This is a genomic window from Actinoplanes sp. NPDC049548, assembly GCF_040676695.1.
GTDB lineage: Bacteria > Actinomycetota > Actinomycetes > Mycobacteriales > Micromonosporaceae > Actinoplanes.
In genome coordinates, this window is record NZ_JBFAPM010000002.1 from 115344 (window position 1) to 228242 (window position 112899).

Genomic DNA, 112899 nt, shown 5'->3' on the forward strand with positions numbered 1-112899 from the left:
CCGCGCCAGTTCGAGGTGGTGAAGAGAAACCGCATCACATGCCCCGACTCACGACCGGCCGGCGACGAACTCGCGGATCGACTCGATCATGTAGTCGATCATCTCGGCCGTCAGCGCCGGATAGACGCCGATCCAGAACGTGCGCTCGGTGACGACGTCGCTGTTCGTCAGGTCGCCGACCACCCGGTACTGCTGGTCCAGGTACGCGGGGTGCCGTGTCAGGTTGCCCGCGAACAGCAGCCGGGTACCGATCTTCCGGGACTCCAAGAACAGCACCAGGTCCGAGCGCGTGAACGGCGCGTCGGGCAGCACCGTCAGCACGAAGCCGAACCAGCTCGGCTCGCTGCCGGGTGTCGGTTCCGGCAGCATCAGCCCGGGTACGCCCTCGAGCCCGTCCCGCAGCCGCTGCCAGTTGCGCTGCCGCGCCGCCCCGAACTCGTCGAGCTTGCGCAGCTGGGTGAGCCCGAGAGCGGCCTGCAGGTCGGTGGCCTTCAGGTTGTAGCCGACATGCGAGAACGTGTACTTGTGGTCGTAGCCGTGCGGCAGCGTGCCGAACTGGAAGTCGAAGCGCTTGAGGCACTTGTCGTTCTCCCCCGGCTCGCACCAGCAGTCGCGCCCCCAGTTGCGCAGGGACTCGACGATCCGCCCTAGGGTGAGGTTGTTCGTCAGCACGGATCCGCCCTCGCCCATGGTGATGTGGTGGGCCGGGTAGAAGCTGACCGTCGACAGGTCGCCGAACGTCCCGGTCAGCCGCCCGTTGTAGGTGGCGCCGACGGCGTCGCAGTTGTCCTCGATCAGGTAGAGGCCGTGCTCGCGGGCGAGATCGGCGATCTCCTGCACCGGGAACGGGTTGCCCAGCGCGTGGGCGATCATGATGGCCCGGGTACGCGGCCCGATCGCCGCCGCCACCCGCTCCGCGGTCGTGTTGTACGTCCCAAGCTCGATGTCGACGAAGACCGGCACCAGGCCGTTCTGCAGGATCGGGTTGACGGTCGTGGGAAAGCCGGCCGCGACCGTGATGACCTCGTCGCCCGCCCGCAGCCGCCGATCGCCGAGCCGGGGTGAGGTGAGCGCGGTCAGGGCCAGCAGGTTCGCCGACGAGCCGGAGTTCACCAGATAGCTCTTGCGCAGCCCGATCAGCTTGGCGAAGAGGCGTTCGAACCGGATGGAGCTGGCACCGGCCGCGATGTTCATGTCCAGCGCGGCTTCCACCAGCGCCACCCTGTCGTTCTCGTCGAGCACCGCGCCCGACGGCAGCACCGGCGTGACGCCGGGTACGAAGGGAACGGAGCGCGTCTGCTGGTGGTGGTACTTGCGGACCTGTTCCAGCAACAGCGCCTTGGCTTCACTCATCTCATCGCCTTTCAGCGGACGTCACCGCTCCCCCGTCACCCAGCGACGGACGAGGATCAAATGATCAGATTTCCGCCGGCCACCGGGAGGAACACACCCGTCAGGTACGACAGGTCGTCGCCGGCGAGCACGGCCACCGCGTTCGCGATCTCCTCCGGCTCCGCGACGCGGCCGAGCGGAATCTGCGCGATGTACTCCTTGACCTTCTGGGTGACGGCCGGATCGCTGGTCGCCCGCTCCAGGGCCGCACTGCGGATCGCGCCGCAGACCACCGTGTTGAAGCGGACGTTGTCCGGGCCGAGCTCCAGCGCGAGGTACTTCATGGCCGCCTCGACCGGAACCTTCGGCAGGGCGTGGCCCAGGCCGCTGTGCACCACCTTGCGGGGGAAGGTGTCCGAGATGTAGATGACGTGACCCGTACGGCGGGCGGTCATCGACGGCAGCGCCGCGTAGACGGGGACCATGGACGCCTTGAACTGGGCGACCATGCTGTCGGCGAGCTGCTCGACCGAGTGCTTCGTGGCGGGTCCGCGCAGCACGTCGGCGAAGCCGGTCGCGTTGAGGACCAGCAGGTCGATCGGGCCCAGGCGCTCGGTGACCTCGGCGATCATCGCCTCCACCGACGCCTGGTCGGTCGCGTCGGCCTGCACCGCGAACGCCCGGCCACCGGCCTGCTCGATGTCCTGCACCACCGCCGCGGCACCGGCCGCAGAGCCACGGTAGTTGACCGCCACCGCGGCGCCGCGCCGGGCGAGCTCGCGGGCGATGACCGCGCCGACGCCGCGGCCGGAGCCCGTCACGAGGGCGACCTTGCCGTCCAGAGAGGATTTCGTCATGTACGGAACCGTAGATTTGTCGCTTAGAGAAGCACTTGAGAGCGAATGTGCGGTCATGCGGGGGCACCGAGCTTCTCGTAGAGCGCCAGGCAGTCGTCCCACGTCGGCAGGATCCCCTTGTCGGCGGCCTCGGCGAGGGTCGGGGCGTTCGCGTTCTTGGCCGAGATGATCGGCGGCTCGGTGAGGCCCCACGGCAGCGCCAGCTCGGGATCGAGCGGGTTCACGTGCAGCTCGATGTCCGGCTGGTACGGCGTGGAGCACTGGTAGTTGACGCAGGTGTCGTCGGTCAGGGCGAGGAAGGCGTGCCCCAGGCCCTCGGCCATGTACACGGCGCTGCCCGAATGCCCGTCGAGCCAGTTCACCTCGTACTTGCCGAAGGTCGGTGAGCCGACCCGGATGTCGACGACGATGTCGATGATGGCGCCGCGCAGGCACGAGATCAGTTTGGCCTGGCCCGGCGGGACGCTGGCGCTGTGGATGCCGCGGATGGTCCCCCGGCGCGACACCGAGCAGTTCGTCTGCTCGATCGTCAAGGGCCGGCCGATCGTCTCGGCGAGCTTCTCGCGCTTGAACGCCTCGTAGAAGTGGCCCCGGTGGTCGGCATGTTTGGTCGGCGTCACCCGGAAGACCCCGGGCAGGCTGAGCTCACGGATGTCCATGGCCCAGGGACGCTAAGAGCCCCGGTTCGAGCCTCACTGGGGACCGGGCGGTCCGGCCCCGCTCTCACCCGCGCTTGAGCGGCCCTCGACTCACCCGTCCGAGGATGGCGCCGCAGTGGACCGGCACTGCTCGACCCCACTCGCGCCGCCGGGCATCCGGTGCGCCCTGAACACGGAGGAACGGCTCTGATGAAAATCCTTGTGACCGGTGCGGCCGGCTTCATCGGGTCGCACTACGTGCGGACGATGCTCGACGGCGGTTATCCCGGTTACGAAGACGCCGAGGTGACGGTCCTGGACAAGCTGACGTACGCGGGCAACCTGAACAACCTGCCGATCGGCCACCCCCGGCTCACCTTCGTCGAGGGGGACATCCTCGACGCGGCGCTGCTCGCCGACCACCTGCCGGGCCACGAGGCGATCGTGCACTTCGCGGCCGAGTCCCATGTGGACCGCTCGCTGCCCGGTGCGGCCGAGTTCGTCCGGACCAACGTACTGGGAACGCAGAGTCTGCTCGACGCGGCCCTGCGCAGCGACGTCCAGACGTTCGTGCACGTCTCCACCGACGAGGTCTACGGCTCGATCGAGGAGGGTGCGTGGACCGAGGACTGGCCGCTGCAGCCGAACTCGCCGTACGCCGCGGCCAAGGCGGGCAGCGACCTGATCGCCCGCGCCTACGCCCGCACCCACGGCCTGGACGTGCGGATCACCCGCTGCTCCAACAACTACGGCACCCACCAGCATCCCGAGAAGCTGATCCCGCTGTTCGTCACGAACCTGCTCAGCGGCAAGCCGGTGCCGCTCTACGGCGACGGCCGCAACGTCCGCGAGTGGCTGCACGTCGACGACCACTGCCGGGCGATCCAGCTGGTCCTCACCGGCGGCCGGCCCGGCGAGATCTACAACGTCGGCGGCGGTACGGAGCTCACGAACCGCGTCGTCACCGAGCGCCTGCTGGAGCTCTGCGACGCGGACTGGTCCATGGTCCGCCACGTCGAGGACCGCAAGGGGCACGACCTGCGGTACGCCCTCGACGACACGAAGATCCGTACGGAGCTGGGCTACGAGCCGCGCTGGACGTTCGAGACCGGCATCCGCGACGTCGTGGCGTGGTACCGGGACAACCCGGTGTGGTGGAAGCCGCTGGTGACGGCATGACGGGCCGGCGCGGGAGACGAGCGTGTCCGCGGTGAACGGGGCCCCGCACCGGAACACGGCGGTCGTCGTGCTGGGCGGCTCCGGCTTCATCGGCCGGCACATCTGTGCCGCGTTCGCCGCCCAGGGCCGCGACGTCCTGGTGGTGAGCCGGCGTGCGCCCGGCGGCGCGGGGAGCCCGTACCGGCATCGGAGCCTGGACATCGGCGCGGTGAGCGCCGGAGAGCTGGCCCGGATCCTCGACGGCGAGGCGGCGGACATCGTCGTGAACGCCACCGGCGGGGTCTGGGAGGTCTCCGAGACCGAGATGGCGCACTCCAACACGACCGCCACCGAACACCTCGTGGCGGCCCTGGCGGCGACGAGGACCCGGCCGCGGCTCGTGCAGCTCGGCTCGGTGCTGGAGTACGGGCCCGTCCCGCCGGGCCGGCTGGTCGGCGAGCACACACCAGCCCGGCCGGACAGCCCGTACGGGAGAACCAAGCTGGCGGCGACCACGACGGTGCTCGAGGCCGTCGCCGCCGGCCGCCTCGACGCGGTGGTGCTGCGCCTGGCGAACGCGGCGGGGGCCGGCTCACCCCGGGTGAGCCTGCTCGGCCGCGTCGCGGAGCAGCTCGCGGCGGCGCAGGGCACGGGCGAGGAGGCGGTCATCACGCTCGATCCGCTGCGGGCCCGGCGCGACTACGTCGACGCCCGGGACATCGCCGACGCGGTCGTGGCGGCGGCCGGTGCGGCGGTCAGCGGCCGGGCGCTGGCCATCGGGCGCGGCGAGGCGGTGCCCGTACGCACCCTGGTCGACCTGCTCATCTCGGTGAGCGGGATCCCGGCCCGGGTGGTCGAGTCCGGCCGGCGCGCACCGTCGCGGGCCGGCGTCGAATGGCTCGCCGTCGACCCGGACGGGGCGTACCGGGCGCTGGGCTGGCGGCCGCGGCGCTCCATGGAGGAGTCCGTGGCCGCGCTCTGGGCGGAGGTCGCGGGCCGGCCGACGGCCCGGATTCGTTGACGACACGAGAGGCGGAGGCGCGATGCGCGTACTTTTCACCACGTCCAACTGGGGCGGCCACTATTTCGCGATGGTGCCGCTCGGCTGGGCGCTGCAGGCCGCGGGCCACCAGGTCCGGGTGGCGTGCGTGCCGGCGCAGGCGGAGACGATCAGTACGGCCGGGCTGGTGCCCGTACCCGTGCTGGACAGCCCGGACATGACGCTCTGGGCCCGGCTCGCGGCGTACCAGGAGGCGGTCGACGGCAAGCGCACGCTGCCGGGGCTACCGCCGCATCCGGTGACCGGACGGACCGTGTCCGCACTGGACGAGTTCGACGTCGCCCCGGCCATGGAACGCTTCATGGCCGAGTGCGGCACCGCGCTGGAACGCAGCTACGACGGCGCGGTGGAGTTCGGCCGGCAGTGGGAGCCCGACCTGGTCTGCTACGACCTGATGAGCACCGAGGGTGCGCTGGTCGCCCGGCTGCAGGGTGTCCCGGGCATCTACTGCCCGCCGGGGCTCTTCGGGGTGATGGAGACCGAACCCGGCATCGACATGGGCCTGGAGGACCCGATGGGCGCGTTCGTCCGGCACGGCGCCAAGCCCTGGAACCGCGACCAGATCGAGTACGTGCTGGACCCGTCTCCCGCGTCGGCGCTGCCGCCGCACGGCGACGCCCAGCGGATCCCGGTGCGCTACATCCCGTACAACGGCCCGGGAGAGCTGCCGGAGTGGGCCGTGGAACGCCCGTCCGGCACCCGGATCGCCATCTGCTGGGGGTACTCCGCCACGGCCATGTACGGTCCGGACGTCCCGGCCCTGCGCTGGGCCGTCGAGGCGGCCGTGGAGACGGGCGCCGAGGTGGTGCTCACCGCCAGCGAGGAGCAGGTGGCCGCCCTCGGTGACCTGCCCCCGTCGGTACGCGTCCTGCGCAACTTCCCGCTGCACCTCCTGCTCGCCGTCAGCGACGCGGTCATCCATCACGGCGGCGCCAGCCACCTGATGACCGCCGCGGCGGCCGGTGTCCCCCAGCTCGCCCTCTCGATGAGCACGGAACAGCTCGTCTTCGGCGACCGGATCGCCGCGACCGGTGCCGTGGTATCCCTGCCGGGCCTGACCGCCACGGTGGAGCAGCTCCGGGCCGGCGTCCGCGACCTGGTCGGCGGGTCCGCCGTGGCCGCGGCCCGGGCGGTCCGCGACGAGCTGCGGTCGTACCCCACGCCGGCGCAGGTGGTGCCGCAGCTGGTGGAGCTGGCGGCCCGCCGGAGCAGCTGAGCGACACCGCAAACGGAGACCGGGTCACGCGCGACGCGCGTGACCCGGTTCTTCTGCGTCCAGGACCGCCTCAGGGGGCGAACGAGCCGCCCGCGGCCAGCTCCTCCAGCGGCTCGACCAGCCCGGCCGGCGACGGCCGGGCCATGAGCTCCTCCCGCAGGTTCCCGGCCGCGGCCCGGTACGCCGGATCCCCTGTCACGGCGAGCACCGCCGCACGCACCTCATCGGGGGTGGCGGCCAGCCCGGGCAGCGCGATGACCGCCCCGGTACCGGCCATCCGCCGGCTGACCGGGATCTGCTCGTCGTTCATGGCGAGCGCCACCTGCGGTACGCCCGCCACGGCCGCGGTCATCAACGGGTTGCCGCTGCCGTGGTGGATGACCGCGTCGCTGGTGGCGAGCAGCAGGTGCAGCGGGAAGTTGTGCAGGACGCGTACCGACGGGGGCAGCTCGCCCAGCGCGGCGACCTGCGCCGGGTTCGTCGTGAGCACGACCTCGGCGCCGGTGGAGACCGCGGTGTCGAGCGCCGCCCGCAGGCTCGGTACGTGCGCGGCGGTACCCACGGCGGAGCTGCCCCAGATGACGCAGATCCGGCCGGCGTCCGGCCGGTGCAGCGCCCATTGCGGGTACGCGCCGGGCCCGTTGTACGGCACGTACCGCACGGTGCGTCGGACGGCCGTACCGAACGGCGGGGAGGCGGCGTCCGGGGAGGGGTCGAGCACGTACCGGATCCGGCTGCGGTCCCAGGTGCCCAGGCCGTACCGGGGGAACGATCCGCTGGTGTCGAAGGGGCCCAGGTCCGGACCGGTGCTGTCCTCCATGCTCCCGTACAGCCCCGGGGTGACCCACACCCCGGGTACGCCGGTCACCTCGGCCACGAGCGCGCCCTCGTCGGCGGTGAGGTCGTAGCAGACCAGATCGGGGCGCCAGGCCCGGGCGAGCTCGACGGCGGCGTCGAAGCTGCGGCTGATCCCGGAGGCGATCTCCGCGCCGAGCCGCGGGCCCTCCACCGCGAGGTCGAAGTCGTCGAGGCTGTGGACCGGTTCCCCGGTGACCGGGTGCAGCGGAAGGCCCGGCAGCGTACGCCGCCCCTCGACGGCGTCCAGGTAGCAGCCGAGCCGGGCCATCATCATCATGTCGGGAGTGGTGAGGACGGGCACGGGGACGAGCCCGGCCGTGCTGATCGTCGTCGCCTGCTCCGGGGTGCAGGCCACCCGCACCTCGTGCCCGGCGGCCTGCAACGCCCAGCCGAGCGGGACCATGCAGAAGTAGTGCCCGGCCCAGTTCGACGTCGTGAACAGCACCCGCATCATTGACCTCCACACACACCTGAGCGCACCGCCGGGGATGGCGATGCGCTCAGGGTGCCCTTGCGGGCTCGACGGACGGTCGAGGCGGTGCGGAGTACGGGGGAACTACCGCACCGATCCGACCTCCGTCCGTCCCTCGGGCACGACCGCCTCGGCAGCGGCGGGCTTGGCGGGCTGTTCCTTGTAGAGGAACGCGATGGCGAAGGCGAGGACCAGTGCGGCGGCGCCGGCCACGAAGACGCCGTGCAGACCGCCGAGGAACGCGTCGTTGAGCGCGTGCTGGACGTCGGCCGGAAGCGCGGCGATCGCCGACGAGCTCGGCATCTGGCCGCGCTCGCCCTTGGGGACGTCCAGGCCGCTGGGCAGCCGGGTCGCGTAGACGATGGAGAGGACGGCACCGAAGATCGCCGGGCCGAGCGACTGCCCCAGCATCCGCACGAACACCACGGCCGTGGACGCGGTGCCCAGGTCCTTCTCGGGTACGGAGTTCTGCACCGTGGCGAGCGGGACCTGGGTCAGCTGGCCGATGCCGAACCCGAACACCAGCAGGAAGACGCTCAGCTCCCAGGTCGGGGTGTCGGAGTCCAGCAGCACGCACAGCCCGCAGCCGATGGCGGCGAGGGCGGCACCGATGATCGGGAACTTCTTGTAGCCGGCGCCGTCCGCGATGATGATGCCGGTGGCGAGCAGGCCGACGAGCATGCCCAGCAGCATCGGCAGCATGTGCAGGCAGGTGGCGAGCGAGCCGAGCTGCCGCACGAGCCGCAGGTACAGCGCGATGTAGTACGACATGCCCATCATCGCGAAGCCGGCGAGCACCGACAGCGGCACGGCGATCCGGAACGCCTGGTCGCGGTAGAGGCGCGGCGGGATGATCGGCTCGGAGGCGCGGCGTTCCTGCAGCACGAACCCGGTCAGGAGCAGGACGCCGGTGGCCGCCAGCGCGAGGATCGGGGTGGAGCCCCAGGCGTACCGGTCGCCGCCCCACTCGACCACCAGCAGCAGGGCGCTGATGCCGCCGACCATGAGGAGCGCGCCGAGGTAGTCCACCTTGAGGCCGGGCCGCGCGACGAAGTTCGGCAGGAGCAGGCCGAGGACGCCGATGACCAGCAGTCCGGTGGGCACGTTGAGGAAGAACGCCCAGCGCCAGTCGACGGTCAGGCCCCAGTAGTGGTGCGTGTCGGCGAAGAAGCCGCCGACGAGCGGGCCGGCCACGAAGCCGATGAGCGCGAGGCCGCCGGTGTATCCCGCGTACTTCGCGCGGTTGCGCGGCTCGGCGATCTGGGCGGCGACGACCACGGCGACGCTGAGCAGGCCACCGGCGCCGAGGCCCTGCAGCCCCCGGAAGACGATCAGCTGGGTCATGTTCGCCGACAGACCGCAGGCGACCGAGCCGCTCAGGAAGAGCAGCATCGAGAACAACATCACCCGCTTGCCGCCGAACAGGTCCGCGAGCTTGCCGTAGACGGGCTGACTGGCGCCCAGGGCGAGCGTGTAGACCGTGAGGATCCAGCGGCTGTCGTCGACGCCGTGGGTGGGGTCGAACTCTTTGATGATCGAGTACATCGCGACGTTGACGACCATCAGGTCCATCGACGCGAAGAGCACGGCCAGGCTCAGCACCAGCATGGTGAGACGGATGCGGCGACGCGGCAGCGCGACGGGCGCTTCCGCGGTGTCGACCGTGGCATGGCTCATGACGGGTCCTTCCTCAGGTCCGGCGGGACGCTCTCTAACACTGTAAGAGACGCCTCCATCAGGATGCTCGAACAGTGTTAGACTGTCAACTCGAAAAGCGTTGTCCCTGATGAAAGAGACGTATTGCTGTGGATCGCGACACGGTCGTCCGCGCTGCCCTGAAGCTTCTCGACGAGGTCGGGCTCGCCGGCCTGTCGCTGCGCCGGCTCGCCAAGGACCTCGGTGTCCAGGCGCCGACGCTGTACTGGTACTTCAAGGGCAAGCAGGAACTGCTCGACCAGATGGCCGCGGCCGCCATGAACAAGCCGTCCGCCGAGCCCATGCCGGAGCCCGGCGACTCCTGGGACGCATGGCTCGCCTGGATGGCTCGCGGGATGCGGCAGGCCATGCTGGCGCACCGCGATGGAGCCCTGCTCGTGACCCAGGCCAGTCCGCCCGACGACCAGTGGGACGCCCTGGAGATCATCGTGGCGGCGCTGGTGAAGAGCGGCTTCACACCCGTCGACGCGATCCGCGGCATCGGCACGCTGACCAACTTCGTGACCGGCACCGTCCTCGAGGAGCAACAGCGCACCGATCAGAACGGACTGGCCGGCCGGGTCGACCCGGCCACCCACCCCACCCTCGCGGCCGCCGTGGTCACCGACATCCACCCCGACCAGCGGTTCGAGCACGGGCTCACGCTCATCCTCGCGGGGATGGCCGGCCAGCTGCGCGCCGGCGGCGGCGACCTGCAGCCGGCCCACTCGAGCGTCGCTTGACCGCGGTACGACCCGGACTCGCCAGCATCCCGGAAGACCCTGCCAACAGAAAGGCATTCCGGATGCGCCTTCTCTTCACCACCTATGCCGAGCGTGCGCACCTGCTCCCGATGGTGCCGCTCGCCTGGTCCGCCCTGGCGGCCGGGCACGACGTCCGCATGGCCACCACGCCGTCGCTGATCGACGCGGTCGAACGCACCGGGCTGCCCGCCGTCTCCGTCGGCCACGACATCGACGTCGAGACCCGGCTGGCCCGCGGCGACCTCGCCCCCCGCGACGCCAAGTCCGACGACCCCGCCGACTCCGTCCAGGCCCGCGTCCTGGAGAACATGGCGAACCTGATGTTCGACCACTGCGACGCCATGTCCGAGGACCTCGTGGCCTTCGGCCGCCGGTGGAAGCCCGACCTGGTGGTCTTCGACCCGGTCACCTACGCCGGCTCGGTGGCGGGCGAGGTGCTCGGCGTACCGACGGTCGGGCACTTGTACGGCATGGCCCGCCTGCTGCGTCTCGAGCTGCGCGGCCTGACCAGCGACGAGCCCCTGCCCGGCTACCTCGAGCTCTTCCGCCGGTTCGGAGCCGAGCCGCGCATCGACCCCACCGCCTGGGTGGACCCCCGCCCGGCGAGCCTGCGCTGGTCCGAGGAGGACGCGGTGCTGCCGGCCGCGTCCATCAAGCAGCGGATCCCGATGCGCTACATCCCCTACAACGGCCCCGGCACGGCACCGGACTGGCTGCAGAAGCCTGGCGACCGGCCCCGCGTGTGCATCACCTGGGGCACCACCCAGCAACGCAAGATGGGCGTCGGCGTCATCGACTTCTTCCGTGAGGTCGTGCACGAGGTCGCCAAGCTCGACGTCGAGGTGCTCGTCACCGTCGGCGCCGCCAAGCCCGAGTACGTCGCCCGCCTCGGTGAGCTGCCGGAGAACGTCCGGCCGGTCGGCTGGGTGCCGCTCAACATGCTGCTCACCACGTGCTCCGCGATCGTGCACACGGGCGGCACCGGCACGATGATGACGGCGGCCGCCTGCGGTGTCCCGCAGCTGGGCATCACCCGCATCCTCGAGGGTGTCTACAACACCGAGCAGCTGGTCAGCACGGGTGCCGCCCGCCAGATCACCGAGGAGGGGGCGGACCTCGCCGAGGTGCGCGAGGCGGTGGCCGCACTCATCGGGGACCCGGCGTACCGGACGGCCGCGGCGGCGCTCCAGGCGGAGATCAGCGAGCAGCCGGCGCCGGCGGACGTCGTACCGGCGCTGCTCGATCTGGCTCGCTGACGCCGGGCACGAGCAGAGGGGCCAGTTCATCGAACTGGCCCCTCTTCGTGCGGGAACTCTCAGCCGACCCAGGACGGGTCCTCGACCACCTGGATCACCGCGGCCGCGATCGTCACACCGGGCCCGAGGCCCACCATCAGCAGGTGGTCGCCGGCGACCAGGTCGCCGCTGCTCAGCAGCCGGTCGAAGGCGACGACCTGGTCGCTCGGGCCGACGTGGCCCAGCGAGCGACCGAGCTCCCACGTGGTCTGCTCCGGCGTCACGCCCAGCGGCTTGAGCCGGTCCTCCACCATCGCCCGCCCGCCGTTGTTGAACGCCACGCGCTTGACGCCGTCGAGCCCGATCCCGGCCTCCTCGAGGGCCCGTCCCACCACCTCGTCCATGGTGGCGACGAAGAGCAGCGCGCCGTCCTCGCCGAAGCCGCCGGCCTGGGTGAACTCGATGAACCGGGCGGTGAAGTCGAGGCGCGCGCCGGTGGTCACGCCCGGCGGGTACAGCGGCTCGTTCCCGCGGTGCAGGCCCTCCAGCCGGTCGATCGTCGTGGACGTGACCGACAGCAGCCGGGCGAAGCCGGGCCGGCGGCTGAGCACCAGCGCCGACGCGGCGTCACCCATGATCGCTCCCGGCAGGGCGTGCCAGCGGTCCAGCTGCGGTGAGGACAGGTTGTCGGCGGCGACCACCAGCGCGCTCTCCCGGCCGGTGTCCGCCAGCAGGTAACCGGCCGCGAGCTCCAGGGCGCCGAAGACGCCGTTGCAGCCCTGCCGGATGCCGGCCGCCAGGCACTGCCCACCGACCAGCTCCCGCTGCAGGTAGGCGTGCGGAACCCAGCCGTCGGGCCCGGAGTGGTAGGCGTCCGCCCAGAGCAGCAGGTCCACACCGGACGGGTCCTGCCCGGCCCGCTCCAGCGCCTGCCGGGTCGCCACCACGGCCATCTCCGGCGCGGAGACGTCGCCCGCCACGGCCGCGCCCGTCAGCCCGGTCTTCTCGGCCTCCGCGGCCTCGTACCAGCCGTTCTCGATCGCCGTCTCCACGGTGACGATGTCGGGCACGTACGTGCCCACGCCGCTGACGAAGATGTCTGCAATCCTCACGTTGTCTCCTTGTCGTGCCGACGGTCCGCCCCTCACGGGCGGCGTGCCTCCAGGACGTCCCAGCGCCGCGCGGCGCCCTCGGCGGTCGTCCTCCCGACGGCCTCCAGGCCGGCCGCCGTCACCAGGTCGCGGTACTCCGCCTCGCTGCGGACCTTGCCGCCCCGCTGCAGCAGGATCGAGAAGCTGACGCGGTGCAGTTCCCGCGTCCGGTGGTCATGGTCCGGGTCCTGCCCGTAGGTCAGCTCCGGCAGGAACTGGTCGACGATCAGCAGCGTCGCGCCGGACGGCATGGCGGCGGCGGTCGTCGCCAGGATCCGCGCCGCGGTGGCGTCGTCCCAGTCCCACAGGACGTTCTTCAACAGGTACAGGTCCCCGCCGCCCGGCACCCCGTCCCGGAAGTCGCCGCCGACCAGCTCCACCCGCTCGGTCAGGCCCGCCGCGGCCAGGTGCTCGCGCGCGGCCGGCAGGATCGCCGGGCGGTCGAACAGCACGCCCCGGATGCCCGGCGCCGCCGTGAGCAGCTGCGCCAGCAGCGCGCCGTAGTTCCCGCCCACGTCCACGACGGTCGGGAAGCGGGACAGGTCGTAGCGGGCCGCCAGGGCCGGGCCGCAGTCCCCCGACGTGATCGCGGTCAGCTCGCCGAAGTACTTCAGCTCGTCCGGGTGGGAGTCCAGGTATTCGTAGAAGGTCTCGCCGAGGGCGGCCTTGGTGGCCGGCTCGCCCGTCATCACGGTCTCGACGATGTGGCCGTACGGGACGTAGTGCTGCAGGCTCGCGGTCCCCCGGGCGATCGCGTGAAAAGGACTGCCGGTACACAGCAGCGCCCCCATCGCGCTCACGCCGAACACGTCAGGTGCCGTCTCCACGGTCAGGTCGAGCATCACACAGGCGCGCAGGAACCGGCCGAGCGCCTCGGCATGGGCCCCGGTGCTCGTGACGAGCTCGGCGAGCGGGAGCGGCCCGTCGGCCGTCAGGTCCGCGATGCGCAGCAGGGCGAGGGCGCGGGCGTACTGCGCCTTGGGGAAGTTCGCGATCATCTCGGCGAGGTTCTGGTAGACCGACGCATCCACCGGCGGCTGATTCGACATGCCGGGATGCTGTCCGAGACGCCTCGACGGCCGGTCGGAAGCCGGTCGAGCGCCCGCTTCGACTCAGCCTGTAGGTGTCCGGCCCACCATCGCGGGCATGCGTGTCCTCTTCACAGTGTCCAACTGGGCCGGCGACTACTTCTGCATGATCCCCCTCGGCTGGGCGTTGCAGGCCGCCGGTCACGACGTCCGGGTGGCGTGCACCCCCGGCCAGTCCGGCGTCGTCGCCCGGACCGGGCTGACGCCGGTGCCGGTGCTGGCCCATCCCGACATGATGAGCATGGCCCGCGTCGGGCATCTGCTGCTCAGCGCCACCGGCCGCCGGGTTCTGCCCGGCATGCCCCTGCCCCTGCATCCGTTCACCGGCGAGCCCATGGACTCGATCGACGAGGCCGGCGCCGCCCAGCTCGGGCTGCGCCTGTTCGCCGAGATGTGCCCGCCGCTGCGCCACAACTGCGACGCCGCCGTCGAGCTCGCCCGCGCCTGGCGGCCGGAGCTGGTCTGCTACAGCCTCATGTCGATGGAGGGTGCGCTCGCCGGCCGCATCGTCGACGCCCCCTCCGTGTACCACTCGCCCGGTCTCATCGGCAGCGCCGAGACCGAGCCGGCCCTCGACCTGGGCCAGGGGGACCCGACCTTCTCCTTCCCCCGGCACGGCGTCCCGGCGTGGGGCTGGGACCAGGTCGAGTACGTCGTCGACCCGTCCCCGCCGGTCACCCCAGCGCCGATCGGCACGGCGACCCGGCTGCCGGTGCGGTACGTGCCGTACAACGGCCCGGGTGGCGACCGGCCGGAGCGGCCCCGGGCCGGCAGCCGGCCGAGGGTGACGGTGATCTGGGGATCCTCCGGCATCGGCATCTTCGGCCCGGACGTGCCGGCGCTGCGGCTGGCGATCGACGCGGCCCTCGACGCGGGCGCAGAGGTGGTCCTGACCACGACACAGGAACAGGCCGACGCGCTCGGCGACCTGCCCGCGGGAGTCCGCGTACTGCGCAACCATCCGCTGCACCTGTTGCTGGCGACCAGCGATGCGATCGTGCATCACGGCAGCGCGAACACGCTGATGACGGGCGCGGCGGAGGGCGTACCGCAGCTCGCTCTGGGGCTCAGTGACGACTCGTACTCGATCAGCCGGCGGCTGACCGCGTCGGGTGCCGTACGCGCGCTGCCCGGCCTCGTGGCGACGGCCGGCGAGATCCGCGAGGCGATGGGCGAGGTGCTCGGCGACCCGGCGATCCGCAAGGCCGCCACCGAGCTGCGCGACGACATGGCGGCCATGCCGGCCCCGGCCGACCTCGTGCCGGCGCTCGAGGCGCTGGCCGGTCGCTGACCGGCACCACGAAACGGCGGCCGGGGCTCGCAGCCCCGGCCGCCGTCCGGTGTCGCGGTCGCTCAGCGCGCCGGGATCGTGCTCTCGATGAGGTGCAGGTACGGGCCCGCCGGCCGGACGTCCTGAACCTGCAGCCCGGCCTGCTTCACGAGGCCGACCAGACCGTCCTTGGTGTGCTTGCGGCCGTCCACGTTGAGCAGCAGGAGCAGGTCCATCGCCGTGGTGAACTTCATCTCCGGGCTGCCGTCGAGCAGGTTCTCGATGACGATGACGCGCGCGCCCGGACGGCCCTTGGCGGCGACGTTGCGCAGCGTCGTGACCGTGCTGTCGTCGTCCCACTCGAGGATGTTCTTCAGGATGTACACGTCCGCGTCCACGTCGACGCCGTTGCGGCAGTCGCCGGCGACCAGTGCGACGCGGCCCGCCAGCTCTCCGCCGGTGCGCAGCCGGCCGTCGGCGTTCGCCACCACGTCGGGCAGGTCGAAGAGCACGCCCTCCAGGTGCGGGTTCTGCTCGAGGACGGTGGCGAGGGTGTGCCCCTGACCACCGGCGATGTCGACCACCTTGCGCGCCGAGGACAGGTCGAGCGTGGCGGCGACCGCCTTGGCCGACAGCCGGCTCGACTGCGTCATCGCCTGGTCGAAGACCTCCGCCGACTCCGGCGCGTCCTCGTGCAGGTACGTGAAGAACTCCTTGCCGTACAGCTCCTGGGAGATGCCCTTGCCGGTGCGGACCGCCTTGTCGAGGTGGCCCCACATCTCCCACGTCCACGGCTCGGTCGCCCACAGCACCATGTGCCGCAGGCTGCGCGGCGCACCGTCGCGCAGCAGCAGCGACAGGTCGGTGTGGTGGAACCGGCCCTGCTCGTCCTCCGTGAGAACACCGTGGCACACCAGCGCCCGCAGCAGCCGGCCGAGCGCGTCGGGCTCGGCGTTGACGGCGGCGGCGAGCTCCGCGACGTCGGCGGACTCCTCGAACGCATCGGCGATCTTGAGCTGGGCCGCCGCCCGCAGGGCCGCCGCGTACCCCGCACTCATCGCGATCTCGCGGATCCGCATGACAGCGGCGAAGCCGGAGGAATCTGTGGTGGTCATCGAGACCGCCTTTCTGCTTGTCGTCAACAGCCGGACCGGCACGGCGGTGACCGTATGGGCCGCCGATCGATTCCGCGTCGAGCCCGGGCCGACGTTCGGCCGTGACCGTCGAGGACGACTCGAGTCCGCTGCTAGCCGCCCACCGCAGGCTGGGGGCGGCGGCCGGCGCGGGTCCGGCCGCGTCTACGTGCGAGGAGCTCGGCATGGATCTCGGCCTGGCAGGAAAGACGGTCCTGGTGACCGGCGCGACCGGCGGCATCGGCCAGTCGATCGCCCGCAGCTTCGCTGGGGAGGGCGCGCGCGTGATCGTCGCGTACCACTCGGCCGGCGACGCGGCGGAGAAGCTCGCCGACGAGCTGGGTGCCACCCAGGGGCGGGCGCTCGCCGTCCGGTACGACCTGGAGCGCCCGGAGGAGACGTTCACCGCCCTCGAGGCCGCGGGCGACGGCTGGGCCGATGTGGACGTCCTCGTGACCAGCGCCGTCCGGATGGGCGCCCGCCGCGCTCCCGGCCGGCACTTCGAGGACGTCACCGTCGAGGAGTGGGCGCCGGTCGTGCACTCGAATCTCGCGCCGACGATCCGGCTGACCCAGCTGGCGCTGCCCGGGATGCGCCGCCGGGGCTGGGGCCGGATCGCGCTGATCTCGTCGCACGTCGCCGTGGACGGTCACCGGGGCCAGGAGTTCTACGGAGCCGCCAAGGCCGGGCTGCACGGCTTCGCGCGCAGCCTGATGTGGGACGCGAGCCCCGACGGCGTCCTGGTCAATGTGGTCTGCCCCGGGCTGACGCGTACCGAGCGGGCGCTCACCAAGCTGCCCGCCGAGGTCCGTGAGCACGAGGCTCGGCGGACGGCGAGCGGGCGGCTGAGCGACCCGGACGAGGTCGCACGGGTGGTGACATTCGTCTGCTCCGATGCGAATGGCAACATGACCGGGGAAGTGCTGACCGTGGCGGGCGGCCGGTGAGGGCCGGTCCCGAACACTGTTAGAGTGTGCCTGTCACCATCGAGCGAGGACGTTGCCCCATGACCACCAGCACCCGGCTCCGACCACCACGCAACCTCGTCAGCCCCCGCGCGCGCTGGCACTGGACCGTGCGAGCGGTCCCCGGCTGGATCGCCGTCCTGGCGGCCGAGGTCATCTGGGCGACGGCGGCCGACCACCGCACCCCCGCCGTGATCGCCCTCGTCGTCACCGTGATCGTGGCCGCGGCACACCTCGTGGTCATGCCACTGTGGCGCTTCCGGGTGCACCGCTGGGAGGCGACGACCGAGGCCGTCTACACGCAGGCGGGCTGGCTGCACCAGGAGCGGCGGATCGCCCCCGTGTCCCGGATCCAGACCGTCGACACCGCACGCGGGGTGCTGCAGCAGCTCTTCGGGCTGGCCACCGTCACCGTCACCACGGCCTCGGCGGCGGGACCGCTGAAGATCAACGGCCTCGACCAGGACGTGGCCCGTGACCTCGTCGACGAGCTCACGGCCACCACGCAGGCGCACCAGGGCGACGCGACATGACCGCCACCCCCGAGACCGACCTCGGCACCGCACCGGAGGCGGCCGAGCACTGGCGCCGGCTCAGCCCCCGGATGCTCATCGTCCACCCGCTGCAGGAGGTCATGCGGCTGGCGCCCGTCCTCGTCGGCGTCATCATCGCCGGCAGCCGCAGCGGACGCTCGGAGCTGTGGGGCCTGATCGGCGTGGCGATCGCCGTGCTGCTCGGCGTCGGCCGCTGGGCCACCACGAGCTATCAGGTCACGCCGCACCAGGTGCAGGTGCGGCAGGGCCTGCTGCGCCGCCGGGTGCTCGTCGTCGCACTCGACCGCGTCCGTACGGTCGACCTGTCCGCGAACGTGTTCCAGCGCGTGCTGCGGCTGTCCCGGGTCACGGTCGGTACGGGGCACACCGACCGCAACAAGGACGGCGGGCTCCGCCTCGACGCCCTCGACGCCTCGGACGCGGCCCGGCTGCGCGACGAGCTGCTGCACCGCCGGCACGCCACCCCCACCGGCGACGAGCCCGCAGCCGCCCGCCCGGCCGGCGCCGCGGAGTCCGTGACCATCGCCGAGATCCGCCCCTCGTGGTTGCGGTTCGGGCCGTTCACCCTCAGCGGCCTGGTCGGCGTCGGCGCCGTCCTCGGCGTGATCTGGAACCAGCTGCGGCAGGCCGACGTGGACATCGCCTCGCTCGGCCTCCTCCGCACCGTGCGCGACGACCTCGAGAACGCACCCCTGTGGCTCGACGTCACCGTCGTGGCGGTGGGCATCGTGCTCGTCGTGGCCGTCCTGTCGACGATCATGTACGCGATCACGTACGGCAGGTACCGCCTGACCCGGGAACCGCACGGCACCCTGCACGTCGTCCGCGGGCTGCTCGCCATCCGGTCCACCACCATCGAGGAACGCCGCCTGCACGGCGTGGAACTGCGGGAGCCGCTGCTGCTGCGAGCGGTCGGCGGCGCCCGGTGCGACGCCGTCACGACCGGCATCCACGGTGGCCGCGGGTCCGACCGGGGCGGAGCGCTGCTGCTTCCGCCGGCGCCGCGCGCGGAGGCGTACAGGGTGGCGGCCGACGTCCTGCACGGCACGCCGGCCGCGACCGCCGACCTGGTCCCCCACGGCGCCCGGGCGCGCCAGCGCCGGTTCACCCGCGCGCTGATCCCCGCCCTGGTCCTGACCGGCGCGGTGGTCGTGCTCGCCCGGCTCTCCGTTCTGCCGGACTGGACATGGCACCCGGCACTGGCCTTGCTGCCGGTGGCGGCTCTGCTCGCCGTGGACCGGTATCGCAGCCTCGGTCACGCCGTCGTGGACGGACGCCTCGTCACCCGGCAGGGTTCCGTGGAACGGCGCCGGGCCACCGTGGCCGCCGACGGGATCATCGGCTGGAACATCAGCCAGTCGTTCTTCCAGCGCCGGGCCGGGCTCGCCACCCTCACCGCCACCACGGCGGGCGGGCGGCAGGCGTACGACGTGCTCGACGTGGACGAGGAGGAGGCGACCCGGCTCGCCGACGGGCTCACGCCGGGCCTGCTCACCCCGTTCCTCGAAGGACCCGCCTGACCGTCAGCGGGGCTCGATCGACACACCAGGGGACTGCCCGACAGTGACAGCATGCGGGTTCTGTTCACGGCATCCAACTGGCCCGGTCACTACTTCTGCATGACACCGCTCGGCTGGGCGCTCCAGGCGGCCGGCCACGACGTGCGGGTCGCCTGTCCGGCGCCTCAGGCGGCGGCGATCAGCCGAGCGGGTCTCACCCCGGTGCCGGTGCTGGACAGCCCCGACATGATGCGCATGTCGCTGATGATGCACTACGGCGAGGCGGTCTCCGGCGACCGTCAGGCGCCGGGACTGCCGCTGCACCCCTACACCGGGCAGCCGGTGAGCCGGCTGGACGAGTTCGACTTCGCGACCGAGGCGCCGCCGTTCTGGGCCGCCTGCGAAGACGTGGTCCGGCGCAGCTACGACGGCGCGGTGGCGTTCGCCCGGTCCTGGCGCCCGGACCTCGTCTGCCACGACCTGATGACGCCCGAGGGGGCGCTCGCGGCCGAGCTGACCGGCGTCCCGTCCGTCTACCATCCGCCGGGCCTGTTCGGCACCGTGGAGACCGAGCGCGGCGTCGACCTGGGCGACCCGGACCCGTCCGGCTCCTTCGCCCGGTACGGCCTCGAGCCGTGGTCCGGCACCCGGATCCGCTTCGCCGTCGACCCCTCCCCCGGATCGGTGGCCCTGCCGTTCGGCGACACGGTACGCCGGGGCATGCGCTACGTGCCCTACAACGGCCCGGGTGGGGTGCCGCAGTGGCTGCGCCGCACCCCCGGCACCCGCCGGGTGTGCGTGCTCTGGGGCAGCTCCGCGGTCGGCGCCGCGGTCCAGGTGCCGGCGTTGCGCGCGGCCGTCCAGGCGGCTGCCGAGCGAGGTGCCGAGGTCGTCCTCACCACGACGCCCGACCAGCTCGCCGCGCTCGGCGAGCTGCCACCGACCGTCCGGGCCCTGCGCAACTTCCCCCTGCACCTGCTGCTCGCGACCAGCGATGCCATCGTCCACCACGGCAGCGTCAACTGCCTGATGAGCGCCGCGGCGGCGGGCGTACCGCAGGTCGGGCTGCCGCTGACCGACGAGCAGATCGCGGTGACCCGTCGCATGGCCGGCACTGGCGCCGCCGTGTCGGTGCCCGCGCTGTCGGCCGGTGCCGAGCAGGCCCGCGAGGCCGTCCACCGGGTGCTCGACGATCCCGCGTACGCCGCCGCCGCGAGCCGGCTCAGCGCCGAGATGGCGCGGCAGCCCGCCCCGGCCGACCTGGTGAAGCCGCTCGAGGACCTCGCCGCGACCGGGCGCTTCTGACCTCAGGCGGACTCGAGGTCGTCTCGACCGGATCGCAGCACAGTGTGCGTGGCTGCATGACAACGTCCGAGATCGCCTTAGAGGAGGCCGGCGTGGAATTTGGATGGACCACCGACCAGGAGAGGCGGTACGCGGACACGCTCGCCGCCGCCCGGGCCGCATTCGACGGCGTACCGTCGGCGCCCGGCGGGCCGAAGCCGTGGCTGCGCCTGGCCGACCTGGGTCTGCTCGGCGCGAGCGTGCCCACCCGGTACGGCGGCGGCGGCCTCGGCGCGCTCGACACGGCCCGGCTGCTCGAGGCGGTCGGGCGCGGCTGCCCGGACACGGGTCTCGTGTTCGCCGCGTCGGCGCACCTGTTCGCCTGCGCCATGCCGATCGCGGAGTTCGGGTCCGAGGAGCTCCGGCAGCGCCTGCTGCCCCGGATGTGCGGCGGTGAGCTGGTCGCGGCCAACGCGATGACCGAGGCGGAAGCCGGTTCGGACGTGTCGCGGCTGGCCGTCACGGCGACCCCCGTGGACGGCGGGTACCTGCTCAACGGCACGAAGACGTTCGTCAGCAACGGTCCCGTCGCCGACGTGTACGTCACGTACGCCACCACCGACCCGCAGGCAGGGCATCTGGGCAGCACCGGCTTCGTGGTCGACCGGGACACCCCGGGCCTGACGCCGGGGGAACCCTTCGACAAGCTGGGCATGACGAGCTGCCAGGCGGGCACGGTCACGTTCGAGGACTGTTTCGTCCCGGCGGGCAACGTGCTGGGCGAGCCCGGGCAGGGCGCCGCGATCTTCCAGCACTCGATGGGCTGGGAGCGGACCTGCCTGTTCGCGCTGTTCCTGGGGCTGCAGGAGGCGCTGGTGGAGCGGGTCGTCGCGCACGTGCGGCAGCGCCGCCAGTTCGGCCGGCGGCTCGCCGACTTCCAGGCGGTCTCCCACCGCATCGTCGACATGAAGCTGCGGCTGGAGAGCGGGCGGTTGCTCCTTTACCGCGCCTGCTGGGCGATGGACACCGACGAGCATCCGGTGCTGTTCTCGGCGCTCTCCAAGCTCGCCGTCTCGGAGAGCGCGCTGGCCAGTGCCGTCGACGCGGTCAAGCTCCTCGGCGGGCAGGGCTACCTGCGCGAGGGCGGCGTCGAGGCGGCGTTGCGCGATGCGATGGGCGCCACGATCTTCTCGGGTACGTCCGACATCCAGCGGCAGCTGGTGGCCGTGGAGCTGGGGCTGTGACCGCCGGGGTGCTGCGGCCGCCGGTGGCCACCGAGCGGGTCGCGGGGCACGACGCCTGCGCACACGGTGCGCTGCAGGAGCTGGTCCGGGACGCCGCCGGCCGTACGCCGGACGCCCCGGCCGTGCACGACGGCCCGATCACCGTGACGTACCGCGACCTCGACCGCGAGGCGGACCGACTGGCCGCCGCCCTGTACGCCCGGGGCGTCCGCGCCGGCGACCGGGTGGTGATCTGGGCCGAGAAGAGCGTGGACGTCGTCGCCGCCATGCAGGCGGTCCTGCGCATCGGTGCGCTGTACGTGCCGGTGGCCCCCACCAACCCGACGGCCCGCGCGCAGCTCATCGCCGCCGGCTGCACCGCGACGATGGTGATCGTCGACGGCGTCGGGGACCGGTGCGGCACCGGCGACGGCTGGGCCTCGGCGATCGTCACGGAGCTGGACGCGTTGCGGGCGGGTGCGGCCGGCCTGCCGCCGGCGCCCGCGCACCGGCCGGCGCTCGACGACCCGGCGTACATCCTGTACACGTCGGGTTCGACGGGTGCGCCGAAGGGCGTGTGCCTGAGTCACCGCAACGCCCTGGCGTTCGTCTGCTGGGCCGCCGCGGAGACCGGTCTGCATGCCGGCGACCGCCTCGCCAACCATGCCCCCTTCAACTTCGACCTGTCGGTCTTCGATCTGTACGGCGCGTTCCACGCCGGGGCGGCCGTCGACCTGGTGCCCACCGCGCTGGCCTACTCGCCGGAACAGCTGGTGGAGCTCCTGGAACCGGCTCGCGGCGTCACGGTGTGGTACTCCGTACCGTCGGCGCTGGTGCTGATGATGCGCCAGGGCGGGCTGCTCGACCGCCCGCAGCCGCCCGGCCTGCGGGTCTGCGTGTTCGCCGGCGAACCGTTCCCGATCAACGACGTCCGGACGCTGCGCCGTGCGTGGCCCGGCGTCCGGATGTTCAACTGGTACGGCCCCACCGAGACCAACGTCTGCACGTCGTACGAGGTGACCGAGGACGATCTCGGCCGGGAGCGCCCGCTGCCGATCGGCCGCCCGGCGTCCGCGGCGACGATCACCCTCGACCCGGCGGACGCCGCGGAGGGCGAGATCGTGGTGACCGGGCCGACGGTCATGTGCGGCTACTGGGGTGCTCCCGCGCACCAGGGCCCGTACCGTACCGGGGATCTCGGCCGGTACGACGGGGACGGTGAGCTGCAGTACGTCGGCCGCCGTGACGCCATGGTGAAGGTCCGCGGGCACCGGATCGAGCTGGGCGAGGTCGAGACCGCGATCGCCTCGCATCCTCAGGTGGCCGCCGTCGCGGTGGTCGTCGTCGGCAGTGGCCTCGAGGCGCGGCTGCACGCGGCGGTTGTCGCGCGGCCGGGTCAGCGTCCCAGCCTGCTGGCGCTCAAGGGGCACTGCGCGGCACGCCTCCCCCGGTACATGATCGTCGACACGGTGTCGCATGTGGACGACCTGCCGCGTACGGCGAACGGCAAGACCGACCGGGCCGCCCTGATCGCTGCAGCCGGCTGAGCAGCGCAACACCGAAGCGGCGCGGGGAGCATGCTCCCCGCGCCGCTTTCGTTCGGCGAGTCAGGCGTTCTGCAGCTGCAGCGACTCCACCAGCGCGGCGATGCTGGCGAGGCTGCGGAAGTTGCCGCCGGTCATCTCCCGGGGCGGCACCCGGACGCCGAACTCCTGCCGGATGTACGTGACCAGGCGCGCGGTCTTCAGCGAGTCCAGGACGCCCCACTCCAGCAGCGGGGTGTCGACGGTGAGGTCGTCGCCGTCGGCGCCCTGCAGCAGCTCCGTACGCGTGTATTCGATCAGCTTCGTCACGAGGGTGTCGTGTGCGGTACCGGACATGGTGTCTCTCCTTGGCGGTGGCGGGCATCGGGGCCCGGATCGGGCTGCTGCAGGAACGGGTGTGGCGGCGCGGGCAGGGACAGGCCGACCATGCCGAGGAAGGCGGTCAGCATCCAGCCGGCGGAGGCGGCGCCGCTGAGGTCGCCGTCGTCGTCTCGTGCGGACATACGTGGCAGCGTCACAGCGGCCGCTCGGAGCCGGATCGACGGCGCTTGGAAGGCAGGAGGTGCGGTCAGGCGCCGTAGATCCGGTCGGCGACGGCACGTTTCGCGGCCCGTACGGCCTCGACCTGCTCCGGCGGGTAGCCGCCCGCGGTCGGCCGCGCGGGGATCTCGGCGGCGTTCGAGAGTGACCATCGGGAGCCGCACTCCAGCAGGGACCGGTGCTTCGTGTCGTAGTAGTCGCGGCGGATGTTCACCGCCACGCCGGAGGCACCACCGGCGGCGGCCACCAGGTGCGGATGGAAGCGCGTGGTGAGCCAGGCCTGCCCGGACGCGACCGGGAGTCCGTCGCGCAGCACCTCGTGCAGCCCGTAGCGGCGGGTCACCGGCAGCAGCGTCGCGGCCCGGTCGAGCACCTTCGCGTCCTGCTCGGGGAAGCACTCCAGCAATCCGACACTCTTGGCACCCCACGCGCGCACCGTGTCGCCGATGAAGATGAGCAGCTGGTCCGTGTCCAGGTCGGAGAGCTGCGACTGCACGGACACCATGACGTCCGGCGCGTCGGCGCTGCGGTCGTAGAGCTCCGGCGCGAGACCGAGGAAGGCGTCGTCGCCGGAGACCGTGACCCGGCCGGAGGCGAGCAGCCGGGCCGACGAGTCGTCCCGGACGTCGAGCACGTCCAGCTGCCGGGCCAGCTCGGGGATCAGATCGGCCGCGTCGGCCGGCGGCGGCCACATCCCCTGGCCGGTCATGACGGCGCGGACGCCGGGCCGGCGTCCGGCCGTCGAGACGCCGGCCAGCAGGCCGGTGAACGGGGGCCAGATGTCGTTGATGAACCCGCCGCCGACGAGGTGGACGATGTCGGCCGTGCCCAGCAGCTCGAAGCCGGCGGCGAGATGACCGGCGGATCCGGGATCGAGGACGGCACGCTCCACCGTCGTCGCCGCGTGCCGGGCGCCGTACGCCCAGTTGAGCCGGCACAGCTGCCACAGGGTGTCGGTGAACCGCAGTCGCGGGTGAATGCCGGTCAGGGTCCGGGCGGCGTTCTCGGGATCGATGCAGTCGACCACGACGTCGGCGCCGGGCGCCGCCGTGGCCAGGTACCGCAGCCAGGTGAGGGCGATGATCTCATCGCCGTAGTTGGGAACGCCCGCAGGCGAGACGAGGTAGTAGAGGGGCCGGTCAACCATACGGCCATGCTCGCGATCCGTTGCTGCGGCGGCAATCCCGTCCTGCTCACCCTCGATCCGGGCACCAGCCGCCCTCGATCCGGCGGCGGCGACCAATCGCCCTTGAGGGCTTCTCGACCGGCGGTCCCCACCATTTCGGTGGCGCACATGGCGTCGGGCCGAAGCGCCGGCACCGCGCTCTTCGATCGGCGATAGGGAGATCACGCTATGAAAGCACTGGTGTTGGCCGGTGGAAACGGCACGCGGCTCAGGCCGTTCACCTATTCCCTGCCCAAACAGCTCGTACCGGTGGCGAACAAGCCCATCCTGGTCCACTGCCTGGAGAACATCCGGGACATCGGCGTGTCCGAGGTCGGCATCATCGTCGGCGACCAGGCCGCGCAGATCCGCGCCGTGGTCGGCGACGGCTCTCGGTACGGCATCAAGGTCACGTACATTCCGCAGGCCGCGCCCCTGGGCCTGGCGCACTGCGTCGGCATCGCCCGGGACTTCCTGGGCGACGACGACTTCGTCATGTACCTGGGCGACAACATGCTGGTCGGCGGCATGGCGGAGGCGGCCGCGGACTTCGTGGCCCGGCGGCCGGCCGCCAAGATCCTGGTGACCCAGGTGACCGACCCGACCCAGTACGGTGTGGCCGAGGTCGACGCGGACGGTGTCGTCACCGCCCTCGTGGAGAAGCCGGCCCAGCCGCGCAGCAACCTCGCCGTCATCGGGGTGTACTTCTTCACGCCCGCGATCCACGCGGCGGTCGCCCGGATCAAGCCCAGCCGCCGCGGCGAGCTGGAGATCACCGACGCGATCAGCGACCTCGCGGCGCACGGCGGCACCGTCACTGCCGAGGAGTACCGGGGTTACTGGAAGGACACGGGGACCGTCGCGGATCTGCTCGACTGCAACCGTCTGCTGCTCGACGGCGTCCAGGGCCTGCACGCCGGGTACGTCGACACCGCCAGCACGGTGACGGGCGAGGTGATCATCGAGCCCGGCGCCCGGGTGGTCCGCTCCACGCTGACCGGGCCGATCGTCGTCGCCGCGGACAGCGTGATCGAGGACAGCTGCCTCGGCCCGCACACCGCGGTGGGCCGCAACTGCCGGGTCACGAACGCCGGAGTGCAGGACTCGATCCTGCTCGAGGGCGCGCACGTCTCCGGCGTCACCGGCATCAACGGCTCGCTGATCGGCCGGTGGGCGACCGTCGGCTCCGCCGGTCCCGCGCCGCTGCACCGGCTCCTGGTCGGCGACCACACCCAACTGGAGGTGGCGGTCGCATGAGTGCGGCGGCACCGGGCCTGATCCGGCCGGCCACCCGCGACCTGGCCACCCGGCTGACCGAGTCGGCGCTGGCCCACGACAGCACGGTGACGTCGAACGCGGCGGTGGACGCCTGGCTCACCGGCCGGCAGCGCGAGTCGGCGCACACGGTCAGCCGCATCCCGTTCGCGGACCTGACCGGCTGGCACTTCGATCCGGGCAGCGGCAACCTGGTCCACGACACCGGCAAGTTCTTCTCCGTCATCGGCCTGCGGGTCCGCACCGACCGGGAGTGGGACCGGGAGTGGTCGCAGCCGATCATCAGTCAGCCCGAGATCGGCCTGCTCGGCATCGTCGCCAAGGAGTTCGACGGTGTGCTGCACTTCCTGCTGCAGGCCAAGATGGAGCCCGGCAACGTCAACGCCGTGCAGCTGGCGCCGACCGTGCAGGCGACCCGCAGCAACTACACCGGCGTCCACCGGGGCCGGGGCATCACCCACCTCGAGTACTTCGCGGAGAATGCCGGCAGCCGGGTCCTGGTCGACGCCCTGCAGTCGGAGCAGGGCGCCTGGTTCCTCACCAAGCGGAACCGGAACGTCGTCGTCGAGGTGACCTCGGACGTGCCTGCGCACGACGACTTCTGCTGGCTGACCCTCGGGCAGATCCGCCGGCTGCTGCGCCGGGACAACGTCGTCAACATGAACATCCGCTCGATTCTGGCGAGCCTGCAGTTCGCGGTGCCCGCGTCCGGCGGGGCCACGGCGCCGGCCGGCCGGTACCGGGACGCGCTGCTGCGTTCGATCGACGGATCCGCCGGTTCCCTGCACTCGACCGGGACGGTGCTCAGCCACCTGACCACCGCCAAGGCGCGGCACGAGGTGACCCGGCAGGTGATCAACCTCGACGACGTCGAGGGCTGGCACCGGTCCGCCGACGAGATCGCGCACGACGACGGCCGGTACTTCCGGGTCGTGGCCGTGGACACCGCGGCCACCAGCCGGGAGGTCGGGCGCTGGACCCAGCCGCTGCTCGCCCCGCACTCCCGGGGCGTGTCGGCCTTCCTCGTCAAGGAGATCGGCGGGGTGCTGCACCTGCTCGTCCGGGCCCGGGTCGAGGCCGGGCTCATCGACGTCGCCGAGTTCGGCCCGACGGTGCAGTGCACCCCTGGCAACTACGTCGGCGCCCGGCAGCCCACCTACCTCGACGAGGTGCTCGCCACCCCTCCGGAGCGCATCCTGTACGACACTGTGCAGTCGGAGGAAGGCAGCCGCTTCTACCGGGCGGAGAGCCGGTACCTGGTGGTGGCCGCCCGCGACGACTTCCCGGTCGAGGTCCACCGCGACTTCCTCTGGATCACCCTGCACCAGGCGACCGAGCTGCTGAAGAACAGCTACTACTTCGCCATCCAGGCGCGGAGCCTCATCTCGGGGCTGCAGAGCACCTGGTGAACCACCCGGCCCGCTGCCTCGCCCGCTCACCGGGCGAGGCAGCGGGCTTTCAGGCTCCTGCGGACGCGGCGCGTACGGCGTCGACGAGGGCCGCCTGCCGGACCAGGTCCGCGCCGTGCGCCTGGGCGGCCGCACGGTCCTGGATCGCGGCGGTGAAGGCCCGGACCACGTTGGGGAACTGGCTGTCCGCCGGCAGGGTGCGCTCCTCGACGACACTCTGCCGTTCGATGCGCAGCACGGGCTGCCAGCTGTCCGGTGGGGTGAACGCCCGGTGCAGCTCCAGGCGGCCGGTGCCGCCCCAGAGGGCGTACATCGACCGGTACATGTGGGTGAAGCCGTACGAGAGCTGCGCGGTGACGCCGGCCGGGTTGCGCAGCAGCACCGCACCCGCGACGTCCACCCCCAGCGCCGGGTCTACCGTCGAGGTGGCGCCGACGACCTCGAGGTCCGGGCCGAGGAACAGCTGGGCGGCCCGCAGCGGGTACACCCCGACGTCGGCGAGCGCGCTGCCGCCGAGCGCCGCGTCGTTGCGGATGTCCCCGGCGGGCAGCGGCGGAATGCCGAAGTCGCTGGTGAACGCCCGCGTCTCGCCGATCGCGCCCGAGGCGACCAGGTCGGCGACCGCCGCGTGCTGTCCGTGGTACAGGAACATGAAGCTCTCCATGAGCAGCAGGTCCCGCTTCGCGGCGAGCTCCACCAGGGCGACCGCGTCGGCCGAGGACGTCACCGCCGGCTTCTCCACGAGGACGTGCTTGCCCGCCTCCAGAGCCGCCCGCACCCACTCGGCGTGCAGACCGGCGGGGAGGGGGATGTACACCGCGTCGATGTCGGAGCGGGCGAGCAGCTCGTCGTACCCGGTGACCCCGGCGCAGCCGAACAGTGCGGCGAACTCGGCCGCCCGGTCCGCCGTCCGGCTGGCCACGGCCACCAGGTCGACGGACGGGTCGGCGACGAGCGCCGGGAGCATCTTGCGCCGGGCGATGGAGGCGCAGCCCAGTACGCCTACCCGAAGCTTCGTCATGGTCCTCCCCTTCTCGATGGTCGTCACGCCCGGTCGACGAGCGCGAGCAGCGGGGCCGGGTAGCGGGCGCCGGCCGTCACACCGGCCGGGAAGAGCCGGGCGATGTCGTCCGCCTCCTCCGGTGTCAGGACCAGCTCGTCGCGCACCACCGCGGACGGTACGTGCTCCGGACGGCGGATACCCGGCAGGGCGACGATCCGCGGGCCCCGGGCCAGCAGCCAGGCCAGGGCCAGCTCGGCCGGGGAGACACCGCGCTCCCGGGCCGGTTCGGCCAGCGCGGCGGCGAGCTCCTCGTTGTGCCGCAGGTTCCCGTCGGCGAACCGGGGGTCGCGCCGCCGCCAGTCCCGAGCCGGCAGCCCGGCGGGATCGACCGTGCGGCCGGCCAGCAGACCCAGCGTCAGCGGCCGGTACGCGATGAACCCGATGCCCAGCTCCTCGCAGACCGCCAGCAGCGACTCCTCGGCCTGACGCTCCAGCAACGAGTATTCCGTCTGCAGCGATGCGAGCGGGTGCACCGCGTGGGCGCGGCGCAGCGTACCCGGTCCCACCTCGCAGAGACCGATGTGCCGCACCTTGCCGGCGGCGACGAGCTCGGCGAGGGCCCCGACGGACTCCTCCACCGGCACCGACGGGTCGATCCGGGCCAGCTGGTACAGGTCGATGTGGTCGGTGCCCAGCCGCTTCAGCGACCGGTCGCAGGCGTGCCGCAGATACTCCGGGCTTCCGTCGAGCCCCGGCGGGCCGGCATCGCGGTGCACGATGCCCGCCTTGCCGGCGATGACCGCCTCGTCGCGGCGGGACCCGAGCATGTCGCCGAGGGCCTCCTCGGCGGCGCCCTGCCCGTAGTAGTCGGCGGTGTCGAAGAGGGTCACCCCGGCGTCCAGGGCGGTGCCGACCGCCCGCCGCGCGGTGACCGGGTCCGTGTCCGGGCCGCCGAGACCCATCCCCCCGAACCCGACCGCGGAGACCGTCAGGCCGTCCCGCCATCGTCGGTACTGCATCACCATGCTCCTCACTGTCGTCCGGCGGCCAGCATGGCGACGGTGTCTCAAGCCGCGGTCGAGGCGGACGAGGCCCTCGACGCGGCTTCGAGCGGGCCGCGACGCGGGGGCCGCACGATCGGCGTACCGATCGACGAAACCGGAGGGACGATCCGTGTCGACGAGCACCCGGGAGACGACATCCGAGCCGGCCGGCCTCGACGAGGTGGCCGACATCCTCGGCGGCCCGCGCCTGGACGACCTGCTGCGCCGCGCCGCCGGGACCGCCCCCGCGCGGGTGGCCCTGACCGGCACCGGCGGCACCGTCACGTACGCCGACCTCGACGCGGCCGTGTCGCGCTGCGCCGGCGCCCTGCGGTCGTTGGTGGCGCCGGACGAGGACCGTACGCCGGTCGTCGCGATCGGCGCCGTCCTCGACCCGGTCTTCGCGGTGGCGTTCTACGGCGTCTCCCGGGCCGGCCTGACGAGCGCGATCGTCAACCCGTTGCTGCGCGAGGAGGGCCTGCGGCACGTGCTCCGGGCCGGACGCGCCCGGGTGGCGATCGTGCCGCCGGAGCTGTACCGGCGCATCGCCCGGATCCGCGACGACCTGCCGGACCTCGCCACCGTCGTGCTCACCGAGGGGGCGCCGGACCTGGACGGCGTACCGGTTCTCGGGGACCTGCTCGACGCGGCCGCCGTCACCGGCGAGCCTGCCGCGACGGACCCGGAGGCGCCGGCCGCCATCCTGTTCACCAGCGGTACGACGGGCGCCCCCAAGGCCGTCGGGCTGACCCACCGGAACCTCACCGTCAACGCGGCGCAGACCGCCCGCGCGCAGGGGCTCGACGCCACCTCGGTGATCTTCAACTACCTGCCGACGTTCCACCTGATGCACCTGAACATCGCGGTCACGGTGGCCGCGACCCAGGTCCTCGGCACCGACCAGGACGTCGTGGCATCGGTGCAGACGGCCGCGCGGCACGGGGCGACGCACTACTACAGCCTGCCCGTGCGCCTGGCCCGGCTGTCCACGGACCCCCGCCTGTCCACCACGCAGGCGCCCACGCTGCAGGGCATCCTGTCCGGTGGGTCGGCACTGCCGCCGACCGCCGCGGCCACGCTGTCGGCGCACTTCGGCGTGCCCGTCGCGCAGGGGTACGGCCTCGCGGAGGCGTCCCCGTCCACGCACTTCGACCGTTTCGGCGAGCACCGTCCGGGGTCCTGCGGCCGGCCGGTCGCCGGCACCGGGTGCCGCATCGTGCACGTCGACGACCGCACGGTGCTGCCCGCCGGCGAGAAGGGCGAGATCCAGGTACGCGGCCCGCAGATCATCCGGGCGTACCTGAACGAGCCGGAGACGCCGGTGGTCGACCCGGACGGCTGGTTCTCGACCGGCGACGTCGGCTACATCGACACCGACGGTTACCTGTTCCTGGTCGACCGGATCAAGGACGTCTTCAAGTGCGACAACTGGCTGGTCGCCCCCACGGAGGTGGAGCGGGTCCTCGCCCGCCACCCGGAGGTCGCCGAGTGTGTGGTCCTGGACTACCCCGACGAGGCCCGCGGTGCCGTGGCCGCGGCCCTGGTGGTGCCCAGGGTGGCCGGCGCGGACATCGCGGACGCGGTGACGGCGTTCGTCGCCGACCAGGTGCCCTACTACCAACGGCTCCACGTGGTGGAGCTGGTGGACCGCATCCCGCGGTCGCAGAACGGAAAAATCATGCGGCGCGAGCTCCGTGAGCTGCTGCTCGAGCTCCGACCGCTCCAGTCGTCCGCCGAGGGCGAGGAAACAGGAGGCACATCATGCTGACGATGGTCAACCAGATCAAGGTCACCGGCGACCCGGAGGCGTTCCGCAAGGCGCTCGCCGCGCTGAGCACCTACATGAAGGCACAGCCGGGCTTCCTGTCGCACCGGCTGTACCGGTCCACCCGCAACCCCAACTCCTACTTCGAGACCGCCGAGTGGACCGACGGCGTCACCCACCAGCAGGCGCTCACCACGGACACCTTCCGTGAGCTGGTCGGCGAGCTGCTCAAGCACGCCACCGCCGACCCCGACTTCGTCGACCTCGTGGAGTCCGACGAGGCCGTGGCGGCTGCCTGAGCACACCATCCGGCGAGGGGGCGGGCGATTCTCATCGCCCGCCCCCTCGCAGCGTACGGAGAGGGAAATGCCGATGAGCATGCGCCACCTACCGGCGATCGCGGCGCTGCTGAGCGCCGGACTGGTCCTGGCCGGCTGCGGATCGGACGCGAGCGGCACGGTGACCGAGAAGAAGCAGTTGCCGCCCCGGTGCAAGACGTACGACGCGAAGCACCGCTGCAAGACCTGGGAGAGCACGCTGCACTACCAGCTGTGCTTCCGGCCGGAGGGCGAGGACGGACAGACCTGCCGCAGTGTCCCGGAAAGCGTCTGGCGGCAGTACGCGGTCGGTGACCGGTATCCGCGGTCGTGAACGGACGAGGGCGCCGGCCCGACCGGACCGGCGCCCCCCATCCGTCACTCAGGGCAGAATCGCCACCGCGCGGGCCCAGCCGGCGCCGCTGCGGGCCAGCTTCACCGGGAAGCAGGACAGCGTGAAGCCGAACGGCGGCAGCGTGTCCAGCCGGGCCAGCCGCTCGATCTGGCAGTACTCCCGGTCCCGGCCGGCGAAGTGCGCCGGCCACAGGACTCCGCGGTCGCCGGTCGCCCGGAAACGGTCGATGATGTACGTGAACGGCGCGTCGAGGCTGAACGCGTCCGTGCCGATCACCCGTACGCCCAGATCCAGCAGGAAATGCACGCCGGACGCGTCGAGCCCGACGAAGTCGGTGAAGTACTGCGGGGTCCCCACCCGCTGCGCCGCGCCGGTGTGCAGCAGGGCGATGTCCTCCGGCTCGGGCTCGTAGCCGATCCGGGCCAGCTCCTTGGCGAGGTCCTCGGCACCGACGGTGCCGGTCGGCGCGGACGAGACGTCGAGGACGAAAGCGGGGCGGTGGAACCACTCCAGCGGCAGCTCATCCACCGTACGGGGTCCACCGTCGCGATAGGACGCCCGCGAGCCGTAGTGCGCCGGGGCGTCCACGTGGGTGCCCGTGTGCGCGGTCAAGGTGAACGTGTCGTTGTTCAGGAACTCGCCGTCGGGCAGCACGTCCACGTCGAAGTCCAGCCCGAAGTGCTCGCGCATCTCCGAGGCCATGTGCCGGGCGCCCTCGGCGGGTGACATCGCCCGGTGGACCACCGGGTCGGGCTCCCAGTACGACGCGTCCACCGGCGACGACAGATCAACGAGCGGCATTCTCAAACCTCCTGGTCGGCGTGAACGGGCGGGCGGAACAGCTCGTCGGCGACGCGTACGGTGCGGTCGCCGAAAGCGATCTGCCGCATGACGGGGCGGTACAGCGGCGTCCGGGACACCGCGGCCGCGAGCTGCGGGCGGATCTTCGAGACCACCCGGCCGGAAGAGAACATCGCCTTGCTCTGCAACGCCTGGATCTTCATCATCCGGCCGATGTGCGGTCGCCGGATCCGCTCGAACGGCCGCAGCGACGCCGCGCTCGGGCTCCCGGCGCGGAGCGCGGCGACCAGGATCGGGTGCAGGACGACGGCGTCCTGGACGGCGAGGTTGATGCCCTGCGCCCCGATCGGGCTGTGGGTGTGCGCGCTGTCGCCGATGAGCACCAGCCCGTCGCGGACCCACTCGGTGGCGCAGCCGGAGAAGACGTCCAGCAGGGTCAGGTCCCGGACGCCGGTCAGCTGCTCCTCGATGAGGTCCGCGTACGGCGGGGCGGCCGCCCGGATCTGCTGCTTCAGGTGGGGGAACCCGAGCTTCATCAGGTCGCCGTACCGGCGGTGCGGCAGGGTCCAGCCGAGCTGGAGGTGGTCCGTGCCGCTGGTGTAGGCGAGCATCGGGTTGCCGCCCGAGTGGAAGATGCGTACCTCGCGCAGGGCCGGCCCCGACCGGCGCAACTTGAACCACACCACGTCGTGCTCGAACGCCTCGATCCGCCCCGCCTCGATGCCGGCGAGCCGCCGGACCTTCGAGTACCGCCCGTCGGCGCCGACCACGCAGCGGGCGGTCACCACGGTGGCACCGCCGGGGCGGTCGCAGACGACGCCGCGGACCACTCCCCCGTCGGTGAGCAGCTCGGTCACCTTGCGGCCACCGAGGTACGTGAAGCCGTCGTAGCGCCGGCAAGCTTCGAGCAGCTCGCCGAGGACATGCTGCTGCGGGATGCTGAGCAGGTAGTTCCACGGAGTGTCCAGCCGCCGGTAGTCGCCGTTGATGAGCACCCGGTCGTTCTGCAGGAACAGGAACCGGTCGTGCTCGTGACCGCCGTGCTCGCGGGCGGCGTCGAGCACCCCGAGCCGGTGCAGCACCGCCATGCCACCGGGCTGCAGGATCTCGCCACGGAACTCCCGCTCCAGCGAGCCGGAGCGTTCCACGACGGTCGTCCGTACGCCCGAGCGCAGCAGCAGCAGCGCCAGGGTGAGCCCGGCCGGTCCGCCACCGACCACGCAGACGTCGGTGTCCTGGTCCATCATCGTCGTACCCCTTCGTCCTGACGGGTTCAGGCGTGCAGGCTGAGACCGCCGTCGACCCCGATGACCTGACCGTGGATCCACGCGGCCTCGTCCGTGCAGAGCAGCGCGACGACGTCGGCGACGTCCGCGGGGCGGGTCAGCCGGCCGGCGGGCGTGCGGGCGGCGAGCATCGCCGCCACCTCGGGCCGGCCGTCGGGAACGCCCTTGTCCAGCTTGTGCGTCGCGACGGCGTTCACGGCCACCCCGCGTCCGGCGAGCTCCACGGCGAGATACCGCACGAGGCTCTCCAGGGCCGCCTTGGCGAGACCGAGGCTTACGTAACCGGGTACGACGTTGCGCGCGCCGGTGCTGGAGACCGCGACGATGCGCCCGCGGCCGCGAGCGCCGAGCACGTCCGCGAATGCGGTGGCGCCGTACAGCAGCGGGTCCACCGCGGTGGACAGGTCACGGCGCAGCGCCGCCTGATCCGGGCGAAGGGCCGGCATCGGCTGCCACGAGGCCGCGTTGTGCACGAGGATGTCGAGCCCGCCGTGCCGGCCGGCCGCCTCCTCGAGCAGCCGGGGTACGGTCTGCGGCTCGCGGATGTCGCCGCGGGCGAGGCTCGCCGCGCCCTTGAGCCCGGCGAGACTGTCGAGGGCCGCCTGCGCTGCCTCGTCCGAGCCCGCATAGTTGAGCACCACGTCGCAACCGGCGGAGCACAGTTTGCGGGCGATCGCGAGCCCGAGCCCGCGGGTGCCGCCCGTGACCAGGGCGACCCGGCCCTCGAGGCCGAGGGTGGTTTCCGTCCCGTCGTGCATGTCGCCTCCCGCGCCGTCGACGACGGCGCCGGCGCGCCGTCTGTCCGCAGCCTGCCGGGACGCCTTCAAGGGACGGTCGAGGACGGACCGTCCGGCCAGGGGTAGCGGCGCAGGGTCACCACGGCCGGGCCGGCAGTCGCCAGCGCAGCGGCGTACCCGTCCGGCACGGCGAGGTCGACGATCCGCAGCCGCCGGCCGTCCGGCAACCGGGCGCGGTACTCGCCCGGCCCGGACCCGGTCATGGGTACGGACGCCATGTCCAGCAGCAGGCCGAGTCCGGCGGACTTGGCGGCGGCCTCCTTGCGGACCCAGTGGCGCAGGAAGGCGGTCCAGCGCGCGTCGTCGTCGGCGAGTCCGGCGAGCCGGCGGCGCACCTCACCGGTGCAGAACTCGACCGGGATGTCGCCGGTGCGCACGCCCGGCCCGACGGCTTCCACATCGACGCCGACCTCGACCCCGGTCGCTACGGCCACGGCGAGGCCGTAGCCGCTGTGTGCAAAGCTCAGCGAGCACGCGGTCCCGTCGGTACCGCCCTTGTCGACGGCACGGGCGACGATCCGTGCCGCCGCGAACCGGAGTGCCGCCTCCGGCGACTCGTAGGCGTCAACGCGCTGCCGTTCGGCCGGGGTCAGCCGGGCGAGCACCGCGGGGGTGAGGGCGTCGCCGCCGAGGTCCACCCACCACACGTCGACGCGGGGCTGATCGGGTCCGTCACGATCCACTGCAAACTCCATACCCTCATAGCTGGAAACCCCACCATTCAGGGACAGAATCGGACCTCGGTCGCGGCTTCCTGGTAGCCGAGATCCGCAGTGTGGCCCCGGTCATCGATGACGGGCCAGCTCGGTGAGGGTGGCGACTAGGTCGGCCGGGGCGGGGCGGACCGCCTGTTCGGCGCGCAGCTCCCGCGCCGCCGCCCGGTAGCCCGGCTCTCCGAGCAGCGCCGCCAGCGCCCCGGCCACGTCGTCCGCTCCGGCGGCGAGACCAGGCACCGCGATCGCCGCGCCGGTGGGTTCGATCCGCTGCCCGTACGCGAGCTGGTCGTGATCCAGCGGCAGGGCGAGCTGCGGCACCCCGGCCACGGCGGCGTTCATCATGCAGTTGTCGCTGCCATGGTGGATCACCGCCGTGCACGTCGGCAACAGCAGATCCAAGGGGAAGCCGCGTAACGGGCGCACCCCGGCGGGCAGCGGACCGAGAGCGTCGACCTGCTCGGGACTCGCGGTCAGCACAACCTCCGCGCCGGTCGCGGCGGCGGCATGGACGGCATGGCGCAACGCCGGCACGTCGGGCCCGAACATGCCGGTCGCGGAATGACCCCAGATCACGCAGATGCGGTCCCGCCCGTCCGGCGCGTCCCGCAGCCACGGCGGCAGCTCGCCCGGCCCGTTGTACGGCACGTACCGCACCGGCAGGCGTGCCGCGTCGCCGACCGGAGGCAGCGCCGCGCCCGGCGACGGGTCGACGATGTGGGTGATCCGCTCCCGCGACCAGCCGACGTCCGCGGCGACGGCCCGGTACGCCTGATCGGCCACCCGCAGATCCAGGCCCGGCACCGTCTCGACGGTGCCGAACAGCCCCGGAGCGACGAACACCGACGGCACCCCCAGCCGGGCCGCGACGATCGCGCCGTCCACACCCATGACGTCGTGGCAGACGAGGTCGGGCCGCCAGTCGCGGGCCAGCCGCTCCACGCCGGCGAAGCCGTCCCGCAGGTTCGCGGCATGCCCGGCCCAGAACTCGTCCTCCATCGAGGCGAGGTCGAACTCGTCCAGGCTCGCCAGAGCCGCCCCGGTCAGCGGATGCCGCGGCAGGCCGGGCAGCGTCCGGGCACCGGTCACCGCGGCGAGATAGTGCGTCATCCGGCCCAGGACCATCATGTCCCCGCTGACGAGCACGGGAGCCGGCACCAGCCCGGCCCGGGCCACCGCGCGCGCCTGTGCCGGCGCGCACGCCACCCGTACCTCGTGCCCGGCGGCCTGCAGCGCCCAGCCGAGCGGCACCATGCAGAACCAGTGGCCCGCCCAGTTCGACGTCGTGAACAGCACCCGCAGGCCGTCCGGACCGATCTTCTCCGCCATCTGCCCTCCGTGCCTCCGCGGTGCGCGGGCTGATCGGGGGTCATGGTCCCGGGCCCCACTCGAGGCTCGATCTCGGCGAACGATCAGGGCTTTCGTGTACGGCCCCTCGACCGCGCCTCGACGAACGGCCACAAGGCTCCCGGCGTACAGGCGCGTATTTGGAGGATCGCATGGTCACGCCGGCTCCCACGGTCAGCACATCTCGTCGCTCCCGGCTACCCACCCTCACCGGCATGCGCTTCATCGCGGCACTCATGGTCTTCGCCGACCACGCCGCCATGGAGGTCATGTTCGACAACAAGACGGTGGGCGGTCTCACCTACATGGCGCTGAACCCCATCGGGCCGATGGGGGTCAGCTTCTTCTTCATCCTGAGCGGCTTCGTCCTGATGTGGTCCGCCACACCGGACGACACGGCACGCGCCTTCTGGCGGCGCCGGGCGGCGAAGATCCTGCCGAACCACATCATCACCTGGGCGGCCGGACTCGTCCTCCTCATCGCCGCGGCGCAACCGGTCGGCCTGCTGCGTACGCTGCCCAGCCTCCTGCTCGTCCACCCGTGGATCCCGAGCGAGGCGTCGATCCAGGGCACGAACGCGTCCGTCTGGTCGCTCGCCTGCGAGGTCTTCTTCTACCTCTGCTTCCCGCTGCTGGCGCTGCTGTTCAACCGCATCCGCGAGGACCGGCTGTGGCGCTGGACCTGGGCCTTCATCGTGGCCACCATGGCCGTGCCGTACGCGGCGAAGCTGCTCCCGGCGACCCCGAAGATGGACTGGAGCGACACCTCGCTCCTGCGTTTCTGGTTCGTCTACGAGCTGCCCGCCGTCCGGCTGCTCGAGTTCAGCCTCGGCATCCTGCTGGCCCGTCTGGTCATCAGCGGGCGCTGGAAGGGAGTACGGCTGCGCTGGGCGTTGGCGTTGCTGGTCCCCGCGTACTTCGCCTCGCTGCTGCGCCCGTTCGCCCTCTCCCACATCCTCCCGGAGCTCTCCGGCGTCACCGCGACGTTCGTCATCCCGCTGGTCCTGGTCATCGGCGCGACGGCGACGGCCGACATCGCCGGCCGCCGGACCTGGGCGAGCAGCCGGCTGATGGTGTGGCTGGGCGAGGCCAGCTTCGCCTTCTACCTCATCCACTGGCTGGTGCTGCACTACGGCCGCATCCTGCTCTTCGGCCCGGGAGCGACGTTCAGCTTCGGCGGCACGGTCCTGTTCGTCTCGGGCGTCTTCGCCGTGTCGCTGCTGCTGACGTGGGCGTTGTACACGCTCGTCGAACGCCCGCTCATGCGCCGTTGGAGCCGCCCTCACCCGCGGGCGGCGGCCGCCGGGAAGCCGCAGGACCACGCGCCGGAGCCGGCCGCGGTCGGGCCGGCAACCGCGCAGGCCTCCGCCTGACCGGCCGCCAGAGCGCCGGGGGACAGAGCTCCCCCGGCGCTCTCTCATGGATGCCACCGCTTTCACCGCAGGTCGTTCGCGATGCTGACGCGCAGGTAGGCGTCGACCCAGCCGGCCACCGCGGCCTCACCCGGGTCGGGCCCGAGCCGGCCGGCGAACGTTTCGATCGCCTCCGCCGTGCGGCGCAGTCCCAGACCGCGCAGCCGTGCCGCGGCCTCTCTCAGGCGGCCACTCATCGTCGCGGGTGCGTGCTGCAACCCCCGGTGCACCACCTCCGCGAGCAGCGACAACGCCTCGTCGAGCGCCGGCGCGAGCGGATCCGTCGCCGCCGGGGCCGGCCCGGCCGGCGGCGTGGCCCGGTCGGCCGGGCTGAGGTCGGGCACCACGATGGCGTCCTCGACCGCGAAGCCGAGCGGGTCGATGACGATGCCGCCACCGCCGCGCCGGACGCTGCCGGAGACGTAACGCACCGGGCCTTGCAGGGCGGTGGCCATGGCGTCCAGGCGGCCGGGCGCGCAGGAGGCGTGCACGGCGGAGATCACCGCAGTGGTTCCGGAGGCGTCCGCGATCACCGCGTCGAGGCGCTGGGCGCCCGGGGCGTAGCGGAGCGAGCGGACCTCGGCCACCGGGACGACCCGGACCAGCTCCGCCTCGACGCGGGCCCGGATCGGCCGGGGCGGCAGGGCGTCGAGCTCGGCCGCGAGCCGGGTCAGGTCGGTGGCGATGAGGCCGCGGGGCAGGTCCTGCCACGATCCCCGGGCGGTCATCGCCTCGGTGCGGCTGAGCCGGCGGGTGCCGAGGCGGACCGTGCGGCTGGCACTGCGCGCGGCGGACTCGGTGACGACGGCTCCACCCGCGAGCGCGCCGATGGTCACCCCGGCGACGCGGCGCGCGGCCAGCTGCGGGCCGGCATCCTCGGTCTCGTACGCGCGCCGCAGCACGAGCACCGTCGCACTGTCCGCATGGGCGAGGAACAGGTCGACAACCCGCTCACCACCGACCGCCGAGACACGCGCGCCGAGTCCGTCGAGACGCGCGCGGCGCAGCGGGGTCTCGGAGGCCTCGTCGGTGCCGAGCACCCGTGAGCGCAGCGCGGACCCGCCGTTGGTCACCGCCCGGTGGCGCGCGACCAGCTCCGCGACATGATCGGCGAGGGCTTCCGGGTGATAGCGGGCGCTGCGTTCCGCGTACGCCTCCAGCTGCGCAACCAGGTCGTCGACCGCCAGCAACGGCCATCGCATGCGGGCGGCCTCCAGGTCGCGCCGCACCATGGCGATGTCGGCGGCCAGCCCCTCCCCCAGGTGTACCGCCCCTTCCCGCAGCACCGCTTCCGCCAGGACCACCGCGCTGTCGAGTCCCACACCCCCGGCCGGCGCCGCCGCGCCGCCGACCTGGACCTGCACGTCGGTCTCGCCGGGTGCACGCTCGTCGGCGACCCGGAACGCCCACACCGCGAGCGCCAGCACGTCGTCGCGCACCCCGGCCAGGGCGTCGGTGCGGGCGAACCCCAGATCGTGCGGCACGAGGAAGCGCACGGTCGCCGTCGGAAGCTCCACACTGGGCACCGGGTCGGCGGGCCGCCCGCGGTGCACCCGAGCGACGTACCCGGCCGCCTCGACCCGCCGCGCGGCCGCCATCGCGCGCTGCCCGATCCGCGCGGCCAGCTGGTCATCGCTGAACTCTCCCGGCGACCAGGGCTCCGTGCCGGGACTGCGCCCCGGCGAGGTGAGCGCGGTGGCGTCGTCGGCTGCCGGTGCCGCGACCGGCGCCTGGTAGGCCAGTACCAGCCCGACCACGTGGCGGCACACACCCGCCGCGCCACAGCTGCACGTGCCTTCGTCGAGCCCGCCGACCGGCAGCGTGGTCGTCACCCCGTCCGGGTACGTCGCGCGAACCGTGCCGTCGTCGTCCTCGGTCATCTCCGGGGCCGCGCGCTCCAGCTCCCGTGCCGCGCGCTTGACCAGCCCACGGTTGGTCAGCTCGGTGAGCGTGTCGGCCGTCAGAGCCTGCAGGTCGGCCCTCATCGCCCCACCTGCTCCGCCACGAACGCCGCCAGCTCACCCGGTGTCATCGCGCCGACCGCCGCCCCCACGTCGGCGAGCTGCTGCGCGGTGTCCCGGTCGTACGCGGGTACGGCCTGGGCATCCAGCGCGGCCAGGGCCAACACCTTGGTGCCCTGGTCGACCAGCTCGCGGACCGCGCGGACCAGCACCGCGGTCGAGCCGCCCTCGTAGAAGTCGCTGATCAGCGCCACGATCGCGCGCCGGGGCTGCTCGATCAGGCTCGCGCCGTAGCGGACCGCGCGCCCGATGTCCGTGCCGCCGCCGAGCTGGACCTTCATCAGCAGCTCGACCGGGTCGTCCACCTCGCTGGTCAGGTCGACCACCTCGGTGTCGAACGCCACCAGGTGCGTCCGGACACCGGGCAGCCCCCACAGGCAGGCGGCCGTCACCGCCGAGTGGATCACCGAGTCGACCATCGATCCGGACTGGTCCACGAGCAGGATCACCTGCCACTGCTCGACATGCCGGCGGGTACGCGAGAAGAAGTGCGGCGTCTCGATGTACAGCCGCTGCTCACCGGGCCGGTAGTGGCCGAGGTTCGCCCGCAGCGTCCGGGTCATGTCGAAGTCCCGCGCCTGCTTCCACCGGCTCGGTTTCCGCGCCCGGACACCCGTGAACGCGGAGCGCACCTCGGTGGCCATCTTCGCCATGAGGTCACGGACCACCGCCTCGACGATGCGCCGGGCCAGCCGCAGCACCTCCGGGTTCATCAGGTGCTTGGTCTGCAGCACGGCCCGCAGCAGCGCCGGGTTGGGCTCGATCGTCTCGAGCACCGCGGCATCGGTGACGATGTCGGTGATCTCGTAGCGTTCGACCGCGTCGCGCTGCAGCCGCTCGATGGTCTCCTTCGGGAACAGCCGGTTGATGTCGTCGAGCCAGTCGACGGTGGTCAGCACGGAGGCACCGCTGCCACCCTGCCGCACGTCGCGCCTGTCGTGCTCGCCGTCGCGACCGTACAGCCAGTCCAGCGCGGCGTCGCGCGCCGCACCCTCGGCACTCAGCTCGCCGACAGCGGACGCCGGCTCGCCGAGCACGAGCCGCCAGCGTTCCAGATCCGGATCGGTCATGTGAGCAGTCCTTCGCGGCGCAGGAGCGTGTCGACCCGCTCGTCGAGGTGCATGCCGGCCGCCACCACGGCCGCGTCGGCGACGCCCCGCAGCAGGGAACGGCCGCTGCCGGCGAGGCCCCGGCGGGCGAGCAGCCGCTCGGCGATGGTCTCGCGTTCGCGGGGTGGGAAGAACTCGAAGGCCTGCCGCAGCGCCGGCAGCGCCACCAGGAAATCCTCCACCGGCATGGCCGAGAGCAGCTCGTCCAGCAGGGCGATGATCTCCTCGGCGTGCAGCACCTCCTCCCGGGCGAGCGCGAACAGCCCGGCGAGCCAGTCTCCGGCCGTCTGTGCCACGAACGCCCCGCGCACGACCCGCGCGGGATCCGAGACGGCGCCACCGGACAGGGCCCACCGCAACCCGTACGCCGCGCCGCGCACGTCCGGCGGCGCGGCGGTGTCGGAAGCGAGCCGTGCGGCCACCTCCAGAGCATCGGTGACGTCCAGGCCGAGTGCCTCGCCCGCGTGTCGCAGAGCGTCCCGGCACGCGGCGACCGCCCTGATCCTGCCGAGGTCGGCGGGTGCCGCAGCGCCGCGCACGCCTTCGGCCAGCCACAGGATCCGGCGTACGGCCGCGCCGATGACCTGCCCGAGCGTGGCGCTGTGCGCGGTGCCGAAGATCCGGTCGTGGCGCCACATGGTCACCACCACGGCCAGCATGCGCCCGAGCGAGCCGAGGTCCGCGGCGGCCCCGACGGTGGCGTCGATGTCGGCGAGCACCTGCTCGGACACCTCCCGGACACCCGCCAGCGCCGCGTCGAACAGCACCTGCGCCAGGGTGTCGATGTCGCGCCCGGCCACCCGTTCGGCCAGCACCGCCGCGCAGGCGTCGGCGAGCGTCGCCCCGTACGCGCCGGCCTCGATCACGGCGGTGATCCGGTCCGGGTCCGGTCGCACCGTCCACCGCTCGGTGAACGTGGGATCGAGCCCGGTGCTGGGCCCGGACGTGCGGTGGAACCCAGGCACACCCAGCACCCGCACCCGGTGCAGGATCCGGCTGCGCGCCCGGTCGGCTCCGAGCGTCAGATCCAGCGAGAGGTCCGCCGGCTTGTCGAGTCCGGCCCGCACGAGCTCGGCGTCGAGGTCGTGCACCAGCGGTGGCGCGGGCGTGCCGGGATGCAGCCGTCCGACGCGGGTCCCGCTGAGCGCGACAACCATCTCCACCACGACCGGATGGGTCCCGGCCCGCAGCGTGCCCCGCGACGACCACGGCAACGGTACGTCCAGTGCCTCGTTGACCAGCGCCGACGCCAGCCCGTCGAGCACGTCGGCACGGGCCGGATGGGCGTGCCCCCGTACCGTGGCCAAGCCGTCCGCCGTGGCCTGCGCAGCGATCAGGTCCGCTGTGGACACCGGCTGCTTGCGCTCCCGCAGCCGCCCGGCGACCGCCTCCATGAGGTGCTGCGCCGCGCCGCGCGGCCCCGAGTCCCACAACTCCTGGTAGTACGCGGGCGACGGCATCCCCGACTGATAGCCGTCGAACGCGTCGAGCCGCCGGAACGAGTACGGCACGAGAAAGCTCCCGCCGAGCGCACCCTCGGGCAGGCTGGGCACCTCGGGCCACTGCGTGTCCCCGCCCGCGGCGAGCGCGGCGACCAGGGCGGGACGGTGGAAACCACCGGTCACCACGACGACCGGGCGATCTCCGGCGGCGGCGTGCGCGGCCCGCACCCACCGTGCCATGTACGTCTCGCGCTCGGTGTCGGACTCGCCGGCCGCGGCCTGCCCTCGTACCAGGTCGAAGTAGGTGGCGAGCCGCTCGGCGAGACCCTCGTGCGGGGCAATCTCCACCAGGTGGTCCCAGAGCACGTCGACGTTGTCCACGTCGAAGCTGCGGCACAGCCGGTGCATCACGTCGGTGTAGCGCAGCTCCGCGTCGGCGTAGCGGTTGCTGCGGCCGGCGAACGCGGGATGCCACGCCGGCAGGTCGATGAAACGCAGCTCCGCGCCGGCGTCCCGGCCGTGGGTGAGTGCCACCCACTCGGGCGAGTAGTCGCACAGCGGCGCCCACGACCCGTGGCGGCGCTCCTCGTCGCGGTAGCTCGTGAACACCGCGACGGGCAGCTCGTGCCCGAGCAGCAGCTCACCGATCCGGTCGTTGAGGTCGGCCGGCCCCTCGACCAGCACGTACGCGGGCCGTAGCTCGTCGATGGTGGCCGCGACGAGCCGGGCGCAGGCGGGGCTGTGGTGGCGAACGCCGATGAACGTGACCGCCATGGCTGCGCCCGCTCAGCCCGGGAGCAGGTGACGGGCCTGGTGCAACGCCTTCCACTGCTCGCCGGTGCGCCACGTGACCTGCTGGGACAGGTATCGGCGCAGTTTGGCGAGATCCTCGGCGTTGTCCTTGGCCGCGGTGCCGGCCAGGCAGGCGACCACGTCCTCGGCGTTGCCCGGCTCCCCGCGCAGGAACCAGCCGCGTAGCCCGACGGCATGCGCGACGGACACCGCCTCGGCCGTGCTCATCACCGACGACAGCCGGTCCATCGAGTCGCCTCGTGCGGTCTCCCCGGTGCGCAGCTCCCGGAACGTGGTGACCAGGACCTCCAGGACGTCGCGGCGGGGCGCGGCCGTGACTCCCGAGCGTCGCAGCAGCTTGGCTGCCTCGTCGGCGACCAGCGCGAGCTCGGTGCCGAAGTCCGCGATGGGGAACACGGTCTCGAAGTTGAAGCGCCGCTTGAGCGCCGAGCTCATGTCGTTGACGCCCCGGTCCCGGGTGTTCGCGGTGGCGATGACGTTGAAGCCGTCTCGCGCGAACACCATCGCGTCGGGTCCGGTCAGCTCCGGGATCGCGAGGACCCGGTCGGACAGCGGCGAGAGCAGGCAGTCCTGCACCTCGAGCGGGCACCGGGTGATCTCCTCGAAGCGGACGGTGCGTCCCTCTGCCATGCCGCGCAGCAGGGGCGCCGGCACCAGCGACCGGGTGGAGGGGCCGTCGGCGACCAGCAGCGCGTAGTTCCACGAGTAGCGGATCTGGTCCTCCGTGGTGGCGGCACCACCCTGGATGGTCAGCGTCGAGTCACCGCTCACGGCGGCCGCGAGCAGCTCGGAGAGCAGCGACTTCGCCGTGCCGGGCTCGCCGACCAGCATCAGCCCGCGGCTGGTGGCCAGGGTGATGAGGGCGCGGTCGATCAACGACGGATCACCGACGAACTTGCGGCTGACCCCGAGCGCGTCGTCGCCGACGACGAACCGGCGCGCGGCCTGCACGCTCAACGCCCAGCCCGGCGGCCGGGCGGCGGTGTCCGCGGCCCGCAGCCGGGCCAGCTCGTCGGCGTAGCGAACCTCGGCCGGCGGCCGCTGCACCTCGGCGGCGGACGCGGTGACCTCGAGGGCCTCGGAGGCGCTCATGCGGTGATCTCCGTCAGGTCGCGGATGACTTCGGACACGGTGATCGCGTCGAGCTCGCCGAGCGCCTGCGCGCCCTCGGTGCGGTTGCCCCAGCGGCTGCCGTCGCCGCTCCACAGGTAGATGCGCTCGAGTTTCTGCTCGGGGAAGATGTCCATCGCGCCCACCGCGACGCCCGGGTCGAGGTCGATGACGACCTCCCGCTTGCCGTCGACGGCCAGCTCGATGCAGCCCTGGATCCCGGCGTCCTGCGGTGTCTCGCGCCGCCAGCCGCGCCGCTCGAGGCCGATGACCCGCCCGGTCGGCACGGTGACCCCCTCGAACCGGGAGAGCCGGCTGCTCGCCGCCTCCTGCTCGGTGAGCGTGAACGTCGGCCGGCTGAGCTGCGGGAACGGCTGGAGGATCTCGTAGTCGGCGAACATCTCGACCCAGTCCGGCAGCGTGTCGCCGAGCTGCAGCGGATGCGCGACACCCACGATCGCATCGTCCGCGATGGTCGTCTCGTCGTCGTCCACCGTGGCCAAACTGCGGTCCTCCGCGACGCGCAGCGCACCGATCAGGGCGCCCGACTCGTCGTACCGGCCCCACACCAGGCGCCGGACGATGTGCCACAGCAGCGGGTGGGACACGAACAGCCGGCGGAACTCCGCGCCGGTCCAGCGGCGGCCGGTGACCATTGCGCGTTCCAGGCGGCGGATCTGGTCGGCGGCGATCGTGCGGACGTCCTTCTTCAGCCCGGAGAACGTCCTGTACGCGGCGGGCGCCAGCTCGTCGTCGTCGCGCACCCCCGGCTTCGGCAGGGCCTTGAGCCGTTTGCCCGCGGCGTCGGCGACGAACGGCCGCAGCTGCTCGTCGAACCCGACGGTGAACTGCCGAGGTCCGTAGTCCAGGCGCATGCTGCCGTCGTCGTCGAGCCCGAGGTCGGGAACGAGCCGGTCGGCGAGCTGCTCGGCGCTCAGGCCCAGCCCGGCGGCGACCTCGTCCATCTTCTGCTGCGCGGCGGCCTTGAGCCCCTTGAACTTGGCCCGCTGGGCGATGCCGTGCAGATGCATCAGCGCGACGTCGGTGCCGATGGCGGCCAGCACGGCGAGTCCGGTGACCGCCTTGGTGTGGCCGCCCTCGCCCGGCCAGGCCAGCACGAGCGGGCTGAGCAGCCGCACGGTCTCGTCGTCGCCGATGAGTCCGAGCGTGTCGAGGACCCAGTTCTCCTTGCTCGGCGACCCGGACAGCTGCCACCGCTGGAACAGCGACCACCCGAACTCGGCCAGGCTCACCGGGTCGCACGCACCTTTCAGGACGTCCACACCGGCGTACGGGGTGTCGAGCCGGGAGATCGCGAGCACCGTGATCACGTGGGTGACGGCCTCGACCGGCAGCACACCGGAACCGTCGCGCAGCTTGATCGGCGGCAGCAGGCCCGGCGTCGCCCAGCTGGGCAGCGCCGGCATCCTGGCGGGCAGCACCGCGAGCGGATCGCTTTCCAGCAACGCGTCGACGGCGGCAGCGGCCTCGGCGCCGTACTCCCGCGCCGCCGCCCGCACGGTGTCTCCCTGGCCGTGGTGGTGCAGGGCGAGCAGCGCGTTCTCGGCCTGCCGGCGCGGCACCCCGGCCTTGCCCAGCGCGGCCGGCACGAGCGCACGCGCCGCCCCGGCGGAATGCCGCAGCAGCCACGCCAGCGCAACCGCACGCACGCTCTTGAGCCGCCCGAACCACTCGGCCATCAGCACGGCCACCTCGACCGAGAAGAACGGCGCCAGGACCTTCCCCGCCTCGGCCGGGCTGCGCCGGGCCACCACGAGCGCGAGCGGCAGGGAGTCGAGCCCGAAACGCGCGACGATGACACGCATCCAGTCCCCGGCCATCCACGTGTCGGTGGGGTTCCAGTGGGCGAGCACCGGCCGTGCGACGGCCTCCGGAGCGTCCACGAAGAACGACGCGCCCTCCAGCCAGCCGGCGTCACCGGACCGGACACGACGCGACCGCATCTCCCATGGCTGAGCGCCGAAGCCTTGGTCATACCGGTAGAAATGAACGGCGGCCCACGCGTCGCGCTCCCCGTCGGCCCACTGGATGGCCGCCGGCTCCCGGCATTCGAGACCCCCGAGCACCACGGGCTTCGCGGCTTTCCCCCGGCGCTGCCACGGAGGATCGGCAAGCATCGACGGTACGGCGGAGAGCGGCGCGACCCGCAACGACGAGGCGTCCGCGACGATCGCCTCCACCCGCTTCGCCGCCTCCGGACCGAGCCGCGGCAGAACCCGGTCGACGAGGCCGGGATGTGCCTGCACGTGAGCGCGGAGCAGATCGGCGACCGTGCGCTTCGACGCGGACCCGGCCAGCAGCCGCATCGCCCGGACGGGAAACCGCTCCGCCGCGTCGAGCAGAGCGGGCGCGACGTACTTCTGGTCCACCCGGTCGATCAGTCCCTGCATCACCTCGTCGCCGGGCAACTGCTCCAGCACGGACAACAGCCGCCGCCGGGAATCCGCGTCAGCCACGTCCTGCCCCAGCCAGTGGAACAATGCGGCGGCCGCCCCGGCACCGACCCCGTCGACCATCGTGACGAGCAGGGGCAGCGACCGGAACACCAACCAGTCCGCCGCGATGGGGAACAGTGCGTCCAGCTCCTCCTTGGCGCCGGCCGCGGCGGTCAGGAAAGCCGCAAGGTAACTGTCATCGGCGGCGACCACGTCGGCGATGTCCTGCGCCACCCACTCGCGCTCGGTGGGCACGAGCACCGACGTCGCCGCACGCGCATAGAGATGACCCGCACGGTACGGCCCGAGCGCCGCAACCACATCCGCATAGTCGTCATCGGAGGCGGCGGCGAGCGCATGCCGCACCCGCAGCGCCACATCCACCGCCAAGGTGATGAAGTAGCTGTCCCGGGTCTCCCCGGCGCGCAGGTGCCGCACACCCAGCGTGTCCTCGTACATATGGAGGTAGTGAGCCTGCGGCGGCCGGTTGTCATCCGTGACCTTGAGACTCATCAGCTCGGTGGCCGCCTCGGCGGCGAACCGCAACCCGCGCTCGGCGATCCACGCGTCCGCGAAGTACATGAGCTGGTCGCGGGTCCGCCAGTTCCCGAGCTCGGTCACGGCGGCGACGGCAGCAGCACCCAGCGGAGTGGCGTCCGGCTTGCCCTCCCGCCACGCGACTGCCTGCTCGGCGACCGCCCTGTCGGTGGTCGGCGCCTCCAGAGCCCGGTCGATGCGGTTGGTCATCTCCTTCCCGAGGACCACGCGCGCGTCGGGCTTGGGCGTGAAGGTCACGGTGCCGCTGCTGCCCTTGCGGGCATGACGGTGCCTGTACCAGGCCGGCGGGAACACGAACGCGTCCTCGTCCCGCACAGCTACCGGGGTGGGCACGGCCACGGCCGGTGGCACGGCCGGCGATGCCGCTGCCGTGGCGCCGGCGGAGCTCTCGGCGTACCCCTTCTTGGTCTTCTCGGCCACGAGCTTGCTCTCGTGGGCCGCGGCAGAGGCGGGGTCGTCGAAGGCCTTGACCTTCGTCTGCCCGCCGGTGCCGACGCGGCCCCACCGCACGGTGACCTCCGAGCCGTCCCGCCCGATCTCCCAGAACTTCGCCGATCCACCCTCGACGAACTCGAACCTGCGCATGCGCCAACCTTCGTCCGACAACGCTGACCCCCCGCTGCGACGAAAGCCGTCGGCATCGGTGGCGCAGACGTTAGCGGTCCCCTCCGACAAAATTGCGTGACCTGGGGACCGCGCCGTCTATCGGAGGTCGGTCCGCGCCAGCACCTGCTTGGCCAGCGTCACCACCCGGGCCGTGTCAGCCTCGGGCGTGAGCGACCGCTTGCCGAGGACGTACATGACCGCGACCGAGACGAGCTTGTCCCCGGCGAGCACCTTCACGTGGGTCTCCCCGCGGTGGAAGAAGGGTACGCCTTGTCCCCGAGCCCGCTGATCTCTTTTGCCGGGCGAGTGCCCGCGGGCTGGCTCACGCCGTACAGCTTCCACATCTCGTCGTACTTGCGACTCGCCCCTCCGCTCGGTTCGTCGATGCTCAGATCCACCAGAGAGGCGCTGTCAGCCTCAGTCCACGTGCAGGTACGGAGTCGGCCGACGTCCTTCGGTTGCGGTTCGGCCGCGACCGGTCCGTCGAAGAGCGCCTCCACGTCGGCGCGGGTGAGCAAGGTGCAGGCAAACCCTTCGTCCGCGAAGCGAAGCGTTCCAGCCGCCGTCTCCTCGGCACCGGAGCCGGCGTCGGAGGCCGCACCGGCGCCCGGCGGCTGCTCGGTCTCCTTGTCCGGCGCTCCGCATCCGGCCGATGCCAGAGTCGCCGCAGCAGCCACACCGATGGCGAGCGATCTCATGATCTTCACGCTGTTCCCGTTCCCGTTGCACCGACCGGCGGTGACCGTGCGCGGCCCACCGCGCCTTGACCGCTCCAGGGTCCGGCCGATCAAGGCAGCGCACATCCGTGCCGCCACGGATCTTGCACGTGTACGGGTGCACCCCCCGGGCCGAGTGGCCCCGCGTACCCGTGGGCCGAGTTCGCCCGGGATCCGACCGGTGCAGCTCGGCTGCCGGCGCGGGTCCGGGTGCATCCGTGTGACCCGCGACGAAAGCCGTCTGCATCGGGGGCCGCTCTCCTCCGACGAACCGCGTGGCCACTGGCTTCCCAATGGTGAAGTCACGCCACTCCGAGCGTCTCGGGTCCATGATTGCCGGCAGTTTGTAGATTGGCCGGATGCCGAACCTCGCGCCAGCACAGCAACACCGTGACGATGGCCGGCCGTTGACGGCCTTCGCCGGCCGCGTCCTCGTCCGTTGCCCGCGCTGCGGTGAGAAGGCCCTGGAGCGGTCAGCTAGCGATGATCGGCCGACTCGGTTGACCTGCAGCGACTGCGGCCTGAACCGAGAGGACGGCGCTGGTCGACCAGCCCGAAGTCCGCGCTACGACGCCCCTGTTTCACCGCTGTTCGGGGCCGATTTGTGGCTTCAGGAGCCGTGTGCCGGCCGAACACTGTGGGCGTACAACAGAGAACATGTCGACGCGATAGCCGCGTATGTGGGCGCAACACTGCGCCTCAGCGCGGTCGGCACGGACGCCCTCGTTTGTCACTACCATGGGACAATGGCACAGATGCTGCCGTCCTGGGTGAAGGAGCGAAAGCACCGCGACGCTGTTCTGATTGCACTGGAGCGAATGCGGCACCGATGCTGACCCTGATCCTGAGGTCACCTCTTGCGGCCGGTTACGACGATCATGCCGCTGTAGCCGGATCGCGGCTCGTGGTCGTATGAGACATCAGCCAGGTCGATCCGGGCCACCGGGGCGAATGCCCGCTTCACGTCCATTCCGTCGATGGGGCACGCCGGAAACATCTGGTTGCCGACGCGGTAGCCGGACGAGTTCCGCATGAATGCGGCGGCGAACGGCGCCCGGCTTCGCAGCGAGCCGACGAACTGCATGACTGCCCGCTGGAACTCGTCTGCACGGGTGGTGATGGACTCGGCGACGAAGAACATCGTGCCGATGTCGAACTGCTCGGGTCGGAGGTCGAAGACGCTGCCCTTGGTGATTCGCGCTCGGCGCGCCAGAAGGTCGAAGGGTTCGCGAATCCGCTGGTAAGGCATGCGGCCGCCGGCGATCGCCGACCAGAAGGCGGACCAGGATTCCTGCGGGTTGTGCAGCGCGTCGCTCAGCCAGCGCCTCTCGGACACCGCACGGGCGTAAAGGCTGATCTCATAGGCGAACGGAAGCATGGTCAGAGCGGGATAGAGATTCGTACCGGAACCCACGTCGACCGCCCGTCCGACCTCCCCCGAGTGGCCGACCCGCTCGAAGAAGTCCGCCACGATGGTGATCACTTGTGCATCGTCGTGGCCTAGTCGACTGTAGTTGTGCGCGAAGTACGAATCCGCGTCCAGGGAATCCCAGAGCACGTCGGCATTGCCGACCGAGCCCGGGATGGCCCCTGGGTCCAGCAGCGAGGGGTCCCTCTTCCCGGAACGCGGTCGCGCCGGCGTCGTGGGCGGCGTCTTCGAGGATGGGAGCGGCGTGCGCTTCTGGGCGATCGGTGTTTCGGTGACCGGGCGCGGAGACGGTGGGGGCGCCGGTTCGGCAGGCGGAACGGCCAGGTCCTGCACAGCCCGGACGGAACGCAGCAAACGGCCGTATCCGCCGGGGTCGAAGAGGTCGACCCACTGATAACGCCCGAGCCGCTGGGGCACGTCGCAGGGTTCGATCCTGGCCGGGATGATGTAGATGCGGCCGTCCGGTTTTTCCTCGGCCGCGTCGAGTGCGATCCGGATCTCCCGCTGAACGTAGCCGGACTTCGTTATGGCGGCTTGTGAGAGGCAGACCACGACCAGGTCGGCTGTGCGCACCGCCTGCTTGATCGTCGAGTCCCAGTCCGCGCCGGCCGGAATGTCCTCCTCGTCCAGCCATGGCGCCAGCCCGTCGGCTTGCATGCGCCGGTACAGCTCGCGAACCGCTTCCTTGTCACCCCATGAGTGGCACAGGAAGACCTTGACCGGCGGCACGGCCGGCTCCTCCCGGCGGGGCTCATCCGAATCGGCCCAGAACAACCGCTCGTCGAGCGGCAGGTTCAGGTTCTGCGCCATCCGAAGCATGTCGAGGAAGTCTCGGACGCTGGACCGGCGCTCATCCGCCCGCCGCGCCAGCAGCACCCGGTCCGCGATCAGGCGGGTCCGCTCCGGCTGCTCGCCGAGGCCGTGGGCGGCCGCAATGGACAGCAATCGCGCGCCGTCCGGCGGGGCGAGGCGCAGTTGCCAGCACAGGCCGATGAGGCGTGGCGGCAGGCGTCGGTCTCCGGCCGCGGTGAGGAGAACCAACGGCCTCGTCGCGGCGTCCGCGGACACGACCTCGCCGGTGGGCCGGACGACGAAGCGGAACTGCCCCAGCACCTGCACCAACATGTCGATCACCGGATCGGTCGCCTGATCGACGTCCTCGAGCACCAGAACCGCAGGCTGAGCATTGCCGGAGACCAGCGCCTCCCAGACGATTCCCCGGCGCAGGTAGGCCGACGGCTCCCGCAGTCGGGCGGCCTGCGCATCGTTCATCCGTTGCAGCTCGTCGTGGTGCCACAACAGATCTTGGCTCTTGGTGTCAGCGTTCAGCGCGTAGTCGAGAAACCTTCGACCGAGTTGGCGTGCGGCGTCCTGAGCCAGTGCCGACTTACCGCTACCCGCCGGCCCGGTGACCAACAGTGGACGGCCGGTGACCAGAGCCGCGTTGATCGCGTCGACTTCCTCGGGGGCATAGACGTATGCGTCATCGGTTGGTCTGAGCAGCTGCGGAACGGACACGCGCGAAACCTCCGGACCTCGACGAAGCTTGCGCAATGTTAGATGTTCAGAACCGAACGTACGTCTGTTGGTGGATCACCCGGACGTGGTCCCGCAGTCCGTCCCGGCTCAGGCCAGGCAGCGCCCCACCGACGTTGCATCGCGACGGCCTGGTCGCCCCGTGAGCCAGCCCGGCGGTCACGCAGCGGGGAGGATCCGCATCGACGGGTGGCGAGAGCTGAGATCGGAGATCAGGCGCACGTCGCCGATGACCGTGGTGGCGTCGCGGTCGACGTTGTCGACGGCCCAGGCGGCGGTGCGCTTGGCCACGTCGGGCCGGCCGACGACCGACAGCTCGGCGATGCCGCGGGCCAGCGTCCGGCAGAGCTCGGAGCCGAGCGGGTACCGGCAGTCGGCCTCCACCGACTTGACCTTCGTCTCGCTGTCGTGCCAGAGAGTGACGGACAACCTGGCACCCTCCGGGGCGTCGCATGACGTGCGGTGAGCGGCCGGCAGGCTGAGGTTCTTCTCGGTGGCCTGCGTCTTGCAAGTCCATTTTGCCCGCTGCAGGAAGTCCTTGCTGATGAGGCTGACCGTCAGCCCGGGCACGTACGCGTCGGCGCCGGTCGGGACTTTGTCGGGGATGGCGGGCAGTGCGGTGGGCCCGAGGGGGTCCGGTTCGGCGAGTTTCGCGGCGGTGTGACCACTGACGATGCCGACGCCTGCGCCGAGGCAGAGCCCGAGGAGGACGCCGAGCCCGACGCCGAGCACTGTGCGTACTTTCATGCTCACCATTCCAAGCTCTCCCCGATGTCCAGGCGAAGGGTTCTCCGGCCGCTGCCCCCGGGCTGACTGTCCAGCTGGTAGGAGTAGCCGGCGATCGTCGCCCGGACGTTCTTCCGCTCGGCGACCTGTCGGGTGAGCCAGGCGTCGACCTCGCCGGCACCTTGGGGGTCATGGGCGAAAGGCACGCCGGCGACCCAGCGCAGCAGCGCCATGGTGCCTTCGCTCGGTTCCTCGTCCGCGCGCATCCCCATGGTGGCGGTCAGCCGGCTGATCCCGCCCTCGTGGGTCCCCACGCCGACGCTCAGCCGCGTCTCACCGATCTCCAGCTCGCATCCTCGGGCGCCTCCGGGCTTGTAGCACTCGAAGCCACGCTTCTTGAGCGCTGCGACCAGGTCCTCGGCCTTCAGGTGCGGGATGCAACGGTACGTGGAGTCTTCGGCGCACGGACCCATGCTGGTCTCCGCGGACCGCGCGCCGCCGCGGAGGAGGAACATGGTGACTCCGGCGATGATCGTGGCGACCACGAAGGCGCCCAGGCCCGCCAGCAGGGTTCTCCGGATCATCGCCTCATGCCCCGTTCCGCACGAAGCCGGCCCATCGGCGGTAGAACGACGCGCTGCTCAAGCCCAGCGCCTCTCGGCAGATGCCGTCGAAGACGGGGAGCTCGGCCACGGCGTCGTCGCCGAGGTCGGCGTGCCGGACCACGGCGGCGTAGAACTCCACCGCCGCCTGGGTTCCCTTGAGCTTCTCGGCGAACAGGAACGCCGTCGCTCCGACGGCGTAGTTCTGCGTCGCCTTCTTGCCGTAGAAGTCCTTCGACCGGGGCAGCCGGCCGTTGAAGCCGGTGCGGGCGCCGCGCAGGGACTGGGCGGCCCGCCCGGCATTGCCCAGCGTCTCGGTCCACTGGGCGAAGCCCTCCACCGCCCACGTGGGAGCGCCGCTGTCGAGTTCACCGAGGGGGATCCCCACCTCCTGCGCGCGTGTGGTGATGGCGTGCGCCAGCTCGTGGCGCATGACGAGCCGGGGATCGTCGTCGAACGCGTCGATCCGCTTGAGGTTGACGACGACCCGGGACCCGGCGAACTGGCCGTCGAACACCTCACCGTTGGTGCGCACACCGACGCGGAACGGCGCGATTCCCTCGACCGTGTCCTCGTAGTTGTCCGCCTGGCCGAACCCGTACCAGGTCTTGAAAGCCCCGGCGTCGCGGGTGAGGAACATGAGGCTGCCCGGGTAACGGGTCCGGCCGCCCCACAGGGCATCGATCCGGTCGGCCTCGGCGGCCGCAGCGCTGACGTAGGCGTCCAGGTCGGTGACGGACGCGTCGGCGGCGAGCCAGACGTCGCCCACCGTGGTGACCCTCAACGGCGTGGTGTTCCAGGGCGCATCCGCCATGGGCCCCTGAACGTCCAGCTCGGCGGCATTGGCCCTCGTCTTGCCCACGATGTCCCGGACCAGGAACCGGCCGTCCTGCTGGATGAGCGTGTAACGGAAAGCCTCGCCCGGCATCACACCGGTGCCGGCGTCGTCGATGGCCAGCTGGACGATCCCGACGACCGGAAACGTCGACAGTCCCTTGTCGACCTGGGGCTGGACGCGCTCGGGCAGCACGTAGGCGAAGGTCTTGAACGTGAACTGGCGCAGGTTGGCGAACAGCATCTTCTGCTGCTTGATCAGCGCGCCCCGCGACTGGTCCAGATCGCCGAGGAACATGCCCTCGTCGCCGGTTTGCACCGCCTTCGCCCGCCGCGCGAGGATCGCCCGGAGCGCCGCCGTCGCCGCCGCGCCCGGAAGGTCGAGGCCGGCGTCGGGCTCCTCCTCGGTGATCAACGGCTTCGTCCGGTCCCGGGTGCATCCGGCCACCAGCATCGCCGTTCCCGCCACCAGCAGGGACCGCCGTGACAAGTCGAACAAACTACGCCCTCCGCTCCCCCGCAGCGCTGAGCAGGCGAAGAGGCTGCGCCCGCACGCCCGGCGAGGCTAGTACAAGCGGACGAGCGCAGCGACCCCGGGCGGTGGGCTACGGCTCACGAGGTGGTTCGTCGTCGGTCTCGGGATCCACGCCGGTGTAGTGCCCCGGTGCCCGCGGCGGGCGTTCGCCCTCGGGCAGGTTCATGTCCTCGTACTCGCCTTCCTGGCCCGTCCGCCGGCGGACCTCGGAGGCGACGTCGGTATCGGTGTAGGCGCCGACGTCCTTCTCCTGCGGGGTCTCGGGCGGCTCGTCGACATCGCGGCCCACATAGCGTCCCGCGTGACGCGACACCTCCGTGTGCCCGCCCTCGGCCGGCTCCGGCCGGCTCTCGCTGTTCTCCATCACGGATCTCCCACCGTCGTCGCGTCCGGGTCAGGTGTACGCATTCGCGAGCAGCCCCGCGAGAATCCCGCCGACGACCGGCCCGACCACCGGCACCCAGGAGTAGCCCCAGTCGCTTCCTCCCTTGCCACGCATGGGCAGCACCGCGTGCGCGATGCGCGGACCGAGGTCGCGTGCCGGGTTGATGGCATAGCCGGTCGGTCCTCCGAGGGAGGCTCCGATGCCGAGGACGAGCAGCGCGGCGGCGAGTGGCCCGAGCTGGCTGGGAGTCTTGCCGAACACGAGGATGACGAAGACGAGCACGAAGGTCGCGATGACCTCGGTGACGAGGTTCCAGGCGTAGGTGCGGATCGCCGGCCCGGTCGAGAAGACACCCAGCTGCGCCGTGGGGTCGTCGGTGTCGTCGAAGTGCTGCTTGTAGGCGAGCCAGACGGCAACGGCTCCGAGGAAGGCGCCGAGGAACTGGCCGGCGATGTAGACGAGCGTGGCTCCGAAGGTCACGGGTACGTTCGGCGCGTACTCGGCGGCCCCGCTCGCCCAGATGCCGAGCGTGACGGCGGGGTTGAGGTGGCCACCGGACCGGTACGCCGCGTACACGCCGGCGAAGACGCCGATCGCCCAGCCGAAGTTGACGAGGAGGAAGCCGCCGGCCGCTCCCTTCGTACGGGCAAGGGCGACGTTGGCGACGACCCCGCACCCCAGGACGAGCAGGAAGGCGGTGCCGACTGTTTCCGATACGAATACGCTCCCGAGGGACATGAAGGACTCCTAATGGCCTCACGCCGGCTTCCGGACTTCGCTGGGCGGCGCCTCGACGACGGCTAGAAGACGCGGACGGCGACCTCGGCGGGCGCGCCCAGGAGCCGGTCGATCTCGTCATCGAGGCGGACGAGGGTGAGCGACGCGCCGGCCATGTCGAGTGACGTGCAGTACTCGTTCACGTAGCTGCGGCCGACGGTGATGCCCCGGTCGGCGAGCTGCTGGTGGGCGCGCCGGTAGAGCACGTACAGCTCGCTGATGGGCGTACCGCCCAGACCGTTGATCATGAGAGCGACCCGGTCCCCGCTGTGGTAGGGAAGGTCGGTGACGACCGCTTCGAGCATGTCGTCGGCGATCGCGTCCGCGTTCGAGAGCTTGCGCCGCTCCCGCCCGGGCTCGCCGTGGATTCCCACACCGAACTCGATCTCGTCGTCCCCCAGGTCGAACAGGGGACTGCCCTTGGCAGGCGGGGTGCAGGCCGTGAGGGCGACCCCGAGGGAGCGGGTGACGTCGTTGACGTTCTTCCCGATGCGGATGAGCTCGTCGATGTCGGCGCCCGCCTCCGCGGCGGCGCCGACGGCCTTGAGCACGAAGAAGTTGCCTGCCACGCCGCGTCGGCCGACGGTGTAGAGGGAGTCCTTCACCGCCACGTCGTCGTTGATGGTGAGCACCTCGACCTTGATGCCCTCGGACTCCGCCATCTCCCGGCCCATGTCGAAGGCCATCCGGTCGCCCGTGTAGTTGTTCACGAGCAGGAGCACGCCTCGGGGGGAGGCCAGCAGTTTCGCGGTCTCGTAGACGTAGTCGATCGGCGGCGCGGCGAACACGTCGCCGGGACAGGCCGCGTCGAGCATGCCCTTGCCGACGATCATGACGTGCGCGGGCTCGTGCCCGGAGCCCGAACCCTGGACGATGGAGACCTTGTCCTCGCGCGGCGCATCGGCCCGCATGATGAGGTTGTACTCGGGCACGTACCGGAGCGTGTCCGGGTTCGCGAGGGCGAGGCCCTCCAGCATCTCGGGCACGAAGTTCTTCGGGTCGTTGACGAACTTCTTCACGACTGGCTCCTTATCTGGACCGGACCTCGCTGATGCGGTCGACGATCACGGCCACAGCCATGGCGCCGGCGTCGACCGAGCCTTTGCTGCGCTCCCCGGTGTAGGCGGCCCGCCCGCGCTTGGCCACCATGTCCCTGGTGGCCTCGGCCGACTCCCGCGCCGTCGCCGCAGCCGCGGTGAGCGCCTCCGCGGCGGACCTACCCTGCTGCAGCTGCTGCTCGAGCGTGTCGGTCATGGGGACCAGCGCGTCGAGCAGGGTCTTGTCGCCGACGTCGGACTGCCCGCGGGCCTTGATGCCCTCGATGGCCGATCGGAGCATCGCGACCACCTGCTCGCCCGAGATTTCCTTCTTGTCCCCCGCGGCGACGCCCGCCCGCATGAAGGCGGTGCCCCAGATCGGCCCGGAGGTGCCACCGATCCGCGACGCGATGGTCATACCGCACTTCTTCAGGAACGTGCCGACATCGGTACGGTCGATGTCGTCCCACCCCTCCAGCAGCTTCTCGAACCCCCTCGCCAGCGAGTAGCCGAAGTCGCCGTCACCTACGACGGCGTCGAGGTCACCGAAGTACCTCTCGTTCTCCACCGCCGTCTCGGCGATCGTGCGCACCACCAGCTCGGTCTGCCCCAGCGCGTCGCTGCTCACGTGTTCCCTCCCTCGTCGGGCACCGGCTGTGCCTGCAGGCAGGACCGGAGATCCTCCAGCGTGATGTAGTCCCCCGGGGTGGCCTTGCTCCGGTTGGCCAGCACCTCGACGGGCCGGCGTCCGGGGTCGCCGAGCTCCGAAACCACGAGTACGGCCTCGGTGAAGTCCTCGTCGCGGGTGTAGCCGTTGACGGTGACCAGGCACGGGAGCCCTGCCGCGGTGGCGGCCAGCAGCCCGTTGCGGGAGTCCTCGACCACCAGGGTTTCCGCGGGGTCGAGGGAGAGCTGCGAGACGGTGAGCCGGTAGATGGCAGGGTCGGGCTTCTTCGCCGGGACGACGTCGCCGGCGAAGCGGGGGATCCGGTCCGCGACCTCCTTGCCCACGGCGTTCTCGAGGACAGCCCGTACCGATTCCTCCGCCGAGGTGGAGGCGACCGCGACGGTCCAGCCCTCCCCGAGCGCCGCGAGGACGATCCGGGAGATGCCTGGACGCGGCGGGATGCGGCCCTCGGACACCAGCCGCTTGAACGCGGCGGTCTTGGTCCTGTGCCACTGTGCGAGGAGGTCCTTGCGGGCGGCCTCGTCCTCCGGAATGCCCGCAGCGCGGACGAACTCCGGGTCGGCGAACAGGCTCGCCATCCGCTCCTTGCCCCCGCCGATTCTGAGCTTCTCGGCGTAGTCGTCCTCGCTCCACCGTACGGGCAACCCGAAGTGCTCGAACGTCTCGTTGAAGGCCGGCAGGTGGCCGTGGCGCTCCGTGTCCGCCAGGACACCGTCGCAGTCGAAGATCAGGCCGGTCACCAGGCACGCCCTGCGCTACCGAAGAGCCGGATGTGCCGCTTGGCCATCTCGGTCACCGCATCCCGCTGCGCGGTGAACAGCGAGGGTGGGTCCCACTTGTCCTTGGTCTCGGCCGCCTTGAGAAAGCTCAGGCTCTCCTTCAGGTAGCTCTCCTTCAGCGCGGTCGAGATGTTGACCTTCGCGCAGCCGCGCGAGATGAGATCGGTGAACTGGCTGTCCGAGAGGCCGGTGCCTCCGTGCAGGGCCATGGGTACGCCCGTCGCCTCGACGAGGTCGGACACCCGCTGATGGTCGAGGACGGGAGCGGACTTGTACTGCCCGTGCGCGTTGCCGATGGCCGGGGCGAAGCAGTCGACGCCGGTCTGCTTGATGAAGTCGACGGCGACCTCAAGGCTCTGGACGCGGGAGGCCTCGTCGGAGCCGATGCCGTCCTCCACCCCCCGGATGCCTTCGATCTCCCCCTCGACGTGCGCGCCCGTTCTGCGGGCTTCGGCGACGACCTCCATGGTCTGGCGAAGATTCTCTGCGACAGCGAGCTCGTGGGCGTCGAACAGGACGCTGTTCCACCCGCCGGCCAGGCAGTCGCTGATGACCTCGCGGTAGGGGCAGTGGTCCAGGTGCAGCGTCACCGGCACCGGCACGTCCCGGACCAGGGCCTGGAAGATGCCGAAGAGCTGCCGGCGGCCGTACGACCGCACAGTCTTCACCGAGGTCTGCAGGATGACCGGAGCGTTCTCCTCGGTCGCGGCGGCGAGGATCGCCTCGATCGTGAGGTCGTTGAGGATGTTGAACGCGGCGACGCCGTACCTGTCCGCGAGCGCACGGTCCAGCATCTCCTTCATGCCGACGACGGGCACGAGGTCCCTCCCTGTCGGTCGAGTGGTGTGGCGCGTGGTCAGTAAAGCTGTCGTTGCTGCAGCTCATCCATGGGGGAAATCCCCCAGTCCCGCGGCGTGAGGGCACCGCGCAAAGGACCCGCAGCGGCCCTTTCAGATGGGGCATGAACCGGCGGACGCGCTGTCCATTGCGGCTCCTCGTGCGGTCCTTCTAAGGTCCAACCATGCGGCAGGAGGGGCAATGTGCGCCGGGCGGCCGTCCGCCGCTGGATGTCGCCGTGAGCAGCCTCTACTCGGATCAGAGCTTGATCCAGGTCCTGCGTCATCTCCTCCTGACGAGCAGCGGCGTGGTGCCGGGGGTCGCGGGCAGCGTCTCCCTCGTGGACGGCGCCGGCGGGACGTACAGCAAGGTGGCCGAGATCGGCGTGCGCTGCGAGCTGGGCCGCAGCTTTCCGCTCCACCAGGGCGCGACGGGGGAGGCCTTCGCCCGCCGCCGCCCGGTCGTCCTACCGAGCTATGAGGACGTGCCGGGGCGGCACCTGCCACCCGATCACCCCGCCAGCCGGGGGTCGGCGGTCGCGGTACCCATGTGGTGGCGCGGCGAGGTCATCGGGGTCAACGTCGGGTTCGCCGGCGAGTCCCGGCGCTACTCCGCAAGTGAGATCGACACCCTCGAGGTACTGAGCCAGGCCGGGGCGGGGGCCATCGTCCGGGCAGGCGGCGCCGAGCACCCTCTGCTCGCCGATCTCATCCGTGAGCGCTTCACCGCCCAGGCGGAACTCACCCGGATCAAGACGCGGGTCACCGAGGTGGGCGCTCCCCGTCCGCTCGGCGCCGAGGTAGCACAGGCGACCGCCGAGGTGGTCGCGGTCGCCGCCCTCGCCGCCTCACGCAGCGAAGGAGTGAGCCGGGTCCACGTCGCCGTCGTCCACCGAGCAGAAGGCCTCCGCCTGCTCGTCCAGGACGACTCACCGCTGGCGGGGCGCCCGACTTCGGAGCCCGACCCGCTCGGCCTGGGCACCAGCTCATGGTCGCAGCTGCTCGCGGCCGCGGGCGGAGCCGTCAAGGTGGACAGGGTCCCCGGCTGGGGGACGCTCGTCCAAGCAGACGTCCCCTACGCCGCCGACCGGCCGGCCGCCGCATCCCCGGTTGCCCCCGTGCCGTCGCCCCTGAGCCCCCGAGAGACAGAAGTTCTCACCTTGCTGGCCCAGGGCCGAACCGACCGAGAGGTCGCGGCTGCACTCTTCGTGTCCCCCAAGACAGTCGAGAAGCACGTCGGCTCAGCGCTGCGCAAGACCCACACAACCAGCCGTACGGGCGCCGTCGTCCAAGCCCTGGACCACGGCTGGATCGACCGCAGAGCGCATCCCTGAGCGATGTCTCGAAACTCGGTGCAGTCGTTGCCGTGCAATGGATCGCGGATCAGCCTGCCAGAGCGATGTTGCGCGCAGCCCGGTGAACGGGTGAATCGGGAGTGAAGTGCGAGACATCCCTTAGCCACCCGGACCCAACCGACCGGCAGTAACCACCGCAACGCGGGGTTTCCGGGGGCTCGGCCCCCGGAGCAGACAAAACGAGGGGCCCCGGTTCGCGCCTTCCGCGAACACAGAGCCCCTGCCGCTCGTGGGCGATACTGGGATCGAACCAGTGACCTCTCCGGTGTGAACGGAGCGCTCTCCCGCTGAGCTAATCGCCCTTGCCGCGACAGACTGTACCGGACCGCCTGCCTCGCGCGCGAACCCGGGGTCGGCGCGTCACCGGCGGGCGATGAAGTCGCGGATCTCGACGGCCAGGTCGATGTGCATGGTCAGCTTCACCGAGACCCAGACGACCGCGCAGATGAAGATGAAGCCCACCAGGCCGATGAGGGCGCGCACCGGGAGGCTCTGCTTGAGGACCCAGTGGGTCCAGCTCTGGACGTGGCGTTTGGTGAACTGCAGGAGGTGGCGGGCCCAGACGAACTCGACGGCCCAGATGGCGAGGCCGAGGATGACGATGGCCCAGCCGGGTCCCGGGAACGGGATGAGGACGATGCCGAGGGCGACGACGAGGCCGCCGAGGACGCCGACGCCGATCTTGAGGGCGAGCCGGCCGGTCGGGTTGGCGCGGACCCGGTCCAGTACACCGCGGGGCGTACGGGTCTCGGTCACCCTGTCGGATTGGGACATCTCGTTCACTTTCCCGGCAAAGATCGCAAGCTCCCGGTCATTTCATCCCCTAGTGTTCCGCCTCCCCGTCACTACCCGGGAGGAATGGACGTTACCGGAGTGAGTCAACTGCTGGACCACCCGACGCCGGGCGGAACCGAGTACTTGGGCAGAACAGGACAAGATACCGTTTAACGGCTCGTTCGGAGAGCTTATCGGAACCGTCTTCCCACTACTGGGTGAGATCAGCGTATGGCGGAGCGTAATGACAGGGATCACCTGAGTATGGGAAACGCGGGGTTCACCAGCCTCGCAGCGGTGCCGGGGGGAGTTCGTCCATGAGTACCATTCGTCCAACGACCGTCGAGGTCGAAACATCGCTGCGGCTCGTAGCGCCTGATGCCACGGCTCTGCCCGTGCGTGCCAGCCTGCGGTACGACCCAGCCGACCCGTACGCGGTCCACGTGTTGTTCCACGCAGAATCAGCCGGTGGGGAAGCCGTGAGCTGGTCCTTTGCGCGGGAACTGCTCGTGACCGGGCTCGATGAGCCCGCGGGCATCGGGGACGTCCGGGTGTGGCCGTGGGCCACGCCGCGGGGCGACTTCGTGGCCCTGGCGTTGTCGTCACCCGACGGCAATGCACTGTTCGAAGTACCACGCAGCGTTCTGGTCCGGTTCCTGCGGCGCACCTATGTGGTGGTTCCGCGGGGCCGGGAGTCCGATCACCTGGACGTGGACGCGGCGGTCAACCGGCTGTTGGCCGGTCGATAGCGACAACGGATTTCACGGGGCGACCCGCGCGGACACTGCCGGTCCGCGCGGGTCGCTTTTTCCGCGCCGCTATTAGAGGTCTTTTGTCCGTTTCAATACCTGTTTTCCAGATCGTCTGCCGGATATCCGCTGACCTCGCGGTCTCCCACGTGCATCCCTGGTCACGGCCGGATACCGTGCCCTCGATGGTCACCCCCGGACAGCAGCGCACCAGGTCCGCACCCGCCCCGCAGTGGGCCGGCGTGGGCACCTGCACGCTCTCCGGCACCGACCTCGTCGCCGAGGAGCCGCGGCCCCGGCGGCTGCCCTACCACCTGCTCGCCCTGACCACTGCCGGACACGGCACGGTCGAGATCGACTTCACCGCCCATCGGGTACGCCCGGGGACGCTGCTCTGGGTACGACCGGGGCAGGCCCTGCGGTTCGGGGCGGAGCCGGGGCTCGACGCCTCGCTCGTCACGTGGAGCCGCGACCTGCTGTCGGCGGCCGAGGTGAGCGGCGTACCGGTCGACGACCTGCCCGGGCCGACCCGCTGGCAGCTGGCCGGCGAGGACGAGGACGCGGTGATCACCGAGGTGGCGCAGCTGGGCGTGGACTGCGTGCGGCACAGCTCCGGCGCGATCGCGGCCGGCCTGCTGCGGCACCAGCTCGCGGTCCTGCTGCTGCGCATCGCCCTCATGAGCGCCGAGGACCGGGCCGCCACCACGACCTCGGAGGCCCGGACGTACGCCCGTTTCCGGCGCGACCTGGAGGACGGCCATCCGCACAGCCGGCGGGTGGAGGACTACGCGGCCCGGATCGGCTGCTCGGTCCGGACGCTCACCCGCGCGAGCCTCGCGGTGACCGGCCGTACGGCGAAACAGGTCGTCGACGATCGCGTGGCCCTCGAGGCGCGGCGCCTGCTGGCGTGCACCGACCTGTCGGTGGCGGAGATCGGCCGGCGGCTGGGCTTCGGCGAGCCGACCAACTTCGGCCGGTTCTTCCACCGCGAGGCCGGCATGAGCCCGGGGGCGTTCCGCGCCGGAGCCGCCGCCCCGATGCCGGCCGAGGTGGCGGACGACGTCGCGGACATCGGCGCCCGCGTCCCGACCCAGCGCCTGGCCGCGGAATGAGCCGGCCGAGACCCCCGAAAGACTGAATTTGCCACCACGCCCTGACGCTGAGTGATGCCCGAATTCCCATATTTCCCGGGGTGGACGAGGGTCGCGAGCGCGGACGGGGCATGATGGTGAGGTGCAGATCTCCGCGCGCGGCGACTACGCGGTACGGGCGGCGCTGAGCCTGGCCAACGCCTACCCCGCCCTGATGTCCGCCCAGGCCATCGCCCAGGACCAGAACATGCCCAGGAAGTTCCTCGAGGCCGTCCTCGCGGATCTCCGCCGGGCCGGAGTGGTCCGCGCCCAGCGCGGGGCGGAGGGTGGCTACACGCTGTCACAGTCGCCACGCGACGTGACCATCGGCCAGATCCTGCGCGCCGTCGACGGCCCGCTGGCCGGGGTCCGGGGACTGCGGCCGGAGGAGACCCAGTATTCGGGCGCCGCGGAGAACCTTCCCAACCTCTGGGTGGCCGTCCGCTCGGCGGTGCGCGAGGTCGTCGACGAGGTGAGCCTCGCCGAGCTGATCAGCGGCCGGATGCCGGCGCACGTCCGCAAGCTCACCACCCGTCCGGACGCCTGGCAGCCCCGGTAGGCGGTTTCGGGAGATCGGCCATCGGGAATCCGTGGATCATCTGGCGAATCCACGGAAGGACATCCCGATGGCCATCATGTACCGCAGCCGGAAGAAGTTCGGACCGCTGATCCTGAACTTCACTTCTCGGGGCCTCTCCTCCTGGACCATCAAGATCGGCCGCTGGTCCTGGAACTCGAAGGCCCGGGCGCACCGCGTCGACCTGCCCGGTCCGCTGTCGTGGAAGCAGGACAAGTCCTGACCGGACTCAGGCGGTGATCACCACGTCCCCGCCGAGCCGGCCGTGCTCCGGGCGCCGGGTCACCGTCCCGGCGTCCAGCAGCGTGTGCAGCACCCGGGTGACGTCCGCCGCCCGGTAGACGGTCTCGGTCAGCGCGAACGTCCGCAGGTCCGTCACCGAAGCCTCCCCCACCTCGCCCAGGTGGGCGAGCAGTTCCCGGCGCAGCGGCCCCGGGTGCGGGTTGAGCGAGATGTCGATCAGGTGCCGCTCCGGGTCGCCCGGGTCGCGGTAGCGCACGCCGGCGTACTCGTCGACCGCCCACAGCAGGTCCTTGAACGCCTCGAGGCTGCGGCCGAGGGTCGTCGCGTAGAGCACCACCTCGCCCGGCTCGTCGGTGACCGCGAGCTCGACGGCGGCGACGAGCGGAAAGCCGGCTTCCCGCAGCGCGGTCCGCGTCTGCGGCACCGGGTCCGGCCCGGGGAGCACGATCAGCGCCTCGGCCGGTTTCCCGGCGGCCAGGGCCGCGAGCAGGGGCGCGCCGGGCGGTTCGGCGGCGGCACCCGCATCCAGGAAACCGAGCACGGGTACGCGCAGAGCACCCGCCGCCTTCAACGCCGCCCCCCACGTGTCCTCGGTCCGGCCCGGCACACTGTGGACGCTGAGCCCGGCGGCCCCGGCGCCCGCCCCGACCTCGCCGCCGACCGCGACCACGGTCAGCTCCCTGCCCCTGACCAGGTCGGACTGGTCGGTGAAGACGCCGAGCGCCGCCTCGGCGAGGGAGCGGGTCGTGTCGGCGTACCCGTGGGCGTAGACGGCCCGCCGGGCCCGGTGCAGCGCGGCCGGCGCCCATGCCTCGAGGTGTCGGACCAGAATCTCGCGTTTGACGCTCTCGGCGGTCATGTTCGAGTTCTACCGTGTACGGCGCCACATCGGGTACGCGCCCCAGGACTTGTACCTACGGTGTCCGAGCAGACACTATGAGGCACGTGCCCCCTCCGCTCGCCGCCCTGACCGCCCAGGCGCAGTCGCTGACGGCCGAGGGCGACCTCGCCGGCGCCCGGGCCGTGCTGTCCGGCGTCCTCGACCCGGCCGAGACCGACCCCCAGCGCGCCTCTCCCGACCTCGCCCTCGCCGCCGCCCTGCTCGCCCGCATCCTCATCGCGCTCGGCGACGCGCACGCCGCGCGGCTCTGGGCCGGGTTCGCGCACGCGGCCGAGGAGCGGCTGCACGGCCCCCACGACGAACGCACGATCGCCGCGGCCGCCACCCACGCCGCGGTCCTGCACCGGGTGGGCAACCATGGCCGCGCCGCCCAGCTGTACCACGATCTCGTCGGCGAGCTGACGGCGCTCGACGGGCCGCTGTCGGAGCGGGTGCTCGCCGCCGAGGCGGACCTGGCGACCGCGGAGCACGCCGCCGGGCACTGCACGGCCGCACGGGCCCGGCTCACCGACGCGTGGACCCGCCACCGCGAGGTCTACGGCGACGCCTCACCCGCCGGGATCAAGATGCTGGCCCGGCTGGGCGCCATGGAACGCGAATGCTCCCGGCTCGGGGAGGCGTCGGCCCACCTGACCCTCGCCCAGGAGCTCTGCGCCCGGTACCTGCCGGCCGACCACCCCCTGGCGCAGCAGATCGCCCGCCTGGCCGGCAGCCCGGCGTCGGGGCGCCACCGCTGCGGCCGGGTGCAGCGCTCCACCGGCCCGGAACCCGACGGACCGGCTCCGGGCGTGACCCGCGTGCCGGCGAACGCCCCGCAACCGCCCGAGACGCCCGGCGACCCGACGGGCCGGCACGCCCGTCCGGAGCCGCCGATCCCGCTGCCGCTCATGTCGCCCGCCCCCGCTCAGCCCCACCCGGGCCGGCCGATGCCACCCGCCGAGCCGGTCTACTTCCCGGCACCGCCCCGGACGGGCACGCCCGCCGCCGACTGGCCGGCGCAGGGTCACGTCGCCCAGGTGCTGGCGGGCCGGACCGATCCGCCCGGCCCGTTCCCGCCCGACCTCTCCCCGCCCGCAGTCGACGCACCGGGGCCGTTCCCGCCGGACTCGGTGCCACCCGCGGCCGCCGCGCCCGGCGCGTACCCGCCCGGCCCCCGCCTACCCGTCGACCGGGCCAGTGCCCCGGTCACCGACCGCCTGCTCCCCGTACCCGTGGAGCAACCCGCGAGCCGGCAGCCCTTCATCCTGGCCGCGGTCCTGGTGGCCGGGGTCGCGGCCGCCGCGGCGGTCGTCGCGGTGACCCTGCCCCGCGGCGACCGGGCCGGCACCCCTCCCCCGGCCGCGCCCGTGACCAGCACCGCGTCCCCGGGCGCGTCCTCCGCCCCGCCCAGTCCCCCGGCGTCCGTCGACCCGCTGGCTCCCGTCGACGTCAAGCTGCGGGACAACCGCGACAGCGTCTCGCTCACCTGGCGCTACCCGAAGGGCTCCGAGGGCCCGGTGCTGATCTCCGGGGGCCGCCGCGGCCAGGAGCAGCGCGCCTTCCAGCAGCTGCCCGCCGGCACCACCGACTACACCGTGTACGGGCTCAACGAGCAGAACGACTACTGCTTCACCGTGGCCGTCGTCTACACGGTCGACAAGGTCGCCGCCTCCCAGCCGGTCTGCACCGCCCGGAGGTAGGCAACCGAACTGCTCCCGGAAAACCCCTCAACGCCGGGCACCGCGGCCGATCGGGAAGGCTGCCGAGGACCCCGCCGGGGACCGAGCGGGAGAGGCGGGACGCTGGTGACGACCGAGGCGGCGACGGAGGCCGGTCCCATCCTGGTCGCGGACGAGCGCAGCGCGCTCGAGGCGACCCTGGCCGAGCTCGAGGCGCGCCCCACGTCCAAGTTCCGCAGCGTCGCCGGGCCGGCCGCGGCCGCCGAGCGCCGGGCCGGCGAGCTGCGCCTCGACGACCTGGCCATGCGCGCCAAGCTGATGCGGGCCGACATCCTCGTCCGCGAGGGCCGCTCGGAGCGGGGCGGGCAGTGGGCGCACCAGGTGCTGGCCTGGGCCCAGGAGCACGAATGCCCCTTCCTGCTCGCGCGGTCGCACCGGGTGCTGTCCAACTTCTACCGGCAGGTCGGCGACCTCTCCGAAGGCCTCACCCACGCGGTGCAGGGCGTCGCGAACCTGATCGACGACGAGCCGCCCAGCATCCGGGCGCGGCACCTGATGACCCTCGCCGTCGCCCTCGACGAGAGCGGCTCCACCGAGGAGGGCGACCGGCGGTTCCGCGAGGCGCTGCAGATCGCGACCGCCATCGGCGACTTCGAGCTGACCCTCAACATCCTCAACAACATGGCGTACACGGCGTTCGAGAACGGCGACGAGGCCGGCGCCCGGGAGCTGGTCGCGCACATGCGCGAGGTGCAGGCCCGCGGCCCGCGCAACTTCAGCGCGCTGGAGCTGGACACGATCGCGCGCGTCGAGATGATGAGCGGCCGCTACGGCGCGGCCGAGGAGACGCTGCACGTCATGCTCGAGGACGGCCAGTCGAAGGTCGAGGCGCACGAGGGGGTCGCGCCGGCCGTGTGCCTGCTCACCCTGGCCGAGGCGCGCCGGCTGGACCACCGCTACGCGGCGGCCCAGGAAGCCCTCGACGAGGCCGCGCGGGTGGCCGAGGAGCGCGGGCTGGACCGGGTACGCGCCCAGGCCCGCGAGGAGCAGGCCGCCCTGTACGCCGCCACCGGCCGGTTCCGCGAGGCGTACGAGGAGCACCGCGCCTTCCACACGGCGGCGTCGGCGCTGCACTCGGCGCAACGGGACGCGCGGGCCCGGGCACTGCAAGCGGTGTTCGAGGCGACCGAGGCGCGGCGCGCCAGCGAGCACTTCCGCGAGATGGCGCACCGCGACGCCCTGACCGGCCTCTACAACCGCCGCTACGTCAACGACCGGCTACCGGCCCTGCTCGGCGAGGCGCTCGCCCGGCGGGCGCCCCTGTCGCTGGCGATCCTCGACCTGGACCACTTCAAGCGGGTGAACGACACGCTCTCGCACAGCACCGGCGACATCGTGCTCCAGCAGGTCGCGAAGCTCCTGCACGAGGCGGCGATCGGGCCGATGATCGCGGCGCGGATGGGCGGCGAGGAGTTCCTGCTCATCATGCCGGGCCTCGCCCACGAGGAGGCGGTGGAGCGCTGCGAGCGGCTGCGCCTGCGCATCCGGGCCCACGCCTGGGAGCCGATCACCGGCGCCATGCCGGTGACGACCAGCATCGGGGTCACGACCTCCGACGACGGCCGCGGCTCCCCGTCGTCGCTGCTCTCGCTGGCCGACCGCAACCTGTACGTGGCCAAGCGCGAGGGCCGGGACCGGGTCGTCGCCGACGTCTGAACCGCCCCCGGGGCGGGTATGACCAGACCATGCTGCCCCTGGCCCTCTCCGCGCCGAGACCCCGCCGGGGCTGGGTCAGCCGCTGGTCGACGGTCGGACGTGTCCGCACCCACGTCCGCGTCCCGGCCCGGCCCGCCGACGGCCTGCCGGTGGTGATGCTCCACGGCCTCGCCGTCTCGCACCGCTACCTGATGCCCACGGCGGAGGCGCTCACCGACCGGCACCCGGTGCTCGTACCGGACCTGCCCGGGTTCGGGCTCACCACCAAGCCACCGGTCGCCTTCGACGTCCCCCGCCACGCCCGGTTCGTCGCCGCGTGGCTGGACGCCGAAGGGCTCTCCCGGGTGGCCGTGCTGGGGCACTCGTTCGGCGCGGAGGTCGCGGCGGCCCTCGCCGTCCTGCGCCCCGACACGGTGGCGGCACTCATCCTGGCGAGCCCGACGACCGACCCCGCCGCGCGGACCCGCCGGGCCCTGATCGGCCGGTGGTTCGGCGACCTGCCGGCGGAGGACCCCCGTCAGGCCGCGATCCTGGCCCGCGACGTGTGGGACGCCCGGCCGTGGCGGGTCTGGGCGACCATCGGGCACTCGGTCCGCAACCGCGTCGAGGACGACCTGAGCCGGGTCGGCTGCCCCACCCTGGTGCTCGGCGGTGACCGGGACCCGGTCGCGCCGCTCCCCTGGCGTACCCGGGTCGCCCAGCTCACCGGCGGCGTCTCGGTGACCCTGCCGGGCGCGGCCCACAACGCCCTGACGACCGCCGGCCCGGCGGCGGCGGACGCGATCGCCGCCCACCTGGCCCCGGCGACGAGTGCTTTCGGCATGACGGGGTAGTCGGTGAGCCATGCGTATCGGAAACACGGAGGTCCGCGTCTTCGGCGGCGGCCTCGGCTGCCTCACGATGATCGTGGTGTCCGTCCTGCTGTCGGTCCTGCTCACCGTCCTGGTCAACGTGGTGCTGTGACGGCCGCGGCCAGCGCCCGGGCCGTTGCCGCGTCAGCCGGGAGGAAGGCCTCGAGCTTGAGCTCCGCGAGGGTGACATCCGTCGCGGTCGCGAACGTCGTCACGGTCGTGATCAAGTGCAGCCGACCGTGGCGTGAGTCCAGAAGCAGCGGCACCGCGAACCCCAGGTGCCCGTCGGACGGCTGCAGACCGGGTACGTACGCCAGCAGCTCGTCGCGGAGCTCTTCCTGCTGCTCCAAGCGGTGCAGGACGTGCCGCCCCCATTCGGCCAGGTTGCGGATCCGCGGTGCGATCCCGGCCGGGTGCAACGCCAGGCGGTAGACGTTGCGGCCGGGACCGACCAGCTCCGCGGCGGCTCCCTCGGTGATCACGCCGAACGCGTCGTTGGCCGCGACCAGGGCACCGCTACGGTCGACGACCAGCGCCGGATAGGGCTGGTGCCCGTCGAGGATGTGGCCGATCGCGGCGCGCACCGGGGCGAGTGCCGCATCATCCAGCGGCGTCTCGGGGTACACCGCCGCGTATCCGGCCGCCAGCAGCAGCGCGTTGCGCTCCCGCAGCGGCAGGCCCAGCGAGTCGGCCAGGCGTACCACCATGCCGCGCCCCGGGCGCGACCGGCCCGACTCCATGAAGCTCACGTGCCGCTGCGTCGTCCCGGCCCGCGTGGCCAGCTCGAGCTGACTGATCCGCCGGTCGGTACGCCGTTCACGCAGCGCGCGCGGGAAATCCATGGGTTCGTTTCTACCGGCTATTCCCCGGAGGGAATTGCCGCTCCCCGCAGTGGCTGGCCAGCATCGTCGGCGTGGACATCGGCGTACTGCTTCCGACCAGCGCCGCCCAGTGGGGCGACCCGCGCGACCTGATCGCCTTCGGCCAGGAGGCAGAGCGGCTCGGCTTCGCCTCGCTCTTCGCCAACGACTCCCTGATCAGCCCGCGTATCGAGGCCCTGACGATGCTCGCCGCACTGGCTCCGGTCACGACGACCGCGACCCTCGGCACGGGCGCGCTGCTGCCGTTCCTGCGGCGGCCCGTGCAGCTGGCACAGTCGCTCGCGTCGCTCGACCTGCTCTCCGGCGGGCGCCTGGCCGTCGCGGTCGGCGCCGGCTTCCCCGGGCGTTTCGGGCGGCCGTTCTACGCGCTGTCGGAGGTGCCGTGGGCCCGGCGGTTCGCCCGGCTGGACGAGACGGTCGCGCTGTGGCGCGCACTGTGGGCCGGCGCGACGAGTTTCCACGGCGAGTTCTTCCGGTACGACGAGATGCCGCCCGCCACGCCCCCGTTCCGTACCGAAGGACCTCCGATCTGGCTGGGCGGTGCAACACCGGCCGCGCTGGCCCGCACCGGGCGGCTGTACGACGGCTGGCTTCCGTACCCGCCCGACCCGGCGGACTACGCCTCAGGCCTCGCGCAGGTGCACAAGGCCGCGGCGGACAACGGCCGCTCCTCCGACGCCGTCACACCCGCCCTGTTCGTGACCGTTCTGATCGACGAGGACGGTGAGCGCAGGGCGATGGACCGGTACGCCACCACCGTCTACGGCATGCCGCTCACCGAGCTGGAGAAGGTCCAGGCAGTCGTCACCGGCTCCGCGGATCAGGTGCGTGCGGCCCTGACCCGCTACATCGAAGCCGGCGCCCGCCACATCGTCGTCCGCCTCGGCGCGCTCGACCTCCGTACCCAGCACCACCAGCTGGAACGGGTCGCCGCCCTCATCCCCGCATGGAACGAGATCACCGGAGCGCCGAACTCCACAGCGCAGCGAGAGGGACCGCCAGGACGCGGTCAGCCAGACGAAAAACCCGAGGCCCGGTGTGGACGACCAGGCCCATAGTGAACCTGTTACCAAGCTGGTCACGAAGCCACTCGAGATGGCGGGCGTCGTGAGAGGAAGGGGAAGACGTCGCCTTGACCTCGATCGCCAGCACGTGACCGTCGCGCGACTCGATGATCAGGTCTATCTCGCGCCGGCCGTTCGCATCACGCAGGTGGAACAGGTCGGCGCCGATGGTGCTGACAGTGCATTCTGCGCGGAATTGAGCGGCGACAAGCGTGTCCAGAGTGCGACCCAGCAGGTCGGGGTCACGCAGTGCACGCCGGTGGTCCACCAGCAGAAGCGGACCGAGCAGGCCAGGGTCGATGAGGAAACGCTTGGGAAGACGAAGCGCACGATCTGTACGGTTGCCGGCCCAGCTCGGAACACGCTGGGTGATCATGAGACTTTCAAGCAGCGTGTCGTAGCCGACGGCGGTGGCCCGATCGATGCCCGCCGCGTCGTACAGCAGTTTGTGCGTCGGGGTGCCCGCGGTGTTCGCGGCGACCGCCTGAAGATAGCGGCGCAGTCTGCTCGGATCACGCGCGAGACCGAGCGCCAGCGCCTCCCGGGTCGCCAGGTGATCGACGTATCCCCGTAGCCAACGGTCGCGTGCTCGGTCTGTCGGTACCCGGAGCGCCTCGGGCCATCCGCTGGTGAGGGCCTCGGTCACGTACCCTTCGACATCTTGGTCGACAGCCGAGTCGGCCAAGACATCGGCGCCGTCGCTGAAGAGCCGGTCAATGAGCGACGGTGCCGCAGCGTCGCCATGGCGCTCGCGCCCGACCAGCGGAAACATGGTCAAGCGAACGATACGGCCGGTGGCCGGCCACCCGGATGACGTCAGATCGGCCTGCGCGGAGCCCGTCAGCACGAACCGCCCCGGCCGGGGATCGTCGTCGACGGCCCGTTTGACGGCACCCAGGATCTCGGGGACGACCTGCCATTCATCGATCAGAACGGGCTCCTCGAGCCCGCGCAGCGCGACATCGGGGTCGACGCGTGCGAGAGCGGCCTGAGCCGGAACATCGAGACGCAAGACCGAACGGCAGTGGCGCCGAGTGGTGGTGGTCTTCCCGCAGGCGCGCGGACCCACCACGAGCACGGCGGGGTGGGTGGCCACGACATCGGCCAGCTCGGCGTCCAGCAGCCGGGGGACATAACCGCCCATCATCACACTCGCTAATTAGCACACGTTGTACTCCCAATTTAGCACACCCGCGACTCCCGATTTAGCACAGTACCGACTCCCTCTTTAGCACGCCGGGGCGCGGGTGGGCCGGCTCAGGGCGGCCCATCAGGTAGTCGAGCCGCATCCCGCAATGGAGAACGCCGGCGACTCCATCATGTTGCCTGTGAGGCCCCGTCCAATCGGAAGACCGTCTAGTCGGAAGGGGATACCCGGGTGCCCGCCCGGCGCATCAGAACCACCACACCGTTGAGGGCGGCGGCGTTGACGAATGCGGCCGCCGCGATGCAGCTGATGAACACCCCGTCGTTGCCGTCCCATCTTGCGGTGGCCGTCAACAGCGCATACGACCAGGGCGCTGTCAGGAGCATCGTCCCCATGACGGCGAAGTCGGCGCCCGGCTGGCCTGACCTGGTGATCTCCACGAAAGCCCACACGGTCGACGCGGCCACGGCGATCAGGTAGATCCGCGCGATCCAGCCACCGACGAACCCCCGCAAGATCCTCATCGGGCGATGGTGACCGAACGTACGGGACGGCGCCATCGGCCTCGAGGGCGGCGTCGTGGGTCAGCACGCTCAGCGGGGTGTGGTGAGGTCCAGGTCGACGGCGAGCGGGTAGTGGTCCGAGGCCCATTCGGCCTCGTCGCCGTGGATGACCCGGGCGTGGGAGGCGCGGGCGGCCAGCTCGGGGCGGGCCATCAGGTAGTCGAGCCGCATTCCCGTGTTGGAGAACTCGTGGCCGCCGCCCTTGGTGGTCGGGACCGTGAGGCCGTCGCCGACTCCCGCCGAGCGCCAGACGTCGACGTAGCCCGCCGCTCGGAAGGCCCCGATCGCCCGGGTGTCCGGGTGGCCGTCGCGGTCGAGGTGGCGGCGGCGGTAGAGCTCGGGCAGGCGAGCGAGGCGTTCGGTGTGGGCGGTGTCCGGGTCGAGCCCGTTGAGGTCGCCGGTGATGACGGTGAGCGGGGCGCGGAAGCGGTGGGCGAGCCAGCGGGCCTCGCGCATCCGGCGGTACGGCTGGAACGGGTTGAGGTGCGTGCTCACCACGGTGAGCGGTCCGGCCGGGGTGGGGATCTCGGCCGCTGCCGCCGCGTGGTGCAGGCGCCAGCGGACCGTGGCGCGGCGGGTGAACGTCAGGGGCGGGCGGACCAGGACGGCGACCGGCTGGCCGAAGGCGGAGGGGGCGAGGTGCGCGACCATGCCGAGCGCGTCGGCCACCTCGCGCATGCGGCGGCCGTCGTGGCGCTGGAAGTCGCGCAGTTCCTGCAGGGCGGCGACGTCCGGGCGTTCGCGGGCCAGCAGCGCGACGACCGAGTCGAGCCGGCCGCCGTTGCCTCCGGTCTTGATGTTCCAGGTGAGCAGGCTAGTCGGCATCGCGCACGCCCGCGTTCGGACGGATCGAGAAGTAGAGCACCGTCAGCCAGCCCGCGGTGAGCATCGCCGCGCCCAGCATGTCGGTGGGGTGGTGCATGCCGCGATACATCCGGGAGACCGCCACGCCCAGCGGCATGACGACGGCGAGGACCACGAAGATCCAACGCCACCAGTACGCCCTGAGCCGCGGCACCAGCAGCACGGCGATGGCGGCGTACAGGCACATCGTCGCGGCGATGTGGCCGGACGGGAAGGACGAGGTGGGCAGCTTGCCGTCGAGGTGCTCGACCGGCGGGCGGGGGCGGCCCACGGCGGCGGCCGTGCAGAGGAACAGGGTCAGCTCGCCGAACATGGCCAGGACGACGTAGAGGACCATGCGCCAGTGCCGCCAGACGGCGAGGGCGATCGGGCAGAACACCAGCGAGACGATGAGGATGGCGTGGGTGTCGCCGGCCTTGCTCCACGCGTAGCTGACGTCGTCCCAGGTGGGGGTGCGGAAGCCCTGCAGCCACCGGGGCACGCCGTCGTCGAAGTTCTGCAGCCAGCCGGGCAGGTGGTTGGTGACCGTCCAGCCGAACGCGTACAGCACGCCGAAGATGAGCACCCAGCCGACGATGATCTCCATGGCGCCCGCCCACGGGTGCGGGAGCAGCCGCTCTCCGGGGATGCCGGGGCGCACGTCGGCGGAGGCCTCCGGCTCCAGGCCGTCCTCGAGGGACGTCTCCGGGCGGCCGGTCTCCCGGCGCCAGACCCGGAAGGCGTACGCGGTGACGCCCAGCCACGCGGCGCCCAGCAGCCAGCCGGCCAGCACGTCCGAGGCGTAGTGCACGCCGAGCGAGATCCGGGTGAGCCCGATCGCGAGGACGATCACCGCCATCACGGTGACGAACCACTTGCGGCGCCGTGCCGAGACCGCCGGGAGGAAGACGAGCAGCAGGGCCCCGTACACGATCATCGATCCCAGGGCGTGGCCGCTCGGGAAGCTGTTGCCGGGTGCGTGGGCGACCGGGTCCGCGACGACCGGGCGGACCCGGGCGACCAGGGCCTTGAGCGACGGGTCGAGCAGCAGCGCGCCGGTCCCGGCGACCACCAGGTAGACCGCGAGCCGGATCCGCTTGCGGATCAGCAGAGCCACCACGGCGATGGTGACCAGCCACAGCATGATCGGCCGTCCGCCGAGCCGGGCGACGAACTCGAGAGCGCCGACGAACCCCGGGTGCGGGGCGACGAGCCGGTTGAGGGAGTTCGCCACGCCGTGGTCGAGGCGCTCCAGCGGGCCCCAGTTCGCGCGGACGAGCACGAGCAGCAGACCGAAGCCCAGCCCGAGGGCGATCACCACGAGCAGGCCCACGACGCTGCGCTCGGCGAAGTGCAGCATCGGCCGGCGTTCGACGGGCTCCTCGGCTACCGTCCTGTCCTGGTGGTGGTCGATGACCATGTCCGCGCTCCTGCATCCGTTGGGGTGCGCCGGAATTACCCCACGCGCTTCTCCGGTACACCGGATTTCTCGTCGCCCGGCTCCCAGTGGTCCCGCAGCGCCGGCCGGGTGATGCCGACCCGCTGCGCCTCGAGCTGCGCGGCGAACGCCAGGCCGAGGAAGAGGGCGACCCCGGTGAGATTGGCCCACAGCAGCAGCGCCATCATCGCGGTCAGCGGGCCGTACGTGGCCCCGAAGCCGTCGCTGACCAGGACGTACCCGGCGAGCAGCAGGCTCGCGACCCACCACAGCACGGTCGACAGGGCGGCGCCGAACAGCAGCCAGGTGAGGCCCGGCTGGCGGCGGCGGGGCGCGTGCCGGAACAGCAGGCCGACCGCGAACACGATCAGCACCAGGCTGAGCGGCCAGCGGACGATGTCGAAGGTCAGATGGGCGCGGTAGCCCCAATGGGCATGCCTTGCTATCGAGTCGCCGGTCGCGTGCCCGGCGACCAGCAGCAGGAAGCCGAAGAGCGCGGGCAGGCCGGCGACCGCCGCCAGCACCGCCGCGCGGGTGTACTTCTCCAGGGCCTTGCGGTCGCGCTCGACGCCGTAGATGCGGTTGGCGCCGCGCTCGATCTGGGCCATCGCGGTGGTCAGCGCGACCAGGCCGGTGAGCAGGCCGAGCGCGAGGGCGAGCTCGCCGGCGTCCTCGGTGCGGTCGTCGTCGTTGAGCAGGTCCCGGACCAGCGGCTCGCTGGCGCCGGGGGTGAGCGCCAGGACGGTGTCCGCGACGACCCGCCCGCCTTCCTCGGCGCCGAGGTCGGTGGCGAGGCCGGACAGCGCGATCATGAACGGCACGATCGCCAGGCACAGCTGCAGGGCCAGCGCCCGGGAGTGGCTGAAGCCGTCGCCGTACCGGAACCGCACGAACGCGTCCCGCAGCAGATGCCACCGTCCATAGTGCCGCAGCGCCAGGAACGCGTCGTCCGCCGAGAGCTCGTCGCCCGGCATCATCTTGGTCTCGGGTACGGGCGAGGTGCTGCTCATGGCGTCGCCTCGCTTCGCTCCCCGACACCATGAGGCACAAAAGGCGCTGAGCCTAATGGTTCGGTCGCAAGCTCCCTCACTTGGCCTCCTCCGCCGCGGCGCGCACCTCCTCGGCGGCCTTCTCGGCGGCGCCGCTGTCGTACGCGAGGTCGGGGTCGCTGTCCGGCTGGGGTACGCACAGCAGCAGCGCCCGGTGCCGGACCCCGATCGACATGCTCTTGCCCGGCTCGATGAGATCGCCGTCGAGCTGGCGCGGCTGCGGCCGGACGCTGCGGATCTCGACGCGCTCGGCGGTGTACGTCTCCATCCGCGGCACCCGCTCCCGGCGACGGACCACGGCCCAGCCCAGCGCGGCCCAGTGGGCCAGGTTGCGGGGGCTCAGGATCGCGACGTCGAGGCGGCCGTCGGCGGGGTCGGCCTCGCTGAGCAGCCGTACGCCGCCCTGCAGCCGCCCGACGTTGCCGACGATGACCGTCCGGGGCCGGCGCCGCAGCGGGGGCTTGCCGTCCAGCGAGATCACCACCGGCATCGGCTTGTCGCGCAGGTGCTTGAGGGCGCCGCCCACGTACGCGATCCAGCCGATGTGTTTCTTCGCGGTCTCGGACGTCCCCTCGAGCATCTGCGCGTCGAAGCCCATGCCGGCCATCACGGCGAAGCACTTGTCGCCGCAGACGCCCACGTCGATGCGGCGGCGGCCGCCCTGCAGCGCGATCTCCACGCCGGTGGCGGCGTCGCCGGTGAGGCCGAGGTTGGCCGCCAGCAGGTTGCCGGTGCCGGCGGGGATCACGGCGAGCGCCACGTCGGTGCCGGCGAGCGCGGAGATCACGGCCATCACCGTGCCGTCGCCGCCGCAGACGAAGACGAGCTCGGCGCCCTCCTTCATCGCCCGCAGCGCCTGGCCGCGACCGGAGTCCTCCGGGGTGGTCTCCAGCCAGAGCGGCTCGGGCCACCCGGCCGTGGCGAGGCCTTCGACGATGGTGCGCCGGAGCAGGTCCAGGTCGGGCACCTTCACGGGATTCACGACGACGGCGGTACGGGGTCCAGTCACGGCGTCAGTGTGCCCAACCGACCGCCCTTCGGAAACCCGGGCGCGGAGGGGTTACAGTGGTCGCAGAAACTTGAACACGTTCAAAAGACGGGGTGATCGCCATGCGGGTGCTCGTCAATCTCCTGATCGCGGTGGGGATGCTGGTCGTCGTGCCGGCCGGGCTGCGGCTGCTGGCCGATCCGGCCGCGGGGCTCGCCCGGCGGCTCTGGCCCTTCGGCGCCGCGGCCGGGGCGGTCAGCCTGTGGTTGCCGCGCGGCAGCGTCGCCACGGCGCTCGCCACCGGGTACGCGATCACGGCCGCGGTGCTCTGCGCGTACGCGATCAGCAGACCGGCCCCGCCCCGCCGCGAGTGGCCCGCCGAGGCCGCGGTGCTGACCGCCTTGATCGGACCGGCCGTGGCGGCGAGCGCCCTGGTCGCCGAGCGCAGCGGATATCACCTGTTCGGGTTCGAGCTCGGCGTGCTCGGCCTGACCGTGGCGCACTTCCACTTCGCCGGTTTCGCCGCCGCGCTGATCGCCGGCCTGCAGACCCGGACCCGCCCCGGTACGGCCGCCGACGCCGCCGCGCTCACGGTCCCGGCCGGCACGCTGCTCGTGCTCCTGGGGTACTTCACCGCGGAGTGGGTGGAGCTCGCCGGCGCCCTCGTGCTGACCGCCGGCATGTGGACGGTCGGCTGGCTCACCTGGCGGCATGCCCGCGCCGGCGCCCCCGATCGGCTCACCGCCACGCTGATCGCCGGCTCGGCGCTGGTGCTGGCCGGCTCGATGGTGCTGGCGGTCAGCTGGGCGCTCGGCGAGGCCACCGGGCTGCCGCACCCGTCGCTCGCCTGGATGGCGGCGACCCACGGGGTGGCGAACGCCCTCGGATTCGCGGTGTGCGGCATGGTGGGCTGGCGCCGCGCCGGGGCATTGGTGTGACACGAGGAGAGGACGACGATGACCGGGTTCACCTACGCCGAGGTCGGCGCGACACTGCACGAACCGCTGCCGGCCGGGTACCGGCACCTGCACTACCGCACCTACGTGGGCGGCGAGGAGGTCTTCGAGCGCGCCGCCGAGGCGATCCTGACCTTCGGCATGCACCGCCGCACCGGCGCCCGGATCCGGACGGCCGCCGAGCGGGCCGCCCCGGGCGTCCGGCTCACCGTCGGCGCCGGGCCGCTGAGCGTCCCCTGCGAGGTGGTCTGGACCGCCGACGACGAGGACCGGGCCGGATTCGGGTACGGCACCCTCCCCGGCCACCAGGCCAGCGGCGAGGAGGCCTTCACGGTCGAACGCGACGCGCGCGGCCGGGTCTGGTTCTCGGTGACCGCCTTCAGCCGCCCGGCCCGCCCCCTGATGCGCCTCGGCGGCCCGGCCGCGGTGCTCGCCCAGCACCTGTACGCGCGCCTCTGCGGCCGCGCTCTCAAGAAGCTGTGCGCCTCACGTACGGTTGATCGGTGAGCGACGTCAGCGTCACCTGGTGGGGGCACAGCACGATGTGGCTGGCCGACTCGGGGACGTGCCTGCTCACCGACCCGTTGCTCACCGACCGCCTGATCCACCTGCGCCGGATGGCCGGGCCCACCCCGGCGCTGCCCCGCACACCCGACGCGGTCCTGCTGTCCCACCTGCACGCCGACCACTTCCACCTGCCGTCCCTCAAGGCGATCCCCGGCGAGCCGCTGCTCGTCGTGCCGCGCGGGGCTGCGGCCTTCGTCGCCAAAGGGCTGGGCCGGGCGTACGGCGACCGCTGCGTCGAGCTGGTGCCGGGCGACGAGACGACGGTCGGCGCGGTGACGGTCCGCGCCGTACCCGCAGCCCACGACGGCGGCCGCGGCCCGTGGTCGAAACTGCGCACGGTGGCGATGGGCTTCGTCGTCGAGGGCGCGGCGCGCACCTGGTACGGCGGCGACACCGGCCTCTTCGACGGCATGACCGGCTTCGGCCCACTCGACCTGGCCCTGATCCCGGTGGGCGGCTGGGGCCCGACCCTCGCCGCCCACGGCCACCTGGACGCGGCCGCCGGTGCCGAGGCGCTGCGCCGGGTCAAGGCCGCCTGGGCCGTGCCCGTGCACTACGGGACCTTCTGGCCGGTCGGCATGGGCCGGATCCGCACCCACATGTTCCGCGAACCCGGCATGGAGTTCGCCCGCCGGGCCGCGATCTCCGCACCGGACGCCCAGGTCCGGGTGCTGCGCCACGGCGAGACCCTCACGATCGAGCCGGCCGCGTGATCTCCGAGCTCGCCGCCCTCGCCTGGCTCTTCGCCGTCGTCTCCTTCGGGGCCATCGTCCCGATCGTCCCCACCGGCGCCGCCGTCAGCGGCGCGGCCGCCCTGGCCTTCCACGACAACCCGTTCCTGGTCGTCCTGGTCATCGCCGCGGGCGCCGCCGGCGCCTACGTGGGCGACCTGGTCATGTACGCCGTGTGCCGCGCCGGCGGCGAGCAGCTGGCCCGCCGCCTGCGCTGGCTGCGCGACGAGGAGCACCTGGGAGCGGTCAAGGAGCGGCTGCAGCGCAGCCAGATCCCGGTGCTGCTGGTCTCCCGGCTGCTGCCCGGCGGCCGCGTCCCGGTGCTGCTGGCGGCGGCGTTCGTCGGGCTGAGCTGGCGGACGTTCGTGGTGGCGAACCTGCCGGCCTGCGCACTGTGGTCGGTGGTCTACGCGGGCATCGGGGTGGCCGGCGGCTCGATCTTCCCCGAGCCCTGGCAGGGCGTGGTCGCGGCGATCATCCTGGTCCTGGTGATCAGCCAGATCGTCAGCATGGTCAACAAGCGCCGGGCCGCGGCGACGGAGAACGCCTGAGGCCGGCTCAGTACTTGAGGTGCTGACGGGTCAGCGCGGCGACCTTCTCGACGAGCGCGATGCCGCTCTCCATGGACTGGTTGTTGTGGGACAGCACCGCCACGGACACGTCGGTCTTCTTGTCGTCGGAGACCACCCGGCCGATCGTGTTGACCGCCCACAGGCCGCCGTCCGCCGAGCGGGTGTCCCAGCCGTTCTTGACCGTCGAGGTCTCGGCCGTCTTCGCGATCGACGGGACGCCCCAGTCCTGGGCCTCGTTGACCGTGCTCATGAGGGTGAACGCCGTCTTGCGGGAGCCGGCGTCCAGCGGGCCGTTGGTGTCGACCAGCTTCGAGAGCAGCCGGACCTGGTCGTTGACCGTGGTCTTGGTCAGACCCCACGCGGTGTTGACCGTCGTCTGCTTCAGGCCCAGCCGGTCGTTGCACTTCGTGATCGCGCTGCGGCCGCCCAGGTGCTGGAAGAGCGACGTGGTCGCGTTGTTGTCGCTGAGCCGGATCATCGGTTTGGCCAGGTTCATCTCGCCTGCGGTCGGCTCGCGGCCGGCGTCCTGGGACTTCAGCAGGAGGCAGGCCAGGACCTGGACCTTCACGATGCTGGCGGTGTCGTACCGCTCGGTGCCCCGGTAGGAGTAGCGCTCACCGGTCTTCCTGTCGAGGACCGCGACGGAGAACTCGGGGGCGGTGGCGGCGTACTTCTTCAGGGCCGCGTCGAGCTTCTTGACGCGGGCGGCGCGTTCGGCCCTCGCCAGCTCCTCGGGGCTCGGCCCGGTCGGGGACGGGGCCGCGCTGGGGCGGGGCTCGTCGCCGAACGTCAGGGAGCTGGGCAGGAGGCCACCACCGGTGCCGCCGCCGCTGTCGTCCCGCAGGCCGAGACCGATGAGGGTCCCACCGCCCACGATCACCGCTGCCGCCACCGCGAAGATCAAGGATCGGGTACGTCGCACCCATGCATAGTGCCGTGCCCGGCGCGAGATCCCAAACTCGTGAACTCTCGGCATGATCACGTTCACGGTTGGTCATGGTGCTGGTGGGCACAATGGGGAGCATGGCTCTGCTGCCCTCCCCCGCCGCGCTCGTCGACCTGTCCCGTTTTGCCGTCGGGCAGGTGGTGGAGACGGCCGCCACCATCGCCACGGTGCCGATCAGGCTGCTGGGCCTGCTCGGCCAGACCGAGCTGCTGCTCAGCCGGGTGACCGTGCTCGCCGAGCGCGCGGACAGCCTGATCGACCGGGTGGAACGTGCGGTGGGCGACGCCGAGGCGCTGATCACCCGCGTCGGCGGCACGGTGGGCGGCGCCCAGACGCTGATGTCCCGCCTCGACCACACGGCCGCCGAGGCGGAGACCCTGGTCGCCCGGGTGGACCGCACGGCCGTCGGCGCCGAGACGCTCGTGGCGCGGGCCGACCGGGCGGCGGCCGGCGCCGAGACGCTCGTGGCGCGGGTCGACCGCACGGCGATCGAGGCGCACGATCTGATGTCCCGCCTCGACCGCACGGCGACCGAAGCGGAGGGCCTGGTGGCCCGGGTCGACCGGACCGCCGGGGACGCGGGCACGCTGGTGGCCGGCGTCGGAGGCACCGTCGTGGACGCGGCGGAGGCGATCCGCGAGACCAAGGCCATCCTCGCGGCGGTCGCGGTCGCGGTCGAGGAGGTCACCCGCATCACCGGTACGGCCGCGGGCGTCGTGGAGCAGGCGCAGAGCACGTCGGCCGACGCCAAGGAGCTGCTCGACGGGTACGCGCCGACGCTGCGGCGGGCGGCACCGTTCGCGGCCCGGTTCGTCGAGGAGCTGACGCCCGAGGAGGTCACGGCGGCGATCAGGATGATCGACGAGCTGCCGCGGCTGCGGGAGCACCTGAGCAACGACGTGATGCCGCTGCTCGGCAAGCTGGATCAGGTCGGCCCGGATCTGCACGCGCTGCTGGAGGTCACCAACGACCTGCACCTGGCGATCGTCGGCCTGCCGGGCCTCAAGCTGCTGCGCCGCCGTGGCTCCGAGCGCGTGGCCGAGGAGAGCTCGTCCGACGGCCGTTAATCTCAGGCCCGTCGTCAATCGTTACGGACCGCGGCGACAAAGTCACAGAATTGGCGGGAAGTCGACGCGGACGCCCAATTTACAACTGTGAACATTGACGGGTGAAAGTGTGACCGCTTAACCTCACCGAAACCTGTGAGAGCGCTCTCACACCCTTCGCCGCGAATCCCCACCTTCTCGCGGTACAGGGCGACCCCCGAGCCCACCGGAGGCACCCGACATGCATCCCACGCTCCCCCCACGCCGGCGCCGCCTCGCCGGTCTCACCACCGCCGTCCTCGTCGCCCTCAGCGCGGGCGTCCTCGCCGTCACCGTCGCGGCCTCCGCCGACGCGGCCACCGTGGGTGCCGGCAGCTACACCGAGACGCTGCCCGCGGGCGCCAAGCTCCCCACCGGCTGCGGGAACCTGTCCACCAACCCGCGGCAGTACGTCACCTCGAACGCCCCGGCGGGTGCCGTACCCACCAACGACTGGTGGTCCTCGCTGCTGTTCAAGAAGGGCGACGACTGCAACTTCTCGCAGCCGCTGTTCGCCGGGCCGGCCGCGTACCGGCCGGTGGCGGGCGGGCTCGGGCTCTCGTACCAGACCGACGCCGCGATCAGTGGCAGCGCCACCGGGCTGGGTGAGTACCACTACCCGTACGCGCAGCACGTCGTGGTCGGCGTCGCCGGGCTGAACGCCTCGCAGGCGCTCGTCGACGGGTGGAGCGACTGGACGGTCACGCCCTCGTGGAACGACGGCACGCGCACCCTCAAGGCCACCATCGGCCGGGGCCTGCCGCTGTCGTACTACCAGGTCACCGGCGGCGACGCCCTGCTGACCATCACCGGGCCGCCGACCGCGTGGCAGAACAGCGGCAACCGGATCGGGTTCTCGATCGGCGGGCACGACTACGTCGCGTACGGGCCGGCCGGTTCGACGTGGACGGTCAGCGGCAGCACGATCCGGTCGAGCCTGGCGGGCAAGGGCTACTTCTCCGTCGCGGTGCTGCCGACCCTGTCGAGCGCGAGCACGGCGGACAAGGTCGCCCTCGCCGACACCTACGGCCAGTACGCGCACAACCACGTCACCGGCACCCGCGTCTCGTACACGTACGACCAGGGCTCGGGCACGGTGAACACGACGTACGCGATCACGACCACCGCCCGGGAGGGCAGCGGCTCCGGCACCGTCATCGCGCTGTACCCGCACCAGTGGCGCTACCTCACCGGCGCGTCCCCGCTGGCGAGCACCTACGTCTCGCCGCGCGGTGCCATGAAGATCGTGACGGGTACGTCGTTCAGCACGTCGATGAAGTACACGGGCGTGCTCCCCGAGCTCCCGGCGGTGGCCGACTCGAGCGGCGCCGACCAGTCCCAGGTCACGGCGTTCCTCAACAACGAGCTCAACAACCCGTCGGACTTCCGCGGCGACGACACGTACTGGACGGGCAAGGGCCTGGGCCGCGCCGCCCGGATCGCGGAGATCGCCGACCAGCTCAACCTCACCTCGGTCCGCGACTCGGCGCTGAACGTCATCCGGACCCGGCTCACCGACTGGTTCACCGCGTCCTCCGGCAAGAGCGCGCGCGTCTTCTACTACGACAAGAACTGGGGCACGCTGATCGGCTACCCCGCGTCGTACGCCTCCGACGAGGACCTCAACGACCACCACTTCCACTACGGGTACTTCGTCGCCGCGGCGGCCACCCTCGCCAAGTTCGACCCGTCGTGGGCCTCGAGCGCCCGCTACGGCGGCATGGTGGACCTGCTGATCCGCGACGCGAACAACTACGACCGCACCGACACCCGGTTCCCGTACCTGCGGGACTTCGACATCTACGAGGGTCACGACTGGGCCTCCGGGCACGGCGCGTTCGGGGCCGGCAACAACCAGGAGTCCTCCTCGGAGGGTCAGAACTTCTCGAACGCGCTCATCCAGTGGGGTCAGGCGACCGGCAACAACAAGATCCGCGACGCCGGCATCTGGCTGCACACCACGCAGGCCGCGGCGATCAACGAGTACTGGTTCGACGTCCGCAACGAGAACTTCCCGGCGACCTGGGGTCACAACTACTCGGGCATCGTCTGGGGCTCGGGTGGCGCGTACGCGACCTGGTTCTCCGCCGACCACGCGATGATCGTGGGCATCAACATGCTGCCGATGACCGGCGGCCAGCTCTACCTCGGCGACTACCCGGCCGTGGTCCGCAGCACGTACGCGGAGCTGGTCCGCAACAACGGCGGTGAGCCGACGGCCTGGCGCGACATCCTCTGGCAGTACCTGGCCCTGGGCGACCCGGACGCGGCGCTCGCCAAGTTCAAGGCGAACACCTCGTACACGCCGGAGGAGGGCGAGAGCAAGGCCCACACGTTCCACTGGATCCGCAACCTCGCCGCCCTCGGCCAGGTCGACACCGGCGTCACCGCGAACCACCCGCTCGCCAAGGTGTTCACCAAGAACGGCGCGAAGACGTACGTGGCGTCGAACATCACCAACGCGGCGCTGACCGTGACGTTCTCCGACGGCAAGTCGCTGAGCGTGCCGGCCGGGCGTACGGTCGCCGGCGGCGCGACGAACTGGACCGGCGGCAACGCGACCGGAGGCGGCACCACCACGCCGCCGGACACCCCGGAGACCCCGTGCACCAGCGGGCCGCTGCTCTCCCAGGGCCGCACGGCCACCTCGTCCTCGACGGAGTCCGCGGCCTACGGGGCGAACCTGGCGGTCGACGGGGACACCGGCACCCGCTGGTCCAGCGCCTTCGCCGACCCGCAGTGGCTGCAGGTCGACCTCGGCTCCGCGCAGTCGCTCGGCCGGGTCGAGCTGAACTGGGAGGTCGCGTACGGCAAGGCGTACCAGATCCAGACCAGCACCAACGGCACCACCTGGACCACCGCCGCGACGGTGACCGACGGCGCGGCCGGAACCCGGACGCTGCCGGTCTCCGGCACGGCCCGCTACGTGCGGGTCAACGGCACGGAGCGCGGCACGCCCTACGGCTACTCGCTCTGGGAGTTCAAGGTGTACGGCGCCTGCGGCTGATCACCTGACCGGCCGGTGACGGCGGCCCTCCCCCGCGGGAGGGCCGCCGTTCTTACGTGTATTTGACGGACGAACCGGCAGGGTGGCCGTCATGCATGCCTTCCTGCCCCGACGAACCCTGCTCCTCGGCGGCGCCTCCGCGGCCGGCCTCCTGCTGATGCCCGGCGCCGCCCACGCGTCGTCCGGCCTGCCGGAGCTGGAGCGGAAGTACGAGGCGCGGATCGGGGCCTTCGCCCTGGACACGGGCAACGGCCGGATGGTCCGGCACCGCGCCACCGAACGCTTCCCGCTGCTGTCCACGTTCAAGGTCCTCGCTTCGGCGGCGGTGCTGCGGCGGGCCCGCACGTGCGACCCCGGCCTGCTCGACCGGGTGATCCACTACCGCACCGAGGACCTGGTCGAGTACTCGCCGATCACGAGCGCACATGTCGAGGACGGCATGACGGTTGCCGCGCTGTGCGAGGCCGCCCTGACCTACAGCGACAACACGGCGGGAAACCTGCTGCTGCGGCAGCTCGGCGGACCACAGGCGGTGACCCGGTACGCCCGCGGCCTCGGCGACCCGGTCACCCGCCTCGACCGGTGGGAGACCGAGCTCAACGACTGGTTCCCCACCGAGGAACGCGACACCACCACGCCCACGGCGATGGGACGGAACCTGCAGGCCCTGACGCTGGGCAGCGCCCTGCACCCCGGCGACCGCGAGCGGCTGACCGGCTGGCTGCGCAGCAACACCACCGGGAACGCCCGCATCCGCGCCGGCCTGCCGGCGGACTGGACCATCGGCGACAAGACCGGGTCCTCGGACTCCTACGGCGCGGCCAACGACATCGCACTCGTCGAACCGCCCACCGGCGCGCCGCTCATCCTGGCGGTCTACACCAACCGGCGGGCGGCGGACGCCGGCTACGACAACACCCTCATCGCGCGTACGGCGACCGCACTCGTTCGCTCTCTCGGGCGGCTCTGAGCTGCTCCTCGGGGTACTGGCTCGACTTCGGGCCCGCCACCAGCCGGTCGTAGAAGCGGTTCATGACGTCGGCGACCGGCCCGTAGCCCGGAGGCTCGGCGCGGCCGTGCCGGCGGGCCCAGAGCACGCGGTGGTGCCGGTCGAAGCGCCGGATCACCGTACGGCCAGGCGCAGGTTCGTCAGCTCGTACGAGGCGATCTCGGGCCGGATGGCCACCTTCGGCGATGAGACCATCCGCAGGCCCGGCACGGCGAGCAGCTTGGTCAGGAAGATGTCCGTCTCCTGAATGGCGATGTACGCCCCGGGACAGCGGTGCGGACCGTCGCCGAAGGACAGTCCCGCGTCCCCCACCCCGTCTGCCAGTGACCGGCCCGGGCAGACCTGGCCGGCGTCCGGACCGACGGCGCCGGAGTCCAGGTTGGCCGCGGCCACGCCGATGTCGACGCGTGCACCCGGCGGGATGACCGCGCCCGGCACCGCGACCTCGGCGGTGGTCCAGCGGGCCAGGTTGGCCACCACCGGCTCGAGGCGCAGGATCTCGTGCAGGATCGCGACCCGCTGCTTCTCGTCGCCCCCGGTGTACGCCGCGCGCAGGTCGTCGTCGGTGAACAGGTGCCAGGCGGCGACCGTGATGAACTCGCGGGTGGTGACCATCCCGGCCGCCGCGAACGTCACGCACTCACCGAGGATCTCGGCCTTGGTGCAGCCCTCGCCGAGCAGGTGGGAGATCAGGTCGTCACGCCGCTCGCGACGCCGGGCGTTCACCGCCGGGCGGACGTCGAGCCAGTAGAACAGCGCCATGTTGGCGTTGGAACGCACCTCCTTGATCAGCGCAACGAGCCGGTTGGAGGCCCCCCGCTCCATGAAGAACCGGTCCAGCCGCTTCGCCATCCCCGGCCCGCTCTCGGTGAGGCCGATGACCTCCGCGGCCACCGCGACCGCCAGCGCGAAGGACAACTGCGACAGATCCGCCTGACCTCGGCGCCGCAGCTTCTCGCACTGCTCGTCGGCGAGACGTTCCATCAGGGACCGGTACGCGGTGTCGACGCGCTTCGGGGTGAAGTACTTGGCGGTCTGGCGCCGATGTTCGCGGTGCTCCGGCCCGTCCCGGTAGAGGACGGGCATCCGCATCCGGCCTTCCATCTTGGCGGCGTTCTCGACGCCGAAGCCGGCCTGGCGGGTCTCGGTGCTGCGCAGCATCGACCGGGCGGTGGCGAAGTCCTGGACGTGCCAGACCCCGTCGGCGTCGGCGTGGACCGGGCAGCCGGGGGCGAGCTCACCCCGGCCGATCTTGCGCTGGGACTCGAGCGGGGTCTCCGTCATGAACTTATTCTTACCTGTCGATCGAAATGCAGAAAGGCCCCGGCGGGCGGCCGGGGCCTTTCTGTGGTGGAGGATGGCTCAGTAGACGGAGACCCCGTAGACGCCGAGCGGCTCGGTCACCGGCTGGAAGAACGTCGTTCCCCCACTGGAGCAGTTACCGCTGCCGCCGGAGGTCAAACCCAGCGCGGTCGTCCCGGAGTACAGCGAGCCGCCGGAGTCGCCGGGCTCGGCGCACACCGTGGTGCGGATCAGGCCGTAGACCGAGCCCTGGGCGTAGTTGACCGTCGCGTTGAGGGCGGTCACCTGGCCGGAGTGGGTGCCGGTCGTGCTGCCGCGGCGGTAGACGGTGGAGCCGACCGCCGGCGTGCCGGCACCGGTGATGTCCTGGCCGCCCACGTACCCCGGGTGCGAGATGCTGCTGTTCGTGTACTGCACGATGCCGTAGTCGTTGCCCGGGAAGCTGGTGCCGACCCGGGTGCCGATCGTCGTGGAGCCGTTGCTCCAGCTCGAGCCGATGTTCGTGCAGTGGCCGGCGGTCAGGAAGTAGTAGGTGTTGCCGCTGCGCACGTTGAAGCCCAGCGAGCACCGGGCACCGCCGGTGTAGATCGCGTCCCCGCCGGAGATGGTCGGGCTCAGCGTGCCGGGCACCGACTCGACGCGGGCCTTGTCGCCGAGCTTGGCCACGACGGCCTTGACGGCGGCGAGCTTCGCGCCGGTCACGGTGCTGTCGGCGGTGACCAGGATCTGGTTGCTCACCGGGTCGACGGCGAACGAGGTGCCGGGCGTCTTGAGCGTCGCCTTGAGCGTGGAGTCCGCGGCGGCGAGCTGGGCACCGCTGCGCGTCACGTACCGCGGGGTGGCACCGGCCGCGGTAACCGACTGCGCGGTGGCCGCGTCCGTCACGTTGACGATGAGCTTGCCGGCGGAGTCGATGTACGAGCCGGCGGCCCTGGTCCCGAGCTGGGTGTCGAGGCTGGTGGCGAGGGCGGAGGGGGCGAACGAGGGGTCGGCGGCGGGAGCTGCGGGGGCGGCGGATGCGGGTGACGCGAAGGCGCTGCCGGCGAGCAGGACGGCGGCCAGGCCGACGATCGGTCGGCCGAGCTTGGAGCCGGGGTTACGCACGGGGTCCTCCCAGGGGGGATGGGGGCGGTACGCCGGAACCCCGGCGTACCGAGTGCCATCCGCAGTATTGAGAAGAATCAATGGCAACTCAAGGCTCGCAGCGTCACCCAGATGTTCGCCGAACACCCCTTGAGCTGGGAAGACGCGGGTGCCATATCATCGGGCTATCACTCAACCGGGATGCCGCCCCGTTCATAATCGTCATGCAGCCACCGGCACCGGGCGGGCCTGCAGGTCGGTGGCGAGCCGGTGCGCCTGGGCCCGGATCTCCGGCACGGCGGTCGTCTCCCACTGCGCACCCCGGCGCAGCGGACCGAGCAGCCAGAGCCACTCGTGCGGGCGGCCGTCGGCGGCCACCAGCCGCCCCGACGGATCGATGTCCAGGCCGAGGGCGTGCGGGCCGAGGCGGGCCAGCCCCTGGTCCAGCAGGCCACCCACCAGCGGTCCCGCGGCGCCGGGCAGCCGCCCCGGACCGGCACAGTTCACCACGGCGGCGAAGTCGGCCAGACCCGGCCACGCGGCGACGCCGCCGCGGCGGATCTGCAGCAGCCCCGCCTCCCGCAGCGCGACGACCCGGGCCGCGATCTCCGGCGCCATCCGGTGCCGGTGACACTCCCAGGCGCGGGCCAGATGCCGCAGGAAGGCGTCCTGCTCCTCGGCGGTCAGCGCGGTCCAGAGCCGGTCCAGGTACGGCCGCATCCCGTCGACGACCGGCCGCCAGTCCCCCGCCTCACCCGCGGCGGAGCGTACGGCCCGGACGACGTCGCGCAGGGTGGCGCAGTCGTCGAGCGCCGGAGCGGCGGGCGGCGCGGCCTCGACGGTGTGCGTCAACGGCAGCAGGCCACGACGGCTGACCGCGACCACGGGGGCACTCCGGCGCCCGTCGGCGGTGAGCGTGAGAGCCGCGTCGACGGCGGTCAGCCCGGTGCCGACGAGCAGCACGGGCCGGTCGGCCGGAAGCGCCTCCAGCACGCCCGGCGCCCACGGATCGTGGATGTAGTGCGGGTGCTCCAGCCGCTGGCGGGCCGCGGCGGGACCGCCGGTCGCCAGGACCACGTGGTCGGCCTGCACCGCCGTACCGTCGTCGAGAACGACCGTGCCGCCGTCGGCATCCGGCACGACGCGCGTCGCCCGGGCCCGGCGCGCGTGAAACCGCCCCGGGTTGCCGGCGACCGCCTCCTCGAGAACGTCCCGCAGGTAACGGCCGTACTCGCGGCGAGGCCGGAACTCGGCCGGCGCGGCGCCGGACCAGCGCACGAAATGGTCCGGATCGCCGGGATCGGCACTCATCGCGCCGGCGCGCGAGTTGAGCAGGTGCCACGGCTGGGCGGTGCCGTACGCCACCCCGCCGCCGGGCTCCCCGGGCTCGACGAGGACGACGTCGTCGTCGCTACATCGCAGCAGTTCCCGTGTCATCAGAACGCCGGAGCACCCGCCTCCGACCACCGCCACCGTGCGCCGCATGGCACCTCCCTATATCCTATAAACACGATAGGGAAAACATGCTTTTGGCGCCAGGCACCGCGCCGGGCTTCCACCCCGGGCCCCGGTCCCGCCCGGCGTCACCCGGCCCGCCCGGCGCCCGGACCTGGCCGGCGCGCTCGCCGGGTCCCGCCTGTCCCCGCACCCCGGCCCGCCCAGCCCCGGCGCCCCGGTCTGCCCGGCCCACCCCTGTCTGCCCGGCAGCGTCGACTCGCCCCGACTCGCCCGGCGACCGGCGGGGTATCTTCGGTGCGCGCCCGCGGGCACAGGAAGGTGGATCATGGCGAGGGTGACCCGTCGCTCAGCGCTCTGGCAGGCAGATCTCGACGGCGGCGTCTGCGCCGCCCCGGAGGAATGCGTCGAGGCCCTGCGCGACCGGGACGACATCCCGCTCGTGCTCGAGCACCGCGACCATGGCACCACCCCCACCCGGCAGCTGTTCGAGGCCTCGCTGCAGCAGGACGTCGAGTGGCAGTTCGGCGGCATCAGCTGGCCCCGCGACGTACGGCCCGGCGTGCTGGTGACCGTCCTGTGGCAGGCCGGCAAGGACGAGGTCGTCGTGCGGACCGCCGCGCTGGACGAGCCGATGCGGGTGGACGGTGTGGACTACTTCCACGAGTACGATCCGCGGGTCGTCACGCGGGAGTTCGACGCCGGCGAGTCCAACCGCGGACAGGTGCTGCGCGCCGTCCGCAAGCTGGGCCGCATCTTCGAGGACGGGAGCGCGGTTCTTCCCGAGGCCGGTCTCGCCGCGCACTGTGGGCTCGGCCGGGGCGCCCGGGGCACGTTCCTGCTGCGTAACGCCGTCGACCAACTGATTCGCGAGGGCTATCTCACCCGGGTGCCGGGCAGCCTCGACACCGCCGGGTACCCGTCCTATCCCGCCGTTGACGGTCAGAAGCCCGCCGAGATGCTCTTCTACGCGCCGCTGGTGGAGCCGGCGCCGTGTCCGGACGACGATGACGCGGACGGCGCTGAGCGTCGTGAGCACCTGGTCAACGGATTCGTCCGCAGGCTTCCGCCGGGCGCCCAGCCGTCCGAGCGCCAGGTCTCGCTGCACGAGCGGGCCGTCGAGGAGGAGCAGGTGACCGAGGGCCCGCTGGCCCCCGGCTACACCTTCGTGCGCAAACACCACCGCACCGGGTGAGCCACCCCGCGCTGTCCGGCGTTCAGGACTCGTCGATCGTGATCGCGGCGTCCTCGGAGAGCCGGTAGCCCACGCCGTACACCGTCGTGACGATCTCCGGGTCGCCGAGCTTGGTGCGCAGGCGGCTCACGTGCACGTCGACCGTCCGTACCGTGGTGTGGGTGTGCCCCCAGACGTGGCCCAGCAGCTGACTGCGGCTGAAGACCTGCCGGGGGTTGCGGGCGAGGAAGACGAGCAGCTCGTACTCCAGCCGGCTCAGGTCCAGCACCTTGCCGTCGAGGACGGCGGTGCGCGGCCTCAGGTCCAGCCGGAGGCCGGTGGACACGGGCTCGCGGGGAGCCGGCACGGCCGGGGTGACGACCTGCGGGGTGAGGGCCACGTCGGCGCCGGGGCCCGCCGCTTCGACGAGGTCCCGGAGGGCGGCCAGGACCCGCTCGCTCTCCTCCGTGCCCGGTGAGCCGAGCGTGATGGTGACGGTCACGGACGAGGCGTTGCCTACCGCGATCGGGCGCAACCGGGTGGAGCGCGGGCGGCCGGCGGGGCCCCGGCGCGCCGGAGCGGTGCGGCTCAGGGACAGGTCGGCGACGGCGAGAACGGACATTGCTTTGCCTCCGGAGGGTGTCACCGCTGCCGGATCTCGGCGGCGGTTGAACAATACTTCTCCCATGTGTGGGATAGGTTTATAGGCGCATCGATGCGCCCGGGTTCACGCGAAAGAGGGAACGACGGGAGCTCAGCTCACCGGGCGGACCGTTCCGCGCAACACCGAGCACTCGCACACCGGAGAAGATCGATGGCAAGGCGGGACGTCAGCCTTACGTCGCGCAACCGCATGTCACCGATCCTTCTCGCTGCGTCAACCCGGGTCAAAGCAAATCCAGAATGCGGGAGTATTTTCTTCCGAAAACAAAAGCGTGACACCGCGCCACCCGAAAAGGTGACGGCGCGCACAATTGACCATTGTTCATGGCGTCTTCGGCCGGTCGTCGCGGCGGCGCACCCGCACGGCCAGATGCTGCGGGAACGACGTGAAGGTGGTCCGTTCGGTGACCGGCCCCGCGGAGCGGTCCGGCTCCAGATCGAAGGCGCGGGACAGCACCGACACGATCACCGCGGCCTCGAGCAGCGCGAGATTGCGGCCGGGACAGAAGCGGGGACCACTCCCGAACGGGGCGAACGGCAGAGACTCGGCCGGCAGGTTGCCATCGAGCCAGCGCTGCGGGCGGAACACCTCCGGGTCAGGGAAACGCACCCGGTCGCGCAGGGCACCGTACGAGGTGAGCACGAAGATCAGCTTGCCCTCGGGCACCCGCAGCGGCCCGTCCCGGGTGTCGAGGACGACGTCGGCCGTCGGCTGCATCACGAGGTACGGCGCGACCGGCCGCAGCCGCTGCGCCTCGTTGACCACCGCCTCGGCGTACCGGAGCCGCCCCACCGTGGCCGGATCCGCGGGGAACCTGTCGGCGCCGAGCACCTCGTCGGCCTCGGCGCGGACGCGGCGCAGCTCACCGGGGTTCTCGGCCAGGTAGTGGATCGCCCACGCCGCGGTGCCGGAGGTGGTGTCCTCGCCCGCGAGCAGCATGGTCAGGACGTTGCCGAACACCTCCTCGTCGGTGACGGCCGGCTCGTTCTCCAGCGGCTGCACCAGCGCCTCGAGGAACGTCGCGGGGGCCGCCCCGGTCGCCACGCGGTCGCGCGCCTCGGCGAACCGGTCACGGACCAGGTCCTCGATCTCGCGGACGGTCGCGTCCAGGCGCCGGTCGCGGGGCAGCTTCACGTACCGCCAGTACGGGAAGGGCGCCTGGATCCGTCGCGCGACCTCGGGGAAGAGCCTCGGCAGCCGGCGGTGCAGACCGTCGCCGGTGTTCTCCAGGGCGTTCAGGTCGTGACCCAGCGCCAGGCCGGCCGTCACGTCCAACGTGTAGCGCATCGTGCAGTCGAGCACGTCGATGGACTCACCGGAATCCGCGGCCGCCTGCCAGAGCCGGTCCAGCCGCTCGGTGACCCGCGTGATGGTGGCGAAGTACTGGCGCAGGTACGCGGCGTTGAGGCTCTGGGCGGCGACCTTCCGCAGCCGGCGCCAGCGTTCCCCCTCCGCGGTGAAGACGCCGTGGGGCGCCATCTCGTCGATGACGCGCGACATCACCGCACTGCGCCGGAAGTCGGCCGGCCGGCGCCGGAGCACCACGTCGACCACCTGAGGGTCGGCGGTGACGACCGCCTCGTTGCGCGCCAGGAAGAACCGGTAGGTCAGGCCGTACGTGTCGCACCACCGCTCCAGCACGCGGTTGGTGACGCCGCCGCGGACGAACTCCGGCAGGTTTCCGACGACGGGCAGGCGCCGCGGACCGGCGAGGTCGCTGACGGTACGGACGGGCGCGGAGGTTCGACGGGTGTCCACCATGGTCCCAGTGTCGTGGTTGACCGTCCCGGTGTGCACCTGCCGCCCACCTCCCTTCCCCATCACGCGGTCCGGGTTGCCCCCACCGCACTCCGACTCTTGCGCCGCACGCCCCGTATGTCAACCGTACCCCATAGGTTTACTAGGATATGGGACCGGCATTGACACCGCCTCAGCGGAAGACGCACGGTAGGGCTCATGCCGATCCCCGCGGTGGCCAGCCACAGGGCGTTCAGCGCCATCCATCCCAATCCGTGGACCGCCGCCTCATCACCGCCCGAAGGGGAACCCATGACCGTCAGCTCGCTGGTGGACGCCGACCTCTTCCGCTCCCTGCTGCGGCGCCACGCCGCGGCCGTCGTCGTGATCACCGCGCCCGGTCAGCCGCCGGCGGGATTCACCGCCACGTCGTTCACCTCGGTGTCGCTGGACCCTCCGCTGGTCTCCTTCGCCCTGGCCCGGACCGCCTCGGCGTGGCCCGCCGTGCAGGCCGCGGAGACGATCGCCGTCCACGTGCTCACCCGTGAGCAGGAGCACGTCGCCCGCACCTTCGCCACCCGCGGCATCGACCGGTTCGCCACCCACGGCGCGTGGCGTCCCGGTCCCGACGGCGTACCCCTGCTGGACGGCGTCCTGGCCACCCTGGTCTGCCGGGTCACCCAGCGGGTCGAGGCCGGCGACCACACCATCGTCCTGGCCGCGCCGTCGTCCGGCGAGCACCACGAGGACGCCACGGTGACCCCGCTCGTCTACCACGACGGCAGCTACGCCCACCTCAAGCGAAGTGCATAGAAACCCATCACAAGGAGCGGAAGCATGAGCGGAATCGTCGTCGTGTCGGGCAACCCCAGAGCCGGGTCACGCACCTCCACCCTCGCCACGGCCGTCGGCACGGCGCTCGGCGGCGCCTCCACCGTGATCGAGGTCGGCGCGCTCGGTGCCGGTCTCCTCACCCCCGGCGACGAGGCCACCGCGGCCGCCACCGCCGCGGTGCAAGGGGCCGACGTGCTGATCGTCGCCACCCCGACCTACAAGGGCAGCTACACCGGCGTGCTCAAGGTGCTGCTCGACCGCCTGCCCGCCGACGCCCTCGCCGGCAAGCGCGCAGTGCCCGTGGTCACCGCCGGCGTGGCCCCGCAGGCCGAGGCGGCGGCGGCCCTGCTCACCCAGCTGCTCCGTGAGCTCGGCGCCACCGTGCTCCCCCCGCTGCCGGTGGTCGAGGCCGACCTGCCCGAATCGGAGGCGATCGCGGGCAAGTACGCCGCCGCAGTAGCGAGCTGAGTCGCTCTCACCTGGCACCATCGGCGCATGGAGATCCTGGCGTACGTTCCGCTGATCCTGCTCGTCGCCGGCCTGACCATGGCTACCTTCGCCACCGCGGCGACCGACAAGCGCGAGCGGCGAAGGACGGCCGCACGCCTCGCCGACATCGAGCACAAGCTCGACGCCGTGATCGCCCACCTGGGCGTGACCGTGCCCGAGCCGCGCCACCCCGCCGTCGAGGAGCTGGTGCGGCAGGGCCGGCCGATCCACGCGGTGCGGGCGTACAGGGAGGAGACGGGAGCCGACCTGCTGACCGCGAAGCAGGCGGTGGACGCGATCTCCGCCCGCCTGGGCGGCTGACCGGAGCTTGTCAGGAGCCTGTGGCTTCCTTTGAAAGCCCTGTCAAAGGCGCAGGCCGGCGTGGGGCACGCCGAATCCCCCTGGTGTACGGGCCGACCGCCGGCCCCGCCGAGGAGGAAACCACCATGACGTCGATCAGCGCCCTGAGCTCCACGACCAGCACGTACCGCACGCCCCCGCCCCCGCCGCCGGGGCGCGGCGAGCGGCAGAACCCGATGGCCGCCGTCGCCGAGAAGCTGGGCCTCAGCGCCGACGAGCTCAAGAGCCAGCTCCAGGACGGCAAGAGTCTCGACGACATCGCCACCGCCCAGGGCGTCTCGCACGACGACCTGATCACCGCCATCAAGGCGGGCATGCCCACCGACGCGGTGTCGGGCACGAGCGGCGTGGACGCCACCGAGATGGCCGAGAAGATCGCCGGCACCAAGGGCATGCCGCCGCCCCCGCCGGGCGGCCCCCGCGGCGAGAACACCGGCATCCAGGACTCGTCCAAGCTCAGCCGGCTCAGCGAGCTGCTGCAGATGGACGAGGACGACGTCAGCACACAGGCGACCACCGCCACGGACCTGGTCAAGCTCCTGCAGAAGAACGGCGTCGACCTCAGCGCCCTGCGCAGCGTGCTGAACAACGGCGACCTGGTCGACGTCGCCGCCTGAACGCCGCGCAGCCCCCGGCAGGCCACGGACGCCACATTGGCCGTCGTGACCCGCCGGGCGCTCCGGCAGGCTCAGAGCATGATCAACTCCGCCGCGCTGCTCGGGGTCGCCGCCGTCGCCCTCGGCATGGTGCTGACTCCCGGTCCCAACATGATGTACATCGTCTCCCGCAGCATCACCCAGGGCCGCCGGGCGGGCATGGTGTCACTGAGCGGCGTCGCCATCGGGTTCGTGGTCTACCTCACCGCGGCGAACCTCGGGCTCTCGGTCATCTTCATCCACGTACCCGAGGCGTACGTCACCGTGAAGCTGGCGGGCGCGGCGTACCTGGCCTGGCTGGCCCTGCGCACCCTGCTGCCCGGCGGCACGTCGGTCTTCGCGCCCGGCGAGCTCCCGGCCGACTCGACCCGCCGCCTGTTCACCATGGGCCTGCTCACCAACCTGCTCAACCCCAAGGCCGCCATTCTGTACCTGTCGCTCATCCCGCAGTTCGTCCGGCCGAGCGCGGGTCACGTGCTGGCGCAGGGATTCGTGCTGGGCGGCGTACAGATCATGGTGAGCCTGACGGTGAACCTGCTGATCATCGGTGCGGCCGGAACCATCGCGGTCTTCCTCGGCCGCCGGCCCACCTGGCTCCGCCTGCAACGCTGGGCGATGGGCACGGTCCTGGGCGCCCTCGCCGTGCACCTGGCCACCGACCGCGTCCGTCCGGCCTGAACCGCCACCATGAGCGCGGCCTCCACGTGGGAGAGGATGCCGATCAGCACGGCCAGATCCTCATCACTCACCCGGTTGCGACTGTCCATGACGCCCAGCTCTCAGTCGTAGTAGAAGTCGTAGGCTTCGCCGACGTTGGACGGCTTGGTGATTTTCACCGGCTTGCCGTGGGCACCGAAAGTGGTCGTCATCTTCAGCGTCTCCTTGGCCTTCAGCTCGACCTCGATGGACGTCACCCAGCCTTCCGCGTTCGTCGTCGCCGTGAAGGTGGCGCTGCCGCCGAAGATGACCAGGCTGGGTGCGCCGACCGGCAGGAACTCGTCCGCCCCGGTGGGGGTCGCATCGAGCATTCCGCGGTACGTGTGGGGGCCGTCCCGGTTCACCGAGATGACGGCGGAGGTGAAGGTGGCGAGGCCGGTCGGGTTGGCCATGTCGACGCGCAGGTAGTCGTTCTTCTTGAGGCGTTTCATGTCCAGGTGGGCCCAGCCGCCGGCGATCGGGTCGTGGTCGTAGATGTCGTTGCCCAGCACGATGCGGCGCAGGGAGGCCGGGAACTTGCCGCCTCGCTTCTTGATCGAGACGGCGAACTTCTTGCGGGGGTCGACGGAGCCCTTCGCCTCGATGCGTTCCTTGTCGGGGCCGTCGCTGCGTACCGTAAATGTATAGGTGGATTTGTGGGTTTTGCGCAGGGCGGCTAGCAGCTCGTCCTTGGCCGGGATCCGGGACGGCGAGGGTTTGGCCGAGGCTGCCACCGCAGCGTTGCGGACGGGCGTGCCGGACGTGGTGGTGCAGCCGGCGAGCATCGCGGTGACGGCGATGGCGAGCAGGGCAGGGCCGCGCGTTCTCATGGTTCCCCCGTGGAATCGGAAAGCGGCGCCACCCTAGTCGATCTTCGCAACCGTCAGCTTCGGGCGTAGAGGGCCAGGCGTACGCGGTTGGGGCTGTCGGTCTTGGCCATCAGGCTGGTGACGTGGGTCTTGACCGTGGTGACGCCGATGTGCAGCCGCTCGGCGATCTCGGTGTTGGACAGGCCCTCCGCCACGAGCTCCAGCACGTCGCGTTCGCGGGTGGTCAGGCCCGGGATCCGCTTCGGTTCGCCCACCCGGGCGTCGACGGCCCGGCGCACCAGGCGGCGCAGGACGTCCTGGCTGAACGGGCTGTCGCCGGCCGCCGCGCGCCGGATGCCGTCGAGGAGCTCGGCCGGGGGTGCGTCCTTGAGGAGGAAGCCGCACGCTCCGGCGGTCAGCGCCGGGTAGAGGTGGTCGTCGTCGCCGAAGGTGGTCAGGACCAGGACCCTGGCTCCGGGCCGCTCGGCGAGGATGCGGCCGGTCGCGGTGATGCCGTCGACGCCGGGCATGCGCAGGTCCATGACGATGACGTCCGGGGTGAGCCGGGCCGCCAGCGTGACGGCGTCGCGGCCGTTGTCCGCCTCGCCGGCCACGGTCAGGTCGGGTTCCGCCTCGCAGAGCATGCGCAGGCCGGCGCGGATGAGCGGCTGGTCGTCGACCAGGAGGACCCGGATCATCCGGCGCCGCCCGGAAGGTCGGCGGGCACGGTCGCCGGCAGGACGGTGCCGACCCGCCAGCCGCCCTCGTGCGGGCCCGCCGTCAACCGGCCGCCCAGAACCTCGACCCGTTCCCGCATGCCGGTCAGCCCATGCCCGCCGCCGAAGGGCAGCGCCGCCGCAAGACCGCCGCCACCCGGAGACGGCGCCGGCGGGAGACCGCCGCCGGAAGGCGCCGCTGATGCGGAACGGCCGCCGCCGTCGTCGGTCACGGACCAGTGCACGTCACCGTCGACCAGGGCCACGCTCAGGCGGGCCCGGGCCGAGGGACCCGCGTGCTTGGCGACGTTGGTCAGCGCCTCCTGGGTCAGGCGCAGCACCGCCATGCCGCGGACCGCGTCGATGGTTCCCACCTCGTCGTCGATCGCGCAGTCCGCGGTCAGGCCCGCCTGCTCCGCGGTCGACACGGCCGCCGCCAGTGCCGCGGGGAGGGCCGTCGGTTCGATCGCGGTGAGCGCCGCGTCCGTGCGTACCGTGGGATCGCGCAACACCGCGACCAGCTTGCGCAGGTCCGCCAGGGCCGCGGTGCCGGTGCGGTGGACGTCGTCGAAGACGTCGGCGACCCGGGGGTCGACGTCCGGGAGGACGTGCCGGGCCACACCGACCCGCAGCACCATCGAGGCGACGTGGTGGGCTACCACGTCGTGCAGCTCGCGGGCGATCGCGCTGCGCTCGTCGGCGCGCGCCGCCCGGCTCTCGGACTCGCGCTGCCGGCCCTCGGCCTCCGCCTTCGCCTCGGCCTGGCGGCCCAGCTCGCGGGTGGTCCGGATGACCAGCCCGAGCAGGACCGGCAGGCCGACCACCACGGTCGCGCCGTAGACCGGCGCAATCCCGGAGCCGGCGGCGCCCGCATAGCCCGCGATCACGTAGATGGCGGTCACCAGGCCGGCGGCCGCCCAGATCAATGCCGGGCGGGCGGCCGCCATGGTGAGTTCCAGCAGGGCCCAGCCGGTGCCGACCCGGTGGATCGTCGGGTCGTCGAGCACCGCGAACGCCGTGGCCAGCAGCGCCGACTGGACGAGGAGGTTCGGCAGGCGGAGGCGGTGCAGGGTGAGCGCGGACGCGAACGCGATGACCGCGAGGGCCCATTGCGTGCCGGTGGGGTGGCGGCCGGCCTCGTGGCCGAACAGCAGGTAACCGAGGCCGCTGAGGTCGAGCAGCAGCATGCGGACGAGCGTGTCCCGCGCGTCGAACAGCCGGCCCACCCATCCCACGAGGACCACCCTAGGCTTCCGCGTCCGCGCCGAACCTCGGCCGTACGAGCAGATAGGCGCCGAGGCCGAGCGGTCCGAGCAGGATCGTCAACACCAGCAGCGGCGACATGATCCACCACGGTACGCCGCGCCGGTTCCCGTCGAGGAACGCCCATCGGCCGACGAACAGGTCGAAGGCGATCATGTGCGCCCAGGCCGCCGCCGCGCCGTCCGCGGTGCCCAGGAAGGTGCGGATGCCGTCGAGGGTCGGCGACGCGACCGCGGGCAGCACCTCGCCCAGGGCGGGCAGCACGAGGATCGCGTAGATGGCCAGGACCGGGACGACGATCAGCGGCGAGGCGACGATCCGGCGGGTCCACGACCAGCGCGGCAGCGCGATCATCAGGGCCCAGAACGGCGCGGCGACGGTGAAGGTCAGGGAGAACAGCGCTCCGGTCACGCGGCCAGCTCCAGCTCGGGCCGCCGCAGGCGCAGCACCGTACCGGTGGCCAGGACCGTGCCGGCGGCGAGCGCTCCCGCAACGGTCACCGTCAGGGCGTCGGGCTGCAGCAGCGGCTGCCCGCGCAGCGCCTGCCAGGTGAGCAGCAGGGTGAGGGAGCCGTAGGCACCGCCCGCGACCGCCAGCAGCCGCCTGCGGGTGAGCCCGTCGAACCTCCGCCCGAGCAGCATCGCGACCAGCGGGAGGGCCTGCAGCGCGTGCAGCCCCACGAAGTGGCCGATCCGCAGGTCGCCGCCGGTCGTGCTCCACCCGAGCAGGGGCAGGCCGGCACCGCCGTCGGCCACCCCGACGCTGTGCGCGCCCGCGATGGCGTCCTGACCGGGCGGGGCGGCGGAGGGCAGGGTCATCGGCACGGCCACCAGCATGCCGAGCAGGGACAAGCCGAGGCCCCACCGGACGGCGTGCGCGGCGACCCGGTCCGCGATGCGCGCGCGGAGCAGGACCAGCCCCACCACGAAGTGACCGGACACCAGCACGATCACCGCGATGCTCATGACCGACCACAGGGCCGCGTCGAACGGGGTGGTCTGGTTGAAGTGGCTGGTCCGCCCCCGCAGCACCTGGCCCACGATGACGACCATCTCGGCCACGCTCGCGGCGACGACCACGGTGGCCGCCCACTCGGCGGCGCGGCTGCGGCGCGGCAGCAGGGAGAGCATCCAGGCGAGGGTGGTGGCGTACAAGACGAAGGACACGGCGAACTTGAACGGCTTCGCCCAGATCGGCATGCCGGTGAGCACCCGGGGATCGGCGACGATGCCCACCGCGGCGACCACGGCGAGCACCGCCATCGCGGCGGTGAAGACCATCAATGGGCGGTGCAGGCGCATCAGCGATGTCATACCGCCGATGCTCGTCCGCGCCGGGCCCGGACTCGTCCGCCCGCGGGCCCGTCCCCTCCTCCCTGGGTAGGAGGCGGGTGGCCATACTGTCCGGCGTGAACGAGGTCGTGTTTCCCCGCGGGGCGGATGGTCGGCGCAGCAGTTCGGACCTGGGCCGCGAGGTGGTGGCCGAAGCCCTGCGCGCGGCCGACCCGGCGGCCGCCGGCGCCGCCGCGGCCGAACGCGACTGGCGCAAGGGCTACCTGCGCCACTTCCGGGCCCTGGTCGAGGCCGGGGACGGGTACGCCGTGGCAGCCGCCGGCCTGGCGTCGCTGCACGCACGGATGCGGGTCGACCGCGCCGGCGAGGACGCACCGCTGGCGGAGGTCTTCGCCGCCGACACCACTCCACCCGGCACGGTCACGGTGACCGGCGAGGAGAAGCCGGAGCGTGAGCTGACCGTGCCGTACCGCGGACAGCTCCTGCGCGGCGACACCCTGCACCGGCAGCTCGACGCGTGGGTCACGGCCGGGACGATCGAGGCGTCGTGCGCGGAGATGGTCCGGGAGGTCGCCGCGAACCCGGGCTGGCTCGACCTCTCCGACCAGCGCCTGGTGGTGCTCGGCGCGGGCAGCGAGATGGGCCCGCTGCCGTCGGTGCTCGCGTGGGGCGGCACGGTGGTGGGCGTGGACCTCCCCCGGCCCGCCGTGTGGTCCCGCGTGGCCGCCGCCGCCCGCCGCGGCGCCGGCACGCTGGTCGCGCCCGGCACCTCCCTCGAGACCGCCGGCGCCGACCTGCTCAGCGGGCTGCCCGAGGTCGCCCGGTGGCTGCTCGGCATCGAGGGGCGCCTGGTGCTCGGCAACTACGTGTACGCGCCCGGCGCCGCGTACGCCCGGCTCTCCGCGGCCATGGACGCGCTGGCCGTCCACATCGTCGCCGAACGCCCGGACACCGCCCTCGCCTTCCTCGCCACCCCGACCGACGTCTTCGCCGTGCCGGGTGACGCCGTGGCCCAGGCGACCGACCGCTACCGCCGGCGCTCCACCACGGCCCGGCTCACCCACCTGCTCTCCGCGGAACGCCTGCTGACACCGAACTACCCGCCCGGCGCCGACCCGGGCATCGCCGACAGCCTCGTCCCGCAGCAGGGCCCGAACTACGCCCTCGCCAAACGCGTCCAGCGCTGGCGGGCCACGGTGGCCCGCCAGGCCGGAACCACGGTGAGCTTCTCCGTCGCGCCGCCCACCCGGACCAGGTCGGTGACGAGCAACCGGCTGCTCGCGGCCGCGTACGCGGGAGCCCACCTGTTCGGCGTCGAGGTCTTCGAACCGGCGACGAGCACCAGGCTGATGGCGGCGCTGCTCGTGCACCAGCTGCGCAACCCCCGCCCGGCGGGTGCGCAGGCCTGGCGGGACGAGACCGTTGGTGCGGCGCACGGTGGGCTGTGGCGGGTCGCGTACCAGCCGCGCAGCGCCCTCGGACTGGCCGCCCTGCGCGGCCTGCCCGCCGCCTTCTAACCGAGAGCGGGGTGGCCGAACAGGCCGGGAAGACCGCCGCTGTGCAGGAACACCACCTTGCCGTCGGGCGGGGTGGCGCGCAGCCCGGCCAGGGCCCGGCCGGTGTAGGTGGGGTCGAGGAACAACCCCTCCGTGCGGGCCGCGAGAACCATGGCCGAGCGGACCGGGTCGGTCAGGGCCGCGTACCCGGCGCCGACGTGCGTCTCGTCGATCTGCAGCTCGGCGGGGTCCACTTTGACGCCCATACCGTCGAGAAGGGACGCCACCGTCGCTCGCGGGTCGGGCAGGGCGCCGGTGTCGACGCCGTACACGCGGTGCGGGCCCAGCTCGGCGACCAGGCCGGCCATCGTGCCGCCCGAGCCCAGCGCGACCACCACCGTCGCCAGGTCCGGCAGCTGCGTCAGCAGCTCACGGGCGCAGTCGACGTATCCGCGGGCCGAGAACGGCGACGTCCCGCCGAACGGGATGACGTAGCCGTCCTGCGCCGCCGCGATCTCGTCGAGCGGCTCGGCGCCGGCCCAGACCACCGACGCGCCCGCCAGCTCGTCCAGGATCAGGTTGCCGCGCACGCTCGCCGGGGGTTCGCCGCGCAGCACCAGCGTGCAGTGCAGGCCGAGCCGGGCCGCCGCCGCCGCGGTCAGCCGGGCATGGTTGGACTGCGCGGCGCCGGTGGTCACCAGCCTCGTCGCACCCGCCCGAACGGCCTCGGCGCAGGTGTACTGCAGCTTGCGTACCTTGTTGCCGCCGCCGCCCAGGCCGGTCAGGTCGTCACGTTTGATCCACAGCTCGTCCAGTCCCAGCGCCGCGGCCAGCCGCGGGGCGGGCTCCAGCGGGGTCGGCCAGCTGCCCAGGGGTATCGGGGTGACATCCACGGTGCCGAGCATAGGATGCCCGGCGTGGAACTGCGGGGTGTGCTGCTCGACCTGGACGGCACGCTCGTCGACCACGCCGCGGCCGCCGACGCCGGGCTGCGGGCCTGGCTGCCGACGATCGGCAGGGCGGCGACCGACGCCGCGGTCGCCCGCTGGACGGCCGTCCAGGAACCCCATCTCGCGGCCTGGCGGGCGGGCACGATCAGTTTCGCGGAGCAGCGCCGTCGCCGGTTGCGCGACTTCCTGGGTACGCCCTCACCACCCGACGCCGAGCTGGACGCCACCTTCGCCGGCTACCTGCACCACTACGAGGCGGCCTGGCGCGCCTACGACGACGTCCCCGACGCGTTGGCGGCGATCGCCGAGGCGGGGCTCGTCACCGCCGTGCTGACCAACGGATCCACCGTGCAGCAGCGCAAGAAGCTGGAGCGGACGGGCCTCGGCGGCCGGGTGGGACCGGTCTTCACGGTCGAGAACCTCGGCGTCGCCAAGCCGGCGCCGGAGGCGTTCCACCGTGCCTGCTCCCAGTGGGGGCTGCGGCCCGACGAGGTTCTCAGCGTGGGCGACGACCACGCGTTCGACGTGGTGGCCGCCCGGACCGCCGGGCTGCGCGCCGCCCACCTGGACCGGCTCGGCACCGGGCCGCCCGGCGAACCGGTCCGCCTGCGCAGCCTGCGAGATCTGGGCCCCCTGCTCACCGCCGCATCGAACTACGATCGTCGATCATGAGCAGAGTACGGGTGGCAGTGCAGATCGCGCAGGAACGGGCCGGCTACGAAGGGATCCGGCGGGCGGCGAGCGAGGCGGACCGGCTCGGCGCGGACGCGATCTTCAACTGGGACCACTTCTTCCCGCTCGGCAAGGACCGGGACGGCAAGCACTTCGAAGCCTGGACGATGCTGGGAGCCTGGGCCGAGTCGACCTCGCGCGCGGAGATCGGCACCATGGTCAGCAGCGTCGCCTACCGCAACCCCGACCTGCTCGCCGACATGGCGCGCACCGTCGACCACATCAGCGGCGGCCGGTTGATCCTCGGCCTCGGCGCCGGCTTCCGCGCCTGGGAGGCCGAACAGTACGGCTACGAGTTCGGCTCACCCGCGCAGCGCGTCGAGCAGCTCGGGAACGCGCTGCAGCGCATCGAGCGGCGCTTCGCCGCGCTGAACCCTCCGCCCACCCGCGAGATCCCCGTGCTGGTCGCCGCTGACGGGCCGAAGGCACTGCGGCTGGTGGCCCGGCACGCGGACATCTGGCACACGTTCGCGAAGGGTGAGGCCCTCGGCGAGAAGGTACGGCAGCTCGAGGGCTACTGCCGCGACCTCGGCCGCGACCCCGGCGAGATCGAACGGTCGGCGTTCGTGGAGGGCGACCCGTGGGTCGTCGGGCCCGCGCTGCGCAAGCACGGCGTGGGACTGTTCACCGTGATCACGTACGGGCCCGAGCACAGCCTCGACGAGCTGCGCCGGTGGCTGGCGTGGCGCGACGAGCAGGCCGGTTAGCTCAGGTCGAAGACCGGTCCGCGGGGCCGGAACGGCAGGCGGGCGCCGCGTGGCATCAGGAAGGCGTGCGTACGCCGGATCCGCAGCGGTTCGCAGCCGCCGTCGGTGATCACCAGGATCGGCCCGGACGCGGGGAAGTCGGCGGCCCGTTCCAGCAGGTCGATCGCGGGCTGCAGGACGGTGCCGCCGCGGCCACGGACCCGGATGCGCCCGGCGATGTCCTCGACCGGCAGGTACCCGGCGTCGTAGGCGGTCGCGTCGCAGAAGACCACGCGGGCCGCGGGGACGTCGCGGGCGGTCGCGTACGAGGCGATGGCCCCGAGCGCCTTGCCCATCAGCCGGTGGCTCATCGACCCGGACGTGTCGACGACGACTCCGAAGGTGCTGCGCTGGACCGTCTCCTGCGGACAGTGCCGGCCCGCCCGCGGGATGTCCGGCGTGCTCGCCTGGCGCCGGGAGGGACGCGCGTAGCTGCGGCGCGGCTCGGGGGCCGGCACGTGCTCGTCGAACCAGCGTGCCAGCCGGACGTCCCAGGGCAGCGGCGGGTGCTCGAGCACGCGGATCTCGGCGGTCAGGCCGGCGGGGAGCAGGCCACGGCCGCTGCCGCGGTGGTACGCGTACCCGGTGAGCAGCGCCCGCCGGTAGTAGTCGTCGAGGTCGACGGCGCCCGAGCGGGGCCCGTGCCACGGCAGCGGCTCGCCGAGCAGGTCGCCGATGCCACGGCCGCGCAGGGTGGCCAGCTTGCGCATGCGGCGCAGGTCGCCGGCGATGCGGTCGTACACGTCCTCGGCGGAGGCACCGGCGAGCCGCGGGTCGTGCAGCACCCCGTCGGGCAGCTGCCCGACCTCCATCTCGACCAGCCAGCCGTTGACGACGTAGTCGCAGGCGACGTTCCACAGGTACGGGTCGCGCGTCCCGGTGCGCTCGCCGTGGCGCAGGGCGGCGTGCAGCATCTCGTGGGCGAGCACGAACCGCCACTCCGGCTCGTCCAGCCGCCGCAGCGGGTTCAGGTAGATCTCGCCGGCCTCCGCCGAGACCGCCGCGACGGCGATGTCGCGCTCGCGGGCCAGGGTGGCGTCCGCGACCAAGGTGAACCCGGCGGCGAGGCCGCCGAGCAGCGGGTAGTTGCCCACGAACCAGCTCATCGCCCGCTCCCACGGCGGGCGGCGGGTGGGCGCGCCGGTGAGCGAGGCGCGGGCTCCCCCGGCGACGTCGACCGCCGCCGTCGCGGACGCGGACAGGCCCACGGCGAACCGGTCCGGCCACATCGGATCGTGCGGGAGCGGTCCGTCGCCGGCCCGGATGTCCGGCTCGCCCGCGCCGCAGCCGGCGAGCTCCGACGGTACGCCGTCCCGGCGCCAGCGCCGCAGCAGAGCCTCCTCGTCGGCGGTCGGCAGTTCGGCGGGGAACGCCGCCGGTTCGGTGCCCAGCTTCACCGCGCGCTGGAACCGCGTGACGGCGAGGCAGGCCGCCGCCCGGAACGCCTCGTCGTGGCCGGCCGCGCCGAGGTGGCCGAAGCCCAGGTGCAGCAGGCAGTGGGCGAGCACCCATTCCCACTGCGCCGCGTCGAGCCTCCGCCCGGCGTTGGCCCGGATCGTGCCGTCGGCGTGGACCATGGCGAAGCCGAGGGCGAAGTCCTCGACGAGCACCGCGCGGGCCGCCGGGCGCGGCCAGTCCGCGCCGGTCAGCGGCGCGAACATGGGGTGTCCGGCGACGGCGCGCCACGCGGCGTGGAAGGCCGCGGTGTTCGGGTCCGGCTCGGCCGGCGGCCGGCGGGCCATCAGGCGGCCCGCGCGGCGACCAGCCGGGGCAGGTCGCGGCTGACCTCGACCAGGAACCAGGCCGGCAGCACGGGAGCACCGTCGTCGTCCGTGGCGACGACCAGCTGCGCGCACTCCAGCGAGATCTCGGCGAGCTCGACGAGCAGCGCCTTCGCGCGGTGCGCGAACTGGCGTACCGCGGCCGGGGCGTGCTCCTTCACCCGCGGCAGGTCCTTGACCAGCCGGGCCCGGAACGTCTCGGCGAGGTAGTACAGCAGGTCCCGGTCGGTGGCCGCGCGCGGCCAGGGCGCGTCGCCGCGCAGGACCGCTTCCAGGCCGTACTGGTGGCGCACGATGCGCAGGTAGCCGCAGAAGGCTGCCGCGTGGGCGGGGGTCAGGGTTCCTGCGGCGAGCACGCGCAGGGTGTCGTCGTCGATCTCGTCACCGTACGAGTGCAGCGCGTCCGAGAGCATGTGCCAGCTGCGCGGCGTCGAGAAGGCCTCCTCGGTCTTGGGCGGGGCGGACCACAGGTGACCCGGCCGTTCGCCCAGGTACTCGAGGATCCACGGGTGGATGCCGGCGCCGGTGGCCCAGCTCAACCAGTCCGCGTACGCCGCCTGCAGGTGCACGTGGACGAGCCGGTTGACCAGGGCGGACGCCATCGGGCGAGCGAGCGCGTTGTCGGCCGAGCGGTTGCCGGCGCCGATGACGATCGAGCCGGGCGGCAGCTCGTACGCGCCGATGCGGCGGTCGAGGATGAGCGAGTAGAACGCCTTCTGCACGTCCGGGCCCGACGAGTTGAGCTCGTCGAGGAACAGGCAGTACGGCTCGTCGCGGGCGATCGACTCCGGCGGCGCGAAGCGGCTGCGCCCGTCCCGCAGCTCCGGCACGCCGATCAGGTCCTCCGCGGCGAGCTGGGTTCCCACGAGGGTGACGCACTCCAGACCCAGGGCGGCGGCGAAGTCGCGGACCAGCGAGCTCTTGCCGATGCCCGGCGCACCCCACACGAAGACCGGCCGCACGACCGCCACGTGCAGCAGCAGGTCGGGCAGCCGGGCCGGGGTCACGGTGAAGGCCGAGTGCACACCGGGAAGTGTGCGGGCCGCGCCGGTGCCGCCGCACCCCAATATCCGATCATCGGCGCCGGCTCGCGAGGCGCTGCACGAGCAGGGTGAGCACCCCGGCGGCCACGATCGCGGCGACGTTGATCAGTAGCTGCAGCGCCGAGCCGGCGGCTTCCTTCCTCACCCCGTACGCGAGGGCGACGGCGGCGTTGGCTGCGGCCGGGACCGTCGTCACGGAGATCAGCACCCCCACCAGCGTGCCGGCCTTCGCCGAGGTCAGCGAGAGCATCCCGGCGACGCCGGCGAGGAACCCGACCACCCAGCTGAGCGCGTCCGGCTGCCAGATGAAGCTGGTCAGCGGCCGGTCGCCGAGCAGCATCGACTTGTCCACCAGGTCGAGGGCGTCGAGCAGCCAGGTGGTGGCCACGGTGACCAGCATGCCCACGGCGAACCCGACCCCCAGCGCGGTCAGCGCGCGGCGCACGAGGGCCCACCGGCGGCGCACGGTGCCGACGCAGACCGCCGCCAGCGGACCGAACTCGGGACCGACGACCATGGCGCCGACGATGAGGATGGGCTGGTCCAGCAGGACGCCGATGCCGGCGATCACGGTCGCGACGATCATGAACGCGAGGAAGGCGCCGGAGATCTCGCTCTCGGCTGCGGTGGTGTGCTCGACCTCCTCCCAGACGACGGCGTCGACGCCGAGGCCCGGCACCCGCTTCTCGGCGCGGGCGGCGGCCGCGGAGAGGGCGGTGTCCACCCGCTCCAGCATGATCGAACCGTCCCGCTCGATGCCGAGGTCGCGCAGCCGCTCGATGAGGTCGCTCGCGCCCTCCCGGACGACGTCGCAGAGCACGAGGTCGCCCACCGGGTCGCGGGCCGTGCCGGGGAGCACGACCACGTGGGTCACCGCGTCGTCCGCGGTCAGCAGCTTCTCGACGGCCTCGGTGGTGGCCGGTGGCGAGATGATTCGAAGGTGCAGCACCCGGTTATCGAATCATCCCGTGGATGGGGCCCGAGGTGCTGGTCAGCCGCCCGCCGGTGCCGTCCCAGCGCAGCGCCACGATCTCCGCGGCCACGCTGACCGCCGTCTCCTCCGGCGTGCGGCCACCGAGGTCGAGGCCGATGGGCGAGCAGAGCCGGCCCAGCGCGGCCTCGGGCAGGCCGGCCTCGCGCAGCCGCTTGAGCCGGTCGTCGTGGGTGCGACGGGAACCCATGGCACCCACGTACGCGACCGGCAGCCGCAGCGCCACCTCGAGCACGGGCACGTCGAACTTCGGGTCGTGCGTCAGGACGCAGATCACCGTACGCGCGTCCAGCCGGCCCGCCGCTTCCTCGGCCGCGAGGTAGCGGTGCGGCCAGTCCACCACCACCTCGCCGGCGCCCGGGAACCGCTCGGCGGTGGCGAACACCGGCCGGGCATCGCACACGGTGACCCGGTAGCCGAGGAACGACCCGATCCGCGCGACCGCGGCGGCGTGGTCGGTGGCGCCGAACACCAGCATGCGGGCCGGCGGGGCGAACGCGGTGACGAGCACGCTCACCCCGCTCCCCCGCCGCTGCCCGTCCGGGCCGTAGTGCAGCAGCCCGGTACGCCCGGCCGCCAGCAGCCCGCGGCCGTCATCGGTGGCGGCGTCGTCGATCCGGTCGCCGCCCAGCGACCCGTGCCGTGAGTCCGGGCTGAGCACCAGGCGCCGCCCGATCCGCTCCGGCGGACCCTCCACACAGGTCAGCAGCGCCACCGGATGCCCGGCACCCACCAGGTCCGCCAGCACCTCCACCTCGGGGAAGCCGGCCGGCTGCACGAAGACGTCGATGGTGCCGCCGCACGGCAGTCCCACCTCGTACGCGTCGCCGTCGCTGACGCCGTACCGGGCCCTGCGGGGCTCGCCGGTGCCGGCCACCTCCCGGCACAGCTCGTGGACGGCGGCCTCGACGCAGCCGCCCGAGACGCTGCCCACCGTCGTGCCGTCGCCGAGCACCAGCATCGCCGTCCCCGGACCCCGCGGAGCGCTGGACCAGGTGGCGGTCACGGTCGCCAGCCCGGCCGGCTCACCGGCGCGCCATGCCCGCACCAGCTCGGCGAGGACGTCACGCATGGCCGGGCACGTCCAGGTCGGTGTCGTCCGCCACGTCGCCGACCGGCACGACCCGGACCTCGTCGGCGTGGGCGCGCAGGTACGACCGGGCACCGCTGTCACCGGTCGCGGCGGCGGCCACGCCCGGCCAGTGGTCGCGGCCGAGCAGGACCGGGTGGGAGCGGCGGGCGGCGTACCCGCCCGTGGCGAGGGCTGCGGGCGACGCCAGCGCGGCTACCCGGCGTACCGCTGCGGCCGTGACGCCGGGCATGTCGACCAGCAGGACCACCGCCGCCGTGGCCGGGGTGGCGGCCACGGCGGCCAGGCCGGCGCGCAGCGACGACGCCATCCCGGTCGCCCAGGCGGGGTTGTCCACGTACGTGAGCCGGGGTGCCGCCGCACGGACCCGGTCCGCCTCGGCCCCCACCACGACCAGCGTGCGGGTCAGGCCCGCCTCGGCCGCGACGGCGGCCGCGCGCTCGACCAGCGGACGGCCGTGCCAGGACACCAGCGCCTTCGGCATCCCGTAGCGGCTTCCGGCGCCGGCGGCGAGGATCAGCCCGGCGATCTCCATGGCGGCGAGGGTAGGCCCGTGACGCCAACCCGACTCAGCGCCTGCGCGATCACCCTCCGGTGCCTAATGTCGGCACATGCAGGCAGCAGTCATCGGCGCCGGACCGACCGGGCTCTTCACCGCCGTCGCCCTCGCTCGCCGCGGGCACCGGGTGACCGTGGTCGACCGGGATCCGGGACCGGCGCCGGACGGCACCTGGCCGCGCCGCGGCGTCATGCAGTTCCACCACCCGCACGGCGTGCGTCAGCAGGTCGTCCAGGCGATCCAGGCAGAGCTGCCGGAGGTCGAGAACGCGCTGCTCGCGGCCGGCGCGGAACGGTCGATCCTGCCCGCTGCCGACGGCCGCCCGGCCATGGTGGTCGGGCTGCACTGCCGCCGGATGCTCTTCGAGCGGGTGCTGCGGGAGACCGCGACCGCCGAACCCGGCGTGACGTTCGTCCGGGGCCACGCCGAGGACGTGCTGCGCTCCCGTGGGCGAGCCGCCGGCCTGCGGGTCGACGGCGGCGAGCTCGAGGCCGGCCTCGTCGTGAACGCGTCCGGCCGCTCCGGGCGGATCGCCGGCGACCTGCGCGCCCCGGCGGCCGGCGGGGACTGCGGCATGTCCTACGTGTCGCGGCACTACGCTCTGCGGCCCGGCGCCGAGCCCGGACCGGTGAACGCGCCGCTCGGGCTGATCACCCGCTTCCCCGGCTACCTGGCCGGAGTGTTCCTCCAGGACAACCGGACCGTCTCGGTGCTGATCGCCCGCCTCACCGGCGACCGGGAGCTGGCGGGACTGCGGCAACGGCAAGCGTTCGACGCGGCCGTCCGCGTCATCCCGGGGCTCGCCGAATGGACCGAGCCGGACCGCACCGAGCCGATGACGCCCGTGCTGGCCGGCGCGCGGCTGCACAACACGTACCGCGGTCAGCTCGACGCCGAGGGCAACGTGGCCCTGCCCGGCCTGGTGCATCTCGGCGACGCCGTCTGCACGACCAACCCGACCGCCGGCCGGGGCATCGCCACCTCCCTCATGCAGGCCCGGCAGTTCGTCCGCACGCTGAACGGCGACGTCGAGTCGGCGACCGTCGCCCTCGACGAGTGGTGCACCACGCACATCCGGCCCTGGTTCGACGACCACGTGGCCTGGGACGCCGACGAGATCCGCCAGTGGGCCGGCGAGGACGTGGACCTGAGCCGCCCGCTGACCTCCGGCCACGTCGTGGCCGCCGCGCAGGCCGACCCGTCGCTGATGCGGGTCGTCGGGCCGTACCTGTCCATGCGGGCCCTGCCGGCGACGCTGGCCGAGGTGGAACCGCGGGCGCGGGAGATCTACGCGGGCGGCTGGCGACCGCCGGTGCCGCAGACACCGACCCGCGACGAGCTGGCCGCCCTGATACGCCGCACCACCGCGCTCACGGTGTGACGCCCGTGCGGGACCGCAGGCGGCGCAGCATCCGGGCATCCCCGAAACCGACCGCGCGCGCCGCCGCCTCCACCGTGGCGCCGTGCCCGATGAGGTGCTCCGCCCGCTCCACCCGCAGCAGCTGCTGGTAGCGCAGCGGGGTCTGCCCGGTGGCCGCCTCGAAGCGCCGCGTCAGGGTCCGCTCGCTCATCCCGGCCGCCGCGGCCAGCTCCGCCAGCGGCAACGGCTCGGCGAAGCGGGCGTCGATGCGGTCCTGCACCCGGTGCACCGCGTCGCTCAGGTGCGCCCGGTGCCGGAGCATGGCGCTGGACTGCTGCTCGTGGCCGTTGCGGCGGGCGTACACGACCATCTGCCGGGCCACCCGCGCGGCCGCCGCCGGGCCGTGCCGCACCGCGACCAGGTGCAGCGCCAGGTCGATGCCGCTGGCGATGCCCGCGGACGTGACGACCCGGCCGTCCTCGACGTAGAGCACATCCCGGACCACCTGGGCGCGGGGGTAACGCCGGGCCAGCTCCTCCTGCACGTCGTGATGGGTGGTGCAGCGCCGCCCGTCGAGCAGGCCGGCCCGCCCGAGCGCGTCGGCGCCCGCGCAGACGCTCGCGACCGTCCCGCCGGCGGCGTGGTGCGCCGCGATCCGGTCCAGGGTCCGCGCCTCGAGGTGGCCGCTGCCGGCCAGGTGCGGCGAGCGCCAGCCCGGCACCACGACCAGATCGGCGGGCGTGAGCTGCGGCCACGTGGTCTCGGCGCGCAGCCGCACGCCCTGGTGACTGTCGATGTCCGGCCGGTCGGCCACGTACGAGAGCGGATAGTCGTGCCCGTGATCGGCCGCGGTCGAGAACACCTGGGCCGGACCGGCGAGGTCCAGCAGGTGCAGACCGGGCACGAGGACGAACACCACCCGGCTCACGATCCGGTCAGCTCCCCGGTCAGTTCCGCCACGGTGGCGATCGTAGCGAAGCGGCCGGCGAGGGCGTACTCGGTGCGGGCCACCACGTCGGCGGCGGACAGGGTACGCGGATCCGCCAGCAGCTCCGCCAAGGTCTGCTCGGCCGGGGCGTCCCAGTGCGGGATCGGGAACGTGGCGGTGGCGTCGGTGACGAACGTGACGGCGTACCCGAGGTCCGAGCCGACCCGGGTGGTGGTCTCGACGCACTGCTCCGTCCGGATCCCGCAGACCGTCAGCCCGCGCACGCCGCGGGCGGTCAGCAGCTGCTGCAGGTTGGTCGTGGTGAAGGCGTTGTGCGAGGTCTTGGTGATGATCGGCTCGCCGGGACGCGGTTCGAGCTCGGCGAAGACGCGGACGTGACCGCTCGCCGGGTCGAAGACGCCACCGCTGCCCGGCTCGGCGTGCAGCACCCACACCACCAGGTCACCGGCGGCGCGGGCGGCGTCGACGAGCCGCTGGACCCGCTCGGCTATCGCCGGGTTGCTGACGGCACCCCACAGCGGCCGGGCGCGGAAGGACTCCTGGACGTCGATGACGATGAGCGCATTGGTCATACCGCCATCCTGCGGCCGCGGCGGCACCGCGGGTAAGACACGGTCACGACCGACGCCGGAACGATCCGGTCAGCGAGCCAC

Annotated in this window: 109 protein-coding genes and 1 tRNA gene (2 of these 110 running past the window's edge); 44 read left to right on the forward strand and 66 right to left on the reverse strand. The window is 72.4% G+C overall.

From position 1 onward, the window contains the following. The 4 genes in view from AB0J80_RS04650 to AB0J80_RS04665 are tightly spaced (at most 56 nt apart) and all read right to left on the reverse strand, a layout consistent with a single transcriptional unit that may run on beyond the window. Nucleotides 1–35, reverse strand: the start of a protein-coding gene (locus tag AB0J80_RS04650) for a nucleotide disphospho-sugar-binding domain-containing protein (RefSeq protein WP_364700384.1). 1198 nt of this gene lie to the left of the window's left edge; the window shows 35 of its 1233 coding nt (coding positions 1–35); the start codon lies at nt 33–35; its stop codon lies beyond the left edge, outside the window. A gap of 13 nt (nt 36–48) precedes the next feature. Further along, complete coding sequence (rfbH, locus tag AB0J80_RS04655) at nt 49–1353, reverse strand: lipopolysaccharide biosynthesis protein RfbH (RefSeq protein WP_364700386.1); 1305 nt, start codon at nt 1351–1353, stop codon at nt 49–51. A gap of 56 nt (nt 1354–1409) precedes the next feature. Further along, nucleotides 1410–2189, reverse strand: coding sequence for an SDR family oxidoreductase (locus AB0J80_RS04660; protein ID WP_364700388.1), 780 nt, complete (start codon nt 2187–2189; stop codon nt 1410–1412). A gap of 53 nt (nt 2190–2242) precedes the next feature. Next, complete coding sequence (locus AB0J80_RS04665) at nt 2243–2848, reverse strand: dTDP-4-dehydrorhamnose 3,5-epimerase family protein (protein WP_364700390.1); 606 nt, start codon at nt 2846–2848, stop codon at nt 2243–2245. 189 nt (nt 2849–3037) lie between these two features. Between AB0J80_RS04665 and rfbB the strand changes: the two genes are divergently transcribed. From rfbB to AB0J80_RS04680, 3 genes are read left to right on the forward strand one after another with little or no spacing between them, the layout of a single operon-like run. Further along, nucleotides 3038–4006 carry a dTDP-glucose 4,6-dehydratase gene (gene rfbB, locus AB0J80_RS04670; protein WP_364700392.1) on the forward strand — a complete coding sequence of 323 codons (969 nt, stop codon included), beginning with the start codon at nt 3038–3040 and terminating at the stop codon, nt 4004–4006. 22 nt (nt 4007–4028) lie between these two features. Beyond that, a complete protein-coding gene (locus tag AB0J80_RS04675) occupies nt 4029–5006 on the forward strand; it encodes an NAD-dependent epimerase/dehydratase (protein WP_364700394.1) in 978 nt (325 codons plus the stop codon). A gap of 22 nt (nt 5007–5028) precedes the next feature. Further along, the gene (locus AB0J80_RS04680; protein ID WP_364700396.1) at nt 5029–6261 is read left to right on the forward strand and encodes a nucleotide disphospho-sugar-binding domain-containing protein; all 1233 of its coding nucleotides are present in this window, start codon (nt 5029–5031) and stop codon (nt 6259–6261) included. A 70-nt stretch (nt 6262–6331) separates the two neighbouring features. On the opposite strand, the gene AB0J80_RS04685 is transcribed toward AB0J80_RS04680, so the two are convergent. Both AB0J80_RS04685 and AB0J80_RS04690 read right to left on the reverse strand, forming a co-directional pair. Then, nucleotides 6332–7570: a nucleotide disphospho-sugar-binding domain-containing protein gene (locus AB0J80_RS04685; RefSeq protein ID WP_364700398.1), complete on the reverse strand. Its 1239-nt coding sequence runs from the start codon at nt 7568–7570 to the stop codon at nt 6332–6334. A gap of 105 nt (nt 7571–7675) precedes the next feature. After that, nucleotides 7676–9268 carry an MFS transporter gene (locus AB0J80_RS04690; RefSeq protein ID WP_364700400.1) on the reverse strand — a complete coding sequence of 531 codons (1593 nt, stop codon included), beginning with the start codon at nt 9266–9268 and terminating at the stop codon, nt 7676–7678. Nucleotides 9269–9396: 128 nt separating this feature from the next. Between AB0J80_RS04690 and AB0J80_RS04695 the strand changes: the two genes are divergently transcribed. After that, nucleotides 9397–10029 (forward strand): TetR/AcrR family transcriptional regulator C-terminal domain-containing protein, encoded by a 633-nt coding sequence (locus tag AB0J80_RS04695; RefSeq protein ID WP_364700402.1) that lies wholly within the window; start codon nt 9397–9399, stop codon nt 10027–10029. A 62-nt stretch (nt 10030–10091) separates the two neighbouring features. Beyond that, the gene (locus AB0J80_RS04700) at nt 10092–11306 is read left to right on the forward strand and encodes a nucleotide disphospho-sugar-binding domain-containing protein (protein WP_364700404.1); all 1215 of its coding nucleotides are present in this window, start codon (nt 10092–10094) and stop codon (nt 11304–11306) included. A 59-nt stretch (nt 11307–11365) separates the two neighbouring features. On the opposite strand, the gene AB0J80_RS04705 is transcribed toward AB0J80_RS04700, so the two are convergent. Together AB0J80_RS04705 and AB0J80_RS04710 are read right to left on the reverse strand one after the other, a co-directional pair. Continuing rightward, complete coding sequence (locus tag AB0J80_RS04705) at nt 11366–12397, reverse strand: ketoacyl-ACP synthase III family protein (RefSeq protein WP_364700406.1); 1032 nt, start codon at nt 12395–12397, stop codon at nt 11366–11368. A gap of 32 nt (nt 12398–12429) precedes the next feature. Next, the gene (locus AB0J80_RS04710; protein WP_364700408.1) at nt 12430–13485 is read right to left on the reverse strand and encodes a methyltransferase; all 1056 of its coding nucleotides are present in this window, start codon (nt 13483–13485) and stop codon (nt 12430–12432) included. Nucleotides 13486–13582: 97 nt separating this feature from the next. Here AB0J80_RS04710 and AB0J80_RS04715 point away from each other — a divergent pair, with 97 nt between their 5' ends. Further along, nucleotides 13583–14815: a nucleotide disphospho-sugar-binding domain-containing protein gene (locus AB0J80_RS04715; protein WP_364700410.1), complete on the forward strand. Its 1233-nt coding sequence runs from the start codon at nt 13583–13585 to the stop codon at nt 14813–14815. A gap of 62 nt (nt 14816–14877) precedes the next feature. Here AB0J80_RS04715 and AB0J80_RS04720 read toward each other — a convergent pair whose 3' ends face one another. Continuing rightward, the gene (locus AB0J80_RS04720) at nt 14878–15909 is read right to left on the reverse strand and encodes a methyltransferase (protein WP_364700412.1); all 1032 of its coding nucleotides are present in this window, start codon (nt 15907–15909) and stop codon (nt 14878–14880) included. 203 nt (nt 15910–16112) lie between these two features. Here AB0J80_RS04720 and AB0J80_RS04725 point away from each other — a divergent pair, with 203 nt between their 5' ends. From AB0J80_RS04725 to AB0J80_RS04750, 6 genes are all read left to right on the forward strand, one after another. Continuing rightward, on the forward strand, nt 16113–16874 hold the full coding sequence (locus AB0J80_RS04725) for an SDR family NAD(P)-dependent oxidoreductase (protein WP_364700414.1): 762 nt from the start codon (nt 16113–16115) through the stop codon (nt 16872–16874). 59 nt (nt 16875–16933) lie between these two features. Beyond that, nucleotides 16934–17425: a PH domain-containing protein gene (locus AB0J80_RS04730; RefSeq protein ID WP_364700416.1), complete on the forward strand. Its 492-nt coding sequence runs from the start codon at nt 16934–16936 to the stop codon at nt 17423–17425. Further along, nucleotides 17422–18966 carry a PH domain-containing protein gene (locus AB0J80_RS04735; RefSeq protein ID WP_364700418.1) on the forward strand — a complete coding sequence of 515 codons (1545 nt, stop codon included), beginning with the start codon at nt 17422–17424 and terminating at the stop codon, nt 18964–18966. Before AB0J80_RS04730 ends, AB0J80_RS04735 begins: the two co-directional genes overlap by 4 nt. Before the next feature lie 51 nt (nt 18967–19017). After that, nucleotides 19018–20250, forward strand: a complete 1233-nt coding sequence (locus AB0J80_RS04740) for a nucleotide disphospho-sugar-binding domain-containing protein (RefSeq protein WP_364700420.1) — start codon at nt 19018–19020, stop codon at nt 20248–20250. 92 nt (nt 20251–20342) lie between these two features. Next, nucleotides 20343–21473 carry an acyl-CoA dehydrogenase family protein gene (locus AB0J80_RS04745; RefSeq protein ID WP_364700422.1) on the forward strand — a complete coding sequence of 377 codons (1131 nt, stop codon included), beginning with the start codon at nt 20343–20345 and terminating at the stop codon, nt 21471–21473. Then, on the forward strand, nt 21470–22999 hold the full coding sequence (locus AB0J80_RS04750) for an amino acid adenylation domain-containing protein (RefSeq protein WP_364700424.1): 1530 nt from the start codon (nt 21470–21472) through the stop codon (nt 22997–22999). The genes AB0J80_RS04745 and AB0J80_RS04750 overlap by 4 nt, the downstream gene beginning before the upstream one ends. A 60-nt stretch (nt 23000–23059) precedes the next feature. On the opposite strand, the gene AB0J80_RS04755 is transcribed toward AB0J80_RS04750, so the two are convergent. The 3 genes from AB0J80_RS04755 to AB0J80_RS04765 form a co-directional block, all read right to left on the reverse strand. After that, nucleotides 23060–23332, reverse strand: a complete 273-nt coding sequence (locus AB0J80_RS04755; RefSeq protein WP_364700426.1) for an acyl carrier protein — start codon at nt 23330–23332, stop codon at nt 23060–23062. Beyond that, nucleotides 23302–23499, reverse strand: a complete 198-nt coding sequence (locus AB0J80_RS04760; protein ID WP_364700428.1) for a hypothetical protein — start codon at nt 23497–23499, stop codon at nt 23302–23304. Before AB0J80_RS04760 ends, AB0J80_RS04755 begins: the two co-directional genes overlap by 31 nt. Nucleotides 23500–23564: 65 nt before the next feature. After that, complete coding sequence (locus AB0J80_RS04765) at nt 23565–24683, reverse strand: polysaccharide pyruvyl transferase family protein (RefSeq protein WP_364700430.1); 1119 nt, start codon at nt 24681–24683, stop codon at nt 23565–23567. Nucleotides 24684–24890: 207 nt separating this feature from the next. On the opposite strand from AB0J80_RS04765, the gene AB0J80_RS04770 reads away from it, so the two are divergent. Further along, nucleotides 24891–25958, forward strand: a complete 1068-nt coding sequence (locus AB0J80_RS04770) for a glucose-1-phosphate thymidylyltransferase (RefSeq protein WP_364700432.1) — start codon at nt 24891–24893, stop codon at nt 25956–25958. Further along, complete coding sequence (locus tag AB0J80_RS04775) at nt 25955–27385, forward strand: NDP-hexose 2,3-dehydratase family protein (protein WP_364700434.1); 1431 nt, start codon at nt 25955–25957, stop codon at nt 27383–27385. Before AB0J80_RS04770 ends, AB0J80_RS04775 begins: the two co-directional genes overlap by 4 nt. Before the next feature lie 49 nt (nt 27386–27434). Here the strand turns inward: AB0J80_RS04775 and AB0J80_RS04780 are convergent, their stop codons facing one another. Together AB0J80_RS04780 and AB0J80_RS04785 are read right to left on the reverse strand one after the other, a co-directional pair. After that, complete coding sequence (locus AB0J80_RS04780; protein ID WP_364700436.1) at nt 27435–28406, reverse strand: Gfo/Idh/MocA family oxidoreductase; 972 nt, start codon at nt 28404–28406, stop codon at nt 27435–27437. A 23-nt stretch (nt 28407–28429) separates the two neighbouring features. After that, nucleotides 28430–29413 carry an aldo/keto reductase gene (locus tag AB0J80_RS04785; protein ID WP_364700438.1) on the reverse strand — a complete coding sequence of 328 codons (984 nt, stop codon included), beginning with the start codon at nt 29411–29413 and terminating at the stop codon, nt 28430–28432. Nucleotides 29414–29561: 148 nt separating this feature from the next. On the opposite strand from AB0J80_RS04785, the gene AB0J80_RS04790 reads away from it, so the two are divergent. From AB0J80_RS04790 to AB0J80_RS04800, 3 genes are all read left to right on the forward strand, one after another. After that, nucleotides 29562–31199 carry a class I adenylate-forming enzyme family protein gene (locus AB0J80_RS04790; protein WP_364700440.1) on the forward strand — a complete coding sequence of 546 codons (1638 nt, stop codon included), beginning with the start codon at nt 29562–29564 and terminating at the stop codon, nt 31197–31199. Next, the gene (locus AB0J80_RS04795) at nt 31193–31495 is read left to right on the forward strand and encodes an antibiotic biosynthesis monooxygenase family protein (protein ID WP_364700442.1); all 303 of its coding nucleotides are present in this window, start codon (nt 31193–31195) and stop codon (nt 31493–31495) included. Before AB0J80_RS04790 ends, AB0J80_RS04795 begins: the two co-directional genes overlap by 7 nt. A 73-nt stretch (nt 31496–31568) precedes the next feature. Further along, nucleotides 31569–31847 (forward strand): hypothetical protein, encoded by a 279-nt coding sequence (locus AB0J80_RS04800; RefSeq protein WP_364700444.1) that lies wholly within the window; start codon nt 31569–31571, stop codon nt 31845–31847. Nucleotides 31848–31895: 48 nt separating this feature from the next. Here AB0J80_RS04800 and AB0J80_RS04805 read toward each other — a convergent pair whose 3' ends face one another. The 5 genes from AB0J80_RS04805 to AB0J80_RS04825 form a co-directional block, all read right to left on the reverse strand. Beyond that, nucleotides 31896–32669 carry a cyclase family protein gene (locus AB0J80_RS04805; protein WP_364700446.1) on the reverse strand — a complete coding sequence of 258 codons (774 nt, stop codon included), beginning with the start codon at nt 32667–32669 and terminating at the stop codon, nt 31896–31898. Between the two features lie 2 nt (nt 32670–32671). Beyond that, entirely contained in the window at nt 32672–33916 is a 1245-nt protein-coding gene (locus tag AB0J80_RS04810; RefSeq protein ID WP_364700448.1) for an FAD-dependent monooxygenase, read from the reverse strand. A gap of 26 nt (nt 33917–33942) precedes the next feature. Continuing rightward, a complete protein-coding gene (locus tag AB0J80_RS04815) occupies nt 33943–34713 on the reverse strand; it encodes an SDR family oxidoreductase (RefSeq protein ID WP_364700450.1) in 771 nt (256 codons plus the stop codon). A gap of 65 nt (nt 34714–34778) precedes the next feature. Continuing rightward, a complete protein-coding gene (locus AB0J80_RS04820; protein WP_364700452.1) occupies nt 34779–35435 on the reverse strand; it encodes a 4'-phosphopantetheinyl transferase superfamily protein in 657 nt (218 codons plus the stop codon). A gap of 102 nt (nt 35436–35537) precedes the next feature. Continuing rightward, on the reverse strand, nt 35538–36794 hold the full coding sequence (locus tag AB0J80_RS04825; protein ID WP_364700454.1) for a nucleotide disphospho-sugar-binding domain-containing protein: 1257 nt from the start codon (nt 36792–36794) through the stop codon (nt 35538–35540). A 233-nt stretch (nt 36795–37027) separates the two neighbouring features. Between AB0J80_RS04825 and AB0J80_RS04830 the strand changes: the two genes are divergently transcribed. Then, nucleotides 37028–38185, forward strand: coding sequence for an acyltransferase (locus AB0J80_RS04830; protein WP_364700456.1), 1158 nt, complete (start codon nt 37028–37030; stop codon nt 38183–38185). 62 nt (nt 38186–38247) lie between these two features. On the opposite strand, the gene AB0J80_RS04835 is transcribed toward AB0J80_RS04830, so the two are convergent. From AB0J80_RS04835 to AB0J80_RS04915, 17 genes are all read right to left on the reverse strand, one after another. Beyond that, the gene (locus AB0J80_RS04835; protein ID WP_364700458.1) at nt 38248–40209 is read right to left on the reverse strand and encodes a hypothetical protein; all 1962 of its coding nucleotides are present in this window, start codon (nt 40207–40209) and stop codon (nt 38248–38250) included. Then, nucleotides 40206–41315 carry a VWA domain-containing protein gene (locus AB0J80_RS04840; RefSeq protein ID WP_364700460.1) on the reverse strand — a complete coding sequence of 370 codons (1110 nt, stop codon included), beginning with the start codon at nt 41313–41315 and terminating at the stop codon, nt 40206–40208. Before AB0J80_RS04840 ends, AB0J80_RS04835 begins: the two co-directional genes overlap by 4 nt. Further along, a complete protein-coding gene (locus tag AB0J80_RS04845; protein WP_364700462.1) occupies nt 41312–43570 on the reverse strand; it encodes a DUF5682 family protein in 2259 nt (752 codons plus the stop codon). The genes AB0J80_RS04840 and AB0J80_RS04845 overlap by 4 nt, the downstream gene beginning before the upstream one ends. Before the next feature lie 12 nt (nt 43571–43582). Continuing rightward, nucleotides 43583–44701, reverse strand: a complete 1119-nt coding sequence (locus AB0J80_RS04850; RefSeq protein WP_364700464.1) for an AAA family ATPase — start codon at nt 44699–44701, stop codon at nt 43583–43585. Further along, nucleotides 44698–48318 (reverse strand): DUF4132 domain-containing protein, encoded by a 3621-nt coding sequence (locus tag AB0J80_RS04855; RefSeq protein ID WP_364700466.1) that lies wholly within the window; start codon nt 48316–48318, stop codon nt 44698–44700. Before AB0J80_RS04855 ends, AB0J80_RS04850 begins: the two co-directional genes overlap by 4 nt. 117 nt (nt 48319–48435) lie before the next feature. Next, nucleotides 48436–48576 carry a hypothetical protein gene (locus AB0J80_RS04860; protein WP_364700468.1) on the reverse strand — a complete coding sequence of 47 codons (141 nt, stop codon included), beginning with the start codon at nt 48574–48576 and terminating at the stop codon, nt 48436–48438. Further along, nucleotides 48573–49130 (reverse strand): hypothetical protein, encoded by a 558-nt coding sequence (locus AB0J80_RS04865; RefSeq protein ID WP_364700470.1) that lies wholly within the window; start codon nt 49128–49130, stop codon nt 48573–48575. The genes AB0J80_RS04860 and AB0J80_RS04865 overlap by 4 nt, the downstream gene beginning before the upstream one ends. Nucleotides 49131–49905: 775 nt before the next feature. Continuing rightward, entirely contained in the window at nt 49906–52002 is a 2097-nt protein-coding gene (locus AB0J80_RS04870) for an SCO2525 family SAM-dependent methyltransferase (RefSeq protein ID WP_364700471.1), read from the reverse strand. Nucleotides 52003–52179: 177 nt separating this feature from the next. Then, complete coding sequence (locus AB0J80_RS04875) at nt 52180–52767, reverse strand: hypothetical protein (RefSeq protein ID WP_364700473.1); 588 nt, start codon at nt 52765–52767, stop codon at nt 52180–52182. Nucleotides 52768–52769: 2 nt separating this feature from the next. Next, complete coding sequence (locus AB0J80_RS04880; RefSeq protein ID WP_364700475.1) at nt 52770–53330, reverse strand: hypothetical protein; 561 nt, start codon at nt 53328–53330, stop codon at nt 52770–52772. Between the two features lie 4 nt (nt 53331–53334). Then, entirely contained in the window at nt 53335–54672 is a 1338-nt protein-coding gene (locus AB0J80_RS04885; RefSeq protein ID WP_364700477.1) for a hypothetical protein, read from the reverse strand. Nucleotides 54673–54787: 115 nt separating this feature from the next. Further along, nucleotides 54788–55081 (reverse strand): hypothetical protein, encoded by a 294-nt coding sequence (locus AB0J80_RS04890; RefSeq protein WP_364700479.1) that lies wholly within the window; start codon nt 55079–55081, stop codon nt 54788–54790. 30 nt (nt 55082–55111) lie between these two features. Further along, nucleotides 55112–55840, reverse strand: coding sequence for an MIP/aquaporin family protein (locus AB0J80_RS04895; protein WP_364700481.1), 729 nt, complete (start codon nt 55838–55840; stop codon nt 55112–55114). A 62-nt stretch (nt 55841–55902) separates the two neighbouring features. Then, on the reverse strand, nt 55903–56898 hold the full coding sequence (gene dhaK / locus AB0J80_RS04900; protein ID WP_364700483.1) for a dihydroxyacetone kinase subunit DhaK: 996 nt from the start codon (nt 56896–56898) through the stop codon (nt 55903–55905). 10 nt (nt 56899–56908) lie between these two features. Further along, nucleotides 56909–57544 carry a dihydroxyacetone kinase subunit DhaL gene (dhaL, locus tag AB0J80_RS04905; protein WP_364700485.1) on the reverse strand — a complete coding sequence of 212 codons (636 nt, stop codon included), beginning with the start codon at nt 57542–57544 and terminating at the stop codon, nt 56909–56911. Then, entirely contained in the window at nt 57541–58344 is an 804-nt protein-coding gene (locus AB0J80_RS04910) for an HAD-IA family hydrolase (protein WP_364700487.1), read from the reverse strand. Before AB0J80_RS04910 ends, dhaL begins: the two co-directional genes overlap by 4 nt. Next, nucleotides 58341–59201 carry a class II fructose-bisphosphate aldolase gene (locus tag AB0J80_RS04915; RefSeq protein ID WP_364700489.1) on the reverse strand — a complete coding sequence of 287 codons (861 nt, stop codon included), beginning with the start codon at nt 59199–59201 and terminating at the stop codon, nt 58341–58343. Before AB0J80_RS04915 ends, AB0J80_RS04910 begins: the two co-directional genes overlap by 4 nt. Nucleotides 59202–59458: 257 nt before the next feature. Between AB0J80_RS04915 and AB0J80_RS04920 the strand changes: the two genes are divergently transcribed. Then, nucleotides 59459–60553, forward strand: coding sequence for a LuxR C-terminal-related transcriptional regulator (locus AB0J80_RS04920; protein ID WP_364700491.1), 1095 nt, complete (start codon nt 59459–59461; stop codon nt 60551–60553). 251 nt (nt 60554–60804) lie between these two features. Here the strand turns inward: AB0J80_RS04920 and AB0J80_RS04925 are convergent. Both AB0J80_RS04925 and AB0J80_RS04930 read right to left on the reverse strand, forming a co-directional pair. Continuing rightward, a tRNA-Val gene (locus AB0J80_RS04925) sits at nt 60805–60876 on the reverse strand. 58 nt (nt 60877–60934) lie between these two features. Continuing rightward, on the reverse strand, nt 60935–61348 hold the full coding sequence (locus AB0J80_RS04930) for a TIGR02611 family protein (protein WP_364700493.1): 414 nt from the start codon (nt 61346–61348) through the stop codon (nt 60935–60937). Nucleotides 61349–61665: 317 nt separating this feature from the next. Between AB0J80_RS04930 and AB0J80_RS04935 the strand changes: the two genes are divergently transcribed. The 4 genes from AB0J80_RS04935 to AB0J80_RS04950 all read left to right on the forward strand — a co-directional run bounded on the left by AB0J80_RS04935 (nt 61666) and on the right by AB0J80_RS04950 (nt 64027). After that, complete coding sequence (locus AB0J80_RS04935) at nt 61666–62097, forward strand: SsgA family sporulation/cell division regulator (protein ID WP_014446635.1); 432 nt, start codon at nt 61666–61668, stop codon at nt 62095–62097. Nucleotides 62098–62282: 185 nt separating this feature from the next. After that, nucleotides 62283–63209 (forward strand): AraC family transcriptional regulator, encoded by a 927-nt coding sequence (locus tag AB0J80_RS04940; protein WP_364700495.1) that lies wholly within the window; start codon nt 62283–62285, stop codon nt 63207–63209. 121 nt (nt 63210–63330) lie between these two features. Further along, on the forward strand, nt 63331–63786 hold the full coding sequence (locus AB0J80_RS04945) for an Rrf2 family transcriptional regulator (protein WP_106129593.1): 456 nt from the start codon (nt 63331–63333) through the stop codon (nt 63784–63786). A 67-nt stretch (nt 63787–63853) separates the two neighbouring features. Further along, the gene (locus AB0J80_RS04950; protein WP_364700497.1) at nt 63854–64027 is read left to right on the forward strand and encodes a DUF4236 domain-containing protein; all 174 of its coding nucleotides are present in this window, start codon (nt 63854–63856) and stop codon (nt 64025–64027) included. A 6-nt stretch (nt 64028–64033) separates the two neighbouring features. On the opposite strand, the gene AB0J80_RS04955 is transcribed toward AB0J80_RS04950, so the two are convergent. Continuing rightward, nucleotides 64034–64906: a hypothetical protein gene (locus tag AB0J80_RS04955; RefSeq protein WP_364700499.1), complete on the reverse strand. Its 873-nt coding sequence runs from the start codon at nt 64904–64906 to the stop codon at nt 64034–64036. A gap of 77 nt (nt 64907–64983) precedes the next feature. Here AB0J80_RS04955 and AB0J80_RS04960 point away from each other — a divergent pair, with 77 nt between their 5' ends. The 3 genes from AB0J80_RS04960 (at nt 64984) to AB0J80_RS04970 (ending at nt 69155) form a co-directional block, all read left to right on the forward strand. Beyond that, on the forward strand, nt 64984–66627 hold the full coding sequence (locus tag AB0J80_RS04960; protein WP_364700501.1) for a fibronectin type III domain-containing protein: 1644 nt from the start codon (nt 64984–64986) through the stop codon (nt 66625–66627). A gap of 105 nt (nt 66628–66732) precedes the next feature. Then, complete coding sequence (locus AB0J80_RS04965; protein WP_364700503.1) at nt 66733–68322, forward strand: diguanylate cyclase; 1590 nt, start codon at nt 66733–66735, stop codon at nt 68320–68322. A gap of 29 nt (nt 68323–68351) precedes the next feature. Then, nucleotides 68352–69155 carry an alpha/beta fold hydrolase gene (locus AB0J80_RS04970; protein ID WP_364700505.1) on the forward strand — a complete coding sequence of 268 codons (804 nt, stop codon included), beginning with the start codon at nt 68352–68354 and terminating at the stop codon, nt 69153–69155. A 113-nt stretch (nt 69156–69268) separates the two neighbouring features. On the opposite strand, the gene AB0J80_RS04975 is transcribed toward AB0J80_RS04970, so the two are convergent. Then, nucleotides 69269–70015, reverse strand: coding sequence for a helix-turn-helix domain-containing protein (locus AB0J80_RS04975; RefSeq protein ID WP_364700507.1), 747 nt, complete (start codon nt 70013–70015; stop codon nt 69269–69271). 71 nt (nt 70016–70086) lie between these two features. Between AB0J80_RS04975 and AB0J80_RS04980 the strand changes: the two genes are divergently transcribed. Continuing rightward, on the forward strand, nt 70087–71112 hold the full coding sequence (locus AB0J80_RS04980; RefSeq protein ID WP_364700509.1) for an LLM class flavin-dependent oxidoreductase: 1026 nt from the start codon (nt 70087–70089) through the stop codon (nt 71110–71112). Here the strand turns inward: AB0J80_RS04980 and AB0J80_RS04985 are convergent. From AB0J80_RS04985 to AB0J80_RS05010, 6 genes are all read right to left on the reverse strand, one after another. Then, a complete protein-coding gene (locus AB0J80_RS04985; RefSeq protein ID WP_364700511.1) occupies nt 71012–72262 on the reverse strand; it encodes a DUF4143 domain-containing protein in 1251 nt (416 codons plus the stop codon). The two genes, AB0J80_RS04980 and AB0J80_RS04985, sit on opposite strands and share 101 nt — an antisense overlap. Before the next feature lie 212 nt (nt 72263–72474). Beyond that, nucleotides 72475–72789: a hypothetical protein gene (locus tag AB0J80_RS04990; protein WP_364700513.1), complete on the reverse strand. Its 315-nt coding sequence runs from the start codon at nt 72787–72789 to the stop codon at nt 72475–72477. A 69-nt stretch (nt 72790–72858) separates the two neighbouring features. Further along, nucleotides 72859–73653, reverse strand: a complete 795-nt coding sequence (locus AB0J80_RS04995) for an endonuclease/exonuclease/phosphatase family protein (RefSeq protein ID WP_364700515.1) — start codon at nt 73651–73653, stop codon at nt 72859–72861. Beyond that, a complete protein-coding gene (locus AB0J80_RS05000; protein WP_364700517.1) occupies nt 73643–75091 on the reverse strand; it encodes a phosphatase PAP2 family protein in 1449 nt (482 codons plus the stop codon). Before AB0J80_RS05000 ends, AB0J80_RS04995 begins: the two co-directional genes overlap by 11 nt. A gap of 35 nt (nt 75092–75126) precedes the next feature. Continuing rightward, nucleotides 75127–76119, reverse strand: coding sequence for a YihY/virulence factor BrkB family protein (locus tag AB0J80_RS05005; protein ID WP_364700519.1), 993 nt, complete (start codon nt 76117–76119; stop codon nt 75127–75129). Nucleotides 76120–76195: 76 nt separating this feature from the next. Next, nucleotides 76196–77167, reverse strand: coding sequence for a diacylglycerol kinase family protein (locus tag AB0J80_RS05010; protein ID WP_364700521.1), 972 nt, complete (start codon nt 77165–77167; stop codon nt 76196–76198). Nucleotides 77168–77268: 101 nt separating this feature from the next. On the opposite strand from AB0J80_RS05010, the gene AB0J80_RS05015 reads away from it, so the two are divergent. Genes AB0J80_RS05015 through AB0J80_RS05030 form a run of 4 tightly spaced genes read left to right on the forward strand, consistent with a single transcriptional unit; the run spans nt 77269 to nt 79951 of the window. Next, complete coding sequence (locus tag AB0J80_RS05015; RefSeq protein ID WP_364700523.1) at nt 77269–78084, forward strand: YndJ family protein; 816 nt, start codon at nt 77269–77271, stop codon at nt 78082–78084. An 18-nt stretch (nt 78085–78102) separates the two neighbouring features. Then, nucleotides 78103–78609 carry a DUF1990 domain-containing protein gene (locus AB0J80_RS05020; protein ID WP_364700525.1) on the forward strand — a complete coding sequence of 169 codons (507 nt, stop codon included), beginning with the start codon at nt 78103–78105 and terminating at the stop codon, nt 78607–78609. Continuing rightward, nucleotides 78606–79382: an MBL fold metallo-hydrolase gene (locus AB0J80_RS05025; protein ID WP_364700527.1), complete on the forward strand. Its 777-nt coding sequence runs from the start codon at nt 78606–78608 to the stop codon at nt 79380–79382. Before AB0J80_RS05020 ends, AB0J80_RS05025 begins: the two co-directional genes overlap by 4 nt. Continuing rightward, a complete protein-coding gene (locus AB0J80_RS05030; protein WP_364700529.1) occupies nt 79379–79951 on the forward strand; it encodes a VTT domain-containing protein in 573 nt (190 codons plus the stop codon). Before AB0J80_RS05025 ends, AB0J80_RS05030 begins: the two co-directional genes overlap by 4 nt. Nucleotides 79952–79958: 7 nt before the next feature. Here the strand turns inward: AB0J80_RS05030 and AB0J80_RS05035 are convergent, their stop codons facing one another. Beyond that, nucleotides 79959–80894 carry a serine hydrolase gene (locus AB0J80_RS05035; protein WP_364700531.1) on the reverse strand — a complete coding sequence of 312 codons (936 nt, stop codon included), beginning with the start codon at nt 80892–80894 and terminating at the stop codon, nt 79959–79961. Between the two features lie 101 nt (nt 80895–80995). On the opposite strand from AB0J80_RS05035, the gene AB0J80_RS05040 reads away from it, so the two are divergent. From AB0J80_RS05040 to bla, 3 genes are all read left to right on the forward strand, one after another. After that, nucleotides 80996–81985: a hypothetical protein gene (locus tag AB0J80_RS05040; RefSeq protein WP_364700533.1), complete on the forward strand. Its 990-nt coding sequence runs from the start codon at nt 80996–80998 to the stop codon at nt 81983–81985. A 220-nt stretch (nt 81986–82205) separates the two neighbouring features. Next, nucleotides 82206–85010 (forward strand): glycosyl hydrolase, encoded by a 2805-nt coding sequence (locus AB0J80_RS05045; RefSeq protein WP_364700535.1) that lies wholly within the window; start codon nt 82206–82208, stop codon nt 85008–85010. 91 nt (nt 85011–85101) lie between these two features. Further along, complete coding sequence (bla, locus tag AB0J80_RS05050; protein WP_364700537.1) at nt 85102–85980, forward strand: class A beta-lactamase; 879 nt, start codon at nt 85102–85104, stop codon at nt 85978–85980. Nucleotides 85981–86133: 153 nt separating this feature from the next. Here bla and AB0J80_RS05055 read toward each other — a convergent pair whose 3' ends face one another. The 3 genes from AB0J80_RS05055 to AB0J80_RS05065 form a co-directional block, all read right to left on the reverse strand. Further along, nucleotides 86134–87303, reverse strand: a complete 1170-nt coding sequence (locus AB0J80_RS05055; protein WP_364700539.1) for a cytochrome P450 — start codon at nt 87301–87303, stop codon at nt 86134–86136. Nucleotides 87304–87381: 78 nt separating this feature from the next. Then, complete coding sequence (locus AB0J80_RS05060) at nt 87382–88425, reverse strand: S1 family peptidase (protein ID WP_364700541.1); 1044 nt, start codon at nt 88423–88425, stop codon at nt 87382–87384. A 201-nt stretch (nt 88426–88626) separates the two neighbouring features. Further along, nucleotides 88627–89889, reverse strand: coding sequence for an FAD/NAD(P)-binding protein (locus AB0J80_RS05065; protein WP_364700543.1), 1263 nt, complete (start codon nt 89887–89889; stop codon nt 88627–88629). 298 nt (nt 89890–90187) lie between these two features. Here AB0J80_RS05065 and AB0J80_RS05070 point away from each other — a divergent pair, with 298 nt between their 5' ends. Further along, nucleotides 90188–91054 (forward strand): hypothetical protein, encoded by an 867-nt coding sequence (locus AB0J80_RS05070; RefSeq protein WP_364700545.1) that lies wholly within the window; start codon nt 90188–90190, stop codon nt 91052–91054. Nucleotides 91055–91076: 22 nt separating this feature from the next. Here AB0J80_RS05070 and AB0J80_RS05075 read toward each other — a convergent pair whose 3' ends face one another. Together AB0J80_RS05075 and AB0J80_RS05080 are read right to left on the reverse strand one after the other, a co-directional pair. After that, nucleotides 91077–91655 carry a winged helix-turn-helix domain-containing protein gene (locus tag AB0J80_RS05075; RefSeq protein WP_364700547.1) on the reverse strand — a complete coding sequence of 193 codons (579 nt, stop codon included), beginning with the start codon at nt 91653–91655 and terminating at the stop codon, nt 91077–91079. A 363-nt stretch (nt 91656–92018) separates the two neighbouring features. Next, nucleotides 92019–93458, reverse strand: coding sequence for a cytochrome P450 (locus AB0J80_RS05080; RefSeq protein WP_364700549.1), 1440 nt, complete (start codon nt 93456–93458; stop codon nt 92019–92021). Between the two features lie 288 nt (nt 93459–93746). On the opposite strand from AB0J80_RS05080, the gene AB0J80_RS05085 reads away from it, so the two are divergent. The 5 genes from AB0J80_RS05085 to AB0J80_RS05105 all read left to right on the forward strand — a co-directional run bounded on the left by AB0J80_RS05085 (nt 93747) and on the right by AB0J80_RS05105 (nt 96451). Next, nucleotides 93747–94247: a flavin reductase family protein gene (locus AB0J80_RS05085; RefSeq protein ID WP_364700551.1), complete on the forward strand. Its 501-nt coding sequence runs from the start codon at nt 93747–93749 to the stop codon at nt 94245–94247. A gap of 24 nt (nt 94248–94271) precedes the next feature. Next, nucleotides 94272–94736: an NAD(P)H-dependent oxidoreductase gene (locus AB0J80_RS05090; RefSeq protein WP_364700553.1), complete on the forward strand. Its 465-nt coding sequence runs from the start codon at nt 94272–94274 to the stop codon at nt 94734–94736. Between the two features lie 27 nt (nt 94737–94763). Continuing rightward, entirely contained in the window at nt 94764–95078 is a 315-nt protein-coding gene (locus AB0J80_RS05095) for a hypothetical protein (RefSeq protein ID WP_364700555.1), read from the forward strand. Nucleotides 95079–95203: 125 nt separating this feature from the next. After that, nucleotides 95204–95734: a hypothetical protein gene (locus AB0J80_RS05100; protein WP_364700557.1), complete on the forward strand. Its 531-nt coding sequence runs from the start codon at nt 95204–95206 to the stop codon at nt 95732–95734. Between the two features lie 78 nt (nt 95735–95812). After that, nucleotides 95813–96451 carry a LysE family translocator gene (locus tag AB0J80_RS05105; RefSeq protein ID WP_364700559.1) on the forward strand — a complete coding sequence of 213 codons (639 nt, stop codon included), beginning with the start codon at nt 95813–95815 and terminating at the stop codon, nt 96449–96451. Between the two features lie 101 nt (nt 96452–96552). On the opposite strand, the gene AB0J80_RS05110 is transcribed toward AB0J80_RS05105, so the two are convergent. The 5 genes from AB0J80_RS05110 to AB0J80_RS05130 are packed head-to-tail and all read right to left on the reverse strand — an operon-like array spanning nt 96553 to nt 100570. Further along, the gene (locus tag AB0J80_RS05110; RefSeq protein ID WP_364700561.1) at nt 96553–97299 is read right to left on the reverse strand and encodes a hypothetical protein; all 747 of its coding nucleotides are present in this window, start codon (nt 97297–97299) and stop codon (nt 96553–96555) included. 53 nt (nt 97300–97352) lie between these two features. Then, nucleotides 97353–97976 (reverse strand): response regulator transcription factor, encoded by a 624-nt coding sequence (locus AB0J80_RS05115; RefSeq protein ID WP_364700562.1) that lies wholly within the window; start codon nt 97974–97976, stop codon nt 97353–97355. Continuing rightward, on the reverse strand, nt 97973–99229 hold the full coding sequence (locus AB0J80_RS05120) for a histidine kinase (protein WP_364700564.1): 1257 nt from the start codon (nt 99227–99229) through the stop codon (nt 97973–97975). Before AB0J80_RS05120 ends, AB0J80_RS05115 begins: the two co-directional genes overlap by 4 nt. Nucleotides 99230–99239: 10 nt before the next feature. Further along, complete coding sequence (locus AB0J80_RS05125) at nt 99240–99668, reverse strand: ABA4-like family protein (RefSeq protein WP_364700566.1); 429 nt, start codon at nt 99666–99668, stop codon at nt 99240–99242. Beyond that, entirely contained in the window at nt 99665–100570 is a 906-nt protein-coding gene (locus tag AB0J80_RS05130) for a hypothetical protein (RefSeq protein WP_364700568.1), read from the reverse strand. Before AB0J80_RS05130 ends, AB0J80_RS05125 begins: the two co-directional genes overlap by 4 nt. A 95-nt stretch (nt 100571–100665) precedes the next feature. Between AB0J80_RS05130 and AB0J80_RS05135 the strand changes: the two genes are divergently transcribed. Continuing rightward, nucleotides 100666–102066, forward strand: a complete 1401-nt coding sequence (locus AB0J80_RS05135) for a hypothetical protein (protein ID WP_364700569.1) — start codon at nt 100666–100668, stop codon at nt 102064–102066. Here the strand turns inward: AB0J80_RS05135 and AB0J80_RS05140 are convergent. Continuing rightward, complete coding sequence (locus AB0J80_RS05140; protein ID WP_364700571.1) at nt 102063–102938, reverse strand: pyridoxal-phosphate dependent enzyme; 876 nt, start codon at nt 102936–102938, stop codon at nt 102063–102065. The genes AB0J80_RS05135 and AB0J80_RS05140 overlap by 4 nt on opposite strands. A 24-nt stretch (nt 102939–102962) precedes the next feature. Between AB0J80_RS05140 and AB0J80_RS05145 the strand changes: the two genes are divergently transcribed. Then, on the forward strand, nt 102963–103667 hold the full coding sequence (locus AB0J80_RS05145) for an HAD family hydrolase (RefSeq protein WP_364700573.1): 705 nt from the start codon (nt 102963–102965) through the stop codon (nt 103665–103667). Beyond that, nucleotides 103664–104434, forward strand: a complete 771-nt coding sequence (locus AB0J80_RS05150; RefSeq protein WP_364700575.1) for an LLM class F420-dependent oxidoreductase — start codon at nt 103664–103666, stop codon at nt 104432–104434. Before AB0J80_RS05145 ends, AB0J80_RS05150 begins: the two co-directional genes overlap by 4 nt. On the opposite strand, the gene AB0J80_RS05155 is transcribed toward AB0J80_RS05150, so the two are convergent. From AB0J80_RS05155 to AB0J80_RS05175, 5 genes are all read right to left on the reverse strand, one after another. Further along, nucleotides 104431–106215, reverse strand: a complete 1785-nt coding sequence (locus tag AB0J80_RS05155; protein ID WP_364700577.1) for a hypothetical protein — start codon at nt 106213–106215, stop codon at nt 104431–104433. The genes AB0J80_RS05150 and AB0J80_RS05155 overlap by 4 nt on opposite strands. Further along, nucleotides 106215–107261: a MoxR family ATPase gene (locus AB0J80_RS05160; RefSeq protein WP_364701298.1), complete on the reverse strand. Its 1047-nt coding sequence runs from the start codon at nt 107259–107261 to the stop codon at nt 106215–106217. The genes AB0J80_RS05155 and AB0J80_RS05160 overlap by 1 nt, the downstream gene beginning before the upstream one ends. Before the next feature lie 67 nt (nt 107262–107328). Next, nucleotides 107329–108246, reverse strand: a complete 918-nt coding sequence (locus tag AB0J80_RS05165) for a DUF389 domain-containing protein (protein WP_364700579.1) — start codon at nt 108244–108246, stop codon at nt 107329–107331. A gap of 4 nt (nt 108247–108250) precedes the next feature. Then, a complete protein-coding gene (locus AB0J80_RS05170; RefSeq protein WP_364700581.1) occupies nt 108251–109360 on the reverse strand; it encodes an XdhC/CoxI family protein in 1110 nt (369 codons plus the stop codon). Further along, nucleotides 109353–109913: an NTP transferase domain-containing protein gene (locus AB0J80_RS05175; protein ID WP_364700583.1), complete on the reverse strand. Its 561-nt coding sequence runs from the start codon at nt 109911–109913 to the stop codon at nt 109353–109355. Before AB0J80_RS05175 ends, AB0J80_RS05170 begins: the two co-directional genes overlap by 8 nt. Before the next feature lie 76 nt (nt 109914–109989). On the opposite strand from AB0J80_RS05175, the gene AB0J80_RS05180 reads away from it, so the two are divergent. Next, a complete protein-coding gene (locus AB0J80_RS05180; protein ID WP_364700585.1) occupies nt 109990–111318 on the forward strand; it encodes an FAD-dependent oxidoreductase in 1329 nt (442 codons plus the stop codon). Here AB0J80_RS05180 and AB0J80_RS05185 read toward each other — a convergent pair. The 3 genes from AB0J80_RS05185 to AB0J80_RS05195 all read right to left on the reverse strand — a co-directional run. After that, a complete protein-coding gene (locus tag AB0J80_RS05185) occupies nt 111308–112225 on the reverse strand; it encodes an AraC family transcriptional regulator (protein ID WP_364700587.1) in 918 nt (305 codons plus the stop codon). The genes AB0J80_RS05180 and AB0J80_RS05185 overlap by 11 nt on opposite strands. Further along, nucleotides 112222–112818 carry a cysteine hydrolase family protein gene (locus tag AB0J80_RS05190; RefSeq protein ID WP_364700589.1) on the reverse strand — a complete coding sequence of 199 codons (597 nt, stop codon included), beginning with the start codon at nt 112816–112818 and terminating at the stop codon, nt 112222–112224. Before AB0J80_RS05190 ends, AB0J80_RS05185 begins: the two co-directional genes overlap by 4 nt. 69 nt (nt 112819–112887) lie before the next feature. After that, a protein-coding gene (locus AB0J80_RS05195) for a sugar kinase (RefSeq protein ID WP_364700591.1) crosses the window boundary here: on the reverse strand, nt 112888–112899 show its final stretch. 918 nt of this gene lie beyond the right edge of the window; only the last 12 of its 930 coding nucleotides appear in the window; its start codon lies off the right edge, out of view; its stop codon occupies nt 112888–112890.

Excerpts from the sequence above, each read along its gene's own strand:
- rfbH (WP_364700386.1), bottom strand. The coding sequence starts at position 1,353 with ATGAGTGAAGCCAAGGCGCTGTTGCTGGAACAGGTCCGCAAGTACCAC.
- AB0J80_RS04660 (WP_364700388.1), bottom strand. The coding sequence starts at position 2,189 with ATGACGAAATCCTCTCTGGACGGCAAGGTCGCCCTCGTGACGGGCTCC.
- AB0J80_RS04665 (WP_364700390.1), bottom strand. The coding sequence starts at position 2,848 with ATGGACATCCGTGAGCTCAGCCTGCCCGGGGTCTTCCGGGTGACGCCG.
- rfbB (WP_364700392.1), top strand. The coding sequence starts at position 3,038 with ATGAAAATCCTTGTGACCGGTGCGGCCGGCTTCATCGGGTCGCACTAC.
- AB0J80_RS04680 (WP_364700396.1), top strand. The coding sequence starts at position 5,029 with ATGCGCGTACTTTTCACCACGTCCAACTGGGGCGGCCACTATTTCGCG.
- AB0J80_RS04685 (WP_364700398.1), bottom strand. The coding sequence starts at position 7,570 with ATGCGGGTGCTGTTCACGACGTCGAACTGGGCCGGGCACTACTTCTGC.
- AB0J80_RS04690 (WP_364700400.1), bottom strand. The coding sequence starts at position 9,268 with ATGAGCCATGCCACGGTCGACACCGCGGAAGCGCCCGTCGCGCTGCCG.
- AB0J80_RS04700 (WP_364700404.1), top strand. The coding sequence starts at position 10,092 with ATGCGCCTTCTCTTCACCACCTATGCCGAGCGTGCGCACCTGCTCCCG.
- AB0J80_RS04710 (WP_364700408.1), bottom strand. The coding sequence starts at position 13,485 with ATGTCGAATCAGCCGCCGGTGGATGCGTCGGTCTACCAGAACCTCGCC.
- AB0J80_RS04715 (WP_364700410.1), top strand. The coding sequence starts at position 13,583 with ATGCGTGTCCTCTTCACAGTGTCCAACTGGGCCGGCGACTACTTCTGC.
- AB0J80_RS04720 (WP_364700412.1), bottom strand. The coding sequence starts at position 15,909 with ATGACCACCACAGATTCCTCCGGCTTCGCCGCTGTCATGCGGATCCGC.
- AB0J80_RS04725 (WP_364700414.1), top strand. The coding sequence starts at position 16,113 with ATGGATCTCGGCCTGGCAGGAAAGACGGTCCTGGTGACCGGCGCGACC.
- AB0J80_RS04730 (WP_364700416.1), top strand. The coding sequence starts at position 16,934 with ATGACCACCAGCACCCGGCTCCGACCACCACGCAACCTCGTCAGCCCC.
- AB0J80_RS04735 (WP_364700418.1), top strand. The coding sequence starts at position 17,422 with ATGACCGCCACCCCCGAGACCGACCTCGGCACCGCACCGGAGGCGGCC.
- AB0J80_RS04740 (WP_364700420.1), top strand. The coding sequence starts at position 19,018 with ATGCGGGTTCTGTTCACGGCATCCAACTGGCCCGGTCACTACTTCTGC.
- AB0J80_RS04755 (WP_364700426.1), bottom strand. The coding sequence starts at position 23,332 with ATGTCCGGTACCGCACACGACACCCTCGTGACGAAGCTGATCGAATAC.
- AB0J80_RS04760 (WP_364700428.1), bottom strand. The coding sequence starts at position 23,499 with ATGTCCGCACGAGACGACGACGGCGACCTCAGCGGCGCCGCCTCCGCC.
- AB0J80_RS04765 (WP_364700430.1), bottom strand. The coding sequence starts at position 24,683 with ATGGTTGACCGGCCCCTCTACTACCTCGTCTCGCCTGCGGGCGTTCCC.
- AB0J80_RS04770 (WP_364700432.1), top strand. The coding sequence starts at position 24,891 with ATGAAAGCACTGGTGTTGGCCGGTGGAAACGGCACGCGGCTCAGGCCG.
- AB0J80_RS04775 (WP_364700434.1), top strand. The coding sequence starts at position 25,955 with ATGAGTGCGGCGGCACCGGGCCTGATCCGGCCGGCCACCCGCGACCTG.
- AB0J80_RS04780 (WP_364700436.1), bottom strand. The coding sequence starts at position 28,406 with ATGACGAAGCTTCGGGTAGGCGTACTGGGCTGCGCCTCCATCGCCCGG.
- AB0J80_RS04785 (WP_364700438.1), bottom strand. The coding sequence starts at position 29,413 with ATGGTGATGCAGTACCGACGATGGCGGGACGGCCTGACGGTCTCCGCG.
- AB0J80_RS04795 (WP_364700442.1), top strand. The coding sequence starts at position 31,193 with ATGCTGACGATGGTCAACCAGATCAAGGTCACCGGCGACCCGGAGGCG.
- AB0J80_RS04800 (WP_364700444.1), top strand. The coding sequence starts at position 31,569 with ATGAGCATGCGCCACCTACCGGCGATCGCGGCGCTGCTGAGCGCCGGA.
- AB0J80_RS04805 (WP_364700446.1), bottom strand. The coding sequence starts at position 32,669 with ATGCCGCTCGTTGATCTGTCGTCGCCGGTGGACGCGTCGTACTGGGAG.
- AB0J80_RS04810 (WP_364700448.1), bottom strand. The coding sequence starts at position 33,916 with ATGATGGACCAGGACACCGACGTCTGCGTGGTCGGTGGCGGACCGGCC.
- AB0J80_RS04815 (WP_364700450.1), bottom strand. The coding sequence starts at position 34,713 with ATGCACGACGGGACGGAAACCACCCTCGGCCTCGAGGGCCGGGTCGCC.
- AB0J80_RS04825 (WP_364700454.1), bottom strand. The coding sequence starts at position 36,794 with ATGGCGGAGAAGATCGGTCCGGACGGCCTGCGGGTGCTGTTCACGACG.
- AB0J80_RS04830 (WP_364700456.1), top strand. The coding sequence starts at position 37,028 with ATGCGCTTCATCGCGGCACTCATGGTCTTCGCCGACCACGCCGCCATG.
- AB0J80_RS04835 (WP_364700458.1), bottom strand. The coding sequence starts at position 40,209 with ATGAGGGCCGACCTGCAGGCTCTGACGGCCGACACGCTCACCGAGCTG.
- AB0J80_RS04840 (WP_364700460.1), bottom strand. The coding sequence starts at position 41,315 with ATGACCGATCCGGATCTGGAACGCTGGCGGCTCGTGCTCGGCGAGCCG.
- AB0J80_RS04845 (WP_364700462.1), bottom strand. The coding sequence starts at position 43,570 with ATGGCGGTCACGTTCATCGGCGTTCGCCACCACAGCCCCGCCTGCGCC.
- AB0J80_RS04850 (WP_364700464.1), bottom strand. The coding sequence starts at position 44,701 with ATGAGCGCCTCCGAGGCCCTCGAGGTCACCGCGTCCGCCGCCGAGGTG.
- AB0J80_RS04855 (WP_364700466.1), bottom strand. The coding sequence starts at position 48,318 with ATGCGCAGGTTCGAGTTCGTCGAGGGTGGATCGGCGAAGTTCTGGGAG.
- AB0J80_RS04875 (WP_364700473.1), bottom strand. The coding sequence starts at position 52,767 with ATGAAAGTACGCACAGTGCTCGGCGTCGGGCTCGGCGTCCTCCTCGGG.
- AB0J80_RS04880 (WP_364700475.1), bottom strand. The coding sequence starts at position 53,330 with ATGATCCGGAGAACCCTGCTGGCGGGCCTGGGCGCCTTCGTGGTCGCC.
- AB0J80_RS04890 (WP_364700479.1), bottom strand. The coding sequence starts at position 55,081 with ATGGAGAACAGCGAGAGCCGGCCGGAGCCGGCCGAGGGCGGGCACACG.
- AB0J80_RS04895 (WP_364700481.1), bottom strand. The coding sequence starts at position 55,840 with ATGTCCCTCGGGAGCGTATTCGTATCGGAAACAGTCGGCACCGCCTTC.
- AB0J80_RS04930 (WP_364700493.1), bottom strand. The coding sequence starts at position 61,348 with ATGTCCCAATCCGACAGGGTGACCGAGACCCGTACGCCCCGCGGTGTA.
- AB0J80_RS04935 (WP_014446635.1), top strand. The coding sequence starts at position 61,666 with ATGAGTACCATTCGTCCAACGACCGTCGAGGTCGAAACATCGCTGCGG.
- AB0J80_RS04940 (WP_364700495.1), top strand. The coding sequence starts at position 62,283 with ATGGTCACCCCCGGACAGCAGCGCACCAGGTCCGCACCCGCCCCGCAG.
- AB0J80_RS04950 (WP_364700497.1), top strand. The coding sequence starts at position 63,854 with ATGGCCATCATGTACCGCAGCCGGAAGAAGTTCGGACCGCTGATCCTG.
- AB0J80_RS04955 (WP_364700499.1), bottom strand. The coding sequence starts at position 64,906 with ATGACCGCCGAGAGCGTCAAACGCGAGATTCTGGTCCGACACCTCGAG.
- AB0J80_RS04960 (WP_364700501.1), top strand. The coding sequence starts at position 64,984 with ATGAGGCACGTGCCCCCTCCGCTCGCCGCCCTGACCGCCCAGGCGCAG.
- AB0J80_RS04970 (WP_364700505.1), top strand. The coding sequence starts at position 68,352 with ATGCTGCCCCTGGCCCTCTCCGCGCCGAGACCCCGCCGGGGCTGGGTC.
- AB0J80_RS04975 (WP_364700507.1), bottom strand. The coding sequence starts at position 70,015 with ATGGATTTCCCGCGCGCGCTGCGTGAACGGCGTACCGACCGGCGGATC.
- AB0J80_RS04985 (WP_364700511.1), bottom strand. The coding sequence starts at position 72,262 with ATGGGCGGTTATGTCCCCCGGCTGCTGGACGCCGAGCTGGCCGATGTC.
- AB0J80_RS04990 (WP_364700513.1), bottom strand. The coding sequence starts at position 72,789 with ATGAGGATCTTGCGGGGGTTCGTCGGTGGCTGGATCGCGCGGATCTAC.
- AB0J80_RS04995 (WP_364700515.1), bottom strand. The coding sequence starts at position 73,653 with ATGCCGACTAGCCTGCTCACCTGGAACATCAAGACCGGAGGCAACGGC.
- AB0J80_RS05000 (WP_364700517.1), bottom strand. The coding sequence starts at position 75,091 with ATGGTCATCGACCACCACCAGGACAGGACGGTAGCCGAGGAGCCCGTC.
- AB0J80_RS05005 (WP_364700519.1), bottom strand. The coding sequence starts at position 76,119 with ATGAGCAGCACCTCGCCCGTACCCGAGACCAAGATGATGCCGGGCGAC.
- AB0J80_RS05015 (WP_364700523.1), top strand. The coding sequence starts at position 77,269 with ATGCGGGTGCTCGTCAATCTCCTGATCGCGGTGGGGATGCTGGTCGTC.
- AB0J80_RS05020 (WP_364700525.1), top strand. The coding sequence starts at position 78,103 with ATGACCGGGTTCACCTACGCCGAGGTCGGCGCGACACTGCACGAACCG.
- AB0J80_RS05040 (WP_364700533.1), top strand. The coding sequence starts at position 80,996 with ATGGCTCTGCTGCCCTCCCCCGCCGCGCTCGTCGACCTGTCCCGTTTT.
- AB0J80_RS05045 (WP_364700535.1), top strand. The coding sequence starts at position 82,206 with ATGCATCCCACGCTCCCCCCACGCCGGCGCCGCCTCGCCGGTCTCACC.
- bla (WP_364700537.1), top strand. The coding sequence starts at position 85,102 with ATGCATGCCTTCCTGCCCCGACGAACCCTGCTCCTCGGCGGCGCCTCC.
- AB0J80_RS05055 (WP_364700539.1), bottom strand. The coding sequence starts at position 87,303 with ATGACGGAGACCCCGCTCGAGTCCCAGCGCAAGATCGGCCGGGGTGAG.
- AB0J80_RS05065 (WP_364700543.1), bottom strand. The coding sequence starts at position 89,889 with ATGCGGCGCACGGTGGCGGTGGTCGGAGGCGGGTGCTCCGGCGTTCTG.
- AB0J80_RS05070 (WP_364700545.1), top strand. The coding sequence starts at position 90,188 with ATGGCGAGGGTGACCCGTCGCTCAGCGCTCTGGCAGGCAGATCTCGAC.
- AB0J80_RS05075 (WP_364700547.1), bottom strand. The coding sequence starts at position 91,655 with ATGTCCGTTCTCGCCGTCGCCGACCTGTCCCTGAGCCGCACCGCTCCG.
- AB0J80_RS05080 (WP_364700549.1), bottom strand. The coding sequence starts at position 93,458 with ATGGTGGACACCCGTCGAACCTCCGCGCCCGTCCGTACCGTCAGCGAC.
- AB0J80_RS05085 (WP_364700551.1), top strand. The coding sequence starts at position 93,747 with ATGACCGTCAGCTCGCTGGTGGACGCCGACCTCTTCCGCTCCCTGCTG.
- AB0J80_RS05090 (WP_364700553.1), top strand. The coding sequence starts at position 94,272 with ATGAGCGGAATCGTCGTCGTGTCGGGCAACCCCAGAGCCGGGTCACGC.
- AB0J80_RS05095 (WP_364700555.1), top strand. The coding sequence starts at position 94,764 with ATGGAGATCCTGGCGTACGTTCCGCTGATCCTGCTCGTCGCCGGCCTG.
- AB0J80_RS05100 (WP_364700557.1), top strand. The coding sequence starts at position 95,204 with ATGACGTCGATCAGCGCCCTGAGCTCCACGACCAGCACGTACCGCACG.
- AB0J80_RS05105 (WP_364700559.1), top strand. The coding sequence starts at position 95,813 with ATGATCAACTCCGCCGCGCTGCTCGGGGTCGCCGCCGTCGCCCTCGGC.
- AB0J80_RS05110 (WP_364700561.1), bottom strand. The coding sequence starts at position 97,299 with ATGAGAACGCGCGGCCCTGCCCTGCTCGCCATCGCCGTCACCGCGATG.
- AB0J80_RS05115 (WP_364700562.1), bottom strand. The coding sequence starts at position 97,976 with ATGATCCGGGTCCTCCTGGTCGACGACCAGCCGCTCATCCGCGCCGGC.
- AB0J80_RS05130 (WP_364700568.1), bottom strand. The coding sequence starts at position 100,570 with ATGACATCGCTGATGCGCCTGCACCGCCCATTGATGGTCTTCACCGCC.
- AB0J80_RS05150 (WP_364700575.1), top strand. The coding sequence starts at position 103,664 with ATGAGCAGAGTACGGGTGGCAGTGCAGATCGCGCAGGAACGGGCCGGC.
- AB0J80_RS05155 (WP_364700577.1), bottom strand. The coding sequence starts at position 106,215 with ATGGCCCGCCGGCCGCCGGCCGAGCCGGACCCGAACACCGCGGCCTTC.
- AB0J80_RS05170 (WP_364700581.1), bottom strand. The coding sequence starts at position 109,360 with ATGCGTGACGTCCTCGCCGAGCTGGTGCGGGCATGGCGCGCCGGTGAG.
- AB0J80_RS05175 (WP_364700583.1), bottom strand. The coding sequence starts at position 109,913 with ATGGAGATCGCCGGGCTGATCCTCGCCGCCGGCGCCGGAAGCCGCTAC.
- AB0J80_RS05180 (WP_364700585.1), top strand. The coding sequence starts at position 109,990 with ATGCAGGCAGCAGTCATCGGCGCCGGACCGACCGGGCTCTTCACCGCC.
- AB0J80_RS05190 (WP_364700589.1), bottom strand. The coding sequence starts at position 112,818 with ATGACCAATGCGCTCATCGTCATCGACGTCCAGGAGTCCTTCCGCGCC.